Consider the following 115343-nt stretch of genomic DNA (forward strand, 5'->3'; position numbering starts at 1 on the left):
CTTTCTTTAATGATTTCCTAAATATGTTAAGATATTTTCTTTCGCTTTAAGCGAAAGGGCTTAAGATGTTACCACATCTTATTCTAAAACTAAGGTGGTTATAGCGACGGGGCTCACCTCTTCCCATTCCGAACAGAGAAGTTAAGCCCGCCAGCGCCGATGGTACTACAATCGTGGGAGAGTAGGTCGCCGCCTTTTTAAGGTCTGATTCAGTAATGAGTCAGACCTTTTTTTATGCCGGAAAAAGAAGGTCTAAAATAGATTGTGTTTATATGTTTTCTATCATTGAAAATTCAGTTTTAAGCCTATGTTTAGTGTCAAACTGATACACTATATTTTGCTCTTCTATAAAAATTTATAGTGGTTGGAGATTATTATATAATAAATTTAAAGCGGACTGAACCCGGTTGTCGAACATGAACTGAGTTAAAATAATCTGAGGTCTATTAAATTATGTTAAGGATAAAAGCAGTTTTAATCGTTAAAAATTGCTCCTATCAATGTTTTTATACCTTTAAATCCTAAGTAAATAGCAGCAAATAGCAAGATAATTCCAATTGTCACCACTGGAATGAAGTAAGGATGGTCTTGATTTTTAAATGATGAATTGAGAATAATGGGTGCGGCGATAAGAAGAAGTAATGTCCCTCCCATAAATTTAATTCCTTTTAGTAATTTTTCTTTATTGGTGTGCATAGCTCTCAATGGCTTTTCTAACACTACCGTGCTCCAATAATAATTTCTTAGCTTCCGTCTCCTGAATGTTTAACTCTGACATTATCATTTTTAAACCTCTCGCCACGAGTTTGTCGTTGCTCAATTGCATATCTACCATTTTATTCCCTTTTACGTGTCCAAGCTTTATCATTGTAGCAGTAGAAATCATATTAAGGATAAGTTTTTGAGCTGTACCAGCTTTCATACGAGAACTACCAGTGACAAATTCAGGTCCTACTATAACATCAATTGGATATTTTGCTGTATTAGACAGAGGACTATTTGGGTTACAGCTTATGGAAGCAGTTAGTATATTGTTGTCATTACATGATTTAAGTGCCCCTATCACATAAGGAGTAGTACCTGATGCTGCGATGCCTATAACAACATCTTTTTCTGAAATCTGATATCCTTTTAAGTCTTCCCAGCCTTGATTAATACTGTCTTCAGCAAATTCAACAGCGTCTCTTATAGCCTTATCTCCACCAGCTATTATACCTACAACTATATCAGGGGAAACTCCAAAAGTAGGTGGGCATTCACTTGCGTCAAGAATACCTAATCTTCCACTAGTACCAGCGCCCATGTAAAATAATCTACCCCCACCTTTTAATTTGAGTAGAATTTTATCTACGAGGTTCTCTATCTGAGGTATCACCTCTTGAACAGCGTCTGATACCTTTTTATCTTCATTATTAATATTTGTCAATAATTCTTTTGTGTTCATCTTTTCTAGATGATCATAATTTGAATCTTGTTCAGTAATTTTTTTAAAACTCACGTCTTTTATTTTAGCTCTTTCTCAAAGGTAAGGGGTTTTACTTTCAAACAATTATATTATTATTTTTTTATGCAATTCAGTTTTTATAATTGATAAATTATCATTTATTGAGTTTATAGTAGATTCTTGAATTTTACCTTCAATAATTTTCGCGAAAGCGTACCCCATCTTGTAAATTTTAACCTATAAGCATTGTCTGTCTATCTTTCAAATGTTAACTTTGTGTAACGTAGTTAATGCATATGTGTTTATGAGTACTCTTTCTAATGTTGTTGATTCTCTTGAATATCGAATCGCTGCTTTGTTAGAAAAATACGAAGATGTGAGGCAAACGCGGGTAGCTCTAGAAAAACAGCTTACCGCACTGCAACAAGAAAATAAGCAACTTAAAGATGCTATTGATATTTGCGAGCAGAAGAATAGAACACTCAAAACAGCAAATGCATTACTAGGCAGTAACGAATATAAAAGGGAAACTAAGCTAAAGATTAACGCTTTAGTACGTGAGATAGATGCGTGCATAGCATCTCTCGCGGAATAAAACCATATGGCAGATAAGCTCAAAATTAAGTTGTCTATTGCAGATCGAGTGTACCCACTTACTATCGATCCAGCTCAAGAAGAAGGGTTGCGTAAAGCGGCCAAAGATATTGAGGCGATGGTTAAGCAATTTGAACAAAATTATGCCGTTAGAGATAAGCAAGATGTTTTAGCCATGTGCGCTTTACAGTTTGCTTCTAAGGTTACCCAAAAAACTATAAATGAAGATTCTTTGAGTGAGGAAACTGCAGCAAGATTAGAAAAGCTTGCGTTACTTCTCGATGAGACATTAACATAGTCGTTCTTTACATACAACAGCATATTACTGCCTGCATTGGTTATTTTTTTGATAAACTCAACAGTTATTTTTTATAAAGAGTGACTCTAAATTGTAAAAACACGCCGTTACTAGACTAGTGCTAGGTAGATGGAAGTTTGATCAGTTTTCTAGCTCTAATCCTTACTATTAGGAGTTTATACAAAATGCACTACTAATGCAGGCTTTTTTATATCTCATCGTGAGGTATAATATATAGGGCAAAGCCCACACAAACTAATTAAACAGATCGCCTATAGGCATCTTAAAATAAAGATTTTTATGGAACAGACCTCACTCTTGATCATTGTAGGTGTGATAGCATTAGCACTGGGATTTTTTATAGCAAAGATGCTAGAGCGTAGTAATGCATCTCAAATAATTAAAAGAGCAAAGAAGAGTGCTCAAAGTATTTTAAAAGAAGCAACATCAGAAGGAGAATCTCTTAAAAAGGATAAAATTCTTCAAGCAAAGGAAAAGTTTATTGAATTAAAATCTGAGCATGAAAAAGTAATTCTTAGTCGCGATAAAAAAATATCTGATGCAGAAAAGCGTACTCGTGATAAAGAATCAAGTGTAAGTAGTGAGCTTTCGCGTAATAAAAAACTTAACCAATCTTTGGAGGACAAAATAAAGTCTTATAAAGAAAGATTAGACTATGTAGAAAAGAAAAAAGCAGAAGCCGAAAAAATGCACAAAAGTACAGTGCAACAACTAGAGGTTATTTCTGGTTTATCTGCCGAAGACGCAAAACATCAACTTGTAGAAACACTAAAAGATCAAGCAAAGACTGATGCAATGGCTCATATCCAAACAGCAATGGAGGAAGCTAAAATGACAGCTGAGCAAGAAGCAAAGAAAATCATTATCAACACAATCCAACGCATTGGTACAGAAGAAGCAGTCGAAAACTGTGTATCTGTTTTCAACCTAGAAAGTGATGATGTTAAGGGTCGAATAATAGGACGTGAAGGTCGTAATATTAGAGCGATTGAAGCAGCTACTGGCGTAGAGATTATTGTAGACGACACACCTGAGGCAATTATACTTTCTTGTTTTGACAGTGTTCGCAGAGAGGTAGCTCGATTGTCTTTACACAAACTTGTTACAGATGGACGTATTCACCCAGCCCGTATTGAGGAGGTTGTAAATAAAACCTCAAAACAAATAGAGCAAGAAATAGTAGAAGTAGGGAAGCGTACTGTGATTGACTTAGGTATACATGGATTGCACCCAGAACTTATTAAAGCTGTCGGTCGTATGAAGTATCGATCATCTTATGGTCAAAACTTATTACAACACAGTAGAGAGGTGGCAAAACTTTGTAGTGTTATGGCTGCAGAGCTAGGAGTTAATCCAAAACTAGCACGTCGTGCTGGCCTCCTACACGATATAGGAAAGGTGCCAGATACTGAAACTGAAACTCCACACGCAATTCTTGGAATGCAATGGGCAGAAAAATATGGTGAGAAGCCAGATGTTTGCAATGCCATAGGAGCTCACCACGATGAGATTGAAATGACAAGCTTATTATCTCCTATAGTACAAGTATGTGATGCTATAAGTGGCGCTAGGCCTGGTGCACGTCGTCAGGTATTGGATTCTTACATACAGCGTCTTAAAGATCTTGAAGATATTGCGTTTGGTTTTCAAGGTGTTAAAAAAGCATATGCCATACAAGCTGGTCGTGAATTGCGAGTTATTGTAGAAAGTGAAAAGGTAAATGACGACAGAGCAGGAGCCTTGTCATTTGAGATTTCTCAAAAAATACAAACTGATATGACTTATCCTGGTCAAGTTAAGGTTACTGTTATAAGAGAAACGAGAGCTGTAAATATTGCTAAATAAAATTACCGCTTTCGCGAAAGCGAATACAAAAAATGAGAAATCCTGATCACTTATAGATCAGGATTTTTTATTCTAAAATTGTTTGTAAAAATAAACCTCGCATTAGCGAGGTTTATGATAAAATATAATTTAAGTCGTTGTGATTCTTATAAGTGAATCACTTCACCATAAGCATCTGCCACCGCTTCCATTACAGCCTCACTCATTGTAGGGTGAGGGTGAATAGTTTTTAAAACTTCATGGCCAGTAGTTTCTAGCTTACGCCCTAAGACAGCCTCTGCGATCATATCTGTCACACCCGCACCTATCATGTGGCACCCGAGCCACTCTCCATATTTTGCGTCAAAAATAACCTTTACAAACCCGTCTTTCGTTCCTGCAGCACTTGCCTTTCCAGAAGCAGAAAATGGAAATTTGCCAATCTTGAGTTCGTAACCAGCTTCTTTTGCTTGCTTTTCTGTCATCCCAACACTTGCTATCTCTGGTGTTGCATACGTACATCCTGGAATGTTTGAATAATCTATTTTTTCAACATTAATGCCTGCAATTTTTTCAACACAAGTAATTCCCTCTGCAGAAGCAACGTGTGCTAGAGCTGGGCCTTTAGTTACATCACCTATAGCGTAGTAACCGGGCATGTTAGTTTGGTAAAAGTCGTTTACTATAATTTTATCACGGTCTGTTACGATACCTACATCTTCCAGACCTATATTTTCAATATTGGTTTTGATACCTACAGCAGATAAAACAATATCAGCTTCTAATGTCTCTTCACCTTTTTTGGTTTTAACTGTGGCTTTTACGCCGTTATCAGTTTTTTCAACCTTCTCTACAGAAGAACTGGTCATGATCTTAATTCCAGCTTTTTTTAGTGAGCGCTCAAATTGTTTTGATACATCCTCATCTTCTACTGGAACCACATTAGGCATAAATTCTACAATGGTCACGTCTGTGCCCATGCTATTGTAAAAACTAGCAAATTCGACACCTATAGCTCCAGAACCTACAACAATCATAGATTTTGGTTGTTCAGGAAGTGTCATGGCTTGACGGTATCCAATTACTTTTTCACCATCTTGTGGCAAACTAGGCAATTCTCTAGAGCGTGCACCAGTAGCTATGATGATATGATCTGCACTATACTCTTTTCCATCAACGTCAATTTTCTTACCTGGTTTTACTTTACCATAGCCGTTTATAACATCAATTTTGTTCTTCTTCATAAGGAATTGAACACCTTTGCTCATTCCTTCTGCAACACCACGACTACGTTTAACTACAGCTGCAAAGTCTTTATCTGCACCATCTACTTTTAAACCGTAATCTTCGGCGTGTTTTAAATATTCAAAAACTTGAGCACTTTTTAATAATGCTTTTGTAGGGATGCAACCCCAGTTTAAACATACACCACCTAGGCTTTCTTTTTCTACTACAGCAGTCTTAAGTCCTAACTGGCTGGCACGTATTGCAGTAACATATCCTCCAGGACCGCTTCCTAATACGATGACATCATATTTGCTCATATCTTTGGTTTTTTAAGTCTATAAATTGGATAGCGAATTTACGTATTATCTCAATATTTTTAAAGCTTAAAAACCGAAGTGTTAGCTTCGGTTTTAAGTGTTTTAAGGTTACGCTTTCGCGAAAGCGTGGCTATCTCTAAAATTTTAAATTTAAAGCTGTTGCTACTTCATTAAAATTCAATAAATCAACATCAGTAGTCGAAGCAAAATCTGAAGGTACTACTACAATTCTAAAGGTTTGGTTGTTTGTAAACTCTGCTCCAGCTAGATCTGGGGCGTCACTGTTCATGATAACATCTACATCACCAGTTGTAAAATTAAATCTGTAATTTAAAAATCCTTCTATTGCACCAGTTGAATCATTTGTAAAGAAATAATAAGCTGTAGGTAATGGTTCCCATACATCGAGACCATTGTCGACCTCCTCAAGTTTATAAACTAAGACTACGTCTGAGTCAAATATAAGTTGATCAAAACTAAAACGGGTGGTATAGTCGTTTGCTTGCGTAAATGTGGTTGTAAACTCAAAAGTTTGACCTATTGTGTCAAAATCAAAGTTGTCATCATCATTAGAACAAGAAGTTAATATGAATGCTGAAGCTAGTAATAAGGTGTAAATGTATTTCATAATCTCTAAGTTGTTTGTCTCTTTTTTATCAATAAGCATTCCAGTAATAGAATAGCTTATAATTATTTTGTGTTTTTAAAATCTATACTTAGTGAATTCACGCAATATCTTTGCCCAGTAGCTGTAGGACCATCGTCAAATACATGACCTAAGTGTGAACCGCAATTGGAACACAATATTTCAGTGCGTATCATTCCGTGTGTTTTATCTCTTACATATTCTACAGTTCCAGGGATGGATTCATCAAAACTAGGCCAGCCACAGCCACTGTCAAATTTGGTGTCGCTTTCAAATAGCTTTGCATCACAAGCTCCGCAATGGTAAGAGCCGTTTTCTTTGTGCATATTATAAGTTCCTGTAAACGCTCTTTCAGTTCCTTTCTCTCTTAGAATGCGATAGCGTTCTGGACCAAGTTCTTCTAACCATTGCGCTTCAGACTTCTGGATTGGATAACTCATATCTATACTCCTAATTAATTTGATTGTGGTACAAATACCAAAGCATCTCCGTTTATACAATGTCTTTTTCCTGTAGTTGCTTTAGGTCCATCATTAAATACATGTCCTAAGTGACCACCACAAGTTGCACAATGCTCTTCTTTTCTGGTATATCCTAGTTTGCGATCTGTACTATAGGCTACATTACCCTCGATAGGTCTGTCAAAACTTGGCCAGCCAGTGCCACTATCAAATTTATGTGCTGTTTCAAATAGAGGCGTGTTGCAACCTGCACATTTAAAGGTTCCTGGTTCTTTAATATCGTTTAACGGGCTAGAGAAAGGTCGTTCTGTTCCTTCCTTACGCAAAATGTAGAATTGATCTGCTGTCAGTTCAGCTTTCCATTGGGCTTCGGTTTTTTGAACCTCAAAAGGTTCTTCTTTTGTTTCTTGTGCATTACTGTTGCAGCTTGTAAATAAACCACATAGTGCGACTATTAGAACTATTTTTTTCATCTTTTTTTTAGTAAAATTATAGATTGCATATGCTTTAGGTCGTTAAAAACAAGCTAAAATAACATAGATGAACAATTAAGATGCATGCGCTTTCGCGAAAGCATAATTATTTACAATGATTTCTTTTCTAATTTATATTAATTTAATAGTTAAATTGATTTCTATGAACGGATAAGTTTTACATTTAGCCGAAGAACTCTAAAATAGTATCATGAACATTTTTCATATAAGTGCCGAATGTTATCCTGTAGCTAAGGTAGGCGGTCTAGCAGATGTTTTAGGAGCGTTACCTAAATATCAAAACCGTATAGGTCACAAAGCAAGTGTGATAATGCCTTATTATCGAACACAGTGGGTTGAAAAATCTAAAGGATCTGTCATTTTTTTCCATCATCTTGTGATGGCAAATAAAACCTATTTTTCTGAAATCATTGAGGTTGAAAACAACTTAGGTTTTCCACTCTATTTAGTACGAGTTAACGAATTAACAGACAGAAGAAAAGTTTACGGTTATGAGGATGATACACTAAGATTTATGGCTTTCCAGCAAGTGGCTTTGCATTGGCTTCATACATTTTCAAGTCAGATTGATATAGTTCACTGTCATGATCATCACTCTGGATTTGTCCCTTTTATGATGAAATATTGTAAGCCTTTTTGTACACTTAAAAATATTCCAACTATACTTTCCATACACAATGCGCAGTACCAAGGAGAGTTTTCTCATGAAATGAATAATATTTTTCCTGAGTTTGATAAAAACCAGGCCGGATTACTTGATTGGCAAGAAAAAATAAACCCCCTAGCCGCAGCAATAAAATGCGCGTATCGGGTAAATACAGTATCTCCATCTTATATGGAAGAGTTACAAGAAAAAGCAAACGGATTAGAAGGTTTGCTAAGAGCGGAGCGAGCTAAATGTGCTGGGATTTTAAACGGTATTGATACAGAAACATGGAATCCAAAAACGGACGCATTCCTTGTAAAGAATTATTCACAGCATACAAGATTAAAAGGTAGACTTACAAATAAGAAAGCACTTTGTGATGAATTTGATTTAAGTTATGAAAAACCACTTTTTGGTTTTATAGGTAGGCTGGTATGGGAAAAAGGAGCTGATTTACTTCCTAAAATTATTGAGGAGTCTTTAGAAAAGTTTGATATAAATATTATAGTTCTAGGTAGTGGTAATCATGACATTGAAGGACAATTAGAAAACCTTAAATCCAAATATAATGGCCGCTATAATGCTCATATAGGTTATGAAGAAAGATTATCACATCTTGTATATGCTAGTGCAGATTTCTTATTAATGCCTAGTAGAGTAGAACCTTGTGGGCTTAATCAACTTTATAGTTTGAGGTATGGCTGTGTTCCAATTGTACACAGAACTGGAGGTTTAAAGGATACAGTAATAGATATAGGAGATGGAGGTCACGGTATCTGTCATGATCAAACCAGTGTTTTTGATGTGGTATACAGTATAGGAAGAGCATTCCAGTTTTATAAAGAAACTGACTATTTCAAACGTAATCAAATCGCAATGATGAAGATAGATCATAGTTGGGAAAATGCTGCTAGAGAATATGTATCTTTATATGAGGAGGTACATACTTAATATAGAATGAATTAACACCTAAAAGCTATACGATGAACAAGAAAGTAATTGCCATTATTTTAGGAGGAGGTCAGGGTTCAAGACTCTATCCATTAACTGCACAGCGTTCAAAACCAGCAGTACCTATTGCAGGAAAATACAGACTTGTAGATATACCTATTTCTAATTGTTTAAATTCAAATATCAAGAGGATGTTTGTCTTAACCCAATTTAATTCGGCTTCACTTAATAAGCATATTAAGCACACTTATCAATTCTCTTATTTTTCAGACGCTTTTGTAGATATACTCGCAGCTGAGCAAACACCAGAAAATAAAGGCTGGTTTCAGGGTACAGCAGATGCTGTGCGACAAAGCCTTCATCATTTTAAGGGGTATGAATCTGAGTACGTTATGATACTTTCTGGAGATCAATTGTACCAAATGGATTTTAATAAGATGCTCCAAGCTCATATAAAGTCTGAGGCAAAGATTACGATAGCATCATTACCTGTGAATGCAAAAGATGCAACTTCTTTTGGTATTTTAAAAACAGACGAGACTAATACAATAACTTCATTTATTGAGAAGCCAGATGAAGGTATTTTACATGACTGGGAGTCTGAAGTATCCTCAGGGATGAAATCTCAAGGTAAAAACTACTTAGCCTCTATGGGGATTTATATATTTAATAAAGATCTTCTTATAGAACTCCTCGAAGGTACTTATACTATGGATTTTGGAAAAGAAATTATCCCTCAATCTATTGAAAATCATAAGGTTTTAAGTTATCCTTATGAAGGATATTGGACTGATATAGGAAATATTGATTCTTTTTTTGAGGCAAATATTGATCTCACGGCAGATTTACCAAAGTTTAATTTGTTTAATAAAGGACAAACTATTTTAACGCGCCCTCGCGTACTTCCTCCAACTAAAATTTCTGGCACTACATTAGAAAAATCCATTATAGCAGAAGGGAGTATCATACACGGCAGCCGTATTGCAAATTCTGTCATAGGAATTAGAGCTAGAATTGGTCGAGGTACGGTTATAGAGAGCAGTTATATAATGGGAAGTAATCGGTTTTTAGACTTAGAGGAAATTAATAATGCTAGAGCAAATGGCATTCCTCATGTAGGAATAGGAGATCGTTGTTTTTTAACAAATTGTATTATTGATAAAAATGCAAAAATAGGAGATGATGTTAGAATAACAGGAGGCAAGCACTTAGAAGATGTTGAGACAGAAACGTACGTCATACGTGATGGTATTGTAGTCATTAAAAATGGTGCAACCATCGCATCAGGAACTATTATATAATGAGCACGGTTCTAGCACACAGTTTATTTTCAGAATTTGATATAAATCTTTTTAAGGCTGGTAAACATTACCGTTTACATGATAAAATGGGTAGTCATTTGCTTACACTCGATGGGGTGGAGGGAACATATTTTGCTGTATGGGCCCCTAGCGCACGGCTAGTTTCAGTTGTAGGGGATTTTAATTTCTGGAAAGACGGGGAATATTCATTACATGTGAGATGGGATGAAAGTGGCATTTGGGAAGGGTTTATTCCAAACATAGGTCATGGTGAAGTGTACAAATACAAAATTCATTCTAATCACAATGGAGTCATTACAGAAAAAGCAGATCCTTTTGCTCGAAGAGCAGAGCATCCACCACAAACTGCCTCTGTAGTATATAAATTTAATCACACTTGGGAAGATGGTGAGTGGATGAGAAAGCGTCACAAACATAATCACCTCAATGCTCCATTTTCTGTATATGAAGTTCACCTTGCATCTTGGCGTCGTAAAGAAGATGAGGGGAATCGAAGTTTAAGTTATTTAGAACTAGCAACAGAGCTTGTATCTTATGTTAAAGAGATGAATTTTACACATGTAGAATTTATGCCTGTTATGGAATATCCTTACAGCCCTAGCTGGGGGTATCAAATAACTGGGTACTTTGCCCCAACAGCTCGTTTTGGATATCCAGAAGAGCTCATGACATTAATTGAAGCTTTACACAAGAACGATATAGGTGTAATCTTAGATTGGGTGCCATCTCATTTTCCAGAAGATGCACACGGTTTAGGCAGCTTTGACGGAACAGCGTGCTATGAACACCCAAACAGGCAAAAAGGATATCATCCAGATTGGAAGTCACTTATTTTTAATTATGAACGCAATGAGGTACGAAGTTTTTTAATAAGTAATGCACTTTTCTGGCTTGAGCACTATCACGTTGATGGTTTGAGGGTAGATGCTGTCGCATCCATGTTGTACTTAGATTATAGTAGAGAAGATGGAGAATGGGAGCCAAACAGAAATGGAGGTAGAGAAAATCTTGAGGTCATTACATTTTTAAAAGAGCTCAATCAAGAGGTTTATTCGAGCTTTCCAGATGTACAAACCATTGCAGAGGAGTCTACAAGTTTCCCAATGGTTAGTAAACCTGTTTTTTCTGGCGGATTAGGCTTTGGAATGAAATGGATGATGGGATGGATGCACGATACCCTAACATATTTCAAAAGAGACACCATTCATAGAAACCACCACCATAATGAAATTTCTTTCTCAATGACCTATGCATTTACAGAAAACTTCATGTTACCACTATCGCATGACGAGGTTGTTTATGAAAAGCAATCAATATTAGGTCGTATGCCTGGAGATGAATGGCAACGATTTGCAAACCTACGGTTACTATATACTTATATGTACACACATCCAGGAACAAAGCTCTTATTTATGGGTAGTGAATTTGGTCAGGGTACAGAATGGAATTTTGAAGAACAGTTAGATTGGTATGTACTAAAATATCAATTCCATAAAGGAATCCATCGAGCTTTTAAAGAGATAAATAAGCTATATGTTGATACCCCAGCATTTTATGAAAAGCAATTTGATTCAGAGGGTTTTGAATGGATTGCCCACGATGATGATGAGAATAGTGTGCTAAGCTACATTCGGAAAGATAATAATACCCATGAAGTTTCAATATGCGTATTTAATATGACACCAACCCCTCAATCAAATTATAGAATAGGAATACCATTTGAAGGACGCTTTCGCGAAATTTTTAACAGCGACGCAACAGAATACGGTGGGACGGGTGAATACCATAACAGAATTCTGAAAATTAGTACAGAATCATGGCACGGAAAGCCATATTCTACGTACATAGATATTCCTCCACTTGCGGGTGTAGTTTTCGAACTTATTAAAAATTAATAATTAAGTAAGTAGTTTTCAATTACCGAGACGAGAATATTTTAATTGGTGTATTAATTTAACATCAATTTTCTGTGATGAAGGGTTATTAAAATTGCATCCTATAGATGAAATTTACTCTCATTCTTTAAAAGTTTTTTATTGACATTGGCAGTAATATTTTAATTTCCCAAAAATGTGATTTAAGATCTTATAATTTATGGATTAGATTTAAGCATCACCTTCTGGTAATCGTATTTATGAGTTCCAAATTTTAGCGAAAGCATAAAAAACACAACCATGAGATGAACGAAAACGTTAGCGTTAATAACTAATTGGGAATTAACATTGTATCTCAGTTAGATACTGTTTATTTGATATTGTTAACTTTAGATTTATGATTGTAAACACAGAATTACAGCAAAAAGGGAATCAATTTCCAAATCGGGTAGTAGACTTTAAAAAAGAGGTTGATACTTTATATTTCACTACAAAGAATGAAGTCATACTTCAACTTACAGTTCTACGGGATAGTGTCATTCGATTTCGATTTGCGACAGGGGGAGTATTCGAGCCAGACTTTTCATATGCAATAGATGAACAAGCGCTAAAGGGATATAATCATCTTGAACTTACAGATGACGATACTCATTACCATATTAAAACGGCTAAATTACATTTAAGATTAGAAAAAGAAAGTTTACAGGCTTCAATTTTTGATAGAGAAGGTAATCTTATAAATGAAGACGAGTTAGGTTTCCACTACGAAGAAAGTTTTGAGTATGGTGGGAATATCGTTAAAATGAGTAAAAAAGCGCAGCATGCAGAGTCTTACTACGGTCTAGGAGATAAACCTATGCACTCTAATTTAAGAGGAAAACGGATTGAAAACTGGGCAACAGATCAATATGCTTTTAGCAAGGATCAAGATCCTATTTACAAATCTGTTCCTTTTTATATAGGTCTTACTCAAAAGAAGGCCTATGGAATCTTTTTTGATAATACATTTCGTACATATTTTGATTTTTGCCATGAACGAATGGGGGTTACTAGCTTTTGGGCCCAAGGTGGAGAGATGAACTATTATTTTATCTATGGTCCAGAGATGTCAAATGTGGTTCAGAGTTATACAAATCTCACAGGGGTGCCAGAGTTACCTCCTTTATGGGCGCTTGGCTATCAACAATGTAAATGGAGTTACTTCCCAGAGAGTAATGTTAAAGAAATAGCTGCAAAATTTAGAGAGCTCAAAATTCCATGTGATGGTATTTATTTAGATATTGATTATATGGACGGGTGGCGATGTTTTACTTGGAATAATGAATATTTTCCAGACCCTAAAAGAATGGTAGGAGAACTTGCAGAAGATGGCTTCAAAACTATTGTAATTATCGATCCAGGTATTAAAATTGATAAAGATTATTGGGTGTATAATGAAGGGGTTAAAAACGATTACTTCTGTAAGCGAGCAGATGGACCCTATATGAAAGGTAAAGTATGGCCGGGGGAGTGTAATTTCCCAGATTATACAAACCCAAAAGTTAGAAAATGGTGGGCTGGACTTTTTAAAGAGCTTATTCAAGATATAGGTGTGAAAGGAGTTTGGAATGATATGAATGAACCTGCTGTTATGGAGGTACCTGGAAAAACATTTCCCTCAGATGTACGCCATAACTACGATGGACATCCCTGTAGCCATTTGAAAGCTCACAACATATATGGTACTCAGATGGCTAGAGCAACATATGAGGGAGTTAAAAAATATGCTTACCCTCAACGTCCATTTGTGATCACTAGATCTGCATACAGTGGAGCGCAACGTTATACAAGTTCTTGGACTGGAGATAATGTTGCTAGTTGGGAGCATTTATGGGTTGCAAATGTACAAGTCCAGCGTATGTGTATTTCTGGAATGAGTTTTACGGGTACAGATATAGGAGGATTTGCAGAACAACCTACGGGTGAGCTTTATGCTAGATGGATACAACTAGGAGTATTCCATCCATTTTGTAGGACACACTCTTCTGGTCACCATGGAGATCAGGAGCCTTGGACTTTTGATGTAGGAGTGACAGATATTGCTCGCAAATTTATTAATCTACGCTATAGATTATTGCCCTATTTATATACTATGTTTTATGAATATGTAAAAAAAGGAACACCATTATTAAAGCCTCTTGTCTATTTTGATCAAGAAGATGCACAAACTCATTATCGTACAGATGAATTTATATTTGGTCACCATATTCTAGTTTGTCCTATACTTGAACCTAACGCAAAGGGACGTCGCATGTATGTGCCTAGAGGTAAGTGGTTCAATTATTGGTCTAAGCAGTCAATAGAAGGAGGTAAAGAGCAATGGGTAGATGCTGATATAGATGAAATGCCGTTATTTATTAAAGAAGGAACAATTTTACCTAAATATCCGTTACAACAGTATGTTGGAGAATTGGAAATTAAACAAGTAGAGCTAGAAGTCTATTATGGTCTTGGTAAAAATGCATCAAAGCTTTACGAAGATGCTCAAGATGGCTACGATTATAAAAAAGGGAGATATAGTTATCGTACATTTAAGATGGTAGGTCGTGAGAGAGATTGGATCATACAGCAGCATAAGAGAGGTGACTATATCACTTCTTATGATACTTTTAGGATTCATTTAATTGGGCTTCCATTCGATATTAAAGAAATTGAACTTGATAATCAGTTAGTTACATTTGAAGAAATGCAATTTGACCCAATTGCCTGTGCGCTAATCATTAACAAAGATTTCACGGAGTTACATCTTACTGGAGCTTAACATTTGTGTAATTTTATAATGATATAAAAACCATCATTATGAATACGAAAAATACATTAATAGCGATACTGACCATTTTTTTGGTATGTGCGTGTAAAACCAGTCCATTTACAGGGAAGAAGACACTTAATTTTGTAAGTAACGATCAATTATTCCCGATGGCTTTTCAGCAGTATGACGCTTTTCTCTCTGAGAATAATGTTATTACAGGTACGCCAGAGGCAAATATGGTTAAAAGAGTAGGGGAGAGAATAGCTGTAGCCTCAGAAAAGTATATGACGGCTCTTGGCTACCCTGGTTATTTGTCAGATTATCGCTGGGAATATAATCTAGTAAAAGATGAAGCGGTAAATGCTTGGTGTATGCCAGGTGGTAAAATTGTCGTGTACACTGGAATATTACCTGTTACACAATCAGAAACAGGTCTTGCAATGGTTATGGGACATGAGCTAGCACATGCACTAGCAGATCATGGCGCACAACGTATGAGTGCAGCACAAGTACAACAGTTAGGTGCAGTGGGGGTAGCGGTAGCAACCTCAGGGTCAGATCCAGCAAGGCAACAGCAAATCATGCAACTCTATGGAGTGGGATCTGCAGTAGGTGGTATGTTACCTTTCTCTCGTAGTCATGAGACACAAGCAGATGAAATAGGAATCGTAATTGCAGCAATTGCAGGTTATAACCCAGATGAAGCTGCAAATTTATGGAGACGTATGAAAGAAAAAAGCGGCGGACAATCACCCCCGCAAATTTTAAGCACTCACCCTTCATCAGATAGTCGTATCGCAAATCTTACCGCAAAAGCGCCAATGGCAAAAGCAGAAGCAGCAAAATTTGGAGTAACGACTTTTAAATAATAATTATTCATAATAAATAATTGAGTATAAAAGCTGTGCAATTGCACAGCTTTTCTATTTTAGTATCATGAAAAAAGAACTTCTTAAAGGCGATAAGAAATTATTAAATGCGTGGGCTTTTTATGACTGGGCAAACTCTACTTATAGCTTAGTGATAGCATCGGCTATATTTCCCTTATTTTATGGTGCGCTTTTTCGAAGCGCAGCTATAGAGGAAATCGAAGTGTTTGGGTTTTTACTTCGTCGAAGTCCGCTTATATTTTATACTACGGCATTCGCATTTTTTATCGTGGCTACGATTTCTCCTATACTATCTGGAATAGCAGACTATTTAGGAAATAAGAAATTCTTCTTAAAACTGTTTTGTTACTTAGGAGCATTATCTACCATAGGGCTGTATTGGTTTAGCTTAGAACACATTTACTTAAGTTTGCTTTTATATGCACTAGGTTTGATAGGATTCTGGGGAAGTATCGTTTTTTACAATTCATATTTACCAGACATAGCCTACCCAAATCAGCATGATGCTATTAGTGCAAAGGGATATTCGTGGGGGTACATAGGGAGTGTTTTGTTGCTGATTGTTTGTTTAGGAATGATACTTGGTTATGAATCTTTTGGTTTTGAGGACGAAGGATTACCTACAAGATTATCTTTTGTTCTTACTGGTATATGGTGGATAGGTTTTAGTCAGTACACCTATTTTTATCTTCCCAAAGGAAATCCGTCAAGTGGTAAATTAACTAAAGCCGTACTTTTTAATGGCTTTCAAGAATTGAGGAGTATTTGGAAGTCGATGAAACATCAAATTCGTCTTAAAAAATATTTATATGCCTTTTTTGTGTATAGTATGGCAGTACAGACGGTAATGCTTGCCGCTGCATATTTTGGAGAACAAGAGTTGGAATGGGGGAGTGATAGTGAGCGCACTACTGGATTAATCACAAGCATTCTTTTGATTCAATTAGTAGCCGTACTTGGTGCCGTACTTACTTCGAGATTATCTGCACGCATAGGAAATATTAAAGCATTAATTGTAATAAATATCATTTGGATTTTTATTTGTGGTTGGGCATATTTTGTGTATACACCTATTCAATTTTACATCACCGCAGGTTTTGTGGGGTTAGTCATGGGGGGCATTCAATCATTATCTAGGTCTACATATTCTAAATTTTTACCAGAAACAGATGATACAACGTCTTATTTTAGCTTCTATGATGTTTCAGAAAAAATAGGAATCATCATAGGTATGTTTTTATATGGATTTATAGAAGAAATTACAGGCAGTATGCGATTTTCTATCGTTTTTCTAATTATCTTTTTTGCAGTGGGGGTCTTTCTATTACTTAAGGTACCAAAAAATAGAACTATTATTAACTAACTATACGCTTTCGCGAAAGCAAAATTGCATCCATAAAAGATATGTCTACATTTTTTCAAGAATTTAAGGACTTTGCGGTCAAAGGAAATATGATCGATATGGCAGTGGGTATCATTATAGGCACTGCCTTCAATAACGTTGTTAACACGCTTGTGAAAAAAGTGGTTATGCCACCGTTAAGTTTGATGACAGATGGTATTAATTTTGCAGATCGTAAATATGTTCTCAGAGAATCACCAGATGGAACTCAATCAATTTCAATAGGCTACGGAGAACTTATCGAAGTGCTTATTGACTTTACAGTGATAGCCTTTACAATTTTTATTGTCATAAAATTTATTAATAAATTTAAGAACAAGGCAGAAGATCCAAAAAATAAAGAGGTTGTCACGCCAAAAAATCTAGAACTATTATCTAATATTGAGCACCTTATGCAAGAACAGAATAAAATCCTTAAGGAGCGAGGTAAAAACATATAATTAATTTGCTTTACCTAACTCATTAGTTATCTTTTAGATTAATCACCTATTTGATTTATATTTTGATATTTATAATGATATAACTGGCATAATTTTAGCCATTGACTCATGAGATTATTTATTTTCTAACCCCAATAATGTACCTTTAGTTCATGAAAAAAATAACTATAAGAACAATCATTCTAACCTTGCTAATACTAGCAACATTAAGTGTTAGTGCACAAAGAGAAAAAATAAAAGGAAGTCGAAATGTTAAAGAGCTGTCAGAACCACTTAGACCATTTACTGATATAAAAGTAATAGACGGCTTAGAAGTAACCCTTATACAAGATGCAACTACTGGCTATGACCTCGAGATGGATGATAATCTTCTAGAAATAATAAGTTTTGATATACGCGACAGCACCTTGCTTGTTTCTACTCGAAAGGATATAAGAAGTAGTAAGAAGCTTAATATTATTGTTCGGTTTGAAGAATTAAATAGTGTAACAGTTGCTGCGTACAGTAAAGTAATTTCAAAATCTACAATTAATACAGAGGATTTTGCTTGTAATCTTACATCAGATAGTGTTTTTGAGGGGGAGATAAAATCAGAAAATGCAGTCATAACTGCAGATGAAAGCTCGAAGGTTGATGTAGAATTTAAGGGAGACGAAATTAGATTTAATTTGAAAAATAACGCTTTCGCGAAAGCTGATATCAACACAGAAAAATTTGTAGTTATGGCCTCTGGCCGCACAGACATGAATTTTAAAGGTAATGCAGAAGAAGCTACAATTACCTTAACAGACAACGCAGAATTTAAGGGCCGTGCATTCGCGGTAGATCAAGCATCTTTAGTCTTAAAAGACGACACAAATGCGCTTATCTCTATTGATAAAGACCTTGTTTTAGATATGAATCATAAAAGTGAGCTAGAGCTTTACGGAAGCCCATCTATTGTCATAGAAAAACTAGCTGGCAACTCAAAAATTTTAAAGAAAGAATAATTTGATACATTCAAATAAAAAAGCCCTCTATTAGAGGGCTTTTTTATTAGATTACGGTGTCACTACCCTTTTGTAATGTCACCAGAACCAGAAACTTTTGTTTCCTGTTTATCTGGGTTGCCTAAGTATTCTATATCACCAGACCCAGTTACACGTGCTTTAAGGTATTTTGAGCAGTACACTTTAATATCACCAGACCCTGTAACTTTTGCATCAACGTAATTTGCATTAAATCGAGAAGCGTTTATATCTCCAGATCCTGTTACACTAGACTCATGATCTCCAGTACTTCCTCTCAATATGAGATCTCCAGAACCAGTAACTCTACTCTTTGTAGCACTAGATTCAACATCAAGAGTTACGTCACCAGAACCAGATACAGAAACTTTAAAATCTTTTGCTTTAATAACATCTTTTGTAATGATATCTCCAGAACCAGAAAGAGAAACAAGCTCTATGTCTCTAAAAGGGACTGTTATTTTAATATCATTTCCCCAACTCGTTTTCAAATTTTGATTTTTCTGAACACGAATTTTTAGAACTCCTTTATCTACAACTGTTTCGATATAATTAAGTAAATTACTTTCTCCTTCTATAGTGATTTTACCTTCAGATCCTGCAAGTAGGGTTACTTCAAAAAAACCCGCTACACTTACTCCGTCATACTCTCCAACGTCTCTTGTTTCTTTTTGAACCTCTCCATTACCTTTAATAGATTTACCCCACCACTGTGCATGTATTTGAGTGCTTATAAAAAAGATAAAACTAAGTGCTACTAATTTTTTCATAACTAATTGGCTTTTTGATTGTTGTTTAATTTTTATGGAGCGTAACGCCACCATAGTCTGAGTTAATATTTATATTGTTTTGAGAAGATGATGATTTATAATATCCTTCATAGTAAGCATCACCAGAATCTTTACGTTCTTTACGTATATTAAGATTGTCTTTACCACTTAATCCTGCATACTCTAGTTTGATATTGAAAGTAAAACTATATGCTGAATCATAACCAATATTTATACCTGTGTAATCACTTTGAATAACTATGTCTCCAGCGCTTGGGCTCATTTCGTCAATACGGATAGATCCATAATCTGCATTAATATTTAAGTGTCCGTTTACAGTGCCCAACTTTGCACTTAAATAATCACCTCTTCCAGTGATATTATTAGACTCTTTTGTACGTACAGAGCCATAATCACAGTTATAATTAAGGTCTTTTATAATACCAAATTCAGATTTTGAATAATCAGCATTAAGGTCAACATTGCCTCCATTTTCTAATACAAAAGTTGAGTAGTCTGCATTGATGCGTCCACTTTTCATGTAGCCGATGGTACTATTTTTTGTGTAATCAAAATTTAAGTAATTATTGTCTGCAAGTAATTCGCCTATAGTGATTTTACCATAATCACAGCTTATTTTTGCGTTGCCTTCTATACGATCTAAAGTAATCCCTCCATAATCATTACTTATATCGATCACAGCAAAAACTGGAAGTTTTATGGTGTAGTTAATTTCCATATTTACGTTACTGCTCTTCCAGCTGTTCCACCAAGACCTACTGCTATTATTATCAAATGTAGTTTTTGCACTTACAAATGATGCACTAGCTTCAAATTGCACGTCAATTTCATCAAGTTTATCTTTTACACGATCCTCATCATTTCCATTAGTCTTTACATGAACTTCGATTACTATTCGGTTTTCAGACCAGCTTACCATGTTTACTTCGCCATAACTATTTTTGATTAATAGCTTAGCATCACTGTTTACAGAGTATTCTTTCTTAATTTTCTTTTCTTTGGTGTACTTTCCGTTTGGATTACTTAAACCAGCAAAAGCTATAAGAGGGATAAGGCATGTAAAAAAAGTAGTTATAATATTTTTCATTTTTATTTTTTTTATAGTATTAAAGGGTAATAGCCTCTTGTGTTTTTTTTATTTGTTTAATAACCTCCATTTGTTCAACAACATCTTGCAACAGATAAATTCTATTTTGAAAATTATCTATCATAGCATAAATGACTCTTTTGTCCTCACCGCTTTTTGAAAGATCCTTTTTAAGTTTTTTGTATTCTGACTCTAACATTTCAAGTTGTGAGATGGCATCAAGTACAAGTTCTTGATTCTCTGGGGTCATATTTTCTTTTATATCAAATAGTTCTCGTTCTATTGTTTTTGTGAAAAAATCTTGCGTTTGTTGCATTTCAGGAGAGACATCTGCTAAATCTTTAGTAGCAGAACCTACTTGAGTAAAATTTAAAACAAGACTCGCTATAAGAACCAAACTGGCTGCTATAAAGAGCGGTCTCATCCAGCGTATACGATTCTCTTTTTTAGAAGGAGAAAACCGGTTTTTACCTTCTAACTTTTCTAAAAAGTTAGCTCTATGGCTTTCACTCGGCTCATAAACATCTAATTTTCTGTTTAGCCGCTTAAATAGAAGATCTATAGATTCCTTTTCCTTTTCCATTTTTATTTAAAATTGCTCGTAAACTTTGTTTTGCCCTAGATATCATTGTTCTAGAATTGGCATAGCTCACATTCATAATTTCACTTATTTCTTCGTAATCATACCCTTCTATGAGGTGCAAAGACAATGATTGTCTGTAATTATCTTTTAAATTATTCATTGCTGTAACAACCTCCTGAGCTCTCACACTTGTAAGATCTATAGTACCACACCCTCCGTCGTCTTCAGAAACTTTATATAAGTGATTTTCTAGTGGTTGTTCATCCAGTCGTTTAGCTTTCTGATAGGCTGTTAAACTATTGTTTACAACAATTCTCTTGAGCCAACTTCCAAAAGAAGCTTCTTCTTTGTAAGTATCAATTTTTGTAAAAGCGCTCAAAAATGATTCTTGCATAATATCTTCAGCCTCAGCTTCGCTTTTTACAATACGGAGGGAAGTATTATACATTGCCTTATAATAACGATTGTATACTTCCATCTGCGCTACTTGCTCACCGTTGCGACAACGATTAATAACTTCAGTTATGTGATGGTTACTTAAATTCACTTTGGTCAGTTCTATTATAAAGATGGTACGTTTTTTAATTTGTTACACTTTTTAATAATCTTTTTAAAGAAATATCATAACAAATTATAAAACAACCTTTTAGTGATCGTTTTTGAATATGTATACAATAAGCTAATAATTTGTTGGCTATTGAGACGGTTTGTTAAGTAGATAAAATTTTTACGAAACCAAAAATGATCAAAAAAAAGACCGCTTAAGTTAAGCGGTCTTTTCATTTACAATATAATTCCCCCAAATTAGTAATTGTAACATTGATAAAAATACAATAAGATATCCTTTAATTCAAATTTTTATTAAAAAGTTTATTTGTTAACATATTTAAAGACAGAGTGCTATAGTTAATTCTATAGAAATATGAAAATTTTGTAGCAATGGCACAAGAATTGACTTTAAAAATACGGAATAGTTATAATTCTGTGATAGATATATATAACTATCTGTTTTTTAATAACATAATAATAAATTAAGATGCACCTGTTTTGTAAAACTACAAGACATTGTGACACATAATATATATGGCAAAACCAAAATTTACAACATTAGACAGATTGTCACTGCAAGAGATAGATGGAGATGCAGAGTTAATCCCATTGATGACTCCAGAGGACGAAGAGGCAATTAATAACGAGGAGTTACCAGAGAGTCTAGCTTTATTACCGTTAAGGAATACTGTATTATTTCCTGGTGTAGTGATACCTATTTCTGCTGGAAGAGATACATCTATTAAGTTAATAGACGAAGCTAACAAGGGCGGGAAAGTAGTTGGAGTTGTTGCTCAAGTTGATGAAAGCATAGAAAATCCCACAGCTGATGATATCCACAAAGTGGGTGTTGTTGCAAGAATATTACGTGTTCTTAAAATGCCGGACGGTAACGTCACGGTAATTATACAAGGTAAAAAGCGTTTTGAGATAGATCAAGTAACGCAAGAAGAACCTTACATGAAGGCTACTATAAAAGACTATCCAGAGTCTCGACCTGAAGTGGCAGATAAAGAATTTAAGGCGGTAATAGATTCTATTAAAGAACTTGCCTTACGTATTATTCAAGAATCTCCAAACATCCCAACAGAAGCTTCATTTGCTATAAAGAATATTGAAAGTAATTCTTTTCTAATCAATTTTGTAAGTTCAAATATGAACTTAACAGTAGAGGAGAAACAAGAATTGCTTCAAATTAGCGATCTGCAAAAAAGAGCGCTAGAAACGCTTAAGTTTATGGATATGGAACGCCAGAAGCTTGAGCTCAAAAATGACATTCAGAGCAAGGTTCAGAATGACATGAGCCAGCAGCAACGTGAGTATTTTCTTCATCAACAGATGAAAACTATTCAAGAAGAACTTGGTGGTGCATCGTCTGAAGATGATTTAGAAGAAATGCGCTTACGATCTAAAGACAAAAAGTGGAATGAAAAAGTTGCCAAGCACTTCAAAAAGGAGCTTGCAAAAATGCAACGTATGAATCCACAAGTTGCTGAGTATAGTATACAGCGAAATTATCTTGACTTATTTTTAGATCTCCCTTGGAATGAATTTAGCAAGGATAAATTTGATCTTAAACGCGCGATGAAGATTCTTGACCGTGATCACTATGGATTAGATGATGTAAAAAGACGTATTATAGAATATCTCGCCGTTTTAAAGCTCCGTAATGATATGAAATCTCCTATTTTATGTTTGTATGGACCTCCAGGAGTAGGTAAGACTTCTCTAGGGAAATCTGTTGCAGAAGCTCTTGGACGTGAATATATACGTATGAGTTTAGGTGGCATGCGAGATGAATCTGAAATAAGAGGGCACCGTAAAACTTATATAGGTGCGATGCCTGGGCGCATTATCCAAAGTTTAAGAAAAGCAGGGACTAGTAATCCAGTTTTTGTACTTGATGAAATTGATAAGCTAAGTACAGGAAGTCAAGGCGATCCTTCCTCTGCGTTACTTGAAGTATTAGATCCAGAACAAAATAGTGAGTTTCATGACAACTTTTTAGAAATGGGTTTTGACCTTTCTAAAGTAATGTTTATTGCAACTTCAAACAGTCTTAATACCATACAGCCTGCGTTGAGAGACCGTATGGAAATCATTAATGTAACAGGTTATACGATCGAAGAAAAGGTAGAAATTGCAAAACAACATTTGTTGCCTAAACAACTCAAGGAGCACGGGATGACAACAAGTCAACTCAAAATTGCTAAACCCCAATTAGAGAAAATTGTTGAGGGATATACTCGGGAATCTGGAGTACGTGGTCTTGAAAAGCAGGTTGCAAAAATGGTACGCTATGGAGCAAAGAATCTAGCCATGGAAGAAGAGTATAACATAAAGGTCTCAAATGAAGACATTATAGATGTACTTGGATCTCCTAAAATGGAACGTAACAAGTATGAAAATAATGAAGTAGCTGGCGTAGTTACGGGCCTTGCATGGACGCGAGTAGGTGGCGATATTCTATTTATTGAGTCTGCCTTGTCCAAAGGAAAAGGAACACTCTCTATTACAGGAAATCTAGGGAAGGTAATGAAAGAAAGTGCAACCATTGCCATGGAATATATTAAAGCAAATGCAGAGTCGTTAGGTCTAGATCCAACGATATTTGATAAATATAATGTACATATCCACGTACCTGAAGGAGCTACACCTAAGGACGGTCCAAGTGCAGGTATCACTATGTTAACCTCTCTAGTATCACTATTTACGCAACGTAAAGTGAAAAAAAGCATTGCGATGACAGGGGAAATCACTTTAAGAGGTAAAGTATTACCAGTAGGTGGTATTAAAGAAAAAATTCTCGCAGCAAAAAGAGCAAGAATTAAAGAAATTTTAATGTGTGAGCAAAACCGTCGAGATATTGATGAAATTAAAGAAGAATACTTAAAAGGGCTTACCTTTCATTATGTATCTGATATGAGTCAAGTTTTAGAACTGGCTTTGACTAAGCAAAAGGTTAAAAATGCAAAAACACTCTAATTGAATAATATGTCACGCTTTCGCGAAAGCGTATGAGTAATATTAAAAACGGGAACTTTTATAAAGGATCCCGTTTTTTTAATTTAAACTAGAATTGTCATGACTTATAGCAATTATATCTGTTTCCAAAATATACTCTCATTGTAACCGTTTATCTTTGTATTGCAGGATTGCTTAAATGAAAAATCTAGTACTACTTCTTTTTTTAGTAACGTCTTTTGTGGCAAAAAGCCAATTAGGGGGGAGGGCCACCTACCAGTTTCTCAACTTAATGTCATCTCCAAGACAAGCTGCAATGGGCGGAAAGGTCATCACAAACTATGACTATGATCCAGATTCTGCCATATACAATCCAGCCAATATAAACTATAAAATGGATAATCAATTAGCTGTAAACTATGTCAACTATCTTTCTGACATAAATTACGGTACTGCATCTTATGCCTACATGTGGGATAGGCGTACGCAAGTTTTTCATGCTGGTGTAACATATATCAATTATGGTAATTTTGATGGAAGGGATGAAAATGGAAATGCTACTGGAAATTTTGGCGGGAATGAAGCAGCACTTTCTTTAGGTTATGCCGTAAATGTTCCAAATACAAACTTTCATGTTGGTGCAAATTTTAAATTAATAACCTCTACTCTTGCAGAGTATTCCTCTGCTGGGATAGCTCTAGATATTGGGACCACCTACAATTTTGAAGAATGGGACTTAAATGCAGCCGTCGTAGTAAGAAATTTAGGAACGCAGTTAACTCCTTATGTAGACACCTATGAAAACCTTCCTTTAGAAATAGACGCAGGGATTTCGCAAATTCTTCCCAACGTACCAATACGATGGCACCTCACCTTTGAAAATTTACAATTGTGGAATATTGCTTTCGAAAATGAATCTAGAAGTACTACAGATCTTGATGGAAATGTGACAGAAGAAAAGATAGGTTTTTTAGATAATGTGGTGCGTCATACTATAATCGGGATTGAGCTTTTCCCTCGAGGAGGTTTTAACCTACGATTAGGTTATAATTTTCGTCGTAGTGAAGAGTTGCGACTCATAAATCAGCGTAGTTTTGCTGGTATAAGTGCAGGGTTTGGAATCAAAATTAATAAAATGCGTTTTAATTATGCTTACGCTCGCTATAATGGTGCAGCGGCGAGCAGTTTTTTTGGAATAGGTATCGACCTACAATAGTGAAATTTTTATTTTGAAGCGGCTATAGTATCTCTCTTTGGGAAGGTATTTACCTGCTTTTCATTTCAATTCCTCACGCCGGCTATGCCAGGCAGCTGCGGGATTTACACTACAATCAGGGCTATAGAGTTAGGGTTACGTTCTCTTTCCAATAGTATCTATACTGTTTGTGAAATATAAAAAGTAATAAGGCTCACCTAAAAAAAAGCGATAATCCCTATTTTTGTTATTCAAAATTATTTTATGAAAATTACCATCGCCATTGACGGCTATTCATCTACAGGAAAGAGTACAGTAGCAAAACAATTAGCAGACTGGTTAGAATATATTTACGTAGATACAGGAGCAATGTACCGTGCCGTAACTTTATATGCTATGCAGCAAGGTCTTATAGCAGATGGTTTTTTTGACAAAGAGGCACTTATTAAAAAGCTAGATCAAATTAAGATAACATTTACTCGTGATACAACATCTGGAAAAGCAGAAGTCTGTTTAAATGGAAAAAATGTTGAGCAAGATATTAGAAATCTTGAGGTTTCCTCCTTTGTAAGCCCCATTGCGACAGTTTCTGAGGTGCGCTCTAAGTTAGTCGAGCAACAACAGCATATGGGAGAAGAGAAGGGTATTGTTATGGATGGTCGTGACATTGGTACCGTTGTTTTTCCTAATGCAGAATTAAAAATATTCATGACAGCAAGTGCAGCAGAACGTGCAAAAAGACGCTATAATGAATTAGTAGAACGTGGAGATGATGTTAATTACGAATCTGTACTGGCAAATGTACAAGAGCGTGATCATATTGATACCACTCGTGAGGATTCACCACTCGTAAAAGCAAACGATGCTATTGAAATTGATAATACAGAAACTAACATAGACGATCAATTTCATACCATTTTACAACTGGCAAAAGATCGTATCGCAAAGCGCATTTAATGTCAAAATTACCTCAAAACCTCCACCTAGGTGTATCTTCTTTTATTGTGCTACTGATGGCCTTTGTTTATGGAGCAAATCCAAGTGGAATTTTACCTTATATTTTTGGTTTTGAAGTAGAAGATATAGAGCTTAAAAATATCTTTAGGGCGATTATGGGGCTCTATATGGCTTTTGGAGGATATTGGATTTACGGACTGTTCCATAAAAGTCATTGGAGGTCTGCTACATTAGCTAATATTTTATTTATGAGCGGTCTCGTCTTTGGTAGAGTACTAAGTACTATCCTAGATGGTTGGTCACCTCAATATGGTATTGGCATGGTAGGTGAGGCTGTCTTAATGTGGTGGGGGTATTGGAACTTAAAATACTATAAGTAAGTCTGTTGGATTTTTCAATCAAATCAAGCTTTCTCAATATTCAAAACATTTTTTTTATCTTTTAAAAAGTTAAAAGTATTTGCACGAGATAACTCCTTGAGTAGTTTTTAATTTCCCATCATTCATAGTTCTAATTTTTTTCTAGGATGTTCGCTTTCGCGAAAGCATGCTTTGTAAAAAAAGGGCAGAAGGAAAATCCAACTGCCCTAGAAATTTCAGTGTAAAACAAATTATTTAAGCAACTCTAATGCTGTGATAGATAGCACTTCGTACTCCTCATCATCTTCATTAATTTGCATCTCTGAAGAGTAAGAAACTTTAAATTTCTTCCCTTCAAAACTTTCAGATACAAGATCAAACTCTTGACTAACAGATTCACTAATTGACTCAAAAGAATAGATTAACCCATCTTCATCTTCAAAATAATAGGTGCCTTCTGAGTAGCCACTATAGGTAGCAGTGATTGTTTCTGTTATAGAATTTGATCCTATAATAAATAGTGAGAATAGGGTGATTAAAAATGTTTTCATAATAGTGTTTAATTAAAAGTTATTTTAAAAATTGCCGCGTGTGCGACCACTATTGGAAGTGTCTAAACTAGGATTTTAGCCCGTAGTTTATACGTATGAAAACTTATAAATGTTTCAAAAAATAACATTTATTTTAATTATTATTTTTATCATCGTCGCGTTCATCTTCATCAAGATCAAAATCAAAATCATCACTATCTTGGTCATCATCTTCATCATAATCATCTTGATCAAAATCTTCCATAGCCACCACTAGTCTTTTACTTACTTTAACAAGGTAGAGTGTGTCCTCTGTTTGTACTTCTACACAGTCTACCATTTCGCCTTGAGCATTTTTAAAAGTAATAATGTGTTCTTTATCGTAACCATATGGATACTTGTTCACTAGAAGATTTAAGATGTCATCATTTAACTTAGCATAGTCTACGATAACACGTTTTAAGTTACTTGGTTTTTTCATTATATGGGTGTTATAATTTACATGTCTAATAGGTAAGCAAATATGAGAGGGGCTACAATTGTAGCATCACTTTCTATAATAAATTTTGGCGTATCCATATCTAGTTTTCCCCAAGTTATTTTCTCATTAGGAACAGCACCGGAATAAGATCCATAACTTGTTGTAGAGTCACTTATCTGGCAGAAGTAACTCCAAAAAGGAGTATCTGTACGCTCAAGATCTTGATAAAGCATAGGAACTACACATATAGGGAAATCCCCAGCAATACCTCCTCCTATTTGGAAAAAGCCTATTCCTTGAGAGGAATTCTCTGTATACCAATCTGCTAGAAAAGTCATGTATTCAATACCAGACTTCATAGTGTTAGCTTTAAGCTCTCCTTTTACTACGTAGCTGGCAAAGATATTTCCCATGGTACTATCCTCCCATCCTGGACATATGATAGGTAAGTTTGCTTCTGCAGCAGCATACATCCAGCTGTCTTTAAGATCAATTTCGTAGTACTGTTCTAAAACTCCAGATAACAAAAGTTTATACATATACTCGTGAGGCAAATAGCGCTCGCCTGCAGCCTCTGCGTCCTTCCAAATTTTTACAATATGGTCTTGAATACGTCTAAAAGCTTCTTCTTCTGGAATACAAGTGTCTGTCACACGGTTGAGTCCTTTTTCTAATAAGTCCCACTCATCTTGAGCTGTGAGATCTCTATAATTAGGAACACGTTTGTAGTGACTGTGTGCCACAAGATTCATAATGTCTTCTTCTAGATTTGCGCCTGTACAAGAGATAATATGCACTTTCTTTTGACGAATCATTTCAGCAAATATTTTACCTATTTCTGCGGTGCTCATAGCTCCAGCAAGAGAGACTAGCATCTTTGATCCCTTGACAAGCTGTGCTTCGTATCCTTTTGCGGCATCTACTACAGATGCAGCATTAAAGTGCAAATAGTATTTTTCAATAAATTGAGATATAGCTCCTTTAGTATTCATTATAATCGTCTTCTTCTGAGTTAACTTTTTTGGATTTTTCTTGCAAACCGGTCATTTCATACTCATCATCTGCATCTTGTTGTTCAAACTTATAAGAGAGTAATTTATAGTATAATTTTGCTGCGGCAAAGTCTGATGGTTTGCTATGCGCGTTAGGGCATAACTCCATGATATCAAATCCCACAACATTTTTTTCTTTAAAAACGTGTCTTAAAAAATCTAAGGTTTCATACCAAAATAAGCCTCCTGGTTCTGGTGTACCAGTTGCAGGGAGAATTGACGGATCAAAAGCATCGAGATCAATTGTGATATACACATTGTCTGTCATCGCCTCTATTGCGGTATCTGACCAATACTCATCATTAACCATTTCATGAGCAAAAAACACATTGTCTTCATTCATTACGGTCTTTTCAATGGCATCCATACTACGAATACCAACTTGCACAAGATTTGTAGTTTGATTTGCCTCATATAATGCACAGGCGTGGTTGCACTTTGATCCGTCGTAAGACTCGCGTAGATCTGCATGTGCATCTAGCTGCAATACGGTAAGGTTATCAAAAGTCTCATTAAATGCTCGTATAGCACCTATAGATACAGAATGTTCTCCACCAAAAGTAGTTACAAACTTATTACGTTTAATATTTTCTTTTACTTCTTTGTGTACCGCAGCAACCATCTCCTCTGGAGAAGAATTCTCTGTAATAGGATCTGCTAGGTATATGCCCTGCTTGTATACTTCGCTTTCGGTTTCAATGTCGTAAAGTTCCATGTTTTCTGAAGCTTGTAAAAAGGCTTCTGGACCTTTATCTGCTCCTTTTCCCCAAGTGCTCGTACCATCGTAAGGCACTGGAAGTAAAACAATTTTAGCCTTTTCAGCTTGTGCATATTCTTGCGGAATACCTGCGTACGTTCTCATTTTTGTGGTTATTATGTTAGTGTTTGGTAAGTTTATTTTAGGTTTTTGCTTTCGCGAAAGCGTAACTGAAAGATTATTTAAAATTATTTTGAATGTGAAAATTAGCTATTTAGTACCCTAAGATACTTAATAATTGGTCACTTGTTTGTTGTACTGCAAAAATTTCTGTGGTGAGATTTCCATCTGTATCCCTATCAATTAATATATGTTTAGGGCTAGGAATGAGACAGTGTTGCAACCCTCCAAAACCACCGATACTCTCTTGATATGCGCCTGTATTGAAAAATCCGATATAGAGCGGCTTTTCCTTCTTATACTTAGGCATATAGATAGCGTTCATGTGTTGTTCACTATTGTAATAATCATCACTGTCGCAAGTGAGTCCTCCTAGTAAAACTCGCTCGTATTCTTCGTTCCATCGATTAATGGCAAGCATAATAAATCTCTTATTAATTGCCCATGTATCTGGCATTGTGGTGATAAATGAAGAGTTAATCATATTCCATTTTTCACGATCATTTTGTTGTTTTTGGTAAAGTACTTCATAAATGGCACCACCACTCTCGCCAACAGTAAAACTGCCAAATTCTGTAAAAATGTGTGGTACTTTAACACCTGCATCGTCACATGCGTTTTTTATCTGCACTATAATCTCGTTAATCATATACTCATAGTCATATTCAAAAGCGAGCGAATTTTTAATTGGGAATCCACCACCTATGTTAAGACTATCTAGACTTGGGCATACTTTTTTAAGATTAATATATACTTTGATACATTTCATCAATTCGTTCCAGTAATATGCCGTGTCTCGTATTCCCGTGTTGATAAAGAAGTGCAACATCTTAAGTGATACCTTTGGGTTGTCTTTAATTTGACTGTTGAAAAAGGGCACGATGTTCTTATAACCAATACCTAATCGCGAGGTATAGAATTCAAATTTAGGTTCTTCTTCTGATGCTATGCGTATACCTACATTGAAACTCCCATCTATTTCTGCACTTAGAAGATCAATTTCTTCATAATTATCAATAACGGGTATCGCATTTTTATGTCCTTTATTAATAAGTCGAGCGATATTTTTTATATACTGGTCTCTTTTAAAACCATTAGAGATAACGTAGGTTTCATCCGTTATTTTTCCTTCAGCCTTAAGATTTTCTACAATATTGATGTCAAATGCAGATGAGGTTTCAATATGGATATTATTTTTTGTCGCTTCATGGAGTACGTGTTTAAAGTGCGAACTCTTAGTGCAATAACAATAATGGTAATCCCCATCATAGTTATTGTTTTTGATCGCCGTTCCAAACCATTTTTTTGCACGTTGAATATTATCAGAGATCTTAGGTAGATAGGTAAATTTTAAAGGAGCTCCATATTGCTCAACAAGATCCATTAAGTCAATACCGTGAAACGCTAAAGAGTTTTTATTTAATGTAAATTCTTCTTGTGGAAAATAATAAGTTTGATCGATGAGATCAATGTATTTAGTTTTCATTATTGAGTATTGTATTTGAGTTAAAAATTTGAGTCATCTCTTTTCTAAATGAAAAGTAAAATTCAATTCAAATTTTAAAATAATAATATTTGGTAGAGGCAAGGTAAGTACAAAAGTTTATAGGAGTACTCCTGTAATTATGCGTAAATGTATAAGACTTTACCCAATCTAGGTCAGAAGTTCTAAGTGATAATGTCTCAAAACAGCAGAGACAGACAATGTAAAGCTCTTTCATTAACTAAAGACGAGCGGCGGTCGCCATAAAATTGTACGTCACAAACATAAATGTGAATAATAAGCTGAAAATTTAATTTAACAAATAATTAGCAATTTTAATAGTGACTATTTTAGAATCTATATTTTCTGCTATAGGAGTAACATCAAATGAATTTGTAATAACTATTTATTTTAAAAATAAGTTATTCTAAATAACATAGTTATCATGTCGCTAATGTTTTGAAACAGGATTTGCTAGAGTTAAAAATTTGTTAATCGTTAACTTCATAGAAAACCCAATAGAAGAAACACGCGTAAATATTACAAACAATATTAAAAAAAATAAATTATGAATACGATTAAAAAATTTGGTATTGCAGTTATGGCAGTAGGAACATTTATTGCTTGCGAATCTGATGACAATGAAAACGAAATAATAACGGCAGACTCTCGTGCTGAGTTATACGCTTCAAGTAATAGCGATGGAAATGTCAGAATGTATGACGTATCTGATATTGCTAATGTGAATTCTTCTATGTACGGTACTTTATCAACAGATGCAGAAGGAATCTATTACGACAGTACAAATGATGAGGTTACACAGGCATCACGTTCAGGTTTACAACTTAACACATATGCTGGTGTTTTTGCTGCAGTCTCAGGTGTTACTCTTAACGTTTCAGCTACTAGTAATGCGGTTTTAGTGAGTCCAAGAGACATTGCCGTTAACGGAAATTTTTATGCAGTTTCCGACAACTCTGATGTAGATGGTAATCAAGATACTCCAGACGGAAGAATTTTCATATTTACAAAATCTGGAAATGATTTTACATTGAGAAATACACTGACCACAGATTTTGCTGTTTGGGGAATTGAATTTGTAGGAAATAGTCTATATGCGGTTGTTGATAAAACGTCTGATGTTGCAGTATTTGCAAACTTTACAGCTACTAATACTACTGATGCAACAATCACACCCACAAAGCGTATTACAATTGAAGGTATTACAAGAACTCACGCTATAGCAGAAACTAATGGAACGATGATTCTTACTGACATAGGTAATGCAGGGATGGATGGTGACGGTGGTTTTCATGTGATTTCAGACTTTCAATCTAAATTTGATGCTGTAGCAAACGGAGGCACGCTAGCGGTAGGAAACAATCAAGTACGTGTTGCTGGAGCAGCTACATTTTTAGGAAACCCTATAGGTGCTGAGTATGATGCGCAAAATGAAATTGTTTTTATTGCTGAACGTGCGAACGGTGGAGGTAGAGTTCTTGCCTTTTCTAATATAGGAACTGGCGGAAATATTGCTCCAACCGTCAATAACACTCTTTCAGGAGCATCTTCATTATACTTATATAAAGAATAATTTATAGATTATAGCCAGAAGTGAAAAGCCCCGAGATATTCTCAGGGCTTTTTTTTATTTTATTATTCAACCAGCTGTTGTAGGTAATCTATTAGATTTTCAATCTCCTCTGGCGGATTGCCGTGATCAAACTCAGGTGTTATGTATTCTTTTCCTTGTTTCATTAAACTAAGCTTTGCTATTGGAGCGCGATCAGAAATACTTCCGGTACTTGGTCTTTCAAGTGTTTCTAGCGAGCTTGTATTTATAGATTTTAATAGACTATTTAATTTACGGCTTTTTTCCTCTGAGAGTACTTGTGCGGCATCCCTTATATTTTCTACACTATTGGTATAATAGAGCGTATCATTTTTTACAGCAATTTCATAATTAAATCCTCTAGTTTGAGCAGTATAAGATAAGTTGATATTAGCTACTTTTTCTTGAGTACAAGAATTTTGAAAATTGAGTATTAATACAATAAACACATATAAGATTTTCATAGAAGGTAAAATTAAAAGCAGCGCCTATTGGCGCTGCTTTGTATACAATTAAAAATAGGTTTTTAGTTTGTAAAGCCATCACGTACACTTCCTGGTGCAAATAAAGCTCTCATTCTTTCTTTCTGACCTTGAGAGAACATATTCATACATGCATCATTTGTATAATCCATGTAATTCATTGTCATGTCTGTAGATCTACAATTTGTCGTAGGGAAAGATGGGCAACCATAGTTAGGTCCATCTGAGCTTGGCGTATCTGCAACAAAATCATCTTGCTTACAACGACCGTCTCCCCAAATATGACGTAGGTTTAAGTAGTGACCCACCTCATGAGTTGCTGTACGACCTCCATTAAATGGAGCTTGAGCAGTACCTGTTGTTCCGAAGTACTGAGGAGCTACAACTACACCATCAGTTGCTGCTGCACCACCAGGGAATTGAGCATAACCTAAAATTCCACCACCAATATTACAAACCCATATGTTCAAGTGTGTGTCTGGAGATACAACATCAGACCCACCGCTTGCAGAAGATTTCATAGCATCATTAGTTCCCCAAGAGGTTCTTGAAGATGCTTTTCTGATTGTTTGAACAAGATTAAAATTAATATCAGTATCTGCTGCTAAAGGAGCAAAAAGAGAAGGAATAGAAGACGCATCGTTATTTTGAAGATTAAAATCACCATTTAATACAGCCATTTGTGAAGCAATTTGTGCATCACTAATATTTTCAGAACTAGTATTATATAAAACATGCACTACAACTGGAATATTAATAACGCCTAGATTATCTTCAACTGGAGTGCCTCCGCCACCGTCGTTGCCACCATTACCACCACCTCCTGGCTTACCTTTAGCGTTCGTTCGTGCGCCTATGATAGAACGTACGTTTTTCTCTACATCATACATGCTTGCGTATAAACCTGGATTTTCGTTTAGTTTTTTGTTAAGAACTTTCATAGAGTGACAATCTCTTCCACCTTGTGCTCTTCCTGTTGAATCATCGGCATCAGTATAAAGGTAGAAATCACCCATATCAACTTGTTGCTCATCAACATTTGCAATCTCTTGTTCATTTTCACAAGATGTAAAAGCAAATCCGGCAATTGCAAGGCATACTAAAATTTTTTTCATAATAATTGAGGGTTTGATATTTTATGAGGCCCAATATATCAATTTGATTGAAAAATTTGTATTTTTTTTAAGAATTATCTAAAAATATATATAAATAGATGTGAGTGTCGTATAAAGCCTTATAGACCCTATGCTTCGCAGAAGTTTTTTTAATTGTAAAAATTTAAAAAAGTTGACAATTCACCAGCTATAAATGTTAAAATGTTATCTAAAAAACAAAATTATTAGAAATGAACGCATAATTAACAATTTTGAGTTTAGGTTATCGATGAACTACACAATAATAATTATGCATAAAAAAAGACTTAGAATTTTTCCTAAGGCCCTTTAATTTCTGTTTTATGTTACTACTCTTCTTCAGTATGGGATGACTTCATTGTGTGGAAAACATTTTGCACATCATCATCTTCTTCTAATCGTTCTAAGAGTTTATTTACATCCTCTTCTTGTTCTGGAGATATCTCCTTAGTAACCTGAGGGATCCTGTCAAAACCAGACTCAAGAATTTCTATTTCCTTTTCTTCTAGTGCGTTTTGAATCGCTCCATAACTTTCAAAGGGTGCATATATATGTATGCCATCTTCATCTTCAAATACTTCTTCAGCACCAAAGTCTATAAATTCTAATTCAATCTCTTCTACATCCTGTCCCTCAGCGTTAACTCTGAAGGTACATGTATGGTCAAACATGAACACAACGGAGCCAGATGTTCCTAGGCTACCATCACATTTATTAAAAGCTGCACGTACATTTGCAACAGTTCTTGTGTTATTATCTGTAGCAGTTTCAACTAATATGGCAATGCCATGAGGTGCATACCCTTCAAAAATTACCTCTTTATAATCCCCTTGGCTTTTATCTGAAGCTCTTTTGATAGCTCGCTCTACATTATCCTTAGGCATGTTAACAGCCTTTGCATTTTGTATAACAGCGCGTAAGCGAGAGTTGGAATCTGGATCTGGGCCGCCCTCTTTTACTGCCATCACAATATCTTTACCTATTCTTGTAAAAGCTTTAGACATGGCGCTCCAGCGCTTCATTTTACGTGCTTTCCTAAATTCGAATGCTCTTCCCATATGTGTTTGTATTCCTATTGTTTTTCGCGAAAGCGAAAAACTCAAAAAATTAATCTATTAATAAAAAACGCGAGCAACAACTGTTGCTCGCGTAAAAATAGGAAATCAGATGCTTCCTTTCAAATCTATAGTATGTATTATGCACCTAAAATATCGTCTATAGCGGCGGCAAGATCAAAATCTTTTTCTGTAACGCCATCAGCGTCATGTGTACTTAATGAAATTTCCAATTCGTTGTAGGTATTCGTCCAAGTAGGGTGGTGGTCCATTTTTTCACACTCAAAAGCAATGCGCGTCATTGTTGCAAACACCTCGCGAAAATTTTCAAACTCGATGGTTGTATGTATAGCATTCTCGTCATGTTCCCAATCCGGAAAATCTTCTAGCCTGTTTTTAATTTGCTCGTTTGTAAGTTTCATATCGTTGGTTTTGAATGTTGAAAGCTAAAGGTAGGTAATTGCGGTATTGCGAAAATGAGAAAACGGTTAAAATTGTGTTAGGATATTAACTACCTATCATTGTCCTATTTTAACTTGCTATTAGCCCTGTGCAATTTTAAAATTGCTATCGTATTCAACGGTCATTAGTGTGCCATCGCTAAGAGTTAAAGAACTTCTATAGTAAGATCAGTTCCAGATACTGTTACCGTAACTGTACCAGCTGTTGCTTCTCTTTCGATATTATTTATTTCAATAAATGCATCTGAAAAATAAAAATCATCGTCGTTAGGAGACAAGTGTATGTGAAAGTTCCAGTTCTTAAGGCCGGAGTCTCCCCTTCAACTAACAGAGAAAATAACTCGAGATATAATTCATATTCATCATCTCCAGAAGTTCCAATTAGTGTAAAATCATAATTATAAAATCCAGATATAATTTCATCGCCGTAGTCTTCAATTAATGCAGACGTTATCTCTACCGAATCCCCATCAACATTAATGGCATTGTCAAAAGATCTAGCGTCATCATCGCTACCACAAGATGTAAGAGATGCTGCTGTAATAAATAAAAAAGTGTAAAGTAAATTTTTTATAAAAATAGATTGTTTGTTTAAAGGTGGCGTATATAATTTTTTTTCTTTGAAGAGAGTAATATTTGTAAAAAAATAGTTTTTACAGCATCACCCTTTGAAAATCAATTAAAAGACCGTATTTTTGCACACCTTTTTGGCACCCTTAGAAAGCCGCCAATAAAGTTTCTATAAAAACAAAACAACCCTTTTACGGTTTCGAGGTTTTTAGGCTTTCGCGAAAGCGTAAAATACAAAACCCATCCTGCTTAAAACTTTTATTTTAAGTATGATGTAATTTTAGCAAATGGCTGAAGAAACAACAAAACAAGAACTTGAAGCAAAACAAGACGGTGTCACTGAGGCGCAAGTCGAAGCTCAAGTAGAGAAAACGGACATTGCAGAAGCAAAAACTGCAGAGGCTCCAAAAGCAGAGCTTTCACCAGCTCAAGAAAATCCTGAGAAATTTTTGAAAGATTTTAACTGGGAGAAGTATGAGGAAGGTATTGACACAGTAGATGACAAGCAGCTCGAAGAATTTGAAGCGCTTGTAGCAAGTAACTTTGTAGATACACTTGATGATGACGTGGTAGAGGGAACTGTAATTACACTTACAGATCGTGATGCAATTATCGATATCAACGCAAAGTCTGAAGGTGTAATCTCTCTTAATGAGTTCCGTTACAATCCAGATCTTAAAGTAGGTGATAAAGTAGAGGTACTTATAGACGTACGTGAAGATTCTACTGGACAATTAATTTTATCGCACCGTAAGGCGCGTGTTATCAAAGCATGGGATCGTGTTAACGCGGCTCACGATGAAGGAACTATCGTAAACGGTTTTGTAAAAGCACGTACTAAAGGTGGTATGATTGTAGATGTTTTTGGTATCGAAGCATTCTTACCAGGGTCACAAATAGACGTTAAGCCTATCCGTGATTACGATCAGTATGTAAATAAAACAATGGAATTTAAAGTGGTTAAGATTAACCATGAATTCAAAAACGTTGTTGTCTCTCATAAAGCGCTTATCGAAGCAGATATTGAAGAGCAGAAAAAAGAAATCATTGGACAGCTTGAAAAAGGTCAAGTACTTGAGGGTGTTGTTAAAAACATCACTTCATACGGAGTATTTGTTGATCTTGGAGGAGTTGATGGACTGGTACACATTACAGACCTTTCTTGGTCACGTATCAACCACCCGAACGAAATCGTTGAGCTTGATCAGAAATTGAATGTTGTAATTCTTGATTTTGATGAAGATAAAACACGTATCCAATTAGGTCTTAAGCAATTATCTAAGCATCCTTGGGAAGCTTTAGGTGAAGAACTTAAGGTTGGAGATAACGTAAAAGGTAAAGTAGTTGTAATCGCAGATTATGGTGCATTTATTGAAGTTGAAGAAGGAGTAGAAGGTCTTATACACGTTTCTGAAATGTCATGGTCAACTCACTTACGCAGTGCAGGTGACTTTGTAAAAGTAGGTGATGTAGTAGATGCTCAAATTCTTACTTTAGATCGTGAAGATCGTAAGATGAGTCTCGGTATCAAGCAACTTACGCAAGATCCTTGGACAGATATTACCTCTAAGTATCCTGTAGGTTCGCGTCACGAAGGTATCGTACGTAACTTTACAAACTTTGGTGTGTTTGTTGAGCTTGAAGAAGGTATTGACGGATTGATTTATATCTCAGACCTTTCTTGGACTAAGAAAATCAAGCATCCATCAGAATTCTGTGAGGTTGGTGATAAATTAGAAGTTGTGGTTCTTGAGCTAGATGTTGAAGGACGTAAACTATCTCTTGGTCACAAGCAAATAGAAACTAATCCTTGGGATAAATATGAAGCTGAATTTAAAGTAGGAACAACTCATAAAGCTGCCATCACGGATGTTGTAGATAAAGGAGCTACTATTGAATTTAATGAGGATATTACTGCCTTCATTCCTACACGTCATCTTGAAAAAGAAGATGGAACTAAATTAGGAAAAGGAGATGAGGCTGAATTCCAAATTATAGAATTTAATAAGGACTTTAAGCGTGTAGTTGCTTCTCATATGGTTATCCATAAAGAAGAAGAGGCTAAGATCGTTAAGCAAGCTGCTAAGAAAGCTAAAGCTCAGTCAGATGAGTCTAAGCCTACTTTAGGAGATGCAAACGAAGCTCTTGCAGCTCTTAAAAAGAAAATGGAAGGAGGAAAGTAATTTCTAAGATTCATATTCTAGTAAAATAAGCCTCTCAGTAAACTGAGAGGTTTTTTATTTAATTTTCCCAACTAAATATTAAATTAATTTTCTATTTTCGTGTAGCCTTGATTAAAATTAACAAGGTGCTAACTAATTTTAAATTAAAATTATGAAAAAAATTTTTTTATCTGTAGCATTTGTTGCTGCGACATTTATTACAGTAAACGCTCAAGAAACAACTTTCGGTCTTAAAGGAGGTGTAAACTTTGCATCAATTAACGGAGACGATTTAGATGATTTAGACGGGAGAACTAGTTTCCATGTTGGTGCTGTTGCAAACTTTGGTTTAACAGAGGCATTTGCGATACAACCAGAAGTTGTTTATTCTTCTCAAGGAGCATCCGAGGAATTTGAAGGTGATGATATAAATTATAGATTAAACTACATAAATATTCCTGTTTTAGCAGATTATACTTTTGCAGAGGGATTTAGCGCGCAATTCGGACCTCAGTTTGGTATTAATGTGAGTTCTGACGTTGAATTTGACGGGGATACAGAGGATTTAGAGGATGTTGAGACTTTAGATTTAGGTTTAGCAGGTGGTTTGCAGTACAGCTTAGATCAAGGGATTTTCTTTCAAGCGAGATATACTTTAGGATTAAATAATATTTTTGATTTTGAAGATGCAGATGCTAAGAATGGCGTATTTGCTTTATCTGTAGGTTACAATTTCTAATCTCATACTTTATCATATTATGAAACCTCTCAGGAAACTGGGAGGTTTTTTTTTACGCTATCGTTAATAATGTAAAACTTATATTTTATGCAAAATACTTTTTTAATGTTAGTATTTATTAGTTTAGGTTTAAACCAGATCATAGCATAAGAGTCTGCTACACCCAAAGGGAATTGGATAGTAGAGTCTGGAATAGGAACTAGTATTATAGGTAATGCAAATACTTCAATAGTATTTGCTTCTAACAATGGCAATAGCTCGTTTGCTATAGGTGGCGAAGCTGGATATTTTATTAATAATTTAGAATTAAAAGCCTGAATTTCATATGAGAGTGAAGGAAGCTATGTGAATTGGAAAGCTGGTACTAAATATTATATTTCAAGTAAATTCCCAGTGCAATTAGACTTAAATGGATCGTTAGACAGTTTTTTACCATCAGTTATGTAGGGCTTCAAGGAGTGTACAGCCTAGAATTAGGTATATTTTCTGGGGAAGAATATAGGGGTAAGTGACAATTATAATTACATATGTTGCAACAGTAGCATCTTCCTTATTCTGATAATTTCAAAATTTGAAAGGCCTTTTAAATTTTATTTTAAAAGAATCCTTAAATTTTATTATGTGAGAACTATAAGTTGATAAATGTGTTATAGTTAAAAGTAGATTTTGTTTTGGGAAGCAAAATCATTTGAGATCGCGGCGATGTAACCATAATTTTGTATATCTCATAAAAACGGAATAAGCTTGTAATGAACTTATAACAAAACCGACTACGCCATCAAGAAATCCCATTTGGATGATATAATGTTTGAAAAAGCTCCATAATGGCTTCATAAAAAAATGATAGATCGAGAGTTTGCCAGTAAAACTATCATAATCTATTGCTTGCCAATTTGCATACCTATTTAATTTAGCAATGTGGTTATCAATAGTGGTGTAGGTATCGTGATAAAGTCGATTTTTTAAGTAGCCAACTTTACCTTCAGCAATAATTTCTGCATGCACCATTTTATTTTCGTAACGACATTTGTCCCTACGAAAAAGACGGATTACCTTATCATTTTGCCATCCGCTAAAACGGACGTGCTTCCCCATGAAGTGGTTCTTTCTGAAAATCCAATAAGCTACCATATCATTATCAGCAGAACAGCTTAAAACCTCTTCAATTTCTGCTTGAAGTTCTGGCGTGACTCTTTCATCTGCATCGACTAGAAGTATCCATTCATTCGATGCTTGAGGAATAGCCCAATTTTTTTGTGATGCGGAATTTTCATATTCCCTTTTTATAACCTTATCAGCTTTTTGTAATGCAATTTCATAGGTTCCGTCAGAGCTATAGCTATCTACTACTAAAACCTCGTCGGCAAATGAGACAGAATCGATTACGGCTTCAATATTTCTTTTTTCATTACCTGTGGGAATGATGGCCGTAAGTTTGATCTCTCGATTGTTTATTGTGTATGATTTGTTATAACTTTTATGGCTATAAAATCCTGTTTTTTTTCGAATCTTGAATTTCCGAATTAAATTTAAAGGTTTCTTTTTTAAATAATTTTTATCTCTATGCAGCATGTCAATACTTGTATTGATTACTCTTGCACTAGACTTGCCGTCCTTGTAAGGATGCGTAAAGTTTGCAAACTTGCTAATGTTTACTAATAATTCTTTTGAAGGATGGAGGGCTTTATCTAATGCAATTTCCAGTTCATTAACGTTATCTATTTGTATAAGATAATCGTGATTTAAGGTGTGTTTGTACGCTATGACTGGGCGCTTTTGCAATAAAAATTCTTGAATGGCAGAGGTAGTGTCTGCCAGCATTATATCTGCTTTCTTGAATAGGGGTATTAAATTAGTTGTATCATAGTAAGTTAAATTTTTATTTTCGAGTGTTTTCCATTTATCGATAATATCTACATTCATTTTAGGATGTAGTGTTACCATAAATTTGTAGGTTCCATAATTTGAAAGTCTTTCGATTGTTTCAAACATTTTATCATCATGAGCGAGACTTAATCTTTCAGTGAAGGTTGAGCAAATCAAAATCATTGGGATTTGAGCTGCTTTTTTATCAGTAATTGGAAAAAGTGGATCAACTTTAGACCATCCAGTCTCGACCACTTCAAAGTATTTATGGTAATCTGCTAATTTCTGAAATTCAATGGTGCTTGATGGGCCTTGAGTACAATATAGGTCAAAGAAACCTCTCATTTTAAAGTCAGTACTTTTAATTTTTTTTGAAGGTCTCTTGTAAGCAGGAAAGCCGTGAAAAATTTGAACCTTTAATCCTTTTAGAAAATCAGGAACAACATTTGTAGCGGTTAGAACGATATGTGGTGAGTAAGCTACTACAGATTGTATAGTATTTAAGAGTAAGGGGTCATTAAATAATTTTGATTTCCCTTCACTTTCATCTGCAAACCATCTTACCTCATAATCTCTACTTAAAATTTCTTTCTCTAAAGGCTTTCCAATGGGAATAGAGTAGCTATAAGATATATAAATCAGGAATTTGTAATTCATCTATTTTTTGATACAATTAATTTAATTTGAAAGATGTACCTCTAAAATTTGTGAAGATAATTATTTCTGAATATTTATCTTTTTGAAAAATGATTAAGTTTAAATTAAAAAATACAAGTATAATATTATATTTGTTTATTAATCTAACAATATATATAAAATGAAATTACTAAAATTAACCTTTTTTGTTTCCACTCTAGCTATTTTTTCGTGCTCGAAGGAAAATCTATCAGAAGAAGAATTTAATAGTGCTGAACTTAGATTGCCTATTGGAGATTCTACTCCATTAATACCTCAACCAATAGAAATTTACGATGATTACTATGACCAAGAGGTGGATTATGTACGAACTGTTTCAGATATTGATGGAGATGGAAAAAATGACATAGTAGGCTTTGGAAGAGAAGATGTATTAGCGTCACTTTCAGATGGTATGAAATTTGGAAGTGATCGAGTATGGTATGCCGGATATACTGATGGCTGGAATAATGAAGATCATGTAAGAGTTGTAAAAGATGTTAACGGAGATGGAAAATCAGATATAGTAGGTTTTGGAAGAAAAGATGTCCTTGTCTCACTTTCAAATGGTAATAGTTTTGGAACAGCTACCGTTTGGAATACTGGATTTGCTGAAGGATGGCGTAATCAAGATCATCAGCAGGATTATATAAGAACCATCGCTGATGTTAATGGAGATGGCAAATCGGACATAATAGGGTTTGGAAGAGAGAATGTACTAGTGTCACTTTCTGATGGGTACAGGTTTGGAGTACCAAGAGTATGGAATAGTGGATTTATAGATGGTTGGAACAATGAAGATCATGTTAGAGTAGTTGCAGATGTTAACGGTGATGGTAAAGCTGATATAGTCGGATTTGGAAATAATAGTGTTTTAGTCTCTCTTTCGGACGGTACTAGATTTGGAACGCCAAGAACTTGGACCAGTGGATTTACTAGTGGATGGAGAGATCAAGATCATCAGCAAGATTATATAAGAACAATCGCTGACGTTAACGGAGATGGAAAATCGGATATAATAGGATTTGGGAGAGAGAATGTATTAGTTGCATTATCTGATGGCTACAGATTTGGAGCACCAAGAGTATGGAATAGTGGATTTGTGACTAACTGGAACAATGAAGATCATGTTAGGATAGTCTCAGATGTTAATGGCGATGGAAGGGCAGATATTATTGGGTTTGGAAATAAGGATGTGTTAGTATCATTATCTAACGGAAGTAGTTTTGGTACAGCTAGAAAATGGAATAGTGGATTCACCGAAGGATGGAGGCCATAAATAATATTTTAAATAAGTAATTAAGGGGGGGGGAGGAATACTTAGCTCCCCCTTTTTTTCTATAAATATATAAGATTATATTCGAGTCCTTTCCTCAAGCCAAGAAAGAAAAAAATTCATTTTACTAAAAGAACTACGATCTAAACTTTGAAGACCTAAGAATAATTTATTAGTTTCTTTATTTTTCAATTTAAATCTGTACCACCAAAGTGGCTTTTTAAAAGATCTGAAATAAAGAAGCCTTAAATCGTTTTCAAATTCACAACTATTATTAATTATTTCTAAATGATTTGATAAACCTTGAGCAAGGTATTGGTTACCATTCCTGAACCTATATTTTATATTATTTATAAAATGTTCATGATTCTCATTATAGAAATTTTCAAGTGTTGATTTTCTGAGGGGATGTGGGGTATGTCTAAAATTATAATATTCATTCAAACCAACAATTTTGGCAGATTTTTGTTGAGCTGACTTATGACCAATACGTTTTTTTTTAAATTTTTTAAAGAATTTTTTTTCTGGAAAACTAAGCCATTTACCTCTCAACACAGGAAAACCATTTTTAAAAAAATCTTGCCCCACAGTTTTGTTAATTAAGAAAAAATCATCATTAAAATAAATAAAATGTTCTGAAAGAGTAGGAATTCGATGGATACAGGTTTCTATAGATCTACTGTTGAAAGTGGGCAGAAATTTTTCGTATCCTTTGAATATTACTTTATGGTCTATGATTTGTACATTATTGTACTTATTAATTTCACCAGAATGATTTAAAAAAGAAGGTTTTTGGTTATCTGTTACTATAAAAATCTTTCTAATGTAAGGAGCAAATTTTAAAATTGAATTTACCGTATACTCAATCTCATTTACTTGATCATATCTTGTACGCACACTTTCATCTTCAATATTCTTATCTAAAGGAAGAAAGGGTCTCATTTTGTCTTTATGATTCATATCAGACCCATCCACCCATAGAATGACAGCATCAATTTCAATTCCCTTAGTTTCAATCATAAATATTCATTCTAGTGTTATATAAAACCTTCTACTCAAGGAAAATTCGTAATGACTCGCTCATTGCTATCAAGAGATGGAAGTTTAAAATAATTGCCGATGATTTCATTGTACTTTTTTGGGTAAAATTCTTTACGAGCATCTGAAGGGTAAAATGTCATTTCACCAAATACCGTCCTTCCGTTAACTGAATAAAGATCAACTCTTACAAAAGGAAAATTTTCAGAAAGTTTTTTTGAAACTTCAATCATTTCTTTAAGATTTGTAGGCTTCATAATACCTTCTGATATACTTTTATAATTTAAGCTCTTTCCAAATGGTAGTAAATTAAATTCTAGATCAAAACATCCTTGTTTATGATCCTCCTCCCTGTCAATGTGGACGTCAATAAATTTAGGAACACCATCAAAACAATAGAATTTATAGTCAACGAGTGTATTTTTATCTTCTTCCTTTAAGAATTTCTCGACTACTAACCTAGGTTGCACATCCTTATAAGCCCATTCTTGACCCATTCGATAATATTGGTTTTTTTTAAGCCATTTATTAAGAAGTGGTATTACTTTTTTAAATTCTAATTGTGATTTGTCTTTTACTATTAAATTATAGCTACTCGTATGTGTGGCTTTAATCACAAATTTATTAGGTAAATCATCAAATGGAATGTCTTTACCATCAGTATACACTCCAATTAATTCATTCAAGTAAGAGGCTCCTATCTTATCTTCCACATAAGCTCTTACAGCATATTTATCCACCAATTGATTTAAAATTTTAGGACGAAAAAATACTTTATACCATTCAATTTTTGCATTGAATTCCATCGGATTTTTTAAATCTAATTTTTTACCTGAGAAATACTCATAGTGATAATGAACGTAGTGTTTTGATGGCAAGAAGCGCATTTTTCTCAAAGTACGTAACCCAAATCGCCGCAATTTATTTTGCATCTTAGTTAATATTAATTGAAGCATTATGTAATCATAATGTTTATGTTATATACATGAATTTATAAATTTACTTGATCAATCCTATATCCAAACCCATCTCTCCTGTATTGTTTGCAAGGGCTGCACTCTCCACAAGCTTTAGATCCCGATCTATGGCAAAACCAAGTTTGCTCCATCAAATTTGAGAAGTTATAATCCTCAGCAATTTTTTTCATTTCAGGCTTAGAAATATTTACTATTGGAAATGTCATATTTCCAAATAGAAGTTTTCTAAAAATATCAACTTTTTTTTTGTTAATGACCCAATTTTCGCCAGATGCTCCTTGATTTATTACTATTAGCTCATCTAAATTGAAAAAACGATATAAGTCACCTTTGTGAATTGAAAGTTCAAGACGATTATATTTTTTAGCTAGAAAAGCGAGCCAATAATATTGCTTACCAAGATTTTTTCTTTTTCTTAAAATATTATATGCAAATTTTAATCTAAAATTAGAAGGTATTTTTTTTCTCTCATAAATTATTAATGGTAAAATACTCCCTTTAGAGGTAGAAAAATGATCTTGTATAGAAGAAGTTAGAGATTGTATGGTTTCAAATTCACGTTGAGTAGATTTTCTATTGTGATCTCTTACGTATATAGGTTGTATAGTACAATTATTCCGATAGAGTTGAATTACTCTAAAGGTAGAGTCCCAACCACTAGTCCATAAAACATTATGTACAGAATTAGACATATATTGAAAATCTTATAATAATTTAATAAAAGAAATTTTTTTAAACCGCCACATCATATTCCCTCAAAGCATCATTAAGCGAAGTCTTTCTATTTGTGCTTGCTTTACGTTTTCCGATGATTAATGCGCAGGGAACTTGATACTCTCCTGCAGCAAATTTCTTAGTGTAACTACCAGGTATTACTACAGATCTAGCAGGAACGCGGCCTTTTGTTTCTACAGGCTCATCTCCTGTAACATCTATTATTTTTGTACTCATAGTTAGCACGACATTTGCGCCTAAAACGGCCTCTTTCTCAATATGTACACCTTCTACAACAATACATCTCGAACCTATAAAAGCACCATCCTCAATAATTACTGGGGCAGCTTGCAATGGTTCCAAAACACCTCCTATACCTACACCGCCACTTAAATGTACATCTTTCCCTATTTGAGCACAGCTACCTACAGTAGCCCAAGTGTCAACCATCGTACCTTCATCTACGTAAGCGCCTATGTTTACATAACTAGGCATTAAAATAACTCCACTAGAAATATAAGAGCCATGTCTTGCCACTGCATTAGGAACAACTCTAATTCCGCGATTTGCAAAGTCTTTTTTTAACGGAATCTTATCGTGATACTCAAAAATACCTGCTTCAAGCGTTTCCATCTTTTGGATTGGAAAATATAAAACCACAGCTTTTTTGATCCATTCATTTACTTGCCAGCCATCATTAGTAGGCTCTGCGACACGCAAAGTACCACGATCTAACATATCTACTACTTCTCTTATCGCACTTATTGTAACTCTATTGGATAATTGAGATCTGTCATCCCAAGCTTCCTCAATGATATTTTGTAGTTGTGTCATTTAGATATAATTTAATTGAAGTCTATAACTTTAGTTTTTTACTAGGTTTCTCAAAGATAAAGTAACAATTACTTTTTTTAAGTTCTATATATTCAAAAACCAGAGATTAAATTCCTTAAAACTGTTGTAGATGAACTTGTGGATAAAGAATTCTTCAATTGTTTTTCCTTATTTTTGCCCCAAATTAACACTATGTCCCGCATTATTGCGATAGATTATGGAACTAAACGCACTGGTATTGCAGTGACAGATGAGTTGCAAATGATTGCCTCGGGACTCACTACGGTTGCAACAAAAGATTTAATGAAATTTTTGAAAGAATTTTTCAAGAATGAAAATGTTTCAACTTTGATATTAGGAGAACCCAAGCGTATGAGTGGTGAACCTTCTGAGGTGGAAAAGGATATTTTACGCTTTCGCGAAAGCGTAGAAAAAGCACATCCTAACCTAGAAATCATAAGACAAGACGAGCGTTTTACCTCAAAGATGGCCTTTCAAACTATGATTGATAGTGGACTAGGAAAGAAAAAAAGACAGAACAAAGCATTGGTTGATGAAATTAGTGCTACTATAATATTGCAGGATTACCTGTATAATAAATAAGTATGATTTTACCAGTTGTAGCTTACGGAACTCCCGTGTTAAAGAAAAAAGCAAAAGCGATTACACCAGAATACCCTAATTTTAAGGAGTTACTCGATAACATGTGGGAGACTATGTACGGTGCATCAGGTGTAGGACTTGCTGCTCCTCAAGTAGGATTACCTATACGAGTTTTTTTAGTAGATACCACACCTTTTGCAGATGATGAGAATTTTACTCCAGAAGAACAAAAACAACTTTCTAAATTTAAAAAGGCATTTATAAATGCAGAAATTCTAGCAGAAGCTGGAGACGAGTGGGCATTTTCTGAAGGTTGTTTAAGTATTCCTGGGATTAATGAAGACGTTTTTAGAAAACCTACAATTACTATTCAATATCAAGACGAAAACTTTGAAACGTTTAAAGAAACCTATGATGGGCTCATTGCGCGTGTCATTCAGCATGAGTATGATCACATAGAGGGTATTTTATTTACAGATAAACTTTCTAGTCTCAAAAAACGTCTTATCAAAGGAAAGCTAGCAAATATCTCAAAAGGAAAATGCAGCGCAGATTATAAAATGCGTTTTCCTGCAATGTCTAAAAAAAGATAATTGTAAATCAATAATACACTAATTTGTAATAATGACTGGCATAGTGCATCTTTGCCGTCCAATTTAAAATATATATGAGTTTAGATAAAGTAATTGCAATCTCTGGGAAGCCTGGAATTTATGCTTTAAAACAACAGACACGTAGCGGATTTGTAGCAGAATCACTTATTGACAACAAGCGTATTACAGTAGGTATACGTCATAACGTAAGTGTACTTTCTGAAATAGCCATCTATACACTATCTGAAGAAAAGCCTTTAAAAGAGGTTTTTCAAAAAATAAAAGATAAAGAAAACGGAGAGCAAACCATAAGTCACAAATCATCTAAGGATGAGCTTGAAGAATTTTTCTTTAATCTTATACCGGATTATGATGAGGATCGTGTGTATGCTAGTGATATCAAGAAAGTAGTGCAATGGTACAACATCCTTCAAAAGAATGACATGCTGGATTTTGAAACTTCAGAAGCAGCTGCGTCAGAAGAAGAAGAATAGTGCATAACTTTTTAAAAATTAAAATGGCCTTTACTGTATTTAAGTAAAGGCTTTTTTAATTTTAAGGACTATTACGCTTTCGCGAAAGCGGTATCACAAAACCAACCTGACCTACTCATTTATGAACTCAAGAGAAGCACAACTTCAAGCATTTGATAGACTTTTAACCATCATGGACGAGTTGCGAGTAGGTTGCCCTTGGGACCAGAAGCAAACCATGCAAAGTTTGCGACATCTTACCATAGAAGAGACTTATGAGCTAGGTGATGCTATCCTTGACAACGATTTAGAAGAAGTTAAAAAGGAACTGGGCGATCTATTATTGCACATTGTCTTTTATGCAAAAATAGGCTCAGAAACTAATGATTTTGATATTGCAGATGTTGCAAATGAAATCTGCGATAAATTAATTTCTAGACACCCCCATATTTACGGAGATGTATCAGTGGCAGATGCTAGTGAGGTAGCTACCAATTGGGAGAAACTCAAATTGAAAGAAGGTAAGAAATCTGTCTTAGAAGGGGTGCCTCGTAGTTTGCCAGCACTAGTAAAAGCAAGCCGAATTCAAGAAAAAGTGGCCGGTGTAGGTTTTGACTGGGAAGAGCCACAACAGGTTTTTGAAAAGGTAAAGGAAGAGCTGGCAGAGTTACAAGATGAAATAAAGTATCAAAACCAAGAGAAAATGGAAGCTGAGTTCGGTGACGTTTTTTTCTCCATGATTAACTATGCGCGCTTTTTAAAAATAGATCCAGAAAGTGCACTTGAGCGTACCAATAAAAAATTTATCAATCGCTTTCAATACCTCGAATCAAAGGCAAAAGAATTAAGTAAGGATATGTCTGACATGACACTGGCAGAAATGGATGTGTTTTGGGAGGAGGCGAAGAAAATTTAACTAGAAGAGACTTAAATAGACTGCAAATACAATTGCTCTACTTTTTCTCTCGCCCATGGAGTTCTACGTAAGAACTTAAGGCTAGATTTGATAGTGGGATCTTTCTTAAAGCAATTGATATCTACCTGAAGACTCATTTCTTTCCAACCATATTTGGCTACTAGAAATTCAAGAATGTCTGCTAGTTTTACACCGTGCAATGGGTTGTTGGGTTGTGACATGTTACAAAGTTAAATAAATACATCAATTTTAAACTATACGATGTGCTATCCTTATTTTTGTACCGCACAAATTAAAATTCTTGAGAAGAACAATTCACAGTCACTCCGTATCAGATATTGATGTCTTAAAAAGCAAGCTATTGCATTGGGCACAACAATATGACGAGGTAGTTTGGCTAGATAGTAATGAGTATGAGCATCAAAATTATCCTCAATATCAGGCAATACTAGCGGTAGATGCTTTTACTAGCCTTAAGACAGATTACACAAATGCTTTTGATCAGCTAGAAGAATATCAGAATGGATTGAATGATTGGATTTTTGGTTACTTAAGTTATGACCTTAAAAATGATACAGAGCGTCTGGTATCAAAAAATGATGACCGACTACATTTTGCAGACCTCCACTTTTTTCAACCTAAAAAGTTATTTCTTATTCAGAACAATACCTTAGAGATGCATTATTTGTCTATGATAGATGATGAACTCACTGAAGATTATAATGAGATACTCAATCAAACAGAGCAACCAATTTCAAAATACACAACTGACTTACAGATTAATGCAAAAATTCATAAAAAGGCTTATATTGAAAAAGTTAGTGATCTCTTAGCACATATAGGGCGTGGAGATATTTATGAAGCAAATTTTTGTCAAGAATTTTTTGCAACTGGTCTCATAGATCCCTTAGATATTTACAAAAGACTTAATGACATTAGTACTCCACCATTTGCGACGTTTTTAAAACTAGATGAGCAGTATTGTCTTTCGGCGAGCCCAGAGCGATATTTGCATAAAGAAGGGAAGAAGGTAATAAGTCAGCCCATTAAAGGGACAGCACCTCGAGGTAGCAGTGAGGAGGAGGATACCGCTTTCGCGAAAGCGTTATCACAAGACCCAAAAGAGCAGTCTGAAAATGTGATGATTGTAGATTTGGTACGTAATGACTTGTCGAGAACGGCAATGAAAGGATCTGTTCAGGTAGAAGAATATTGCAAGGTGTATCCCTTCAAACAGTTACATCAGATGATCTCTACCATTACGGCAACCATTTCTGAAATTGTATCTCCTGTAGATGTGATTAGGTCTACGTACCCTATGGGAAGTATGACAGGAGCGCCTAAAATTATGGCGATGAAACTTATCGAATCCCTAGAGGAGTCAAAGCGAGGCTTGTATAGCGGGAGTGTGGGATATTTTACACCAGATGGGAATTTTGACTTTAACGTAGTGATCCGAAGTATTCTCTATAATGCCGAAAAGGAGTATATTTCTTATTCGGTAGGTGGCGCAATCACTGCGGGCTCAGATCCAGAAAAAGAATATGAAGAATGTCTACTCAAGGCAAAAGCAATGCGCGCTGTATTGGAGGGAAAATCGTAATTTTACATTTTAATTTTGAGGACTGATATATGCTTCTGATTCGTGTGCTATCAATTAATTCAAATGAATTAAGGAAGTGATTCATCAGCGATATTTATATGTTTTTTAAACAAAAGCTCTGTGATATTTCAAAATTATTTTTTCGCGAAAGCGTAATTAATTCTAAACAACAAACAAAACAACTATGAGTGACGATAAAAAAATAATATTTTCAATGCAAGGGGTGACAAAAAGTTATCCTGGGGCACAAACTCCTGTGCTTAAGAATATATACTTGAGCTTTTTCTACGGAGCAAAAATTGGAATATTAGGTCTCAACGGTTCTGGTAAATCAACGTTGATGAAGATTATTGCTGGATTGGACACAAACTTTCAAGGGGATGTCACTTCAGATAAAGAATTTTCTGTAGGATATCTTGAACAAGAACCTAAGCTAGATCCAGAAAAAACAGTTTTGGAAATTGTCAAGGAAGGAGCCGCAGAGACGGTTGCTATTCTAGATGAGTACAATCAAATAAATGATTCATTTGGTTTAGAAGAAGTATATTCTGACGCTGATAAGATGGAGAAATTAATGGCGCGTCAAGCGGTTCTTCAAGATGAGATAGATGCTCGCAATGCGTGGGAACTTGATACAAAACTTGAGATTGCGATGGATGCTTTACGCACGCCACCTGCAGATCAAAAAGTAGGAGTCCTTTCTGGTGGAGAAAAGCGTCGCGTTGCCTTATGTCGATTATTACTTAAAGAACCAGATGTATTGCTTTTAGATGAGCCTACTAACCACTTGGATGCAGAGTCTGTGCATTGGTTAGAGCATCACCTAGCTCAATATAAAGGAACTGTAATTGCAGTAACTCACGATAGATATTTCCTAGATAATGTTGCAGGATGGATTCTTGAGTTAGATCGAGGAGAAGGTATCCCATGGAAAGGGAACTATTCTTCTTGGCTTGATCAAAAATCTAAGCGCATGGAACAAGAAAGTAAAACAGCCTCAAAGCGACAAAAGACACTAGAGCGAGAATTAGAATGGGTGCGTCAAGGTGCAAAAGGTCGTCAAACGAAACAAAAAGCTCGTCTACAAAATTATGATAAGATGATGAGTCAAGATCAGAAGCAAGTAGATGAAAAGGTAGAGATTTATATCCCTAACGGACCGCGATTAGGAACTAATGTTATTGAGGCTAATGGTGTGAGTAAAGCCTTTGGAGATAAATTACTTTATGAAGATTTAAACTTTAATCTGCCACAAGCTGGTATTGTAGGTATTATAGGACCTAACGGTGCTGGTAAAACCACAATCTTTAAAATGATTATGGGAGAGGAAGAGCCAGATAAAGGGAGTTTTACTGTAGGAGATACAGCGCAAATTGCTTACGTAGACCAGAGTCATTCTAATATTGATCCAGAAAAAACAATTTGGCAAAATTTCTCAGACGAGCAGGAGCTTATCATGATGGGAGGGAAGGAAGTGAATTCTAGAGCGTACTTAAGTAGATTTAATTTCTCAGGTAGTGAGCAAAACAAGAAAGTGGCAACACTTTCTGGAGGAGAGCGTAACCGTTTGCACCTTGCAATGACCTTAAGGGAAGAAGGAAACGTACTACTACTAGATGAACCTACAAATGATCTTGATGTGAATACTTTGAGAGCATTAGAAGAAGGACTCGAGAATTTTGCAGGTTGTGCAGTAGTTATTAGCCACGACCGTTGGTTTTTAGATCGTATTTGTACACACATTCTGGCTTTTGAGGGAAATAGTCAAGTATATTTCTTCGAGGGAGGATTCTCAGAATATGAGGAGAATAAGAAGAAACGACTAGGGGGAGACTTGATGCCTAAACGTATTAAATATAAGAAGCTTGTAAGGTAACTAGACCTTTCAAAATTTTTTACAAGCGCTCGATGTCAATGATGTCGAGCGTTTTTTTATAAAAAGAAAAAAAGCACAGTACAGATAGTAAGTACAATAACAGAAACAGTAAATATAGCTCTATTTTTTATTTCTACTTTCATAGGTAATTGATTATTAGTTATATATATCAGATACGTCACTCTTTAAAAGGTTGCGTAAATTCTTACATTTTTTTAATAAATATTATAACTATTCATTTACAAGTTCGCGAAAGCGTAAATTTCCTACACACTTTTGATGAAAATAAATGACTTTTATTAATGCTATCTAGCATTGTAATTTTCATTAACTTTATTTTGAGCATGGTTTTTGATTCTTTGCTCAAAAACCAATTATGAAGTATGTATACTTTTTTTTATTCATAGCATTTTCATCCCAAGCTCAATCTGAGCTTATTAAAGGTTCCGTGCTATCTGATATTAAATTTAGCTCAGATAAGGAGTTGACATATGCAATGTATTTGCCAAGGAATTATGATAGCGCTAGCAAATATCCTGTGGTCGTTATTTTTGATGATAAGGCAAGAGGCGCTGCGGTAGTACAACAATTTACAATAGCTGCAGCTTTGACAGGAAGTATAGTAGTGGGTAGCAATTATGCTCTGGAGAACGTCCCCCAAGCTGCATCTTTACAAATAAGGAACTTAATACGAGAGGTAAAAGACCGCTTTGCGGTTGATGAAAATAAAATTATTCTAGTTGCTAATGGAATCAATGTAACTTCTGTAGCATCTGTTGCTCAATTGTCTAGAGGGATACACGGTATGATTGCTATTAATGAATTATCCTTAGATGAAAATTTACTAGAAGAGAATTCAAGTCTCAAGATTTCGATATTATCTGGTGATGAAGGTAAAGCTTTTTATAAGCTAAAGGAATATTATACAAGTAATGACTTTAAAGATACTATTATAGGTTACCAAATATATGATGGTAAAGATTGGCCCGAGGCAGGATATTTGGCTGGAGCTTTGACTAATATTTTATTAGATGATGCTACTCCAATAGCAAAGGTTGAAGAATATTATAATAGTGATCTTGCCTTTGGGGAGCTTCTCTACAAAAGGCAGCGACATTTGTATGCTTATAGTTTCGTTTCAAAACTCAAGAAAAAATATAAAAAGTTCATAGATATTGATTCTCAGAAAAAGTTATTAAATAGAATAAAGAATAATCATAATTATAAAGCAAAATCTAATCAATCAACTATAGTTAGTTTTTCAGAAAAGGGACTTGCAAAAGAGTTTAAATATTATCTAGCAGAGGATTTTAAAAACGCTTTTTTTGACAATTTAGGATGGTGGGGTTCTCAAATGGACGCTCTTGATGCTAGTATTTTTGATACAATACAATCTAAGCTTATTCGAAAGTCTTCGATACGTCTCAAAGCATACGTTCAGTATATTGTTGAGCAACAATATACTGCAAGTCAATTTGAAAAAACAAGTTTTGAAAGTGCTTTGTTCTTGAATATCTTACGTACACTAGTAAATCCACTCAATCAAGATGCGTTTATTAATGTTATTTCATTAAGCGCGAGAGAAGGAGATTATAATGCAGCTTATTTTTATCTAGAAGAACTTCTTAAGACTGGCTATAAACATTATGAAGCACTCTATACTATACCTTATACAAATCCCATTTTGATAGGACCAGAATGGAACGATATGATTAAAACTTATCTGGGCAGATCTAAATATTATTGATGAAGTGCCAGTTTTGCCTCTTTAATTTTTTCTAACAATTTTTCAGGAAATCTAGTACCCACGAAAAAGCTAGAAGAAGAAGTTGGGACATATAAAGCATGATTGAAAGATGCGTTAAGAAGTACACCTTTAGTTGTAAATCTATAACCTACACCCCATATCCATGGAGTATTTATAATCTCAGCCTTATCAGGTAATAATTCATTTATACTAATAGACCTTTTTATAAGCCCAATGCCAAAAGAGGCTACAGCCATTTTGTCTGTTATTTTGATTTCTAGTTTGTAAAACAATAATGCAATTATGGTTATTGGTAATAAAATATATAATAGGTACAAAACAAACTGACCTAATAATCGATCATAATAGCCTATAGCCCCAAGAATAATAGCAACAATTATTAAGATGGATAACAACCATGTAAGCGGTTGTCTTTCTCTGTAATACACATGCTGATCTTGGCTCATAATAATTTTCTTAAGCCTTAAATTTAAGCATAATATAACATACACAATTTAAAAATCTGAGCTATACTTTCAAAAAGTATTAGTAAATCGTGGGTTTTCAAAATGTGTAGAAATTAATATATGATCTTTTGGCTCGATTATTGGCTTGTTCATTACTCTGTTAAAAACTATCTCGTAGTTTTTGAACAGCTCCCTTTAGTAATCTTATATTTATCTAAAGAGGATATTAAATTAGTGCTTATGGAGTTTAGCCAAGAAGAAAATAATATATCGCTCACGCGTTTTGAATCAATGTTGAAGACTAATGATGTTTTGTTTTTTGACTCTGAGGAGTTTGAGAACATAGCAAATCATTATATAGAAATGGGTAAAATTGCGCTTGCGCGAAAAGCGGTAAAGCTTGGTTTAGAACAACATCCTACCTCATCAAATTTACGTCTCTTCAAAGCAGAACTATTTATCTTTGAAAATAAATTTGAGCAGGCAGAAGCTATATTAACAGAGCTTCATGAACTAGAGCCTCATAATGAAGAAGTGTTTATTCAAAAAGCTAATATTTATAGTAAACAGGATGAGCACAAGAAAGCGATACACTTATTAGAGCAAGCAATCGATCTTACAGATGATCCTGCAGATATATATTCACTCATCGGAATGGAATACTTATTTCTTGAAGATTTTAATTATGCCAAGATCAATTTCATGAAATGTCTTGAGGTTGATGATCAAGATTATAGCGCATTATACAATATTATTTATTGTTTTGATTTTTTAGAACAGCACCAAGAGGCTATTGAATATCTAACTATCTTTTTAGATAAAAACCCATATTGTGAAGTAGCCTGGCATCAAGTAGGAAAACAATACTTCGACCTTAAAGAATATGAAAAGGCATTGTCAGCTTTTGATTTTGCAATTATAAGTGATGATCGTTTTGTAGGGGCTTACTTGGAGAAGGGAAAAGTTTTAGAAAAGCTAGGCCGTTACAATGAGGCATTAGAAAATTATCAGATTACTCTAGAATTAGAAGACCCAACGTCATTTGCGTTATTGCGTATGGGAAAATGTTATGATAAATTAGGTTGCGATGAGCTAGCGATAAAACATTATGAAAGATGTGTACATGAAGATCCGCTTCTTGACAATGGTTGGATAGCTATTACAGATTTTTATAAAAAAAGATTGAATTTTCAGAAAGCACTTTATTACATTAATAAAGCAATTCATATAGATGCAGATAATGTTTTATACTGGAAACGCTATGCAAAAATTAATCATAGGTTAAAATTTTATGAAGAGGCAGAGGCTGGGTATAGGAAAGCCTTAGAGCTAGGAAATTATGAATTAGAAACATGGCTTCATAGGTCAGATATTTTAATACATCTAGGTGAATCTGAGGCAGCTATTACAAACTTAACTCAGGCAATGGAATTTTATCCAGAAAATGCTGAAATTGCATTTAGACTAGCCGGTCTCAATTATAGCAAGGGAGACGATATTCAAGGACGCTATTTTCTTAAAAATGCACTTCAAACAGATGCGGAATTTAGTATAATTTTAGAAGAGTTGTTTCCGTATGCTGCTAGTAAAAAAGAAGTCGTAAATCTTCTGAAAAAATACAACGTATAGAGCTCTTAAAATTCTGTTTAATAGTAGGTGCTTATTAGCAAACCTAGTATTTTAGCTTTTAATTTAAATCAAGTATTTATGTCTAAAAGCTCAGTTGCCTATTTATATGTTCTTCTTAAAGGAATGGCAATGGGCGCCGCAGATGTTGTGCCAGGTGTTTCTGGAGGTACAATTGCATTTATATCAGGTATTTACCAAGAGCTCATAGAAACCATTGATAAAATAGGTTTTGGAGTTTTTAAAACGTGGAAGAAAAAAGGGTTCAATGCCGCTGTTGATGAGTATAATCTTAAGTTCTTAGGAAGTTTATTTCTGGGTGTCATTATAAGTATACTCTCTCTAGCACGTCTATTTTCTTTTTTACTGGAAGCTTACCCAATATTAGTTTGGTCTTTTTTCTTTGGACTTGTACTTGCTAGTATTCTTTATATAGGAAAACAAATCATAAAATGGACTTCTGCCGTAATTATTTCAACATTACTTGGAGCTGTTGTTGCTTATATTATAACTGTTGTTGCCCCAAGTGAAGCTCCAGATGTCTGGTATTTTTATTTGTTATCTGGTTGTATAGCTATTATTGCAATGATATTACCAGGAATATCCGGATCCTTTATCTTAGTTTTATTAGGTTCGTACGCTATGGTGTTGGGAACAATTACTGATGTGCAAGACGCTATGCTAAAGGGTAATTGGGAATTATTAATTGAGGCCCTCTTCAAAATTTTATTATTTGGAATAGGGTGTATAATAGGTCTCAAAATATTTTCGAAAGCTCTAAAATGGATGTTCGAAAATAAAAAAGAAATCACACTTGCTATTTTAACTGGATTTATGATCGGCTCTTTAAATAAACTTTGGCCATGGAAAGAAGTGTTATCTACTAGGATAGATAGTCATGGAAAAGAAGCTATAGTAGAAGCCAATAGTATTCTTCCATATAATTTTGATGGAGATCCACAAATTGTAGCAGCAATAATTTCTGCTTTTATTGGTTTTGCATTGATACTTTTGTTAGAACGAATTGCAGGAAAAAAGAAAGTATATGCAGACTGATACACGATCTTTTTCGGATAAGTTATGGCTAGTACTTAAAGGTCTGGCGATGGGGGCTGCAAATAAAGTTCCAGGTGTATCGGGAGGAGTAGTCGCATTTGTAGTAGGTTTTTACGAAGAATTTATTTACTCTCTTCAAAAAATAAATGCCACCGCGCTTAAATTGCTAGTAAGTGGTCGCTTTAGAAGTTTTTGGGTTTATATAAATGGTAGGTTTTTAGGACTTCTATTGCTTGGTATGCTTATCAGCTACTTTAGTGTATCATTGCTTTTAGATCTAGCAATACGGCATTACCCATTGTTAGTTTGGAGTGCTTTCTTTGGGATGATTATGGGTTCTATATACTATATAGGTAAGGACTTTGAAGAACTCACAAGGCGAAATCTCTTTATTTTAATTTTAGGTATAATTGTAGGTGTGTCTATAAGTTTGATGGAGCCTGCTCAAGAAAATGATAATTTGATATTCGTTTTTTTATGTGGAATCATAGGGGTCTCTGGTATGACACTTCCTGGTCTTTCTGGTTCTTTTATCCTTATTCTACTGGGTAACTATGTTCTTTTGTTAGTAGATGCAGTAAATGCATTATTTGTAACCATCACAAATAGCTTTACAGGAGACTTTAGTTACCTCGATGACCCTGATCATATGCGGTTATTAGTTGTACTTTTAGTATTTGCGGCTGGATCATTGACGGGTTTAGTCACGCTTTCTCACTTTTTAAGTTTTTTATTAAGACGTTATCGATGGGCAACAAATGCAGGTATATTAGGATTTATTATAGGTTCACTTGGGGTTGTATGGCCATGGAAAATAGAGGTTTTTAAAAAAACAAATTTAGGAGAGATTGCTATTGACAGAAATGGCACTCCTATTTTAGATAATTATGATAGGTATATTCCATCAGATTTTAATATTGAAAATATACTTGCAGTTTTTTTTATTTTGTCTGGGATATTAGGGGTCGTAGCGCTAGGAAAGTATGGAGAAAGAACAAAAGCAAAAAGATAAATACGGACTTATAGGTAAGGATATTGGATATTCTTTTTCAAGAGGATATTTTAAAAATAAATTTGGGTCAGAACAAATTAATGCAGTTTATTTTAATTTTGATGCATCTACTCTTGAAGATGTAAAGCAATACTTAGATAATACTCTTGTAAAAGGGTACAATGTTACAATTCCTTATAAAGAGAAAATAATTCCTTTATTAGACGGGCTAGATGATAACGCTTCACAAATAGGTGCTGTAAACACCATAAAAAGAGAGGTTGATGGTAGGTTGATAGGTTATAATACAGATTTTATAGGATTTAGAGATTCGCTGCTACCTTATTTAAATAATATAGACCCACATGATCAAGACTTTAAAGCAATCATTTTGGGTACTGGCGGCGCCTCAAAAGGAGTTAGCTATGCTTTACAGCTCTTAGGAATTAAATGTCAATTTGTTTCGCGAAAGCGAACTAAAGAAAACCTTACATATGAGGACTTAACTCAAGAAGTGATCCTTGACCATAAATTTATAATTAATACAACACCAGTAGGCACGTTTCCTAATGTGGAGGCTTTTCCCAATATTCCTTATAATTTTTTAAAGGAATATCACGTAGTTTATGATCTGATATATAATCCTCCACTAACTGCTTTCTTAGGATTTGCTAAGGATCGAGGAGCTACTATCATAAATGGTTTAAAAATGCTAGAATTACAGGCAAAGGCCTCTTGGTCTTTATGGAATGACTAGCCCTTAATCCTTCTCATATATGCTTTTGAAATAGTATATTTACTCTTTATTTAAGAACCTTAACATTGAAAGAAATGTCTGAAGAAAATAAATCTCAAGACTCTAAAGAAGTAGAGAAAATAGAAAGAGCAGAAGCAGGAAATGAAAACATATCTAAAGATATTGCTGCACAAGATGCTGCAGGAACTGTGAATGAAGAGGTTTCCATAGATCCTAATGAAGATAAAACCGCAACTGCCATCATAGAAGAGTCTGAAGGCATAGCCCCCTTAGATATAACCTCACAAGAAAATGTGAATGACAAAGAGGAAGAGGAGAAGGTTGAGGTAAAAGAGATTGAAAAGAAAGACTACACTGTACTTTCAAAAGAAGAACTAATTAAAGAATTACAGCATCTTATAAAAAATGAAAAAGTAATTGATATTAAAGATCAAGCAGAAGAGATCAATAGTGTCATTAATGCTCAGTTTGATGCAGAGCAGGAAGAGGCAAAAGCATCATTTCTGAAAGAAGGTGGTAATGTAATAGACTTTAGATTCTATTCTCCGCTTAAAAAGGACTTCAATGAGGTATATTATGAATATCGCAACAAGCGACAAGAGTTTTTTGAGCGTAAACGTAAAGATCAAAATGCAAACCTTATAGAACGTCAAAATATCATAGAAGACATTAAAGCTTTGCGAGACGAATTGGGTGGTGCTGAGAGTGTAAATACAACTTTTAATAAGTTTAAAGAAATTCAAGAACGCTGGAACAATGCAGGCAATATACCTAGAGATCGATATAACTTAGTTTGGAATGATTACTATTTTCACGTAGATGCTTTTTATGAGTTGTTACACTTAAATCGTGAGTTTAGAGATAAACATTTTGAAGACAACCTCGTTAAAAAAATCCAACTTATACAACGTGCAGAAGAACTTAGCACTGAAACTAACATAAACAAAGCTTTTAAAGAATTACAACTTCTTCACCGTATGTGGAAAGAAGAAATAGGCCCTGTCTCTAAGCAATACAGTGATGAGATATGGGACCAATTTAGTGCAGCGACCAAAAAAATACATGATGCTCGAGATGAGAAACAAAAAGAAATAGAGGCTGTATGGGAAAAAAACTTTGAAGAAAAGCAGCAAGTTATTGCTCAAATTCTTGAAGTAGCACAAGATGATATCAAGGCACACAAAACGGTACAGGAAAAAATTAAAAAAGTCGAGGCTCTAAGAGATACTTTTTTTAAAACAGGTAAAGTACCTAGGGATAAAAATGAAGAGACATGGTCCGCATTCAAGGAAGCCACAAAACTTTTTAATAAGAAAAAAAATAACTTCTATAAATCTCAGAAAAAAGAGCAGTATGATAATCTAGAGGCAAAAAAGGCCTTGGTTAAAATAGCACAAGAAAATAAGGATAATGAAGATATTCCAGCAACGTTGGATATCATGAAGCGTATTCAAGCAGAGTGGAAAACTATAGGACATGTTCCTCGTAAGGATAGTGATAAGATATGGAATGAGTTTAAAAGTGCTTGTAACAACTTCTTTGATCGTATGAAAGATTCTAAAAAACAGGATCGAGCAGGAGAGCAAGAGAATTACGAGAAAAAAGTGGCATTGATGCAAACCTTAAAAGATGTGAATCTTACAGGTGATCGAACCACAGACCTAGCTTCTATTAAAGAATACATTGCACGGTGGAAATCCATAGGTCGTGTACCGTATGCTAAGAAAAATATTGATCAAGATTTCAACAAAATACTCGATAGTTTTTTTAAAAAATTAGACATAGACCGTAAAGAAGCAGAACTCATTAAATATGAGAATCGTATGCAAACAATGGCAGATGCAGATAATGAACGAGCTATTGAAAAGGAAAGATTCTTTATACGTAAAAAGATAGATGAAGTTAAATCAGAGATAAATCAGTTAGAAAATAACCTCGGATTTTTTCAGCATGTAGCAGATGATAACCCTATGGTAATGGAGGTTCATAAAAATATTAATAGACATAAAGATGATTTAGCACTATGGAAGTCTAAACTTAAAAAATTAAGGACCGTAGTAGCAGAAAGTCAGAAAGAAGAAGAGTCTCAAGAATCTCAAGAAAAAGAGGTAGATGATACTTCAGAAGAATAAGGATATGTTTATGATTTAGAAATTTTGTAACATTTTTGATTGTTAAGCGTCTTTTAAGTATCAATCATTAAATCAGTACATTATGAAATCAAAAACACACACATCGAGTTCTAGAGAGCACAAAAAGGGTAGAAATATCGTGTTAGCTATTTACGTAATTTTATCAACTTTTTTTATTACGTCTTATACATTAGTACAATACTTTTCTATGTAATTAGACATTCTGTACGCTTTCGCGAAAGCGTAAAAAACACAAAATCCGCATCTAAAATCAGATAGCGGATTTTGCTCTTTCATAGCAGAAATTTTGTCTATCATTGTGATACAAATGATATTAGACAATGGTATAGTCGTTATTTTTTGGAAAATCTTACAATGTGCTATCTTTGAAAGATAAAATTGCTGAATATGAAGAAGTGTATGTTATTAGTTTTTCTTGCGGTGGTGTCTATTAATTGTGACGGACAAAAGAAAAACACCGAACCACAATTAGACAAAAAAAGAGTGGTAACTACTTACTATTTTATACGCCATGCAGAGAAAGATCTAAGTAATCCATCAAGTCACGATCCTGAGCTCACTAAAGAGGGCAAACAACGGGCAGAGGAATGGAAGGCTTTTTTTAAGAATAAGGGTATTGATGCTGTATATAGTACAGACTTTAAACGCACTATGAGCACTGCACAGCCTACAGCGATAGCAAATGGTATTTCCATTAAGACCTATGATCCAGCTAATCTTTATTCTTCAGATTTTGAGGAGGAAACAAAAGGTAAGAATGTAGTAGTTGTAGGTCACAGCAACACTACCGCTCAATTTGCAAATGCAATCCTAGAACGCAAAGAAGCTCCGGAAATCGATGAATCTGATTATGGTAATCTATATATAGTGACTAAAACGAATGACAAAATTACTTTCTCAAAAAAACATTTCAATTAACACTCTGGGCAAAGAGTAACCGTAATATTTTTAAGCTCGATTTTTGAAAGAAGATCGAGTTTTTTACTTTCAAAAAGGGAATCTAAGCTTTCAAGTGGAGGGTACTGTGTTTTTGGTTTAAAATTATTGTAATCGACAAAACGTATTCCGTTAAAAAAACGCTCGTTGTAGGCCTCTCTAAAACGTGTCCCACCTTCATTTACCTGATAATTATAAGCTAAGTAGTCTACATGATACGTATGTTTGTGTATCCAGTACATGTACTCGTCTTCAAAATCAACTCCGCCACCTTCCTGTGAAAATGTAACCTTAATACGGTAATAAGGCTCACCTTTTATGATACTTGGGCTTATGAGTGTTTTTTGGACTGCAGGATCATTCAATCCATAAGGAAGCACAGAGAAATAATGAACTGAGTTTATACTATTAGAATAGCTTTTCAAAGTACTATCTGGAATGTTGAGTGGTACGCTTTCGCGAAAGCGTACAAACTTACCGTCTTTTTTTATAATATCCTGTTGTACTAAGCATTCCTTATCTGTACAACGCTCAAGAGTTCGTATTCCATTTGCACGCGTTGCTGTATAATAATAGTCACGAAATTTGAAATGAATTTTTGAATTAGAAATAATATCACCACCCGCAGCTACTATAGCTTTATCAACAATATCTTGTGCTGTAAAAGATTCTTTAGTACAACTTTGTAGCAGTAATAAAATACAAAAGAGGAGCTGCTGCTGAGTTATACGGTATGTAGAAGGTTTGCTATTATTTTGTATCAAAGCAAATGTTGAGTTTAAGTTATTTTTAACGACTTTGAGCTATTCAAAAATAAGGATATCAATCTTGAGAATAACGTTTTTGCTTACATTTGTCATAATGTCAAATACAGTAAATATAAAGAATAGAAAGGCCCGTTTTGAGTATGAATTGCTTGATAAGCTGGTTGCAGGTATTGTTCTTGCGGGTACAGAGATTAAAGCAATAAGGGATGGAAAAGCCTCTATTGCAGAAAGTTTTTGCGAGTTTAATGAGCATGGTGAGATGTTTGTTATTAATATGACGGTACAAGAATATTCTCATGCCACTTACTTTAATCATCAGCCTAAGAAAGCACGTAAGTTATTGCTCAATAAAAGAGAACTTAAAAAATGGGAGCGTGAGGTGAATAAATCTGGACTAACGATTGTACCACTGCGCTTATTTACAAATGATAAAGGCTTTGCAAAACTTGAAATTGCATTAGCTAAGGGAAAGAAAACCTACGACAAGCGTGAGACTATAAAAGATCGTGATAACAAGAAAAATCTTGATCGTATTAAGAAAGCTTTTAATAATTAATTTCATTGTAAAATAGTAACATTTAATTGGCACTAATTGTACATAAATTTATGTTTCTTGGTACTTCTTAAATTAAGTGCATGGGTTCTAAAAAAAATATCCTCTTTCTTTTTATAGTACTAATAACCTTTAAGGCTCTCTCTCAAATCACTGGTGTTGTTACAGATACAAATGGTAATACATTGCCTTTTGTAAATGTTTTTGTTGAAGACACAAATAGAGGAACAGCGACTAATGGTGATGGTTTTTATGAACTCACTATCTTACCTCAAGACATAGGGAACTCTATTACGCTGGTATACCAATTTTTAGGTTACAAAACGAAGCGCGCAACTGTTACTATTAGTGAACAAGTATTCCAAAAAAACATAATCCTTGCAGAAGAAGCTACATCTCTTGATGAAGTAATTGTTCAAGCAGGAGTAAACCCAGCTGATAGAATTATAAAGGCTACCATTGCAAGACGTGAAGAAAATCTTGCTCGCCTAAGTGAGTATACAGCAAAATTTTACTCTAGAGGTTTGTGGAAAGTAAAAGATGCACCAGAAAAAATTTTAGGTAGAGTGGTAGGTGATTTAGGTGGAGGACTTGACTCTACTAGAACAGGGATTATATATTTAAGTGAAACTGTTTCAAATATTGCGTATAGAAGACCAAATGATTTTAGCGAAACAATTATTGCAAGCAAAGTATCTGGTGATGATAATGGCTTTAGTTTTAATACCGCAGTAGATGCAAATTTCTCTTTTTACGAAAACACATTAGATATTAATACCCAAATCATTTCTCCCATTGCCTCAAATGCTTTTAATTATTACACATATACTTTAGAAGGAACTTTTTACGAAGCGGGTAGCTTGATTAATAAAATAACGGTAACACCTCGTAGGTTAAACGACCGTGTTTTTTCAGGTACACTATATATTGTTGAAGACGCCTGGCAGCTGTATGGAGTAGATTTAAATACAAATGGAGCAGCCATTCAAGTTCCTTTTATAGAAAGTATTAATTTTAAACAGAATTACAAGTATGAAAACACTTTAAAACAGTGGGTTAAAATAAGTCAAGTGATTGATTTTAGTTTTAGCTTTCTAGGCCTGAAAGGTGATGGTCGATTTACGGCAGCTTACTCTGAATATAATTTCACACCTAATTTTGATAAAAAATCATTTTCAAATGAGATTTTATCATTTAAAAAAGAAGCAAATAAAAAGGATACCACTTTTTGGAATAGCGTAAGACCTGTCGCTTTAACAGATGTTGAGAGAGATGATTATATCCGTAAAGACAGTATACAAGTGCTACGTAAATCTAAAAGTTATTTAGATTCCTTAGATCGTCGGGCTAATAAATTCAAACTTACATCTCCAGTACTTGGCTACCGGTATACAAACACCTATGATCGATGGAGTTTCAATGTTCCAGGACCATTGCAAGCGGTTCAATTCAGTACTGTTCAAGGCTGGAATAGTACACTTGTCGTATCTTACAATAGCTGGAATGATGATGACGCTACAAAAACTTTTTCTGCTTTCGCGAAAGCGAATTACGGCTTTTCAGAAGATAGATTGCGGTACGTGGGTCGACTTACAAGGCGCTTTAACAGAACAAATAGGGCGACGCTGCGTCTTTCTGGCGGAGTAGATGCTATGCAGATAAATAATTCAAACCCCATTCGTCCAATTATAAATTCTTATTTGACACTTACTCAAGAAAAGAATTTTGCGAAGTATTATGAAAAGGCTTTTGCAGAGGTTTACTACGGTCAGGAAATCATCAATGGATTCCGCTTAGATGTACAGATGTCATTCGAGAAACGCAACCCATTATTCAACACAACAGACCAAACGTTCTTCCCTGTAGACGATAGGATGTATACAAGTAATAATCCATTGCAGCCTTTGGTATATGGATCTGCTCCTTTTGAAACACATACTATTGGTAAATTATCTATAAGCGGAACAATTAATTTTGGACAGAAGTATTATAGTTATCCTAGTGGTAAATTTAATGTAAATGTAGACACGTATCCAAGCTTAAGTTTAGTTTATGAGAAAGGTTTTGGGGCTTCTGTTGATCGCTATGACTTTGACCAATTACGATTAATTATTAAACAAGAATTTAATATTAAAAATAAAGGAAGACTCTCTTATGATGCTAGAGTTGGAACTTTTTTAGGAACAGGAGAAGAAGTTAGTTTTATTGATAGACAACATTTTAATGGCAATCAATCTATATTTTTTGATCCTTCTAGTTTAAATCGTTTTTATGTACTTCCTTATTATGAACGTAGTACAAACAAAGGTTATTTTGAAGGTCATATAGAACATAACTTTCGCGGCTGGATTCTTGGAAAAATACCACTACTCAATAAACTTAACTGGAATCTTGTAACTAGCGCTCACGTACTAAGCACGCAGGGAGATAATTTCTACAGGGAATTTGGGATTGGAGTTAGTAATGTGGGATTTGGAAAATTTCGTCTACTACGTTTTGATTATGTCTATGGTCAAGGGGCACGAGGAGGCAACGAGAGTGCTTTCTTGATTGGGTTAAGTTTGTAATTTAATCTGGAAATATAATACTCTCATATGCTCCAAAATCTGGAGAATTTGACCTTGTAGTTCCAATTAGGTCTAGTGGATATTCTATAGCTCCTGCTGGTAGTCCCAAGTTGTTTCCTGAAGTGTTTTCCCCTACTTGGAGCTTATTCAGTTCTGGGTTTAAAAAATCTGGATCACCACCTCTAATAACGTTTTCATAAGTGCCTGTATTCGAAAAGTCATACAGAGGATCGTTTTCAAAATTGCCAAAAATATCATCAAACCTCAGTTGTGTATTACTAAATTTATAATTGAATAGAGCACCTTCCTCTTTATTGAATCCAATTTCATTTTCTTGGTTTCCATAAATAATACAATTTGTGAAATTTGCACTTGTGAGATCTCCAACAAATAAGGTTTCACTAGCAGTTAATGAATTATCTAAGAAAACAGAAGGTGTATTTCTAAAACTCCCAGTCCAATAATTTGCAAATGTGCAATGTGTAAAGTCATAAGAACCTCCTAGCTGAATAAGCATAGAGAACTGACCGCAATTATTTATAATAGTATTAAAAGCATTAACGTTAGAAAATCTATTAAGCAGTCCTACAGCCGAAGCATTATAAATTTGAGTATTTGAAAGAGTAAGATTAGCAATGCCTGTATCTGTATTAGATTCATTGAGAATACCTACGGTTGCATTTTTAATGGTTGCATAGTTAATAGTATTATTTACGCTCCCATCTGTAAGTAGTATGGTTCCCCATTGACCAGGAACCTCAGAAAAAACAGTCTCAAGCCTATCACTTTCTAAAATAACTTCATTTTCTAAAGCTTCTTGATCTGCACTCAAAGATCCGTTGATGGCTAGTGTAGCATTATCTGCAATTAATAACCCACTATCTGCATGGAAATGTATTCTAGCTCCAGCATCTATTGTAAGTGTTTTTGCGGTGCCATTCTCTGGGTCGCCTACAGCCACATAACCATACACAACATATGGCTTTTCGTTCGTAAATATCAGCTCGTCATCTAGTAAATAACGACCTTCTATAGAAGTTTCGACACCGTTTACATCTAATGTTTCTATGATACCTGTTGCGCCATCACGCTCGGGAAATAAGAAAATGGCATCTTTTACTAGTGTGACTAAGGCTACACGTTGTTGTGCACCTGCACTATTGAACTCAATAACATCTGTGTATAAGAATTCATTATTTCCATCACCCACTTGATTAATATCTAAGGTGGTTTCTATAAATATAAAGATGCTGTCTTTTGCTAAAATCTCTACATTTTCAAATACACGACCTGGAACACCATCTACATTTAATCTATAATTAGAATTCTCACCATTGCCTAACTGTACAGAAGGAATAGAAATCGCATCATCACTGCGATTGTAGACCTTGAGGTTAAACGTACTTGAACCTATATTAGTAAATACAGTATCGAGATAAACAGTGTCTCTAGAGAATTCTAAATTTCCAGTACTTTCTGTGGTCTCAAAATCATTGCGACACGAACTTGCAGAAATAATGCTTATGAGAAGAACAAGGGTATAAAGGATACGAATATTTATAAGCTTTTGTGCCATTCTAAAAATGCTCTATTTTTCAAAAATTTCTATTTCAAAAAGTGTATTCCAATGCTTTCCGGTCACAAATAATCTGTTTTCGTTTTCCTTGTATGCAATACCATTTAGAACATCATTAGCAGGGTCAAGGCCCTCCTGTACTTGATCTTTTAAGGAGCGTAAATCTACAATTCCTTCTATAGCTCCTGTATTTGGATTAATAATAGATATAAGATCCACTTGATAATTATTTGCATAAATTTTTCCGTTTACCCACTCCAACTCATTGAGTTTACTTGTGACCTTTTTATTATCTGTAGGTTCAATATAATTTTGTTCAGATAAGTTTGATTTATTTAGTGACCAAATTTTACTTGTGCCATCTGATTTGTAGATTATATTTCCATCATTGGCAAGTCCCCATCCTTCTTTACTACTATTGTAAGAAAACGTTCCAGTTTTTTCAAAAGTATTTTTGTCATAAATAAAGCCCACATTTTCCCTCCAAGTTAGCTGATAAATTTTATCATCTAAAATGGTCATACCTTCGGCAAAGTAGTTATTATCAAGTGCGACTTCTTTTAAAACTTCTCCTGTTTCATAGTTTAATTTACGAAGTTTTGATTTCCCGTATTGACCAGTGCTCTCATATAAGGTATCCCCAACAAATTCTAATCCCTGTGTATAAGCATCAGTTTGATGAGGGTATCTATTAATAATTCTATAGCCATACAATTTAGGTGGAGTAGGGGATAAAATATTTATTTTCTTAGTGAAAAGTGCAGCACCATTATCTGTAAAAACTTCTGCTGTTAGTTGATGTTGTCCTAATCTATCAATCTTTATAATTGATGTAAACTTTTTAAGACTGTTCTTTCCTCCAAGTCTTTTCCCATCAAGTGCATACATTACCGAGTCTATTATGATATCTTTCTTTGGAATCACAGAGATTGTAAGCTCTTCACCATTCTTAATAGAGTTCTTTGTGGCATTTGTCTCTATAGAAAAATTTTTATCTAATTTAATAGTATCTCCACAGGATATGAGAAAAATAGGTAAAAGTAATAAGATGAGATGTTTAGCGGTAGAAGTCATTTGTTATGTAATTTTAAGGCAATTTAAAACAAAAAATCCGTCTAAAAAATCTTGTAGCTTTCTAAAGAAGCTATATCTTTGCAGCGGCAAGTCCTACACAACCAGCTCCTGTCGAATCCCCCAGGGTGGGAACGCAGCAAGGGTAGATGGTCGTAGCGGTGTGATGTAGGTAGCTTGCCATTTTTTATGTCTTAAAGTCAGCATGTCTGACAGTACTTTATATAAAAAATCCCAAGTGCTCGTGGCATTTGGGATTTTTTATTTACACGCTTTCGCGAAAGCGTAATTGAGTATACAATTAATTAGTATCCAACTCTCTCGACAATTTCCAGCCCGTAACCAATGATGCCTATGCGTTTGAGCCCTTCACTATTAGTGAGAAGTTTGATTTTTGATATACGAAGATCGTGTAAGATTTGTGCACCTATACCGAAGTCTTTACTATCCATTACGACATTAGGAGCTTTCATAATCCCGTCTTGTTGTAAGGTTTTAAGCTCGCTAAGGCGGCCTAGTAAATTTGCAGAAGCATTTTCTTGATTTATAAAAACAATAGCGCCTTTTCCTGCTTCATCAATTGCTTTAAACATATCATCAAGTTTTGCATCAGGATTATTGGTAAGGGTGCCTAGTAAGTCATTATTAATTTGAGTAGAATTTACTCTAACGAGTACAGGTTCATCTTCCTCCCAAGCCCCTTTTGTAAGGGCAATATGAACGGTATCATTTGTGGTTTGTTCATAGGCTCTCAGTCTAAAATTTCCAAAACGTGTTTTGATCTCGAAATCTTCTTTTTTGTCAATCAAGCTATCGTGGTTCATGCGATAAGCAACGAGATCTTCAATAGAGACTATCTTTAAATCAAAAGTTTCAGCTACTTCAAGAAGTTGAGGTAATCTGGCCATGGTGCCGTCTGCATTCATAATTTCTACAATTACTCCAGCAGGCTTGAAACCCGCTAATCTTGCAAAGTCTATGGCAGCTTCTGTATGCCCTGTTCTGCGTAAAACGCCTCCTTCTTTGGCTTTGAGCGGGAAAATATGCCCTGGTCTGCTTAAGTCGTATGGCTTTGTGCTTGGGTCAATAAGTGCTTGTATAGTCTTTGATCTATCACTTGCAGAGATGCCAGTGGTAACACCTTTACCTTTAAGATCTACAGAAACGGTGAATGCGGTTTCCATAGGATCTGTATTGCTAGTGACCATCATGTTAAGATGTAAATCTTCACATCGATCTTCTGTAATAGGAGCACAGATAAGTCCTCTCCCATGGGTGGCCATAAAGTTGATCATCTCTGGCGTAACAGCTTCAGCGGCAGCTAGAAAATCACCTTCATTTTCTCTATCTTCATCATCTACGACAATGATAACTTTGCCATTTTTAATATCTTCAATAGCTTCTTCTATCGTGTCAAGTTTGATGCTTTTTTGAGCTGTTATTTGCATTGTTTACTTTTTTGCAAAGATACAAGAAGACAAGAAAATAAAGTCGTTAGAGTAGGAGATACATTTTATGAGTGCTCTTCTGTGTAATATCCTTGTACCCTTAAGTTTTCAAGAGTTATTCCCAGTTGGCCTAGTCTGTCTATAGCAGCAAGGCGCACATCATCTGTGTAGTCGTATTCTCTATAGTTTTTTACGATGTCTTTAAGTTGGTTAGATGAACATTTGTTAAGCATTTCTTCTTCAACCTTAGTAAGGGTATATGTAAGATTACTAATTTCAGGAACTGCAGACACTTTTTTTGTTTTCCTAAATAATCTTTTAAGTGGAGATAAGAAACTCTCTGCATCAAATATCCCTTGATCTGTGGTAGCTCTGTAAGTGAGATAAATACTTAATGGTAATAGAATAAACGTGCTTAACCAACTGGCTACAAAAGGGCTGATAGAATTATCTTCGGCACTGTTTTTTGCAAAAATTCCAATGAAATGGAAGGTTAAAAACAGTACAACTCCCACGACAATAGGTAAGCCTAAACCACCTTTTCGAATGATTGCTCCTAAAGGAGCACCTACAAAAAACAAAAGTATGCAACTAAAGCCTAAAACAAATTTCTCGTGAATAGAAATCTCAAATTTATTGAGACGTTTGATTTCTACTTGTAACCTACGTTTTTGGTTATCGAGATCTGTAAGGGTGGTGCTTATATTAGATTTTGCAATCTCTAGAATTCTTACTTGATCATCAGTATCATAATGGGTTAAAACATCCTCTGTCGATGTTGAGTCTACCCTATTATTTTTAAATCTATCACCCAATGATTCTTGACTCACCTTTTGAGCATATTTCTGACTAAACTCCTCTCTATCTTTCTCAAATTTTACAGAGAGATCTGTGAGTACAGAGTCTAATTCTACTACATTAAACATTTGGTAACTATTGTCTATAGCCTTGTTATCAAGGTCTACATCATCAAGAGTGCTTAAATCAATGTTGAGAGTGTAAGTTTTAAAATAGCTCTTTGCAAAAGGTTCCTTCCTTTTTTTTGTATAATCTCTTTGGTAAATTTCGCTATAATAATTCCCATCGGTAAGTTGCAAGGAGACAACAGGGGAGTCTAGTGAACTTATGAGTTCCCCTTTTTTTGCTTTGATGACTGTATAATTCCCTAAACGTCTTTTTTCTTTTTGATGAATGATTACATCTGTAAGATATTGATCTCTATCTCCAGATTTTTCTGCCACACGTATGTTTATATCATCGCCCATTTCTGTAAACTGTCCACTTCGTATAGCAACAGATGGCTTGAGCTGACTTATATTCCTTCGTAGGTTCCTAAATTCATATTGAGAAGCAGGGATCACATAGTTTGCAAATAAGAATGATATAAAACCTAGAAAAACGATAAAAAAGATAACGCTCTTCATCGCTCTTTGTAGCGATATCCCAGTAGATTTCATCGCAGCAAACTCATAGTTTTCTGCAAAATTCCCAAAGGTCATAATACTTGTAAGAAGCACAGAGAGTGGAAGCACAAGTTGTACTAAACTAGGTGTAGCGTATAAAAGAAACTTACCGATAGTCGCAAAATCTAGATCTCTACCGGCCAGCTCTTGTATATACAACCAGACACTCTGTAAAACAAAAATGAACATCAATATAATAAAGATGCTCAAAAATGTTTTTACGTATGTAAAAAAAATATATCGGTCTAAGATTTTCATGTATCAAACTTGGTAGACAAAAATAGGAAGTCTACTCTCAAGCTACTAGATTCTTACTATAATTTGTTAATATAATAATCTGCATACTTTGATTTATCAAAAACAAATGTATTTTTTGAGATAGGTAAATTAGGTTTAAATGAATTTACCGTAATAGTTATTTTAGTGCCATTATTTTGTGTGATAATAAGCTTATGGATGTGTTTTGTCTGAGCGTCTACACCTAGTAGTGTTTGTTTTACATCACTGTTAGAGTCCATAGGGGTTAATTTTACAAACTGAATTTCCCTACCATTTACCTTTTGTTTAATATCCATCTCTTGAGTATATCCTTCGTTAAAGAAAGACAACATCTTAGAGGGCGTAATTGCATTTTCATCCTGATCACTTACGGCACTAATAGTTACTTCCTCATCTTCTGGAACAATGGTGTAAATACGTTGACCATCAAATAACTGAGTGGTACCCATTAAATCAAGTTTGTAATTATTACCGGCTAAAATTACTGCTCCTTTAGTTTCTTGATTAACATCTTCTGCGTCATTAGAAAGTGCATATTTAAAATCTATAGAAATATTCTCGTAGCTTTTTACTTTGCTATCTACTTCTTTAAGAAGTGATTGTGCGGTTTGCGCTTTCGCGAAAGCGGCCATAAATAATAATAATATGACAGGCATAGCACGTTTTGCAAATTTTTGATATCCTTTTCTTGCAACTGGTATTAGCACTCTTTTAAAAAGTATAGGAGCTAGCCAAAAAATTAGTTTCTTTTTCATGTTTTTTTATTCGTTGTTGAGTAATTGATCGAGATGTGCAATATCTTGAACTAAAACTTGACGTGCTTTACTTCCTTCAAAAGGACCTACAACACCTGCAGCTTCTAGTTGGTCAATAATCCTACCAGCTCGATTATATCCTAGTTTAAGTTTACGTTGTAAAAGAGAGGCACTACCTTGTTGCGCAATAACTAATACTTCTGCGGCGTCACGGAAGAGCTTATCTCTATCTGATGCATCTATATCAAGACTTGTGCCACTCTCTTCACCGACATATTCTGGCAGCAAATGTGCATCTGGATATGCTTTTTGATTACCAATATAATCTACAATACGCTCAACTTCTGGAGTATCTACAAAAGCACATTGAATACGTACTACGTCATTACCTTGTGTATAGAGCATGTCACCCCTACCTATAAGCTGATCTGCTCCTGAGGTGTCTAATATAGTTCTACTATCAATTTTTGAAGTAACTCTAAAAGCAATACGCGCAGGGAAATTTGCTTTAATAATACCTGTAATTACATTTACGGAAGGTCTCTGAGTAGCAATGATTAAATGAATACCTATAGCTCGGGCAAGTTGAGCAAGACGCGCGATAGGTGTTTCTACTTCTTTCCCTGAAGTCATAATCAAATCAGCAAACTCATCTACTACTAAAATAATATACGGTAAAAATTTATGTCCATTTTCTGGATTGAGCTTTCGTGCTTTAAACTTTGCGTTGTATTCCTTAATGTTACGACACATCGCATCTTTGAGTAAGTCATAGCGAGCATCCATCTCAATACACATTGAGTTAAGTGTATTAATCACCTTAGAATTATCTGTAATAATGGCTTCGTCTGTATCTGGTAATTTTGCGAGATAGTGCCGTTCTATTTTGTTAAAGAGTGTGAGCTCTACTTTTTTTGGATCTACTAAAACAAATTTGACTTCGGCAGGATGTTTTTTATAAAGTAACGAGGTAAGTATAGCATTTAGACCGACAGATTTTCCTTGCCCAGTGGCACCTGCCATGAGTAAGTGGGGCATTTTAGCAAGATCTACTACAAATGTCTCATTTGATATCGTTTTACCTAATGTAAGTGGTAATTCCATTTCGGCCTCCTGAAACTTCTTACTCGCCACTGCAGATCGCATGCTTACAATACGCGGATTCTTATTAGGGACTTCAATACCTATCGTACCACGGCCAGGAATAGGCGCAATGATTCTAATTCCTAGTGCGCTGAGTGATAGTGCAATATCATCTTCTAGGTTCTTAATTTTTGAAATTCGAACTCCAGCCTCTGGAACTATTTCATATAATGTTACCGTGGGACCTACAGTAGCCTTTATATTGGCGATACCTATCTTGTAGTTATTTAGTGTTTCTACAATTCGGTTTTTGTTTTCTTCAAGTTCCTCTTGATTTATTGTGATGCCTTGACCATTTGTATAGTCTTTGAGAAGATCTATAGGAGGAAACTTAAATTTTGCAAGTTCTAGGGTAGGATCAAATTCTCCAAAATCTTCTACGAGTTTACTACTAAGATTATCTGTAAGTTCCTCCTCTTCGATAGGTTTTTCTACCTCTACACTTAATTCTTCTTCCTCAGGTTGTGTTATTTCAAAAGTATTATTACTTGTGGATACTGTCTCTGAAGAAGTGGGTTCTAGGTTTTGAGTAGTAACCTTTATTGTGTCATCTACCGCAGACGTAACGCTACCATCTTGAGACTTAATATTTTTTAGAAATTCTTCTGCCTCATAGGTAGAAGAGTTATCTACTACTATGGGCTCACCTGAAGCTGTAAACTCATCTGTAAGATCACTTTTCTTTTGTTTAAAATAAGCTCCTATTTTTTCTGGAGTAAGTTTGATTCTTAGAACTAAATATATAATAGCTAAAAATGCCATTACAATAATGGCTCCTGTGAGACCTAAGTAATCTTGTAAAAAGTCATTACTTTCATATCCTACAGTACCACCTAGTAAATCATTTGTTTTATGAAAGAAGCCTAGAAATACAGATAACCAAAGCATAAGCAATACTCCCCAAAACCAAAATCGTTTTAATCCAGCTTTTGCGTAGTTAAAAAAGAAGTATATACCAGTGAGAGCCGTAAGGATGGCAATCGTAAAAGCAGGAACTCCAAACCCTTTATAAATAAAAAAATGACTTATGCGAGCTCCCACAAGGTTAAGCCAGTTTGCACTAGCGTCATCACGTGTACCTTCTGCTATTAAACTTTGGTCTATTTTCCAGGTAAAAAGGTATGACGTAAATGCGATGAATAAGCCTAAGCCTAGGAAAAATAGAAAACTCCCCAAAATAATCTGTTGCTGTCGCGACAGTTTAAAGGATATAGGTTTTCTGGTAGACGTTTTTTTAGTTTTCTTACGCGTAGTTTTCTTTTTAGCCATAAAAGCGTAGCGGTAATCGTTTTTTGATTGGAGTTAAAAATACAATATTGAAACGTAAAAATTTGCAGTTTGGTGTTTAAGAATATTGGAAGTTAACAGATTTGTATTTCTAAAGTGCTTCTTTTCTAAACTCACAATAAGAAGATCTTTACTAAAAAACTTTTGGAAAATAAATTATCACTGCAACAACTACGGAGGCTAGAGCCGCAATACCTACGGCACCTGCTGCTACATCTTTTATCTTCCCTATTTTTACATGAAAATCTGGATGTATAAAGTCTGCAATACCTTCAATTGCTGTGTTTAAGCCCTCTGCTGTCATGACGAGACCTATGCATAACGTTTGTGCCATCCACTCTATACGAGAAATTTCAAAATAAAACCCAGCAATAGTTACTAGTATGGCAATCCCAAATTGCACCTGTATGCTTGCTTCTGAGCGAATGAGTTGTAGCCCGCCTTGTAGCGAATACTTCATTCCTTTAAGTCTACCTACAATAAATTTTATGGGCACGGCTTGATTTATTTTTATGTAATTTATAATTAAATACTATGAAAGCGCGTTTACAGCACTCTCATAATTTGGTTCTTGGCCTATTTCTGGAACTTGCTCTGTATATAAGACTTTTGCATTTTCATCCAGTACTACAATCGCTCTAGAGTGAAGCCCAGCAAATGAACCATCTTCGATAGTTACGCCATAGTCAACTCCAAATTTACCTGTCTTAAAGTCAGATAGTGCATGTACGTTTTCTAAACCTTCGGCAGCACAAAATCTTGCTTGTGCAAATGGGAGGTCTCTAGAGATACAAAGTACCTCTGTGTTTGCTAGACTAGAAACCTTTTCGTTAAACGTTCGGACAGATTGAGCACAAACTCCTGTATCAACAGAAGGAAAAATATTTAAAACAACGCGCTTACCATTAAACTCCTCTAGGGTTGTTGTCGATAAATCATTTCGCGAAAGCGTAAACTCAGGAGCTTTTGTTCCTATTTCTGGTAAGTTACCAATTGTATTTGTAGCGTTTCCGCCTAGTGTAATTTGTGCCATTTTTTTGTGTATTAAGTAAAAATAGGTAAAACACTTGTATCTCTTGATAGCTTAACAATTGTTTATAACCCTATAGACTCATAAAGATTTTTAAGAGCACTCAAAAAAAAAGGGATATGCCTTTTAATAGCATATCCCTTCAAAATCAATTAACAATGATTTTAGGAATCTATAGACCCCATAACTCTTTGCATAAATCCGTTAAGAGCATCTTTTTTTGTATTTCCAGCTTTTACAGCTTTATGTACTTCTAAGGCTCCATACATATTTGATATAAGCTCACCTATAACATCTAGCTCCTCATCTTTGAGAGAGGGAACTTCTGTAAGGTTTTCTAGTGTCTCAATAGTCTCGACAACAAAGTCTTGATCGTTGTTTTCTATAAAGCCTACGAGATGCTTAATTACTGGTAACTTCATTCACAAGGTCTTTAAGTACATCAAACTTATTAGTTTGGACTTGGTTTTTAAATGATCCTTTTGAGAATGTAGCAAATGTGGGTAGGTTATCTACCGTAGCCATTTTACGAGATTCAGGATTTTTTTCTGCATCTACAATGACAAATTTTACATTATCAATTTCTGAGGCAAGTTTTTTTAACTTAGGTTTCATAATCCTACAGTTACCGCACCATGTGGCGCTGTATTGAACAACTACAGTGTCGTTCTCTGCAACGATCTGGCCTAAATTGTCTTGGTCTAATTCTAGAATCATGCTATTTGTATTATTAGTTTGCGTGAGCGGCTAGGTAAGAAGCTACGCCATCACGATTTGCATTCATTGCATCTTTTCCATCTTCCCAGTTTGCAGGACAAACCTCTCCTTTTTCTTGAACGTGTGTATACGCATCTACAAGTCTTAAAAACTCGCTAACGTTACGTCCTAAAGGCATATGATTTACACCTTCGTGAAAAACAGTCCCTTCTTCATCAATAAGATAGGTTGCTCTATAGGTAACATTGTCACCGTCTACCATTACGACTCCCGTTTCTTCATCATAACGCTCGTTCGTTACATCAAGTATACCTAATTGGTTAGATAGGTTTCGATTGCTGTCTGCAAGAATTGGGTAAGTAACGCCTTCAATACCACCGTTATCTTTAGGTGTATTTAACCAAGCAAAGTGTACTTCAGGAGTATCACAAGAAGCACCTATAATAAGTGTATTGCGATCTGCAAATTTCTCTTTGGCAGCCTCAAATGCATGAAGTTCCGTAGGGCACACAAATGTGAAATCCTTAGGGTACCAGAAAAGAAGAATTTTCTTTCCCTCTTCTTTTGCTTTTTCTAAAATATTTAATTTAAAGGTATCTCCCATTTCATCCATTGCATCTACAGCAAGGTTTGGGAATTTTTTTCCGACTAGTGTCATTTTACAGTTTTTTAATTTGGCTGCAAAAGTACTGTCTATTTAAAGCGATAATAGTTATTAGAAATGGGAACTATTGATAGCAGTATTGAGTTTGTTTATATTGATTTATGAATGCTTGTTAATGTGGGTTTTATGCTTTCGCGAAAGCATAAAAAAAACTCAACTCTAAGATTTGGCATCTCTCAGTAATCTAATTTTAATTCGAAAAGCCGCAAAAATCAAGGTCATAAAAGGAGATAGCCAATTAAAAATGGCATACACAAAATAATCTGCAACACTTACGTTAAGAACTTGACTTTGATAAGCCCCACAGGTATTCCACGGGATAAGAACAGATGTCACCGTACCTGAGTCTTCTAAGGTACGAGACAAATTTTCTGGAGCCAGACCTTTGTCTTCATAAGCTTGCTTGAACATTTTGCCAGGAATCACTAAAGCTAAATATTGATCTGAGGCAATTATATTTAGACCCAAGCAGCTTACCACGGTGCTAGCAAATAAACCAAAAATAGTATCTGCCACGCTTAAAAGTGCTTTTGTAATTCTGGAAAGAGCGCCTATTCCATCCATGACTCCACCGAAGATCATTGCGCAACAAATGAGTAAAATTGTCCACATCATCCCGATCATTCCTCCAGAACTAAAAAGCTCATTAAGTGTTTCATTAGGCGTCTCAATGGCAACATCAGTCCAAATAGCGGTCGCTAAAGATTGAATGCCTGAGTTTGATATACGCTCTAATATTTCTGGTTGGAAATATAGGGCAAAACCTGCTGCTAGCAGGACGCCAAGAGCGAGCGCAATAAGTGGTTTGGTTTTAGCCACAATAAGTGCGATCACAATTCCAGGGACAATAAATAAGTATGGTGAAATGTTAAATGTGCTATCAATAACTGTAAGTAATTCTGTGATATCTGCAGTTCCTGAGGTATCTATATTTAAACTTATAATAACAAAAACAGCGAGTGTAATTAAGATCGTAGGTCCTGTGGTTAGGAACATATATTTAATATGAGTAAATAAATCGGTACCTGCCATAGCGGGAGCAAGATTTGTGGTGTCACTTAAGGGAGACATCTTATCTCCAAAATAAGCGCCAGAAATTACGGCTCCTGCAATCATACCCGTGTCAATACCCAATGCTTGCCCTATACCTATAAGAGCAATACCTACAGTGGCAGAGGTTGTCCATGAGCTTCCTGTAGCGATTGAAATAATTGCTGCAATTATAATGGATGCAGGTAAGAATATGGCAGGGTTTAAAACCTGTAAACCGTAATAAACCATCGCAGGAATAATACCACTCACGAGCCATGTTCCAGCAAGAGCACCCACTAAAAATAATATAAGAATAGGGATGAAGACACTTTTTAGATTTTCCCAAATCTCTTTTATCATAACTCTTAATTGCGTTTTATTTAAAAACCCTACAATAGCCGCTGTGACTCCACCAATTATTAAAATGAGCTGATTTGAATAATCACCTAACCATATTCCATCTTTGAAAAAAATATTATAAGCTAAAAGAATCATCAGTACAATAACTGGTATAAGAGCTTCCCATAAACTAAGCTCTTTATTATCTACAATGTTTTGATTTTTTTTATCCTCGATTTGGTTACTCATAAGTGATTTTTCTAAAAGGTAATGTTACGATTTTGAGAGAGAATGCGCAAGGTGATTTTTCTGCTTTCGCGAAAGCAAAAAATCAAATCTCCAATTTAAGTGTATATAGATTTAAAACTTTCTGAAACCAGATGCAATTGAACTGCGTAAGTGTCTGTGAATAATGTTAATTTTTTTTTCAATAAAGTTCGCTTTCTTGGGTTAGCAAGTTTTAAAAATTCATAAATGGATAAAAAACTACTTTTTACAATCATATTAATTTTCATTATAGGTAAAGGCTTTGGGCAAGTAGGTATAGGTACTACGACTCCTAGAGCAGCTTTGGACATCTCGAATGATTCTAACGGAGGCTTATTGATTCCTGAATACTCCTTATTAAGCACTACAGACGCTACAACTGTAGTAAATCTTTCTAATGGTAATTCTCCAGCAGAAGGTACTATGATTTTTAATACCAATGCTTCACTGACTGGCATAAGTAGAGGGTTTGTATATTGGGATGGAGGAGAGTGGAATAATGTCGCTGCAGTAGCAACTTCGGGAACTCCTCAATACGGACAAATGTTTAAAACAACTTTTCAAAATCTAGGAGCATCAAATCAGATTATTCAATTTGAGCGTAATGGATTGAGTAGTTCTGATATAACCGTAAATTCAAATTATATTGAAACGGGTACACAAACTGGGGTCTATGAATTTTCGTATTCTTTACTTGTAGGAATTGATGGTAACCCAAGTAATAGCGCAATTATTCAAGACTTATTTTTTTTAAATCAAGGATCAGGTATTAATATCGTCCCCGATTCTGAAATAATTGCAAGCCTAACAACAGAAGGCGTTTGGGCAACTTTCACAAAAACAATATTAGTAGATGTGAATTCTCCTAACCAAAGATTTTATATTTTTTCTCGATTTAACGAACCTTTTATGACTGTAGGTCCAAATTCTAAATTGAGCGTAAAACTTATTGAAGCTGATTAATTTTTTAGTATTCCAATATCTCTCATACAGTCTTTCATCATCTCGAAGGTTCTTTCAATATCTGCATCTAAACCTATTGAGAATCGAATTAAGCCATCTGTAAGTCCCATTTCTTTTTGCTCTTCTTCTGGAATTTCTGAAGATGTTGACGTACCCGGAGCACTAAATAATGTTTTGTAGAACCCTAGACTTACAGCAAGATACCCTAGATTGCGTTCTTGCATTAATTCCATTAATTCATTTGCTTTATCAAGAGATCCCACATCAATAGTAAGCATTCCTCCATAGCCATATTTCTCATTCATAAGCTTATTGAAAATATGGTGACTAGGGTGAGATTTTAAACCTGGGTATACCGTTCGTAAACCTAAATTTTCAAACTTCTCTGCTAGATATAAAGCATTAAGACTATGTTGTTGCATTCTGATATGCAATGTGCGTAGGTTCTTTAATACCGACGCAGCGCGCAAACTATCCATCGATGGTCCTAAAAGCATACTTGCACCATCATTTACGTTACGTAACTCATTTATAAAGTCTTGAGTACCACAAACCACTCCACCTACAGTATCTGACGATCCGTTAATAAATTTTGTTAGACTGTGTATTACCACATCAGCACCATGTATTGCAGGAGATATTGATAATGGAGAGAACGTATTGTCTACAACTAATTTTAAATTATGCCTTTTTGCAATTTTAGAAAGCGCCTCGATATCTGCAATTTCTAATAGCGGATTACTTACAGACTCACAGTATAAAACTTTTGTATTCTTTGTAATTGCAGATTCTGTTGCTTCTAAATTAGTGATGTCAACAAAACTGCTATTTATTCCTAATCGAGGAGCAAAATTTTTCAAAAACGCATAGGTCCCGCCATATATCGTTCTACTTGAGACAATATGATCTCCAGCTTGACATAACTGCAATAGGGTAGGAGTGATAGCACCCATACCGCTAGCAGCAACATTTGCTGTCTCTGTTCCTTCCATAGCTGCTAGTGCCTCTCCTAAATATAAATTGGAGGGAGTGCTGTGCCTAGAATATAAGTAACATCCATCTGCGTTTCCTTCGAACGTGTCAAACATTGTTTTTGCAGAAAGAAAAGTATAGGTGGAACTGTCTGAAATAGATGGATTTACTCCACCAAATTCTCCAAAATACTGTAAGTCTTGGATGCTATTTGCAGGTTTGAATTTCATAATCTTTTGCTTTATAATAATTGCTATAAAATGAGGTCTAAAATTAATTTTAATTAAACAATAAGTCAATGTATTTAATTAAATATGGAATATAAATCTAAATGATTTGATATATTTAGATTTTAAATCTATATACCTTTAAAAATCTCATTAATTACTATATATATTTACATATGAAACTAGATGTGATAGATAAAAAAATTTTGATGTTGCTGCAAAAGGATTCTAAAATTACTAATAAGGAGCTTTCATTATCATTAAATCTTTCAGTAACGGCTATTTATGAAAGAATTAAAAAAATGGAACGATCTGGTGTTATTGCACACTATGTTGCGCTTGTAGATAAGCAAAAAGTTGAATTAGATTTTCAAGTATTTTGTCACGTGAAGTTAGCTCATCACGGGAAAGAGGCCATCTCTTCCTTTGAAAAAGATGTGATTAAGCTTGATGAGGTTTTAGAATGCTTTCACGTAAGTGGGGATTACGACTACCTTCTTAAAGTGGTTGTAAAAGATATGGAGCATTACAGGTCCTTTATGGTCACAAAACTAACGGCACTTAAATTTATAGGAAGTACTCAAAGTTCATTCACCATAAGTGAAGTTAAAAATACTCTTATGGTCAAAGTATAATTCACCAGTATTAAAAATTTGAAAATTAAAATAGTGAGTGAACATAAAATCACTCACTAATTTATAATTCATCACTTGCTTCTTCTTGACCCATCATCATCAAATACCCTTTTAAGAAGAGATCAATATTCCCGTCTAGAACTGCATCGGTATTTCCTGTCTCTACAGAGGTGCGTACATCTTTAACTAGTTTGTACGGGTGTAACACATAATTACGTATTTGAGATCCCCATTCTATGGCCTTCTTATCCGCTTCAATGGCGTTTCGAGCTTCCATTTGCTTGCGAAGTTCTAGTTCGTATAATTGTGAACGTAGCATTTGTAATGCTTTAGCACGATTATCGTGTTGAGACCTAGAATCAGAGCATGATATTTGGATACCAGTAGGGTGGTGGGTAAGTTGTACTTTAGTTTCAACTTTATTTACATTTTGTCCACCTGCACCAGAAGATCTTGCGGTAACAATATCATAATCTGCAGGATTAATATCTATCTCAATCGTATCATCTACTAGTGGGTATACATACACAGAAGCAAAAGAAGTATGTCTTTTTGCATTACTGTCAAAAGGAGATATACGTACTAATCTATGAACACCATTTTCACCTTTGAGCCAGCCAAAGGCAAATTCTCCTTCTATCTCCAGCGATACGGTTTTTATTCCAGCTACGTCACCTTCTTGAAAGTTCAATTCCTTTACTTTAAAGCCTTGTTTTTCTGCCCACATGAGATACATACGCATAAGCATGCTAGCCCAGTCACAGCTTTCTGTACCACCAGCTCCTGCTGTTATTTGTAAAACACAACTCAGTTCATCACCTTCTTCAGAGAGCATATTTCTAAACTCAATATCTTCTATAAAATCTGCGGCTTTCTCATAGCGCAGTTGTACATTTTCCTCTGGAGCTTCGCCTTCTTTTGCAAATTCGTATAATACTTCTAGATCCTCTACAAAGGTTTGTGCGTCCTCATAATCTGTCACCCATTTCTTTTTAGAACGCAGTGATTTCATAAAAGCTTCTGCTTCTTGAGGATCATTCCAGAAATTTGGATCGTATGTTTTTTCTTCTTCGTTTTGGATTTCGATGCGTTTACGATCGATGTCAAAGATATCTCCTCAAGCTCTCTATGCGCTCTTGGAGTGATTTTATGTGGTCTGTAGTAATCATATTTTTTTCTTAGTAGGGTAATTGAGATAGTATTGTAAAATTAAGATTTACAAAATGGGTGAGCAAGAAGTATTACGCTTTCGCGAAAGCGTTATTTTACTCCTCCAATAGGTCTGGTCTTCTTTCTTTTGTACGCATATATGCTTGCTCTTCACGCCATTCTTCAATCTTTGGAGTATTGCCGCTGGTCAATATTTCTGGCACTTTCCAGCCTTTATAATCTGCAGGCCTTGTATAAATAGGGGGAGCGAGTAGTCCATCTTGAAAACTATCTGTCAAAGCTGAAGTTTCATTGCCCAAAACACCAGGAATTAAACGTATTACTGCATCACATAAAATTAAGGCGCCAAGCTCGCCGCCACTTAATACATAATCTCCTATAGAAATTTCTTTGGTCACGAAGTGGTCTCTAACACGCTGATCTACTCCTTTATAATGACCACAAAGTATAATGATATTTCCCTTGAGCGAAAGCGTATTTGCCATTCCTTGATCAAGTGTTTCTCCGTCTGGTGTCATATAAATGACTTCATCATAATCACGCTCAGATTTCAATTTTGTTATACACTTGTCAATAGGTTCTATTTGCATGACCATCCCTGCACCACCGCCAAATTGATAGTCATCTACTTGCTTATAATTGGTATCAGTATAATCACGGAGATTATGAAACTGAACATCTACCAATCCTTTAGAGATAGAGCGTTGCATGATAGAAGCTTCAAAGGGGCTTTTAAGTAAATCTGGAACAACGGTGATAATATCTATTCTCATAATATGTGTAACGCTTCAAAAAAGTAATTTTTAATGACAAGTCCAAAAATAATGTAAATCAGGGTCTTTTTTAAAGTTTAGTCTTTCATAAAGCTTTTGTGCTGGGTTTGTAATTTCTGTCTGGATTACTAATCCTTTCTGCTGTGTTTTTGTACAAAGCTCCTTTGCTTCATTAATTAGTGCCGTTCCAATACCTTGACCTCTATAATTCTCTGCTATAAATAAATCATTCAGTAATAGCATAGGTTGCATGGTAACGGATGAAAAAAGTGGGTAAAGTTGCGTGAATCCTACAGCACTATCATCTTTATAGCAAAGAAAAATTGTACTGTCCTTATATTGCAATCTAGAGGTAATAAAAGATTTAGCAGCTTCTAAATCTGACTTTTGACGATAGAACTGGCGATACCCATCAAAAAGAGGAATGATATCTTCTAAATTATCCAGTGTAGCTTTACGTATTTCCATAAAAAAAATCTGTACGACAAACGTACAGATTTTTAATTTTAATGGGAATATGCTCCTCAGTTTTTAGGAGACTTCAATGCTTTATTACGCTCGTCTTGTAGTTGGCGTCCTAACTTTTGTTCTTTTTCTAAAGCTTTACGACGGTATTCATCAAACTCAGCTTCTGTCTCATCAAGTCTGTGTTGTGCTTCTTTTGTAAGAACATTACTACTTCTAAATCTATAGATGAAAAATAAAAGTCCTAAAAGCAAAAGTGCTACAATACCCCACATCATTAACTGGTAAGCCCCTTTCTTCATAGGATTACCAAAAAACTTAATAGAGTCTTTTTCTCCTCTGGTAGCTTCAAGATCTTGTTGTGTGCCTTCTAGATCTGTTTGAACTTTAAGAGAAGCAGCTTGTTCCTCACTAATTTGTTTTTTTAGATCTGAAATTTCTGCTTGCAAACTATTAATACGTTCTTTTGTATTAGCTTGTAGTTGGGTCATCTTAGTTTTTTCAATCACCTTAAATTGTTGGTAATTGTTTGAGCTCTCCACTACATCAGTAAACTGTTGATCAATTGTTTTTTCAGTAGAAGTTTCCTCTTGAGCTGTACTTATAATAGTGGCGAAAAGAAAAAGTATTAATGATGATTGCTTTATAAATTTCATAAGTATGGGTTTCGTTAGCGAATATCGAAGATAGTTATTTTTTGTTTTTTAGCAGACAAATATATATTATGTGACTACTTTTCGGCCTTTACTAGACTTACTATTTTTTTGTCTATTACAAATAATTCATAGTTTATCTAAGCCGAGTTGTATTATATTTTTTTAGAAACACAAATTTGCAAAAAGCTAGAGCTTCATTACGTTAACAGTGTCATAAATAAATTTTCAGCCATAGATTAATGACTTACATAAGTGTAATCATTTATAAGCCTCTTCATTGGTGTTATGAAGAGGCTTATAATATAATTATATAGGGCGTCTTACGCTTTCGCGAAAGCGTATCCTAATAATACGTATACCTACGTACCTTAGAAATATATTTTGCTAGTCTGATTACTTGATGGCTGTAGCCGTATTCATTATCATACCAAACGTAAAGGATCACATTTTTACCATCTTTACGTACAATAGTGGCATTACTGTCATAAATACTTGGTGCAGATGAACCAACTATATCGCTGGAAACTAGCTCATTATTTAAAGAGTATTTAATTTGTTCTACAAGCGCTCCTTCAAGAGCATACTTTCTCAAGAGTGTATTTATTCCCTCTAAAGAAGTTTTTGTGTTAAGCTCAAGGTTAAGAATCGCAAGTGATCCATTAGGAACAGGTACGCGTATAGCATTAGATGTAAGTTTGCCTTCAAAAGAAGGAAGTGCTTTGCTTACTGCAGCTCCTGCACCAGTTTCTGTAATGACCATATTAAGTGCAGCTGCACGACCACGACGGTATTTACTGTGCATATTATCTACTAGATTCTGGTCATTTGTATAGGCATGAATTGTCTCTAGGTGTCCAGATTGAACTCCTAAGGTTTCTTCTATTGCATGTAATACTGGGGTAATTGCGTTTGTAGTACAAGAAGCAGCTGAGAATATTTTTGTTTCATCAGGATTGTGCTCTGTGTGATTTACACCGTGAACAATATTTGGAATTCCTTTTCCAGGAGCTGTTAATAATACACGATCTACTCCTTTAGAAATAAGGTGTCTGCTTAATTGCTCTTTATCTCTAAAAGCTCCCGTGTTATCAATCACTAAAGCGTCATCAATACCGTACGTAGTATAATCTATATCCTCTGGGGCATTAGCACTTATTATATGAACTGTAGTACCATTGATCACTAGGCTATTATTAGCAACATCTACCGCAACGGTTCCTGTAAAATCACCATGTACAGAATCACTTTTTAAGAGACTTGCGCGTTTTTCTAAAACGGATTCATCTATCTTACCACGCGTAACAATGGCTCTCAGTCTCAATTGACTTCCTTTGCCTGTTTTAGTCATTAATTCACGTGCAACCAAACGACCTATCCTTCCAAAACCATAAAGCACAACATCTTTTGGCTTTATAATCCCTTGGCCTTGTGATGGCTTAAGTTTATTTGCAATAAAGCTAGTTGCATTGCGCTCGCTTTCTTCTAGATGGTATTCATAAGTAAGTTTACCTATATCTAATTTTGATGGAGGAAGATTAAGGCTTTTTATAGCCTGAGCAATCTCAACCGTATCAAAGATTGAAATAGGTTTTTGCACAAAATCACCAGCGTACTCATGTAAATCTAGCACTTGGCTTACATTGCGATCCATAATTTGATTTCTAAACAATACTAACTCAATAGCATTGTCATACCAAAGATCGCTGGCTATTTTAATAAATTCGACGGTAGCACGTCTTCTGTCTGCTTGAAAAGAAAGTTCTTTTTCGTAAGTTTCAGATGATTTCATTTTATGAATTTAAATGGTTGCTTTATTGAGAATTGAATAAATTATTATTTCAATTTTGAATTAGAAATTTACATTTCTCAATTTTCGGCAAAAATACGGTATTTACTTAATTGCGCAAACGATTTCGTATTCAATTGGTTTAAAAAAGAATAGCCCCTCAATATTTGAGGGGCTATAGAATTAATATTCTATTTAATCAAAAATATACCTGTTTCGTTCTCCGTTATCATCTACAAATACAATACTTACACGCTCATTTGATTTTTTGTTCTTAAAAATTCTTTTTACATCATCTACAGAGGAAACTTTTATGTCATCTATTTCTGTAATTACTTTTCCATATATATCGTACCTAGCCATCTCATTAGTAAGAGGCCTGTAAATCAATACACCGTTTTTAGCTTTGTATTTTTTTAAATTTTCTTTTGATGCGTTTTTAACTTGTATGCCCAGACGTTCTATGTCAAAAGTAGAGGGTTTTACTAAGCTAACAGGAATAGTAATTGAGCGGCTATCTCTTAAAATTTCTACTTGCACAACATCATTAGGTCTTTTAGAGTTAATATAACCAGAAAGATCTGAGAATTTATTAATAGTAATATTATCAATTTTTTTGATGATGTCACCCTCTTTAAGTCCAGCTTTTTCTGCTCCACTATCTACTTCTACATCTGCAATATAAAATCCTTCTTGAGTATTCAATCCTTCTTCTTTAGCAAGATTTGAATTTATGGATCCACCTCTCACTCCTAAAATGCCTTTTTGTACCGTTCCAAATTGCATTATATCCTCTACAATTTTTCGTGTATTATTAGAAGGTACCGCAAATCCATAACCTACGTAAGATCCTGTTTGTGAAGTAATGGCTGTGTTTATTCCAACAAGCTCGCCGTAAATATTTACTAAAGCACCTCCACTATTTCCAGGATTTATGGCTGCGTCAGTTTGAATGAAAGATTGAAAGTTTTGATCTGTTTCATCAATGTCACGTGCTTTTGCAGACACTATTCCTGCTGTTACAGTAGAGGTAAGATTAAATGGATTTCCTACAGCAAGGACCCATTCGCCAACTTGTGTGACATCACTATCTGCAAAAGGGATATATGGCAATTCTTCGCCACTTTCAATTTTTAAAAGAGCAATATCTGCCTTTTCATCTGCCCCTACAATTTCAGCAGTGTAGGTTTTATTATTGTTCATCGTGATAGCAACTTCGGTAGCGCCAGCTATAACATGATTATTGGTGACAATATATCCGTCACCAGATATAATAACACCACTACCAGCTCCCACAATGCCACGACTTGACTGTCCACCCCCGCGCATATATTCCATCATATTACGCGGTTGCTTGTATTCTTGAACATTTTTTACGTGAACTACCCCATCAACTGTTTTATTAGCGGCTTCTGTAAAATCTACTCCACTGGCAGCAGCAGCACTATAGTTTACAGGGGTGTAATTGGGTATAGCAGATTGTTCAAAAATAGCTCCTTGGTCTGATACGGGAGTTTCAATAAATAATTTATATGATCCTAGCGTAATTACGCCCGCTAGTACGGCAACAGAAAGTAATCCGGCAATTTTTCTCATCGTCTTTTTCATTTTATCTATTAGCGTTAAATTAAAGTGTATAGTATATAGGACAATCATATTTAACAAGCGTTTAATATTTCTTACCACTATTTCTTTACCTATTTTTGTCAAGAAGACATCAAAAAAATGACAATACCATTTTCAAAATATCAAGGTACTGGCAATGATTTTATCATCGTTGACAATCGGGACAATATATTTTCCAAAAATAATACCAAACTTATTGCACAGATGTGTGACAGAAAATTTGGCATAGGAGCAGATGGTCTTATGTTATTAGAAAAGCATTCAGAGGTAGACTTTAGAATGGTTTACTACAATGCAGATGGAAATGAAAGTAGTATGTGTGGAAATGGTGGGAGATGTTTGGTCGCTTTCGCGAAAGCGTTATCTGTTATCCATAACAGTTGCACTTTTGAAGCAATAGATGGAATGCATAAAGCCTCGATTGAAGAAAATGTTGTTCAGCTCAAAATGCAAGACATAAGCATTATTGATGAACAAGAAGCGTATACTTTTTTAGATACGGGTTCTCCACATCACATCAAGTGGGTGGATGGAGTAGATGATATTAATGTAAAGAGAGAAGGGGCTGCGTTACGCTACAGTCAATTGTACGGAGAGGCTGGAAGTAATATAAATTTTGTTGAGCAGAAAAGTCCTGACCACTTTAAGGTACGTACTTATGAACGCGGGGTTGAGGATGAAACGCTTAGTTGTGGAACAGGTGTAACAGCTGCTGCTATTGCTTCACATTATAAGGGATTAACAAGTTTTAAAGAGATCTCGCTTGATGTAGAAGGAGGTAGACTTTCTGTAACGTTTGAAAAAAATGATTCAGGATACACAAATGTTTATCTCATAGGTCCCGCCACCTATGTTTTTAAAGGAGAATGGTAATGAATACGCTTATAGGTGAACACATATATTTGCGAGCGTTAGAGCCAGAAGATATAGAGGTATTATATTCTATAGAAAATAACGAAGGATTCTGGAATGTAGGAGAAACAATTACTCCTTTCTCTAGATATGTCTTAAAAGAATATCTTTCTAATGCATATAAAGATATCTATGAATCACGACAGCTGCGAATGATTGTGTGTGATAATCAAAGTAAAGGTTTTTTGGGATTAGTAGATTTGTTTGACTTTGACCCTCATAATTTACGAGCTGGTGTGGGGATTATAATCGCCGCTAATGAAAGTCGTAAGAGAGGTTATGGATTTGAGGTCTTAGCACTATTGAAAAAATACTGTGCTTCTCATCTTAAATTACATCAACTATATGCAAATATAGAAGAGACTAATACTCCTAGTGTAGCTCTATTTGAAAAAGCAGAATTTAAAAAAGTCGGTTTAAAAAAAGATTGGCGACGTATCCAAACAATAGATGGGATGGAGCGTTATACAAATGAATACTTATATCAATATATATTTTAGATGTACATAAAAAAATTATTACTCATCATCGTTGGAATTACTGTTATTGTAGGTGCTGTATTTGCCTATTTTATTTATGATGCCGTTTTTTCACCCAATACAGCTTTTAATAATGACACGGCAGCTGTATATATTGCATCAGATGCTACTTTTCAAGATGTTTTAAATGACATGAAGCCACTACTGGATGATGTTGATTCATTTGTTAGTGTAGCCCAAAAGAAACAATACGATAGAAATGTGAAGGCTGGGCATTTTATCATTAAGAAAGGAATGAATAATAATGAAATTATTGATGCTATACGATCTAAGAATATCCCTGTAAAGGTTGCTTTTAATAATCAAGAGCGAATTCAAGACATGGCAGGTCGTGTTGCAACACAAATAGAAGCAGATAGTCTTTCGTTGATAAACGCCATGTTAGATAAAGATTTCTTAACCTCACAAGGTCTTAACGAAGAAACTGCACTTACTCTATATATACCAAATAGTTATGAGTTTTATTGGAATACAGATGCTAAAGGATTTAGGTCAAAAATGCTTAAGGAATACAAGCGCTTTTGGACAGCAGAGAGAAAATCGCAGGCACAAAAGGCTGATCTTACTCCGCAAGAGGTATATACTCTAGCGTCCATTGTACAAAAAGAAACTGCAAAAGTAGATGAACGACCTCGAGTAGCAGGTGTCTATCTCAATAGATTGCGAGAGGGAATAAAATTAGATGCAGATCCAACAGTGATTTACGCCGTAAAAAAGACAGCAAATGATTGGGATATGGTTATAAAGCGAGTTCTTTACAAAGATCTAGAGACTCAATCTCCGTATAATACCTACAGAAATTCTGGTATCCCACCAGGGCCTATTTTTATGCCAGATGTATCTTCAATTGATGCCGTATTACAACCAGAAGCTCACGATTATTATTATTTTGTAGCTGATGTTGAAAATTTTGGATATCATAAATTTGCAAAAACATTATCGCAGCATAATGCAAACAGCGCCGCTTATAGAAGGTGGATTAATAACAAGGGTATCAATCGTTAAACCCTTGTTAACACTGCTGTTAACTCCTCCCAAAAATAATTTAATCACTGCATAATAATCTTATATTGCAGTCGTTACCATGATGCTCATAAGAGTATCAGTTAACAAACGTTCTTTAACAAGTATAGTATTAACGGCAGGCTTTTTGCCTGTTTTAAATAGCACATCAGTGTTATACTCTTATGGAGTATCACTAAACAATAGGCCACATTCGGTGGTTGGTAATTGTGAATTTAATTTTTAATCTCATAAACTATGAAGAGACGTTATTTACTATTAGGAGTATTGCTACCTGTGTTATTTGTAATAACGACAGGGTTCATTGTAAAAGATGAGAATGGCAATACGTTCGCCGCACAGTGGTTCAAGAATCAGGCAGAGACGTATGTCGCTCCCTCTCTTGAAGACATTGTTTTTGATTTTCCAGCTGGGTTTAACAGCCCTATGTTGGGATACTCATATGCAGGCTTTAAGGAAGCTCTAGCTTTCAGCGAGTCCAGCGGTAACTATTTTGCAGTTAACAGACTTGGTTATAAAGGTAGATACCAGTTTGGAAAATCTGCCCTTCAGTGGGTAGGTGTAAAAAGTGCAAATGATTTTATGAATTCTCCAGTATTGCAAGAAAGTGCTATGGACGCACTAGTTGCAAAGAATAAATTTGTTTTACGTGATTACATTACTGCCTTTAATGGTAAAACAATAGGAGGACATATGGTTACAGAAAGTGGACTCATAGCTGCGGCTCATTTATGTGGGGCTGGAAACGTAATGAAGTTTCTAGATTCTGATGGGGAATATGTATTTGCTGATGCAAACAACGTTCCTCTTACATCGTATCTTAAGCGCTTCGGCAATTTTGATACGTCAGTAGTCTCCGCAGATGCGTCGGCCAGAGCCGATTTATAATTACCAAAAACCCGAGATCTAATAGACTCGGGTTTTTTGATTTATAATTTTTAAAGATTAACGTTGCTTTTAGATCTTTAGTTAAAATGTTGTGAATCGATATTCTAAATAAAGATTACTCAATTATATTTATCATCAATAACGTTGTTAATTGACATTTAAAAAGATGTTTTGCTAAGAAATTTATGCAAACATCTATTCAATTTGACGGTTATAGTCTACATTTAAAAGTTTTTACTCCCTAAGTATCAATAATTTATAGGTAGTTTATAGAGTTTTTGAGTGTTGTGTCGAAAATAGTTGTTTTGTAAAAAGTGATTTTCTATTTTTGCCGGCCGAAATTGAACGCATTTTAAGAGGTTTGTAATTTGAAAAATCTTGGCGATCGAAAAGCGATCTTATGGTAAGAAACTTGGTTAAAGTTACTGTCCTTCCATGTATGTTTGGAATACTATTTTTTTCTTCTTCTACAGAATTAAATAAAACATATGATTTCTCCCACTATGCGACAGATGGTGTTGCTCTAGATTATAGAGTTCCTTTTGAAGAAGAAATCATGATTGAAACTCCTCCCAAGTTTGATCCTACACCTTTAGTTTTAAAGAATTACACAGGTTTTAAAGAAGCATTAGCATTTAAAGAATCTCAGGGGAATTATAGAATAGTAAATAAATTTGGCTATATGGGTAAGTACCAGTTTGGTCAAACTACACTAGACGTTATAGGTATAGACTCTCATCAAAATTTTCTTAAAAATCCTATTCTTCAAGAACAAGCTTTTTTACTAAACGCTTCAAGAAATAAATGGGTATTACGCAGAGACATTAAGCGCTTTGCAAACAGATGGATTGCGGGTATTAAAATTACCGAATCTGGAATACTTGCAGCAGCACATCTGGCAGGTCCAGGTAGTGTGAAAAAGTTTTTACGTTCTGGTGGAGAAATTGGATTTAGTGATGCCTTTGGAACAAGTATACGTAGCTATTTAAAGCGTTTTTCTGGGTATGATGTATCAAATATTAAAGCTGTGAAGCGACCATCTATCAAACAACTTCGTTTGGTAAGTTTATAATATCAATATATATTATAATTATATAGCACTCTTTTTTGAGTGCTTTTTTTTGCCTTTGCGAAAGCAGAGTTTTTTCTAAATAATAGCTGGGATATTTAGTATAATGTCACTTTGTCAGATCTGCTATTGTGGTACTTTTTCTGCATACTAGAGTTATTAGAAATTTACAACAAAAAAATATATACAATGTCAACAGGAAAAATTAATGTATCGGTAGAGAATATCTTTCCGCTTATTAAAAAGTTCTTATATAGTGATCACGAAATTTTCTTACGTGAACTTATCTCTAACGCAACAGATGCTACACTTAAGCTGAAGCACCTTACTTCTATAGGTGAAGCAAATGTAGAATATGAAAACCCTCGCATTGAAGTTAAGATTGATAAAGAGGGAAAAAAACTTCACATCATCGATCAAGGTATTGGGATGACCAAAGAGGAAGTTGAAAAATACATCAACCAACTAGCCTTCTCTGGAGCCGAGGAATTTTTAAACAAATATGAAGAAGGTGCTAAGGATACAGGGATTATAGGTCACTTCGGGTTAGGGTTTTATTCTGCCTTTATGGTAGCTTCTAAAGTTGAAATCATCACAAAATCATACAAAGATGAGCCTGCTGCGCATTGGACGTGTGACGGCAGCCCAGAATTTACACTTGTAGAAGCAGATAAAAAAGAACGTGGTACAGAAATTATCCTTCATATTGCAGAGGATAGTACAGAATTTTTAGAAGAATCTCGTATTTCTCAATTGCTTGCTAAGTATAACAAGTTTATGCCAGTTCCAATTAAATTTGGGATGAAAACGGAGACACTTCCAAAACCAGAGGATGCTAAGGAGGATGATCCAGCTCCTACTCAAGAAGTTGATAATATTATTAATAATCCAGATCCAGCTTGGACAAAGCAACCTGCAGATCTTGAAGATGAAGACTATAAGAATTTTTATAGAGAATTATACCCATCACAATTTGAAGAACCTTTATTCAACATTCACTTAAATGTTGATTATCCTTTTAACCTTACGGGTATTTTATACTTCCCTAAGTTAGGGCAGGATATGAATATGCAAAAGGATAAAATCCAGTTATATCAAAACCAGGTTTTCGTAACAGATAATGTAGAAGGAATCGTACCAGATTTCTTAACCATGTTACGAGGTGTGATAGACTCTCCAGACATTCCTTTAAATGTATCACGAAGTTATTTACAAGCAGATGGTGCTGTAAAGAAAATATCTGGTTATATAACTCGTAAAGTAGCAGATAAACTTAAGTCCTTATTTAATGCAGATAGAGAGGACTTTGAAAAGAAATGGGATGACATAAAGCTTGTTATTGAGTATGGAATGTTATCTGAAGACAAATTCTTTGAAAAGGCAGAAAAATTTGCACTATACCCTACAGTAGATAAAACATATTTTACTTGGGAAGAGCTAGAAGCAAAAATAAAAGACTCACAAACCGATAAGGATGGTAAAATGGTGATCTTGTATGCTAGTGATAAGGATGCGCAACATTCTTATATAGAAAGTGCTAAGGCAAAGGGATATGAAGTTCTTTTACTAGATTCTCCTATTGTGCCACACTTGATTCAAAAGCTGGAAACTAGTAAAGAGAATGTAAGTTTTGTACGTGTAGATGGAGATCACATTGATAACCTTATTAAGAAAGAGGAGGAGCAAATTTCTAAACTTTCTGATGAAGATAAGGAAACTGTAAAAACTGCAATTACAGAGGCTATTGCGACACAGTCCTATACAGTTCAAGTAGAAGCGATGGACAGTAATGCAGCACCATTTATTATTACGCAGCCTGAGTTTATGCGCCGTATGAAAGAGATGCAACAAACCGGTGGAGGCGGTATGAACATGTTTGGAAATATGCCAGAGATGTATAACCTCGTGGTAAATGGTAATCACGCCCTAGTCACTGATATCCTTAGTGCAGAAGGTGAAGAGAAAACAAGATTGATTAAACAATCGTTTGACCTAGCTAAGCTTTCTCAAAATCTCCTAAAAGGAGAAGAATTAACTAACTTTATTAAAAGATCTTACGAAATGATCAAATAAAGTCAGTGTCTTATATATTTTAAGAACCACTTCTCAAGTATTTGAGGAGTGGTTTTTTTGCTTTCGCGAAAGCGTAACAAAATAAAGATCCAGTCGACCAATTAAAAAAGGATGTATTATTTTAGTACAAACAACTTCTCAAAGAACAATGAATGGCACGTACATCATCAAACATGTTACCCTTAGGGACTAAGGCTCCAGAGTTTCAACTTGTGGACACGGTTACAAATCAACTATGTAGTTATCATGATGTGAAAGGCGTACGTGGGACTATAGTTATGTTTATTTGTAACCATTGTCCTTTTGTAATTCATGTTATAGATGAAATTGTGCGTATAGCAAATGATTATAGGGTTTTAGGTTTTGGATTTGTAGCTATAAGTAGTAATGATGTTGATACATATCCACAAGATGGTCCTGCATTAATGTGGCAAAATGCTCGTAAAAATAATTTTACGTTTCCTTATCTCATAGATGATACACAAGAAGTGGCAAAAAAGTATGATGCGGCATGCACGCCAGATTTCTATGTTTTTGGTCCAAATAATAAGCTGGTTTATAGAGGTCAGTTAGATAATAGTAGACCAGGAAATGGTATTCCTGTAAATGGACGTGATTTAAGAGAGGCGCTCGACAATATTTTTAATAGTAAACCCCAAAATGAGCTTCAGAAACCAAGCATAGGTTGTAATATTAAGTGGAAATAGGGCCTCCTAAGCTCATATCAAAAAAAGAAAATTTTATGGGTCATAGATTTTGTGCTCTCTGTTTTTCTTCTATTTTTACTTAAATTCTTACACCTTTGGAATTAATCGAAAACTTACGCATTCTCGATGGTATAGACATTTTATTAGTGGCTATGCTAATGTTCTATGTGTATAAACTTGTAAAAGGTACTGTTGCCATTAATATTTTTATTGGTATTGTTGTTATTTATCTTATCTGGCAACTTACAGTATTGTTGAAAATGGAGATGCTTAGTACTGTTCTAGGACAGTTTATAGGGGTAGGTATGTTTGCCCTTATTGTTGTGTTCCAGCAAGAAATTAGAAAATTCTTATTACTCATAGGAAGTACAAATATCACTAAAAGTGGTTTATTCAAAAATTTTTCTTTTTCTGGTAAAAAAACAATTCTCAATGTAGATATTAATGCGATACTTGCAGCCTGTGAAAATATGTCCTCGACAAAGACTGGAGCTTTGATTATTATAAGACGTACTACTAGTCTCGAGTTTGTAAAAGATACTGGAGATCGTATGGACATGGAGGTGAATAGACCTATAATTGAGAGTGTATTTTATAAAAACTCTACCCTTCACGATGGCGCAATGATTATCGAAGAAAATAAGATAACTGCTACCAGAGTAATTTTACCCGTGACTCAAGAACGAAATATTCCGTTGCGTTTTGGACTACGTCATAGAGCAGCTGTTGGTATCACAGAAAAAACAGATGCACTGGCGCTTATTGTCAGTGAAGAAACCGGTGACATTAGCTACGTTAAAGATGGAGAATTTGTACTGTTTAAAGCCATAGATGAATTAAGATTATTATTAGAAAATGATTTAAGTTAGATGCAATGTCTCAAGAGCTAAAAGAAGATTCCTCAGAGAAACAATTTTCTAAAAAAAAAACAGAACGGCGTTTAGTTGTTTCTAATCAATGTAAAAACTGTGGTCATCATTTATTTTTAGATCAGCAGTATTGTCCCGTTTGTGGAGCAAAAAGAATCCATAACAGAATAACTGCAAGAAATTTATTAGAAGATTTTACGGAGCGGTTTCTCAATATTGAAAATGTATTTCTCAAGACTTTTATTTCCCTATTTACAAAACCAGAAAACGTAATTGATGGATATGTTGATGGATTGCGTAAGCGCTACATGTCTGCATTTAGCTACTTTGCAGTGGCGCTAACCATTTCTAGCTTTTATTATTTTATTTTTAGAAATTGGTTTGTAGGTCCTGAGAATTTAGGATTGTTTTCAGCTGGATTAGCAGATGGTGCAAATGTAGAAGACGCTGAATTTGGGTTGAAAATTATTAATTTCATATTTGACTATCAAAGTATTTTAAGTTTTTTGAATATTCCATTCTATGCAATTATTTCTAAACTAGTTTTTTGGAATTATAAAAAGTATAATTTCGTTGAGCACCTGGTCATTTACTTATATACGTACTCACAATTTCAAATTATATCCTCTTTATTAGGAACACTTTTCATTTGGTCTCAATATGGCCAAATCATTATTGGTATACTGAGTGGGATTGGACCAATAGTTTATACCGCCTATGTATTGTGTCGTATTTTCAATTTGACTCTTGAGAGTATCATTATTAAAACATTACTTTTCTTGGTTATCGCTTTACCTGTAAGTTGTTTGTTTTTTTCAGTGATAGGAGGTGTGCTATATTCTTTTGGACTTTTTGATACTCTTATTCAAAATGTGTTAGAAAATGTTGAAGCTGGAAAAGCCGCAAAGGAAGCTTCTCAAGTAGTAAAAGATAGTCTACCTAAAGATACGTTACTCAAAAATGTGCAAACTTTAAGGGACTCAATCGCTCAGTAATTAAGTTTTATATTTTATGTCTAGAAAACTTACAAAAAAAGAAAGAAAAGAATTAAAGAAGAAAAATAATCTATTAGAAGTAAAAGAGACATGCGTAAACTGCAATCAATTTATTGCGCTTGATCAGCGTTTTTGTACGCACTGTGGTGGTAAGCGTATTTATAATAGACTTACGTGGCGTAATTTAATCGAGGATTTTTTAGATCGATTTTTAAATCTTGAAAATTCTTTTTTAAAAACATTTGTGGCAATGTTTCGCAGGCCAGAAGATGTAATAGGAGGTTATATTAATGGGATGCGTAAAAAGTATCTTCCTGCTTTTAGTTATTTTGCTATTGCGATATCTCTTACAGGGTTCTATTATTTTTTATTGCAAGGATGGTTTTTTGACACCTATATTGATGCCCAGACTCAACTTTTTAGCGAGTCTATGCAAGAGCCACAGGTACAAATCCAACAAGATTTGACCGGTGCCTTAATGGAAAATCAATCCCTATATATGTTCCTAATCATTCCAATACTAGCATTAATGTCTAGGGTAGTTTTTTGGAATTATAAACAATATAATTTAGTTGAGCACTTTGTAATCTTTTTGTATACCTATAGCCATATTTCAATAGTTAGCGTTATACTACAGATTTTATTTATTTGGAGTTCAAGTTTACTATTTTTTGCTAGTATAATTGTTATGCTCTTTATGTTATTTTTTTCAATTTATGTACTCAAACGCTTATTCTCTCTAGATGCTGCAGCAATGATACTTAAGACATCGCTTTTTTTTATTATTTTATCTCTATTTATGTGTTTAATAATATCACCAGTTATTGTCTATGGAATAAAAACGGTTATAGCTCACAAGGAAGGTAAAGATGTGAATATCGATGAAAGCACATTAATGGGTAAATTTTTAAAAACATCTATAGAACAGGCAGAGAGGCAAAAAAGAAAGGACTCGATCAAAAAAGATAGTATCAAGAGGGTAGAAAGATTCCAAAAAGTAGAACTAGATCTAAGTAAACGTTAAAAATAAAATTGATGAATGTACGCTTTCGCGAAAGCGTAGAACCTTTTACTCACAAATATGTCATAATAATAGCATGAGTGTTATTCTAATTTAAGTATTTTACACAAATACCTATTTCCCATTTTTATGATTGACTTTTTTCAAAGATATAATCGCAATGAAGTGCTATTCTATGTGCGTAGAGCCATATGGATTTTACTTGCTTGGATGCTCATTGCTAATATTATATTTTTTTATGATTACAGTATATTAAAAATAAGCAACGGCCTTGATTCTAATTTTGATTTTGAAACATCTTATAAAGCAAACCTGTTAGTATCTATAATCGCGGGACTAGTTGGGGGGATTTTTACTGTAAATGTAATGGAGTTGTGGTTGCGTAAGTATGCTTTCTGGAAAGCACTTATTTTTATTACTTTCCTGTACATAGGCATCGCTTTCTTAGTGGGGACTATAGGTGCATATTATTACTACAGTGATTTCTTAGGGTTACCCCTTAATAGCTTAGAGCTTTTTGAAAGAGTTACACAGTTTTATACAGAACATCTTTTTATTAAGAATTTTGTAGCATGGTTATTTATTACCATCCTAACGCTCATTATATTAATGATTAATGATAAGTATGGTCCAGGGGTATTTCCAGATTATCTTATGGGGAGGTATTTTCTACCTAAAAATGAGACTAGGATATTTATGTTTGCAGATATACGAGACGCTACTAGAATAGCAGAAAAGTTAGGAGAACATGAGTACTTTAATTTTTTGAAAGATTTTTTTAATGACATTGCTCCAGCAATAATGCAAACAAGGGGGGAAGTGTATCAATATGTTGGGGATGAAGTGGTGATCACTTGGAAAATGAAGAATGGCGTTAAAAATGCAAATGCATTACGCTGTTATTACAGAATGAAGTCAATTATCTACAAAAAGTCTGTCAAGTATTACAAGAGATATAATGCATTACCAGATTTTAAAGTTGGCTTTCATTACGGACAAGTAATGGTAGGAGAGTTAGGTAAGATAAAAAGAGATATAGCATTTTCTGGAGATGTTCTTAATACCACAGCTCGTATACAAGCGATTTGTAATGAAAGAGGGGTGGATATTCTTGCTTCTAAGGCTTTCTCAGATATTTTAGGAAAATTACCACGTGGTGTACGTCGAGTGCCACAAGATGGAGCTATGCTAAAAGGAAAGGCAGAGGAGGTTTCTCTAGTGAGTTTTGAGAGAGGTGACAATTAGTTTATAATATTAGCAGGATGAGTGCCTATAAACTTAGCCAAATAAGAAGCTCATCAATTAAATAACGCTAGCTTGCCTCAGAGGTCATAAATTGAACTTCATATAAATTACGGTAGTAGCCATTTTCTTTTAAAAGCAATTCCTTGTGAGTTCCTTTTTCTACAATTAAACCCTTTTCCATCACGATAATTTGGTCTGCTTTTTTAATTGTAGCTAGCCTATGTGCAATCACGATCGATGTGCGTCCTTTTGTAATTTTACGTATTGCTTTTTGTATTAATTGCTCACTATGTGTATCAACAGATGATGTAGCTTCATCTAGTACAAGAATGGAAGGGTTGCTTACATAGGCTCTTAGAAAAGCTATTAATTGTCGCTGCCCGCTCGATAACATAGCTCCCCTCTCTTTGACATTATATTCGTATCCATCAGGAAGGCTGTTAATAAAGTCGTGTACACCTATTGCCTTTGCGCTTTCTATTACCTTTTCTAAGCTAATGGAAGAATCTCTCAGTGTAATATTATTTAAAATAGTATCAGCAAAGAGAAAAACATCTTGGAGTACAACAGCGATTTCGTTGCGTAAATTATGAAGTTTAACTTCTTTAATATTAGTATTATCTAGTAAAATATCGCCGCTATCAATCTCATAAAACCTACTTAGTAAATTTATGATTGTAGATTTTCCTGCACCCGTAGATCCTACTATAGCTATCGTTTCTCCAGGCTTTGCTTTAAAAGAGATCCCTCTTAACACCTCCTCATTTTCTACGTATGAGAAATGCACATTTTTAAATGTTATCTCTCCAGCAGAGTCTGAAAGTTCTATTTTTCCTTGATCTTGAATAGAAGAGCTAGTATCTAAAATCCCAAAGACTCTATTTGCAGCAACCATACCCATTTGTAGCGTATTAAACTTATCTGCAATTTGTCTTAAAGGAGTAAATAACATTTGTATATAGCTTATAAATGCTGTAATTAGACCTATAGTAACAACATCACTTTGAGCTGCTTTTAAACCTCCATACCATACTATTAGGCCTATTGTAACTGATGTACATATCTCTGCAATAGGGAAGAAGATAGAATTGTACCATACAGTCTTATTCCAAGCATCCATATGTCTTTTATTAATAGCTTTAAACTTTTTATGCTCAATAGCTTCACGATTAAAAATCTGTACGATTTTCATCCCAGTTACCCGCTCTTGTACAAAGGTGTTCAGATTTGCTACCTGTGTTCTAACATCTTCAAATGCAACTTTCATTGCTTTTTGAAAAACCCGTGTTGCATAGAGTATAATTGGAAATACAGCAAGTACAATAAATGTTAGTCGCCAACTTTCCCAAAACATAAAGGCAAGCACAATACTCATTTTAAGAAGATCAGCAATGATTGTAAATAGCCCTTGAGAAAATATGCTAGAAATCGTTTCAATATCACCAACAGCTCGAGTGACTAGCCTTCCCACAGCAGATTTATCAAAATACTGCATTTTGAAACCAAGCATATGGTCAAAGAGACGTATTCTAATATCTTTAATTACTTGTTGTCCTATCCAGTTAGAGAAATAAATAAAAAGAAGTTGAAATGTCACTTCTCCCATTAATACAATACCCATTAGCCCTAGGTAGAAAAACAAATCTTCTGGGGATTTTTCTGTAATACCTAAATCTATAGCATTTTTTAAAAAATAGGGGCGTAGTGCAGCGCATACAGATAGTATTATTGCGCCCAGAGCAGCCAGATAGAGTCTTCCTCTATACGGTTTTGTAAAGGCTAATAGACGTTTAAATAACCTCGTGTCAAATGCTTTACCTTTAGAATCTGTCATTAGCTTAGTATTGTATTGGGATATTTTATAGCGGTAAGGTATAGCCCTTTACCGGGTACAGAGGAGCCTGCGTATGCTCTATTCTTTGTAGCGATAACATGGTGTATCCATTCAACAGGTTTTTTTTCTTGCCCTATCTCTAATAATGTACCCACGATGGCTCTTACCATATTTCGTAAAAATCTATTTGCTGTGATATGAAAAATAATTTCATCTTCTTTGATTTCCCAGTAGGCCTCCGTAATATCACAAAGATATGTGTTCACCTCAGTTTTTGATTTTGAAAAACACTCAAAATCATTATAATCTAAGAGTACACTCGCAGCTTCATTCATCGCCTTGATGTTAAGGTTGTGTTTAAAGGTATACGCATGATCTGTGGTAAAAGCATTTTTACTACGTACAATTCTGTAAATGTACGACCTGCTTATTGCATCAAAACGGCTATGCGCTTCGTCTTTGACTTCTACGATTTGTTTTATAACAATATCTACAGGTAATAAGTTGTTGAGTTTATAAATGAAATCATTGATAGTCCCTTTTCCAATTTTCTTGCTTTTCAAAAAATCTATAAAATTTTCATTTTCCCAGTCAAAATGAGCAAACATTTGGGTGGCATGAACACCTGCATCTGTTCTTCCGGCACCCATTATTAAAATTTGCTTTTGCAAAATTGTGGATAATGCATTCTCGATCACTTCTTGCACCGTTATTGCATTAGGCTGTCGCTGCCATCCGTGGTACTTTTTTCCAAAATAAGAAAGTTCAATAAAATAACGCACGGTGTTGTATTTTTGAACAAATATACGCTTTCGCGAAAGCGCACTCAAATGAAAAAAATTCTCCTTCTAAGCGATACTCACGGTTACATTGATGAGCACATATTGTCCCACGTTAAGTCTGTAGATGAGGTCTGGCATGCGGGAGATATAGGTGACCTTAAAGTTACTGATAATATAAAAAAATTAAAAACTCTAAGGGCAGTCTATGGAAATATTGACAGTGCAGATGTAAGGCAAGAATTTCCACTTAATAATAGATTTGATTGTGAGGGTGTTGATGTATTAATTACTCATATAGGAGGTTACCCAGGTAGGTACTCACCAGCGATACGAGAAGAAATCTATCAAAACCCTCCAAAACTTTTCATCTGCGGTCATAGCCATATTCTTAAAGTAATGCCAGATAAAAAACGAAGCTTGCTTCACATGAATCCAGGTGCAATAGGTAAACACGGGTTTCACAAAGTACGTACGATGTTGAGCTTTACTGTTGATACTGGTAAAATTGAAAACTTAGAAGTAATAGAAGTAAAAAGATAAGCCGCAATTGATGAAGTGCTTTGTCATTTTTTACTAAATATAGGTAAAACTATTTTTGTGTCATACTACATTTGTCTTCCCATTACTTAATGGTATCTTTGCAATTCATTAAAAAAGAGAGAAAATGCAAGACGGTATTTACGCAAAAATTTATACTTCAAAAGGTGAAATCACCCTTAAACTAGAGCACGAAAAAACTCCTGGAACAGTTGGTAATTTTGTGGCATTAGCAGAGGGAAATTTAGAGAATGATAAAAAACCACAAGGAACTCCTTATTACGATGGGCTTACTTTTCACAGAGTAATTCCTGATTTTATGATTCAAGGAGGTTGTCCATTAGGTACAGGAACAGGTGATGGTGGTTACAAGTTTGATGATGAGATTCACCCAGACCTTAAACATGATGCTCCAGGTGTTTTATCTATGGCAAATGCAGGACCTGGAACTAATGGAACTCAATTTTTTATCACGCATATTGCAACAGATTGGTTAGATGGAAAGCATACCGTTTTTGGAAAAGTAGTTGATGGGCAGGACGTGGTAAATGCGATTGCTCAGGGAGATACTATGGAGAAAGTAGAAATTATTCGAAAGGGTAGTGAGGCAGAGAGCTGGAATGCTGTTGAAGCATTTAGAACATTTGAAGGAGCAAGAGAAAAGCGAGTAGCTCAAGAAAAGGAAGCACAACAAGCTGAAATTGATAAACTTGCAGCAGGTTTTGATAAAACTGATAGTGGTCTTCACTACAAGATTATACAAAAAGGTGACGGAGCAAAAGCTGAAAAAGGTAAAGTTGTTTCTGTTCACTATAAAGGTCAGCTTCCTGATGGAACTGTGTTTGATAGTTCTTTTAAACGCAACCAACCTATTGATTTTGAATTAGGAGTTGGACAAGTAATCCCAGGATGGGATGAAGGTATCCAATTACTTAATGTAGGTGATAAAGCAAGATTAGTAATTCCTTCAGATCTGGCATACGGATCTGCTGGAGCTGGTGGTGTAATTCCTCCTAATGCAACATTAGTTTTTGATGTAGAGCTTGTTGCTGTTAAATAAGAGCAGCTATATAAAAATCAAAAAGCCTGGCAAATGCCAGGCTTTTTGATTTTGTAGTATTTCAAAATACTTACCACTTGATTATAGAAGAAGCCCATGTAAAACCACTTCCAAAAGCTGCGAGCACAACGGTATCACCTTCCTTAATTTTTCCTTTCTCCCAAGCTTCTGTGAGAGCTATGGGGATAGAAGCCGCAGTCGTATTTCCATATTTTTGAATATTATTGAATACTTGATCATCAGTAAGTCTAAATTTCTTTTGTACAAACTGTGAGATACGTAGATTAGCTTGGTGCGGGATAAGCATATCGATGTCTGATACTTCAAGATTATTTTTAGCAAGTCCTTCCATTATAACTTCAGAAAAACGAACTACTGCATTTTTAAACACAAACTGTCCATTCATATGTGGATAGTAAGGAATATCAGTCTGAGGATTTTTTTCTATGAGTTCTGGAACCCACTGTTCTGTACTCGGGCCTTTTAGTGAAAGTTCTAGAGCATGCTCACCTTCACTATGTAGATGGGAAGATAGTATACCTTTTGTGGTATTTTCTTCACGAGATAGTATAGCAGCGCCTGCACCATCACCAAAGATCACAGATACAGATCTACCTCTGGTTGTAAAATCTAAACCACCACTGTGATTTTCTGCTCCTATAACGAGTATATTTTTATACATCCCAGATTTTATAAATTGATCTGCTGTAGCAAGTGCATATATAAAACCAGAACATTGATTACGTACATCAAGAGCAGGGATGGTATTCATTTCCATGAGATGTTGTACTTGCACCCCACAGCCAGGAAAATAATAATCTGGACTCAGAGTAGCAAAGACAATCATATCAATATCTTTGTTGGTCAAACCAGCGCGTTCTATTGCTATAGTAGCTGCTTTAACACCCATTTTAGCTGTAGAATTCCCGTCACCTTTTTTTATATGACGTCTTTCTTTAATGCCTGTTCGTTCTTGTATCCAAGCATCATTTGTATCCATCAGTTTTGATAGATCATCATTAGTTACTACATTTTCTGGAACGTACTTACCTAAGCCGGTAATTTTAGAATTATACATAAAGTAGGTTGATATAAGTATATTAATTAGGACTATTTTTTATAAAAATCTATGTAAAAATTAAACAAAAACAGCCTGCAAATATACTTTTTTGAGCATCTTTATTATAGAAGAATAGTAATCTTTAATATGCATGCATAGTATTTGAGAAAGATCTTATAAATAAGTAAGAGCGCCAGACTAAAGCGCTCTTACAGAAACAATCTAACCAATAAAATGTCAGTCTAACACTGACGCGATCATTATCATCTATATTATGCTACCCAATTTTTAGGGGTGTAATTCTTAAAATTATTTACAGTGATTGAAGCACCTAAGTCGTGCATCAAATTATAAAGGCCAAAGAACGTTCTGTTTATGTATAAAAAATGTTTGCTACCGCGGTTTCCATTCATCTTACGTATCTCTGTATCCCTGCTATATTTTTCACTTAGTTTACCGATCTTGTCAAAAAAATCATTGTCATTAAAATCAAATGTTTCCTGTTGCATAGGCTGTGTAAATAAACTTAGCATTTCATGGAAAAGCTCAGAGAAGAATTTTACATTTTTGGGGGAATCATCTTCTCTGAGAATTTCCAACTCGTATAATTTTTTTTCAAAAATGACTGAGTTATTAATGTTTTTTGGATCTGCTAGTTCAAAATATGGTATATAAAATTCTTTAGGAATATGTTTAATACATCCAAAATCGATCGCGATAAGTTCTCCTAGTTTACTCACCATAAAGTTACCTGGATGTGGATCTGCGTGAACTCTATGAAGCACATGTATTTGAAACATATAAAAATCCCATAGTGCTTGACCTAAATTATTAGTTTTTACTTGATCATTGTTACGAGCGGCAAATTCACTGAGGTGCTCTCCATCCATCCAGTCCATTGTTAAAATTCGTTCGCTAGACAACTCTGGATAATACTCTGGAAATTTAATATTGGGTATCACTGAACAATCTTTTGCCATTGCGATGCTTTGTTCAAGCTCAAGATGGTAATTTGTTTCTTCTAATAATTTTTCTTCTACCTCTTTAAAATACTTTTCTTTCCCTTCTCCTTGTAAATTAAACATTTTTTTTGCTATGGGTTTTACTAGTGCGAGGTCACTACTGATACTGCTTGCGACTCCAGGATATTGAATTTTCACAGCAAGTTTTTTCCCATCCAGTGTGGCCTGATGAACCTGGCCTATACTAGCAGCATTTACGCTTTGAGCCGCAAACGTATCAAATAGATCTTCTGGGTAGTTACCCAAATATTTTTTAAATGTTTTTCTCACTAATGGAGCAGAGAGCGGAGGAACAGAAAATTGAGAAAGTGAGAATTTTTCAACATATGCTCTTGGCATAATGTTTTTCTCCATACTTAACATTTGAGCAACTTTAAGAGCGCTTCCTTTTAGATTTTTTAATCCATCATAAATATCTTCTGCATTAGCTTCATTGAGTTCTTCTTTAGAAAGGGATGGATTGACCACTTTCTTCCCATAATATTTTGCATAATTTGCTCCAACTTTAACCCCAGTTGAGACGAGCTTTGATGCTCTTTGTAGTTTAGATGTTGGTATGTGGTCTATCGTTTTCATATGTAATTGATACTAGAGGTATCATAAAATTTATACTGATGTATTGATTTTTTTAAACTATTTTTTCATTCTTGACTTTTATAGTATTTCAACGGTTTGTTGAAAATTTTTCTTTTACTAGAAACTTTCCAAAGTCAATAATACTTTCTAAGGGTGTTGTTTCAAAAACATCAAATATGGCTTTTACAGATTTTTCTATGGCAACATCTGTTTTTTCAAAAGAAGGTGAATTGTCTTGTATCCAATATTTCAATAAAAATAAAAATTGAACCCAAGCTCCTTCACTAAATAGACGGACAGGATTTTTAGAAATTTTATAATTTTTATCATCATTTGACATTTCTATAAGGGAGGCGGCAAATGCTTTTAATTCATCGCGCAATTTCTTAAGTTGATTCATTTTTCTAAGCATGCTTTTATGCTCATCTAGAGCAAAAAGCACATAGCTTCTGTTAGCAGTTAATATTTCAAAAAAAGTAAAGAAATAAGAAAGCATTTTTTCCTTATTTGGGTATTCTTCAAAACCTGGCGTGTTCTTTAAAACCCTAAGCGTATTGGTGTGAAACGCAGTCCAAATACCCATTTTAAGATTTTCAAAGGATCCAAAATGATTATAGAAATCTGTTTCCTCAATTGCATTGTCTTTACAAAATCTATAAACTGTAAGTGGCTCTGCTCCGTGCTCTAAGACATAGTCCATATACTTTTCTATCAGAAAAGCATTTGTAACTTCTTTTTTCTTGGATTTAGTGCTTTTTGCTGTCTTTTTTTTTACAGTTGCCATCTTTAATATCAATTTACGTAAAGATACAAGATGTTTAATATTTCATCATAATTATTAAACAAAATATTGAGTTAAATTTGTTTCATATTTAATGAAACAATATGCTATTCATTAGTATGTCTGTTGTGGTTTGGGACCCTTATAATATTTTTTTTTAATGTGGTTTCTCGGTTAATTACATGGAAAGATTTTAATGTTTTAATTGTGGGTGTTGCGCTTTCGCGAAAGCGTAACTAAGAAATATCCAGTTTTAAGATATACATCAATTGTCTTATATCAATCCTTTTTTCTGTCAGCTTGTCATACTTTTTCTGCTGGCATAATGATTGACTTATGGGTAGTGTAAAAAAACAATAATAATTAAATACATATATAATGAGTAAAATAATAGGAATTGACTTAGGTACTACCAACTCGTGCGTTGCTGTAATGGAAGGTAACGAACCAACGGTTATACCTAATGCAGAAGGAAAACGTACTACACCATCAGTAATTGCATTTGTAGAAGGTGGTGAAATTAAAGTAGGTGATCCAGCAAAAAGACAAGCTGTTACAAACCCAACAAAGACAATCGCTTCTATAAAGCGTTTTATGGGTAATAAATATAGTGAGAGCTCTAAAGAGGCAGATCGCTCTGCGTACACTGTTGTAAAAGGTGATAATGATACTCCTCGTGTTGATATTGATGGAAGATTATATACACCACAAGAATTATCTGCTATGATTCTTCAAAAAATGAAGAAAACAGCAGAAGATTATCTTGGGCAAGATGTATCAAGAGCTGTAATTACAGTACCTGCTTACTTTAATGATTCACAAAGACAAGCTACTAAAGAAGCAGGCGAAATTGCAGGCCTTAAAGTAGAGCGTATTATCAATGAGCCTACTGCAGCAGCACTTGCATATGGTCTTGATAAGAAGGATACAGACCAAAAGATTGTAGTATTTGATTTTGGTGGAGGAACACATGATGTATCTATCTTAGAGTTAGGAGATGGTGTATTTGAAGTACTATCTACAGACGGAGATACGCACTTAGGTGGTGATGATGTAGATCAAAAAATAATTAATTGGCTAGCAGAAGAATTCAAATCTGAAGAAGATATGGACCTTCGTAAGGACCCTATGGCACTTCAAAGACTGAAGGAAGCTGCAGAGAAAGCTAAGATTGAGTTATCTTCTTCTACTTCAACAGAAATTAACCTTCCTTATGTTACAGCTACAGCAAGCGGACCAAAGCACTTGGTACGTACATTGAGCCGTGCAAAGTTTGAGGCTTTAATTGATGATTTAGTAAAGAGAACAATAGAGCCGTGTCAAACAGCACTTAAGTCTGCTGGATTAAGCACTGGAGATATTGATGAAATCATTTTAGTAGGAGGTTCTACACGTATTCCTGCAGTACAAGCAGCGGTAGAGAAGTTCTTTGGAAAAGCACCTTCAAAAGGAGTTAATCCAGATGAGGTTGTTGCAATTGGAGCAGCGATACAAGGTGGAGTATTAACAGGAGATGTAAAAGATGTTTTACTTCTTGATGTGACACCATTATCTTTAGGTATCGAAACAATGGGTAATGTATTTACAAAACTCATTGAAGCTAACACTACCATACCTACTAAGAAATCTCAAGTTTTCTCAACAGCAGCAGATAATCAGCCTTCTGTGGATATTCATGTACTTCAAGGAGAGCGCCCAATGGCAGCTGATAATAAAACAATAGGACGTTTTCAACTTACAGATATTCCACCAGCACAGCGTGGAGTACCACAAATTGAAGTAACTTTTGATATTGATGCCAATGGTATTATCAAAGTGAGTGCTGTAGATAAAGCTACTGGAAAGTCTCAAGATATTAGAATTGAAGCATCTTCTGGATTGTCTGAAGAAGAAATTGCAAAAATGAAAGCTGAAGCAGAAGCTAATGCTGAATCTGATAAAAAAGCAAAAGAAACGGCAGATAAGATCAATGAAGCTGATGGAATGATCTTCCAGACTGAAAAGCAACTTACTGAATTTGGTGACAAATTATCTGATGATAAGAAGAAGCCTATCGAAGATGCTCTTGCAGAATTAAAAGCTGCTTATGAGACAAAATCTGTAGATGCGATTACTCCTGCTCTTGATAAAATCAATGAAGCTTGGAAAGTTGCTTCTGAGGAGATGTACAAAGCTCAAGCAGATGCAGCTGGAGCTGGGCAACCAGGACCTGATGCACAGGCAGAACCACAAGGTGATGCTAGTTCTGATGTAGAAGACGTAGACTTTGAAGAAGTGAAGTAGATTTGCTTCAATAGACTGTAATTAGAAGTCTAATATTCAACAACGTAATTATCTAAAATCCTGAGTTCTTAAGAACTCAGGATTTTTTTATTTAATATTGCTCATCCCTACAATGTTTTAAAGTCTCAACCTATACGCTTTAGATATTGATAATAAGTAAGAAAACTGTTTATTATCAGCACTCTATATGCTTTTTTTGAGGTGCATTTTCTAGAGTATTTCATTATTTCATAAAGAAATACTATTATATTCGCGAAATTAAATTAAATTTTATATGGGGAAACTTTACTTTTTTTTAATATTATTACTAATTACAAGTGTTACTTCTTACAGTCAGTGTGCAGAAGAAGTGACTTATGTAGTATGTGATATGACTACTGTAGACGATGATGGTGATAGCATACCAGATGGTATCATTAATCTTTACGAAGAGCTTAGTGCAATTACTGGAACTACAATAAATGATACTGATGGTATGTTTTTGGATCCAGACTTCAACTTTGCTCTTGATCCTGGAGGCAATGGAGATCTTTATCTTTGGAATTTAGATAATTCTTCGGAATTTGAATCGAGCTATCAATTTCAATTTTTAGATTCTAGTTCTGGATGTCCAGATGATATCCGCTATTTGTTCAATATTGTATTAGGGCCTTTCGCTGGCACTCCTACACCGCAGTCTGGTTCTTCATCAGCAAATATAACTGTCTGTGAAGCGGGGCTTATAGATTTTGATTTGTTTCAAGTTTTTGAATCTAACCCAGCACCTCACGAGAATGGAGTATGGGCTTTCATAGGTAATGACGGGGATCCCACAAATTTTCAGTTCTTATCTCAAGAGGGTAGATTTTCTGCTACGATTCCTTACTCACCAAACGATGGAAGTTTAGTAGACTCAGATGTTTTTGAATTTACATATACTGTAGAGGGAATAGCACCTTGTGCAGCAGAAGATGTATCAACTTTTAGAGTAGAAGTAGTTAGAGATATTCAGTCAGGAAGTCCAGGATCTGAATTCTTGTGCCAATCAGAAATGGTTGCAGGGGGAACCTGGGATAGAAATATTTCTCTTGCTACAGAATATCTTGCAAATGAAGATGTAGAAGGGACTTGGTCAAGTGACTTTGATCCAAGTGGTCAAATTTCAGGACCTGGAGATGATACTATTAATCTTTACCAAGCATATTTAGATTATGTAACTACGTTTGGTCCAGCTATAGGTTGTTTATCTTTTTCATATACCTATACCGTTGAACCAAGGATCAATCTAGCAGATTGTAATGAAAAAGAGTCTACCATCACATTTACTATTTCAGAAGAAATTAGACCATTCTCGCAAACAGTAGCTTATGAAATTTGTGAGGATGCAGAGTCGCCGGTAAGTCTAGACTTGTACGACCAATTAGAATTTACAACTGAGGTATGGAATAACCCTTCTACAGGGATGGATCAAAATGTTCTTTTTGATTACCCTAATGATAACTGTACTAACTGGGAACTTATATCAGGACCCTCTACTTTAGGAATTCTTAATAACACAGGTCGCGTGCCAGGTAACTCTACCATAGATTGGTGTAGTGCTTTTATAAACGGTATTGGTTATACGACAAATTATAGGTCAAGAGGAAGAATAAGTTTTGCCGGAGCAGACCCTGGAACTTATGTTTTTAGATATACGGTATTGCCATCTTATCATTGTCAAATTGTTGGTTCATGCAATACAGATGCTAGTTGTACGCACCCTTGTGATATACAAACGGCAGATGTTGTTGTTGTTATACATCCTAAAAACTATGCTGGAGAAGATACAACAGATATCGAGGAAAATCAATTTTGTGAATCTGATGGCACGCTAGTATTGACAGACCTTCTTAATACAAATGGGACAGATACTGTTTACGTAGGACCTGACGGCGTTTGGACAGATTTAGACACTCAAACAACAATTGATAACAACTTTACAATACCCGAGATAACTACAGTTACACAAGATTTTAACTTTGAATATAACACTATTACTGATGAAGGTTGTACAGACGCTGCTTTATTAAGTTTTAGAGTTTTTCAACAATATGATCCAGGGATGGATAGCTCTGTTGATGTATGTAGGGATGGTGGTGAGATTGATTTATTCACATTAATAGCTGGAACTCCAGATACTAACGGAAGTTGGACAGGACCAGATGGATATACAAGTGATACAAATACAGCCCCATTTGACCCTTCGACAAATACAACTGGAGATTATATTTACACTGTTCCTGATAATGGGTTATGCTTGAGTGCCCAAGCAATAATAACAGTATCAATAGGCGATGCAGATTATGCTGGCGAAGATGTCTCTGGTGTTGAATTGTGTGATAGTGCTGGATCAGTAAATTTATTTGATTTGCTAGACCCAGATGGAACTGCTAATGTAACTCAAGGAGGCGAATTTACAGACGCCTCTAATACTGTCATTTCAAATCCATTTGTTTTTCCGGCTATAGATACTCAACAAACGTATGAGTTTACCTATACAACAACATCTACTGCAGGTTGTACTGATCAAGCAATTTTAAATTTTACTGTATTTGAACAGAAAGATGCAGGAATAGATGCAATTACAGAATATTGTGAGAATGAAGACATGATAGTAAACCTTTTTAGTCTTTTAAATGGTACACCTGATGATAATGGAGACTGGACTGGCCCTGATAATTATAGTGCATCTGGTTCTTCAGCAGAGATTAATCCAACAACTGCAGTAAGCGGCGTCTATACCTATAGTTTTGCAGAAGTAGGAGGGTGTGCAGCCAGTACAGCCACAGTAACAGTAACTGTTTATGAAGAGGTAACTGCTGGAGCAGAGATAAATACATCTGTGTGTCCTGGTGATTATACGCTTTTCTTGTCAGATCTATTAGAAGATGGAGCTACTCTTGGAGGAGAATTTATTGACCTCGATACGATGTTAGAAGTACCTGGTGGTACAGTTGAGGTAGCCAGTCTTGGTGAAAATACTTTTTCTTATTTATATATTGTTGAGAATGGTACCTGCCCACAGGATGACACAACCATAACATTTACTATAACAGCAAGACCTGAAGAGCCTACGGTATCAAACGTTGCAGAGTTTTACTGTATTAATGATGGAATAACTCTAGGAGATCTCAATGTTGAAGGAGCAGATGAATTTGCTTGGTTCGCTTTCGCGGAAGCGGGAGAAGAGTTACCGTTATCTACCTTATTAGTAGACGGAGAGGTATACTACCTTGCGGCTCTTGATGATAGTGGTTGTGAGTCTAATCGCGTACCATACGAAGCAAGCGTAAGGCCTCTATCAAATGACTCTTGTCAAATAGATATTACTAATGGAGTTTCAGATAATGATGATGGTATCAATGATGATTTAAGTTTAGGTTCGTTACCAGATGTCTTCCCAAATTTTGATATTCAAATTTTTAATAGATACGGTACGATTGTTTATAAAGGGAATAGAAATACTCCATTATTTAATGGAAGTGCAAATACTGGTTCTTCACTAGGGAATCAACTCCCTACAGGAGTATATTTCTATATCTTCTATCCTAACGATATGAATTCGGCTCCTATAGATGGTACTTTTTACTTAAGTAGATAACATAACAACGTCAAGATGAAAATTAAGATATTTATAATCGCGGCATTTTGTAGTTTTTCTACGTTTGCCCAGCAAGAACCGCAGTACACACAATATATGTATAACATGGGGGTAGTAAACCCAGCATATATGATTAATGAGCCTGGTTTAATAAGAGTAGGAAGCCTTTATCGATCTCAGTGGGTAGGCTTAGATGGCGCTCCAAAAACAGCAAACGTTTTTGGAAACATCCCTCTTAATGAACGTTTAGAATTAGGCATAAATTATGTAAACGATCAGATAGGAAATATACTTACACAAAATTATGTAAATGCAAATTTTGCGTATCGCATTAATGTAGGTAAAACTACAAATCTATCTTTTGGGTTAAAATTAGGTCTTGATAACCTCAGTCTAGACTTTACAGACCAAGGCCTGCAAGGAGATGATAGTTTCCAAAATGGACAGAAAAACTCTATAGATATTGGAGCAGGACTATTCTTATTTGATAGAAACTACTATTTAGGATTAAGCTCCCCTAATGTTATCCCTTATGAAATAGAATCTGGAACACAAGATATTTTGTACAAGAAGACTCCTACACTATACTTTATGGGGGGCTATGTTTATGAAGTGAGCGATATGCTTAAGGTTAAACCATCGACTGTTGTAAAGTGGATTAGTGGTTCACCGCTTACATTCGACTTATCTCTTAACGCTTTATATGCAGATAGATTTGAACTAGGAGTGTCATATAGACATCAAGATGCTATAGCAGCACTTGCAGGGTTTAATATTACTCAAGATTTAAAAATAGGGTATAGTTACGATTTTAATACGAGTGATCTAAATAGTTTCAATAACGGTAGTCACGAGGTTTTCCTTATATACGCTTTTGATATATTAGGGTTACAAAAACGTTACATATCTCCAAGATTTTATTAAGATGAAAAAAATTTTTACAATATTTCTGGTTGTTTCTATGGTATCAAATGCTATAGCACAACTTCAACGAGCAGATCGATATTATAATGTTGGGGATTTTGCTAGTGCAGCAGAGAACTATACAATTGCATTTGAAAATGAAAATCATAAAGAGATTCTTACAAAGCTTATTTCTAGTTATTATTTAAGTCAAGACTATGCAAATGCCTTGACATATTTAAAACTTCTTGTAGGAGGTCGTTTTTTAGAAGGTGACAAATCATATGATAATAACTACAATTTTATCATGTATGATGTTCTTAATGTAAAAGGGAACATCAAAGAGGCGGTTGATTATTTAGAGTT

Annotated in this window: 105 protein-coding genes, 1 rRNA gene and 1 other RNA gene (1 of these 107 only partly in view); 55 read left to right on the forward strand and 52 right to left on the reverse strand. The window is 34.9% G+C overall.

The window, feature by feature from the left end; genetic code table 11:
- Positions 1-90: 90 nt before the first annotated feature.
- Positions 91-198: ribosomal RNA gene (rrf, locus tag OD90_RS00025) — 5S ribosomal RNA — on the forward strand.
- 276 nt (positions 199-474) lie between these two features.
- Here rrf and OD90_RS00030 read toward each other — a convergent pair.
- Both OD90_RS00030 and murQ read right to left on the reverse strand, forming a co-directional pair.
- Entirely contained in the window at positions 475-696 is a 222-nt protein-coding gene (locus OD90_RS00030; protein WP_186434682.1) for a DUF6095 family protein, read from the reverse strand.
- Positions 683-1498 (reverse strand): N-acetylmuramic acid 6-phosphate etherase, encoded by an 816-nt coding sequence (gene murQ / locus OD90_RS00035; protein WP_144665186.1) that lies wholly within the window; start codon positions 1496-1498, stop codon positions 683-685. The genes OD90_RS00030 and murQ overlap by 14 nt, the downstream gene beginning before the upstream one ends.
- 250 nt (positions 1499-1748) lie before the next feature.
- On the opposite strand from murQ, the gene OD90_RS00040 reads away from it, so the two are divergent.
- The 3 genes from OD90_RS00040 (at position 1749) to rny (ending at position 4202) form a co-directional block, all read left to right on the forward strand.
- On the forward strand, positions 1749-2039 hold the full coding sequence (locus OD90_RS00040) for a hypothetical protein (protein ID WP_144665187.1): 291 nt from the start codon (positions 1749-1751) through the stop codon (positions 2037-2039).
- A gap of 6 nt (positions 2040-2045) precedes the next feature.
- Positions 2046-2336: a cell division protein ZapA gene (locus OD90_RS00045; protein ID WP_144665188.1), complete on the forward strand. Its 291-nt coding sequence runs from the start codon at positions 2046-2048 to the stop codon at positions 2334-2336.
- Between the two features lie 300 nt (positions 2337-2636).
- Positions 2637-4202, forward strand: coding sequence for a ribonuclease Y (rny, locus tag OD90_RS00050; protein WP_144665189.1), 1566 nt, complete (start codon positions 2637-2639; stop codon positions 4200-4202).
- A gap of 146 nt (positions 4203-4348) precedes the next feature.
- On the opposite strand, the gene lpdA is transcribed toward rny, so the two are convergent.
- The 4 genes from lpdA to msrB (OD90_RS00070) form a co-directional block, all read right to left on the reverse strand.
- A complete protein-coding gene (gene lpdA, locus OD90_RS00055) occupies positions 4349-5725 on the reverse strand; it encodes a dihydrolipoyl dehydrogenase (protein ID WP_144665190.1) in 1377 nt (458 codons plus the stop codon).
- Positions 5726-5861: 136 nt separating this feature from the next.
- Positions 5862-6353 carry a hypothetical protein gene (locus OD90_RS00060; protein ID WP_144665191.1) on the reverse strand — a complete coding sequence of 164 codons (492 nt, stop codon included), beginning with the start codon at positions 6351-6353 and terminating at the stop codon, positions 5862-5864.
- A 62-nt stretch (positions 6354-6415) separates the two neighbouring features.
- Positions 6416-6811: a peptide-methionine (R)-S-oxide reductase MsrB gene (gene msrB, locus OD90_RS00065; RefSeq protein WP_144665192.1), complete on the reverse strand. Its 396-nt coding sequence runs from the start codon at positions 6809-6811 to the stop codon at positions 6416-6418.
- A 14-nt stretch (positions 6812-6825) separates the two neighbouring features.
- Complete coding sequence (msrB, locus tag OD90_RS00070; protein ID WP_144665193.1) at positions 6826-7305, reverse strand: peptide-methionine (R)-S-oxide reductase MsrB; 480 nt, start codon at positions 7303-7305, stop codon at positions 6826-6828.
- Between the two features lie 211 nt (positions 7306-7516).
- Here msrB (OD90_RS00070) and OD90_RS00075 point away from each other — a divergent pair, with 211 nt between their 5' ends.
- The 8 genes from OD90_RS00075 to OD90_RS00110 all read left to right on the forward strand — a co-directional run bounded on the left by OD90_RS00075 (position 7517) and on the right by OD90_RS00110 (position 18631).
- On the forward strand, positions 7517-8923 hold the full coding sequence (locus OD90_RS00075; protein ID WP_144665194.1) for a glycogen synthase: 1407 nt from the start codon (positions 7517-7519) through the stop codon (positions 8921-8923).
- A 32-nt stretch (positions 8924-8955) separates the two neighbouring features.
- Positions 8956-10224 carry a glucose-1-phosphate adenylyltransferase gene (locus tag OD90_RS00080; protein ID WP_144665195.1) on the forward strand — a complete coding sequence of 423 codons (1269 nt, stop codon included), beginning with the start codon at positions 8956-8958 and terminating at the stop codon, positions 10222-10224.
- On the forward strand, positions 10224-12140 hold the full coding sequence (glgB, locus tag OD90_RS00085) for a 1,4-alpha-glucan branching protein GlgB (RefSeq protein ID WP_144665196.1): 1917 nt from the start codon (positions 10224-10226) through the stop codon (positions 12138-12140). The genes OD90_RS00080 and glgB overlap by 1 nt, the downstream gene beginning before the upstream one ends.
- Positions 12141-12516: 376 nt before the next feature.
- Entirely contained in the window at positions 12517-14919 is a 2403-nt protein-coding gene (locus tag OD90_RS00090) for a glycoside hydrolase family 31 protein (RefSeq protein ID WP_144665197.1), read from the forward strand.
- A gap of 38 nt (positions 14920-14957) precedes the next feature.
- Entirely contained in the window at positions 14958-15779 is an 822-nt protein-coding gene (locus tag OD90_RS00095) for a M48 family metallopeptidase (RefSeq protein WP_144665198.1), read from the forward strand.
- A gap of 67 nt (positions 15780-15846) precedes the next feature.
- Positions 15847-17163 carry an MFS transporter gene (locus OD90_RS00100; protein WP_144665199.1) on the forward strand — a complete coding sequence of 439 codons (1317 nt, stop codon included), beginning with the start codon at positions 15847-15849 and terminating at the stop codon, positions 17161-17163.
- A 41-nt stretch (positions 17164-17204) separates the two neighbouring features.
- Positions 17205-17642 carry a large-conductance mechanosensitive channel protein MscL gene (gene mscL / locus OD90_RS00105; protein ID WP_144665200.1) on the forward strand — a complete coding sequence of 146 codons (438 nt, stop codon included), beginning with the start codon at positions 17205-17207 and terminating at the stop codon, positions 17640-17642.
- 152 nt (positions 17643-17794) lie between these two features.
- Positions 17795-18631 carry a GIN domain-containing protein gene (locus OD90_RS00110; RefSeq protein ID WP_144665201.1) on the forward strand — a complete coding sequence of 279 codons (837 nt, stop codon included), beginning with the start codon at positions 17795-17797 and terminating at the stop codon, positions 18629-18631.
- A gap of 62 nt (positions 18632-18693) precedes the next feature.
- On the opposite strand, the gene OD90_RS00115 is transcribed toward OD90_RS00110, so the two are convergent.
- Genes OD90_RS00115 through OD90_RS00130 form a run of 4 tightly spaced genes read right to left on the reverse strand, consistent with a single transcriptional unit; the run spans position 18694 to position 21657 of the window.
- The gene (locus tag OD90_RS00115; RefSeq protein ID WP_144665202.1) at positions 18694-19419 is read right to left on the reverse strand and encodes a head GIN domain-containing protein; all 726 of its coding nucleotides are present in this window, start codon (positions 19417-19419) and stop codon (positions 18694-18696) included.
- A 25-nt stretch (positions 19420-19444) separates the two neighbouring features.
- Entirely contained in the window at positions 19445-20527 is a 1083-nt protein-coding gene (locus tag OD90_RS00120) for a hypothetical protein (RefSeq protein ID WP_144665203.1), read from the reverse strand.
- A 19-nt stretch (positions 20528-20546) separates the two neighbouring features.
- A complete protein-coding gene (locus tag OD90_RS00125) occupies positions 20547-21110 on the reverse strand; it encodes a hypothetical protein (protein ID WP_144665204.1) in 564 nt (187 codons plus the stop codon).
- Positions 21073-21657 carry an RNA polymerase sigma factor gene (locus tag OD90_RS00130; RefSeq protein WP_144665205.1) on the reverse strand — a complete coding sequence of 195 codons (585 nt, stop codon included), beginning with the start codon at positions 21655-21657 and terminating at the stop codon, positions 21073-21075. Before OD90_RS00130 ends, OD90_RS00125 begins: the two co-directional genes overlap by 38 nt.
- A 536-nt stretch (positions 21658-22193) precedes the next feature.
- On the opposite strand from OD90_RS00130, the gene lon reads away from it, so the two are divergent.
- The 4 genes from lon to OD90_RS00150 all read left to right on the forward strand — a co-directional run bounded on the left by lon (position 22194) and on the right by OD90_RS00150 (position 27155).
- Positions 22194-24644 (forward strand): endopeptidase La, encoded by a 2451-nt coding sequence (gene lon / locus OD90_RS00135; protein ID WP_144665206.1) that lies wholly within the window; start codon positions 22194-22196, stop codon positions 24642-24644.
- 178 nt (positions 24645-24822) lie between these two features.
- A complete protein-coding gene (gene porQ / locus OD90_RS00140; protein ID WP_144665207.1) occupies positions 24823-25839 on the forward strand; it encodes a type IX secretion system protein PorQ in 1017 nt (338 codons plus the stop codon).
- A gap of 243 nt (positions 25840-26082) precedes the next feature.
- On the forward strand, positions 26083-26775 hold the full coding sequence (cmk, locus tag OD90_RS00145; RefSeq protein ID WP_144665208.1) for a (d)CMP kinase: 693 nt from the start codon (positions 26083-26085) through the stop codon (positions 26773-26775).
- Positions 26775-27155, forward strand: a complete 381-nt coding sequence (locus tag OD90_RS00150; protein ID WP_144665209.1) for a DUF4345 domain-containing protein — start codon at positions 26775-26777, stop codon at positions 27153-27155. The genes cmk and OD90_RS00150 overlap by 1 nt, the downstream gene beginning before the upstream one ends.
- Positions 27156-27385: 230 nt before the next feature.
- Here OD90_RS00150 and OD90_RS00155 read toward each other — a convergent pair whose 3' ends face one another.
- The 5 genes from OD90_RS00155 to OD90_RS00175 all read right to left on the reverse strand — a co-directional run bounded on the left by OD90_RS00155 (position 27386) and on the right by OD90_RS00175 (position 31560).
- Positions 27386-27685 (reverse strand): hypothetical protein, encoded by a 300-nt coding sequence (locus OD90_RS00155; RefSeq protein ID WP_144665210.1) that lies wholly within the window; start codon positions 27683-27685, stop codon positions 27386-27388.
- Positions 27686-27818: 133 nt separating this feature from the next.
- Positions 27819-28145, reverse strand: coding sequence for a hypothetical protein (locus tag OD90_RS00160; protein WP_144665211.1), 327 nt, complete (start codon positions 28143-28145; stop codon positions 27819-27821).
- Between the two features lie 17 nt (positions 28146-28162).
- Positions 28163-29137, reverse strand: coding sequence for a deoxyhypusine synthase family protein (locus tag OD90_RS00165; RefSeq protein ID WP_144665212.1), 975 nt, complete (start codon positions 29135-29137; stop codon positions 28163-28165).
- Positions 29127-30059, reverse strand: a complete 933-nt coding sequence (speB, locus tag OD90_RS00170; protein WP_144665213.1) for an agmatinase — start codon at positions 30057-30059, stop codon at positions 29127-29129. Before speB ends, OD90_RS00165 begins: the two co-directional genes overlap by 11 nt.
- A gap of 109 nt (positions 30060-30168) precedes the next feature.
- A complete protein-coding gene (locus tag OD90_RS00175; RefSeq protein ID WP_144665214.1) occupies positions 30169-31560 on the reverse strand; it encodes an arginine decarboxylase in 1392 nt (463 codons plus the stop codon).
- A 565-nt stretch (positions 31561-32125) separates the two neighbouring features.
- Between OD90_RS00175 and OD90_RS00180 the strand changes: the two genes are divergently transcribed.
- The gene (locus tag OD90_RS00180) at positions 32126-33151 is read left to right on the forward strand and encodes a hypothetical protein (RefSeq protein ID WP_144665215.1); all 1026 of its coding nucleotides are present in this window, start codon (positions 32126-32128) and stop codon (positions 33149-33151) included.
- Between the two features lie 62 nt (positions 33152-33213).
- On the opposite strand, the gene OD90_RS00185 is transcribed toward OD90_RS00180, so the two are convergent.
- The 5 genes from OD90_RS00185 to OD90_RS13220 all read right to left on the reverse strand — a co-directional run bounded on the left by OD90_RS00185 (position 33214) and on the right by OD90_RS13220 (position 36578).
- Positions 33214-33633, reverse strand: coding sequence for a hypothetical protein (locus OD90_RS00185; protein ID WP_144665216.1), 420 nt, complete (start codon positions 33631-33633; stop codon positions 33214-33216).
- 62 nt (positions 33634-33695) lie between these two features.
- Positions 33696-34766: a zinc metalloprotease gene (locus tag OD90_RS00190; RefSeq protein WP_144665217.1), complete on the reverse strand. Its 1071-nt coding sequence runs from the start codon at positions 34764-34766 to the stop codon at positions 33696-33698.
- A gap of 347 nt (positions 34767-35113) precedes the next feature.
- Positions 35114-35842 (reverse strand): YebC/PmpR family DNA-binding transcriptional regulator, encoded by a 729-nt coding sequence (locus OD90_RS00195; RefSeq protein ID WP_144665218.1) that lies wholly within the window; start codon positions 35840-35842, stop codon positions 35114-35116.
- A 137-nt stretch (positions 35843-35979) separates the two neighbouring features.
- The gene (locus OD90_RS00200; RefSeq protein ID WP_144665219.1) at positions 35980-36261 is read right to left on the reverse strand and encodes a 4a-hydroxytetrahydrobiopterin dehydratase; all 282 of its coding nucleotides are present in this window, start codon (positions 36259-36261) and stop codon (positions 35980-35982) included.
- Between the two features lie 185 nt (positions 36262-36446).
- Entirely contained in the window at positions 36447-36578 is a 132-nt protein-coding gene (locus OD90_RS13220; RefSeq protein WP_261374429.1) for a hypothetical protein, read from the reverse strand.
- A 579-nt stretch (positions 36579-37157) separates the two neighbouring features.
- Here OD90_RS13220 and rpsA point away from each other — a divergent pair.
- Both rpsA and OD90_RS00210 read left to right on the forward strand, forming a co-directional pair.
- Complete coding sequence (rpsA, locus tag OD90_RS00205; protein WP_186434683.1) at positions 37158-39053, forward strand: 30S ribosomal protein S1; 1896 nt, start codon at positions 37158-37160, stop codon at positions 39051-39053.
- A gap of 151 nt (positions 39054-39204) precedes the next feature.
- A complete protein-coding gene (locus OD90_RS00210) occupies positions 39205-39771 on the forward strand; it encodes a porin family protein (protein ID WP_144665220.1) in 567 nt (188 codons plus the stop codon).
- Between the two features lie 684 nt (positions 39772-40455).
- Here the strand turns inward: OD90_RS00210 and OD90_RS13295 are convergent.
- Complete coding sequence (locus tag OD90_RS13295; protein ID WP_315897465.1) at positions 40456-42294, reverse strand: glycosyltransferase; 1839 nt, start codon at positions 42292-42294, stop codon at positions 40456-40458.
- Positions 42295-42454: 160 nt separating this feature from the next.
- Here OD90_RS13295 and OD90_RS00225 point away from each other — a divergent pair, with 160 nt between their 5' ends.
- The gene (locus OD90_RS00225; protein WP_144665221.1) at positions 42455-43591 is read left to right on the forward strand and encodes an FG-GAP repeat domain-containing protein; all 1137 of its coding nucleotides are present in this window, start codon (positions 42455-42457) and stop codon (positions 43589-43591) included.
- Between the two features lie 75 nt (positions 43592-43666).
- On the opposite strand, the gene OD90_RS00230 is transcribed toward OD90_RS00225, so the two are convergent.
- The 4 genes from OD90_RS00230 to OD90_RS00245 are packed head-to-tail and all read right to left on the reverse strand — an operon-like array spanning position 43667 to position 47151.
- Positions 43667-44608 carry a hypothetical protein gene (locus tag OD90_RS00230; RefSeq protein WP_144665222.1) on the reverse strand — a complete coding sequence of 314 codons (942 nt, stop codon included), beginning with the start codon at positions 44606-44608 and terminating at the stop codon, positions 43667-43669.
- A 35-nt stretch (positions 44609-44643) separates the two neighbouring features.
- The gene (locus tag OD90_RS00235; RefSeq protein WP_261374430.1) at positions 44644-45558 is read right to left on the reverse strand and encodes an ATP-grasp fold amidoligase family protein; all 915 of its coding nucleotides are present in this window, start codon (positions 45556-45558) and stop codon (positions 44644-44646) included.
- 59 nt (positions 45559-45617) lie between these two features.
- Positions 45618-46295 (reverse strand): 7-cyano-7-deazaguanine synthase, encoded by a 678-nt coding sequence (locus tag OD90_RS00240; RefSeq protein WP_144665223.1) that lies wholly within the window; start codon positions 46293-46295, stop codon positions 45618-45620.
- Between the two features lie 40 nt (positions 46296-46335).
- Positions 46336-47151, reverse strand: coding sequence for a 2,3,4,5-tetrahydropyridine-2,6-dicarboxylate N-succinyltransferase (locus OD90_RS00245; RefSeq protein ID WP_144665224.1), 816 nt, complete (start codon positions 47149-47151; stop codon positions 46336-46338).
- A 192-nt stretch (positions 47152-47343) separates the two neighbouring features.
- Between OD90_RS00245 and ruvX the strand changes: the two genes are divergently transcribed.
- From ruvX to mazG, 4 genes are all read left to right on the forward strand, one after another.
- Positions 47344-47754: a Holliday junction resolvase RuvX gene (gene ruvX, locus OD90_RS00250; RefSeq protein ID WP_144665225.1), complete on the forward strand. Its 411-nt coding sequence runs from the start codon at positions 47344-47346 to the stop codon at positions 47752-47754.
- 2 nt (positions 47755-47756) lie between these two features.
- Positions 47757-48347 (forward strand): peptide deformylase, encoded by a 591-nt coding sequence (def, locus tag OD90_RS00255; RefSeq protein ID WP_144665226.1) that lies wholly within the window; start codon positions 47757-47759, stop codon positions 48345-48347.
- Positions 48348-48421: 74 nt separating this feature from the next.
- Positions 48422-48841 carry a DUF5606 domain-containing protein gene (locus OD90_RS00260; RefSeq protein WP_144665227.1) on the forward strand — a complete coding sequence of 140 codons (420 nt, stop codon included), beginning with the start codon at positions 48422-48424 and terminating at the stop codon, positions 48839-48841.
- 121 nt (positions 48842-48962) lie between these two features.
- Positions 48963-49736, forward strand: a complete 774-nt coding sequence (gene mazG, locus OD90_RS00265; protein WP_144665228.1) for a nucleoside triphosphate pyrophosphohydrolase — start codon at positions 48963-48965, stop codon at positions 49734-49736.
- Between the two features lie 11 nt (positions 49737-49747).
- Here the strand turns inward: mazG and OD90_RS00270 are convergent, their stop codons facing one another.
- Positions 49748-49957, reverse strand: coding sequence for a VF530 family DNA-binding protein (locus OD90_RS00270; protein WP_144665229.1), 210 nt, complete (start codon positions 49955-49957; stop codon positions 49748-49750).
- Between the two features lie 80 nt (positions 49958-50037).
- Between OD90_RS00270 and pabB the strand changes: the two genes are divergently transcribed.
- The 3 genes from pabB (at position 50038) to OD90_RS00285 (ending at position 54962) form a co-directional block, all read left to right on the forward strand.
- Positions 50038-51339: an aminodeoxychorismate synthase component I gene (gene pabB, locus OD90_RS00275; RefSeq protein WP_144665230.1), complete on the forward strand. Its 1302-nt coding sequence runs from the start codon at positions 50038-50040 to the stop codon at positions 51337-51339.
- 184 nt (positions 51340-51523) lie between these two features.
- On the forward strand, positions 51524-53215 hold the full coding sequence (ettA, locus tag OD90_RS00280) for an energy-dependent translational throttle protein EttA (RefSeq protein WP_144665231.1): 1692 nt from the start codon (positions 51524-51526) through the stop codon (positions 53213-53215).
- 376 nt (positions 53216-53591) lie between these two features.
- Entirely contained in the window at positions 53592-54962 is a 1371-nt protein-coding gene (locus OD90_RS00285) for a hypothetical protein (protein WP_144665232.1), read from the forward strand.
- Here the strand turns inward: OD90_RS00285 and OD90_RS00290 are convergent.
- Positions 54956-55429: a hypothetical protein gene (locus OD90_RS00290; RefSeq protein WP_144665233.1), complete on the reverse strand. Its 474-nt coding sequence runs from the start codon at positions 55427-55429 to the stop codon at positions 54956-54958. The genes OD90_RS00285 and OD90_RS00290 overlap by 7 nt on opposite strands.
- Before the next feature lie 240 nt (positions 55430-55669).
- Between OD90_RS00290 and OD90_RS00295 the strand changes: the two genes are divergently transcribed.
- From OD90_RS00295 to OD90_RS00320, 6 genes are all read left to right on the forward strand, one after another.
- Positions 55670-57058: a tetratricopeptide repeat protein gene (locus tag OD90_RS00295; protein WP_144669595.1), complete on the forward strand. Its 1389-nt coding sequence runs from the start codon at positions 55670-55672 to the stop codon at positions 57056-57058.
- 78 nt (positions 57059-57136) lie between these two features.
- A complete protein-coding gene (locus OD90_RS00300) occupies positions 57137-58111 on the forward strand; it encodes a DUF368 domain-containing protein (protein ID WP_144665234.1) in 975 nt (324 codons plus the stop codon).
- Complete coding sequence (locus tag OD90_RS00305) at positions 58101-59123, forward strand: DUF368 domain-containing protein (RefSeq protein ID WP_144665235.1); 1023 nt, start codon at positions 58101-58103, stop codon at positions 59121-59123. Before OD90_RS00300 ends, OD90_RS00305 begins: the two co-directional genes overlap by 11 nt.
- Positions 59095-59859 carry a shikimate dehydrogenase family protein gene (locus tag OD90_RS00310; RefSeq protein ID WP_144665236.1) on the forward strand — a complete coding sequence of 255 codons (765 nt, stop codon included), beginning with the start codon at positions 59095-59097 and terminating at the stop codon, positions 59857-59859. Before OD90_RS00305 ends, OD90_RS00310 begins: the two co-directional genes overlap by 29 nt.
- Before the next feature lie 74 nt (positions 59860-59933).
- Entirely contained in the window at positions 59934-61991 is a 2058-nt protein-coding gene (locus OD90_RS00315; protein WP_144665237.1) for a DUF349 domain-containing protein, read from the forward strand.
- A gap of 408 nt (positions 61992-62399) precedes the next feature.
- Complete coding sequence (locus OD90_RS00320) at positions 62400-62930, forward strand: SixA phosphatase family protein (protein ID WP_144665238.1); 531 nt, start codon at positions 62400-62402, stop codon at positions 62928-62930.
- Here the strand turns inward: OD90_RS00320 and OD90_RS00325 are convergent.
- Complete coding sequence (locus OD90_RS00325) at positions 62927-63712, reverse strand: DUF6503 family protein (protein WP_261374432.1); 786 nt, start codon at positions 63710-63712, stop codon at positions 62927-62929. The genes OD90_RS00320 and OD90_RS00325 overlap by 4 nt on opposite strands.
- Before the next feature lie 97 nt (positions 63713-63809).
- Here OD90_RS00325 and smpB point away from each other — a divergent pair, with 97 nt between their 5' ends.
- Positions 63810-64271: an SsrA-binding protein SmpB gene (gene smpB / locus OD90_RS00330; RefSeq protein WP_144665239.1), complete on the forward strand. Its 462-nt coding sequence runs from the start codon at positions 63810-63812 to the stop codon at positions 64269-64271.
- Positions 64272-64351: 80 nt separating this feature from the next.
- Complete coding sequence (locus OD90_RS00335) at positions 64352-66835, forward strand: DUF5686 and carboxypeptidase regulatory-like domain-containing protein (RefSeq protein ID WP_144665240.1); 2484 nt, start codon at positions 64352-64354, stop codon at positions 66833-66835.
- 1 nt (position 66836) lies between these two features.
- Here the strand turns inward: OD90_RS00335 and OD90_RS00340 are convergent, their stop codons facing one another.
- A complete protein-coding gene (locus tag OD90_RS00340) occupies positions 66837-68411 on the reverse strand; it encodes a hypothetical protein (protein WP_261374433.1) in 1575 nt (524 codons plus the stop codon).
- A gap of 12 nt (positions 68412-68423) precedes the next feature.
- Complete coding sequence (locus OD90_RS00345; RefSeq protein WP_144665241.1) at positions 68424-69485, reverse strand: glutaminyl-peptide cyclotransferase; 1062 nt, start codon at positions 69483-69485, stop codon at positions 68424-68426.
- Between the two features lie 84 nt (positions 69486-69569).
- Between OD90_RS00345 and ffs the strand changes: the two genes are divergently transcribed.
- Positions 69570-69668, forward strand: an RNA gene (gene ffs, locus OD90_RS00350) — signal recognition particle sRNA small type.
- A 119-nt stretch (positions 69669-69787) separates the two neighbouring features.
- Here the strand turns inward: ffs and ribB are convergent.
- The 10 genes from ribB to nhaC all read right to left on the reverse strand — a co-directional run bounded on the left by ribB (position 69788) and on the right by nhaC (position 79888).
- Complete coding sequence (gene ribB, locus OD90_RS00355; protein ID WP_144665242.1) at positions 69788-70930, reverse strand: 3,4-dihydroxy-2-butanone-4-phosphate synthase; 1143 nt, start codon at positions 70928-70930, stop codon at positions 69788-69790.
- Between the two features lie 65 nt (positions 70931-70995).
- Positions 70996-72603, reverse strand: a complete 1608-nt coding sequence (locus OD90_RS00360; protein ID WP_409994630.1) for an LptF/LptG family permease — start codon at positions 72601-72603, stop codon at positions 70996-70998.
- A gap of 104 nt (positions 72604-72707) precedes the next feature.
- A complete protein-coding gene (locus OD90_RS00365; protein WP_144665244.1) occupies positions 72708-73427 on the reverse strand; it encodes a LolA family protein in 720 nt (239 codons plus the stop codon).
- A gap of 6 nt (positions 73428-73433) precedes the next feature.
- Positions 73434-75839 carry an FtsK/SpoIIIE family DNA translocase gene (locus OD90_RS00370; protein WP_144665245.1) on the reverse strand — a complete coding sequence of 802 codons (2406 nt, stop codon included), beginning with the start codon at positions 75837-75839 and terminating at the stop codon, positions 73434-73436.
- 151 nt (positions 75840-75990) lie between these two features.
- Positions 75991-76353 carry a diacylglycerol kinase family protein gene (locus tag OD90_RS00375; RefSeq protein ID WP_261374434.1) on the reverse strand — a complete coding sequence of 121 codons (363 nt, stop codon included), beginning with the start codon at positions 76351-76353 and terminating at the stop codon, positions 75991-75993.
- A gap of 36 nt (positions 76354-76389) precedes the next feature.
- Positions 76390-76890: a thiol peroxidase gene (gene tpx, locus OD90_RS00380; protein ID WP_144665246.1), complete on the reverse strand. Its 501-nt coding sequence runs from the start codon at positions 76888-76890 to the stop codon at positions 76390-76392.
- Between the two features lie 161 nt (positions 76891-77051).
- Positions 77052-77309, reverse strand: a complete 258-nt coding sequence (locus OD90_RS00385) for a DUF6952 family protein (protein ID WP_144665247.1) — start codon at positions 77307-77309, stop codon at positions 77052-77054.
- Positions 77290-77604 carry a thioredoxin family protein gene (locus OD90_RS00390; protein WP_144665248.1) on the reverse strand — a complete coding sequence of 105 codons (315 nt, stop codon included), beginning with the start codon at positions 77602-77604 and terminating at the stop codon, positions 77290-77292. The genes OD90_RS00385 and OD90_RS00390 overlap by 20 nt, the downstream gene beginning before the upstream one ends.
- A 13-nt stretch (positions 77605-77617) precedes the next feature.
- Positions 77618-78262 (reverse strand): peroxiredoxin, encoded by a 645-nt coding sequence (locus OD90_RS00395; RefSeq protein WP_144665249.1) that lies wholly within the window; start codon positions 78260-78262, stop codon positions 77618-77620.
- 165 nt (positions 78263-78427) lie between these two features.
- Entirely contained in the window at positions 78428-79888 is a 1461-nt protein-coding gene (gene nhaC, locus OD90_RS00400; RefSeq protein WP_144665250.1) for a Na+/H+ antiporter NhaC, read from the reverse strand.
- Between the two features lie 225 nt (positions 79889-80113).
- Here nhaC and OD90_RS00405 point away from each other — a divergent pair, with 225 nt between their 5' ends.
- The gene (locus tag OD90_RS00405; protein WP_144665251.1) at positions 80114-80869 is read left to right on the forward strand and encodes a hypothetical protein; all 756 of its coding nucleotides are present in this window, start codon (positions 80114-80116) and stop codon (positions 80867-80869) included.
- On the opposite strand, the gene OD90_RS00410 is transcribed toward OD90_RS00405, so the two are convergent.
- Positions 80866-82071, reverse strand: a complete 1206-nt coding sequence (locus tag OD90_RS00410; RefSeq protein ID WP_144665252.1) for an aminotransferase class I/II-fold pyridoxal phosphate-dependent enzyme — start codon at positions 82069-82071, stop codon at positions 80866-80868. The genes OD90_RS00405 and OD90_RS00410 overlap by 4 nt on opposite strands.
- 173 nt (positions 82072-82244) lie before the next feature.
- On the opposite strand from OD90_RS00410, the gene OD90_RS00415 reads away from it, so the two are divergent.
- Complete coding sequence (locus OD90_RS00415; RefSeq protein WP_144665253.1) at positions 82245-82703, forward strand: Lrp/AsnC family transcriptional regulator; 459 nt, start codon at positions 82245-82247, stop codon at positions 82701-82703.
- A 61-nt stretch (positions 82704-82764) separates the two neighbouring features.
- On the opposite strand, the gene prfB is transcribed toward OD90_RS00415, so the two are convergent.
- The 6 genes from prfB to OD90_RS00445 all read right to left on the reverse strand — a co-directional run bounded on the left by prfB (position 82765) and on the right by OD90_RS00445 (position 89149).
- Positions 82765-83872, reverse strand: a protein-coding gene (prfB, locus tag OD90_RS00420) for a peptide chain release factor 2 (RefSeq protein ID WP_144665254.1) whose coding sequence is annotated in 2 segments (ribosomal slippage) — positions 82765-83808 and positions 83810-83872 — 1107 coding nt in all. Because the reading frame shifts where the segments join, the coding sequence is not laid out codon by codon here.
- 96 nt (positions 83873-83968) lie between these two features.
- Positions 83969-84646, reverse strand: coding sequence for a tRNA (guanosine(37)-N1)-methyltransferase TrmD (trmD, locus tag OD90_RS00425; protein WP_144665255.1), 678 nt, complete (start codon positions 84644-84646; stop codon positions 83969-83971).
- A gap of 30 nt (positions 84647-84676) precedes the next feature.
- Positions 84677-85114, reverse strand: coding sequence for a GNAT family N-acetyltransferase (locus tag OD90_RS00430; protein WP_144665256.1), 438 nt, complete (start codon positions 85112-85114; stop codon positions 84677-84679).
- Positions 85115-85170: 56 nt separating this feature from the next.
- On the reverse strand, positions 85171-85767 hold the full coding sequence (locus OD90_RS00435; RefSeq protein WP_144665257.1) for a hypothetical protein: 597 nt from the start codon (positions 85765-85767) through the stop codon (positions 85171-85173).
- 343 nt (positions 85768-86110) lie between these two features.
- A complete protein-coding gene (locus OD90_RS00440; RefSeq protein ID WP_144665258.1) occupies positions 86111-87556 on the reverse strand; it encodes a glyceraldehyde-3-phosphate dehydrogenase in 1446 nt (481 codons plus the stop codon).
- Positions 87557-87748: 192 nt separating this feature from the next.
- The gene (locus tag OD90_RS00445; RefSeq protein WP_144669599.1) at positions 87749-89149 is read right to left on the reverse strand and encodes a trypsin-like peptidase domain-containing protein; all 1401 of its coding nucleotides are present in this window, start codon (positions 89147-89149) and stop codon (positions 87749-87751) included.
- Positions 89150-89278: 129 nt separating this feature from the next.
- Here OD90_RS00445 and dapF point away from each other — a divergent pair, with 129 nt between their 5' ends.
- The 11 genes from dapF (at position 89279) to OD90_RS00500 (ending at position 100520) form a co-directional block, all read left to right on the forward strand.
- On the forward strand, positions 89279-90052 hold the full coding sequence (gene dapF, locus OD90_RS00450; protein ID WP_144665259.1) for a diaminopimelate epimerase: 774 nt from the start codon (positions 89279-89281) through the stop codon (positions 90050-90052).
- Entirely contained in the window at positions 90052-90591 is a 540-nt protein-coding gene (locus OD90_RS00455) for a GNAT family N-acetyltransferase (protein ID WP_144665260.1), read from the forward strand. The genes dapF and OD90_RS00455 overlap by 1 nt, the downstream gene beginning before the upstream one ends.
- Entirely contained in the window at positions 90592-91635 is a 1044-nt protein-coding gene (mltG, locus tag OD90_RS00460) for an endolytic transglycosylase MltG (protein ID WP_144665261.1), read from the forward strand. It abuts the gene before it with no gap.
- Positions 91636-91890: 255 nt separating this feature from the next.
- Positions 91891-92541 (forward strand): peptidoglycan-binding protein LysM, encoded by a 651-nt coding sequence (locus OD90_RS00465; RefSeq protein ID WP_144665262.1) that lies wholly within the window; start codon positions 91891-91893, stop codon positions 92539-92541.
- 400 nt (positions 92542-92941) lie between these two features.
- On the forward strand, positions 92942-93613 hold the full coding sequence (locus OD90_RS00470) for a transglycosylase family protein (RefSeq protein WP_144665263.1): 672 nt from the start codon (positions 92942-92944) through the stop codon (positions 93611-93613).
- A 186-nt stretch (positions 93614-93799) separates the two neighbouring features.
- The gene (gene htpG / locus OD90_RS00475; RefSeq protein ID WP_144665264.1) at positions 93800-95683 is read left to right on the forward strand and encodes a molecular chaperone HtpG; all 1884 of its coding nucleotides are present in this window, start codon (positions 93800-93802) and stop codon (positions 95681-95683) included.
- 152 nt (positions 95684-95835) lie between these two features.
- A complete protein-coding gene (locus OD90_RS00480) occupies positions 95836-96390 on the forward strand; it encodes a thioredoxin family protein (RefSeq protein ID WP_144665265.1) in 555 nt (184 codons plus the stop codon).
- Between the two features lie 95 nt (positions 96391-96485).
- Positions 96486-97259: a diadenylate cyclase gene (locus OD90_RS00485; RefSeq protein ID WP_144665266.1), complete on the forward strand. Its 774-nt coding sequence runs from the start codon at positions 96486-96488 to the stop codon at positions 97257-97259.
- A 5-nt stretch (positions 97260-97264) separates the two neighbouring features.
- Complete coding sequence (locus tag OD90_RS00490; protein WP_144665267.1) at positions 97265-98254, forward strand: DUF3667 domain-containing protein; 990 nt, start codon at positions 97265-97267, stop codon at positions 98252-98254.
- Positions 98255-98270: 16 nt separating this feature from the next.
- Positions 98271-99278, forward strand: a complete 1008-nt coding sequence (locus OD90_RS00495) for a DUF3667 domain-containing protein (protein ID WP_144665268.1) — start codon at positions 98271-98273, stop codon at positions 99276-99278.
- Between the two features lie 126 nt (positions 99279-99404).
- The gene (locus OD90_RS00500; protein WP_144665269.1) at positions 99405-100520 is read left to right on the forward strand and encodes an adenylate/guanylate cyclase domain-containing protein; all 1116 of its coding nucleotides are present in this window, start codon (positions 99405-99407) and stop codon (positions 100518-100520) included.
- A gap of 67 nt (positions 100521-100587) precedes the next feature.
- Here the strand turns inward: OD90_RS00500 and OD90_RS00505 are convergent, their stop codons facing one another.
- Both OD90_RS00505 and truA read right to left on the reverse strand, forming a co-directional pair.
- Positions 100588-102354, reverse strand: a complete 1767-nt coding sequence (locus OD90_RS00505) for an ABC transporter ATP-binding protein (RefSeq protein ID WP_144665270.1) — start codon at positions 102352-102354, stop codon at positions 100588-100590.
- Positions 102354-103136, reverse strand: a complete 783-nt coding sequence (gene truA, locus OD90_RS00510; protein WP_144665271.1) for a tRNA pseudouridine(38-40) synthase TruA — start codon at positions 103134-103136, stop codon at positions 102354-102356. Before truA ends, OD90_RS00505 begins: the two co-directional genes overlap by 1 nt.
- Before the next feature lie 48 nt (positions 103137-103184).
- Here truA and OD90_RS00515 point away from each other — a divergent pair, with 48 nt between their 5' ends.
- Together OD90_RS00515 and OD90_RS00520 are read left to right on the forward strand one after the other, a co-directional pair.
- Positions 103185-103676, forward strand: a complete 492-nt coding sequence (locus tag OD90_RS00515; protein WP_144665272.1) for a metallophosphoesterase family protein — start codon at positions 103185-103187, stop codon at positions 103674-103676.
- A gap of 124 nt (positions 103677-103800) precedes the next feature.
- Positions 103801-104733, forward strand: a complete 933-nt coding sequence (locus OD90_RS00520) for a peptidylprolyl isomerase (protein ID WP_144665273.1) — start codon at positions 103801-103803, stop codon at positions 104731-104733.
- Positions 104734-104803: 70 nt separating this feature from the next.
- Here OD90_RS00520 and OD90_RS00525 read toward each other — a convergent pair whose 3' ends face one another.
- The 3 genes from OD90_RS00525 to OD90_RS00535 all read right to left on the reverse strand — a co-directional run bounded on the left by OD90_RS00525 (position 104804) and on the right by OD90_RS00535 (position 108175).
- Positions 104804-105811 (reverse strand): 3-oxoacyl-ACP synthase III family protein, encoded by a 1008-nt coding sequence (locus tag OD90_RS00525; RefSeq protein WP_144665274.1) that lies wholly within the window; start codon positions 105809-105811, stop codon positions 104804-104806.
- A gap of 254 nt (positions 105812-106065) precedes the next feature.
- Positions 106066-107391 (reverse strand): ABC1 kinase family protein, encoded by a 1326-nt coding sequence (locus OD90_RS00530; protein WP_144665275.1) that lies wholly within the window; start codon positions 107389-107391, stop codon positions 106066-106068.
- Positions 107392-107479: 88 nt separating this feature from the next.
- Complete coding sequence (locus tag OD90_RS00535; protein ID WP_144665276.1) at positions 107480-108175, reverse strand: TetR family transcriptional regulator C-terminal domain-containing protein; 696 nt, start codon at positions 108173-108175, stop codon at positions 107480-107482.
- Positions 108176-108550: 375 nt separating this feature from the next.
- On the opposite strand from OD90_RS00535, the gene dnaK reads away from it, so the two are divergent.
- The 4 genes from dnaK to OD90_RS00555 form a co-directional block, all read left to right on the forward strand.
- A complete protein-coding gene (gene dnaK, locus OD90_RS00540; protein WP_144665277.1) occupies positions 108551-110455 on the forward strand; it encodes a molecular chaperone DnaK in 1905 nt (634 codons plus the stop codon).
- A 274-nt stretch (positions 110456-110729) separates the two neighbouring features.
- A complete protein-coding gene (locus OD90_RS00545; protein ID WP_144665278.1) occupies positions 110730-114074 on the forward strand; it encodes a gliding motility-associated C-terminal domain-containing protein in 3345 nt (1114 codons plus the stop codon).
- Positions 114075-114089: 15 nt separating this feature from the next.
- Complete coding sequence (locus OD90_RS00550; RefSeq protein WP_144665279.1) at positions 114090-114998, forward strand: type IX secretion system membrane protein PorP/SprF; 909 nt, start codon at positions 114090-114092, stop codon at positions 114996-114998.
- Between the two features lies 1 nt (position 114999).
- Positions 115000-115343, forward strand: the beginning of a protein-coding gene (locus tag OD90_RS00555) for an OmpA family protein (protein WP_144665280.1). 1681 nt of this gene lie beyond the right edge of the window; the window shows 344 of its 2025 coding nt (coding positions 1-344); its start codon is at positions 115000-115002; the stop codon falls past the right edge of the window.

The organism is Dokdonia sp. Hel_I_53 (assembly GCF_007827465.1).
GTDB lineage: Bacteria > Bacteroidota > Bacteroidia > Flavobacteriales > Flavobacteriaceae > Dokdonia.

Excerpts from the sequence above, each read along its gene's own strand:
- OD90_RS00030 (WP_186434682.1), bottom strand. The coding sequence starts at position 696 with ATGCACACCAATAAAGAAAAATTACTAAAAGGAATTAAATTTATGGGA.
- OD90_RS00040 (WP_144665187.1), top strand. The coding sequence starts at position 1,749 with ATGAGTACTCTTTCTAATGTTGTTGATTCTCTTGAATATCGAATCGCT.
- OD90_RS00045 (WP_144665188.1), top strand. The coding sequence starts at position 2,046 with ATGGCAGATAAGCTCAAAATTAAGTTGTCTATTGCAGATCGAGTGTAC.
- rny (WP_144665189.1), top strand. The coding sequence starts at position 2,637 with ATGGAACAGACCTCACTCTTGATCATTGTAGGTGTGATAGCATTAGCA.
- lpdA (WP_144665190.1), bottom strand. The coding sequence starts at position 5,725 with ATGAGCAAATATGATGTCATCGTATTAGGAAGCGGTCCTGGAGGATAT.
- OD90_RS00060 (WP_144665191.1), bottom strand. The coding sequence starts at position 6,353 with ATGAAATACATTTACACCTTATTACTAGCTTCAGCATTCATATTAACT.
- msrB (WP_144665192.1), bottom strand. The coding sequence starts at position 6,811 with ATGAGTTATCCAATCCAGAAGTCTGAAGCGCAATGGTTAGAAGAACTT.
- msrB (WP_144665193.1), bottom strand. The coding sequence starts at position 7,305 with ATGAAAAAAATAGTTCTAATAGTCGCACTATGTGGTTTATTTACAAGC.
- OD90_RS00075 (WP_144665194.1), top strand. The coding sequence starts at position 7,517 with ATGAACATTTTTCATATAAGTGCCGAATGTTATCCTGTAGCTAAGGTA.
- OD90_RS00080 (WP_144665195.1), top strand. The coding sequence starts at position 8,956 with ATGAACAAGAAAGTAATTGCCATTATTTTAGGAGGAGGTCAGGGTTCA.
- glgB (WP_144665196.1), top strand. The coding sequence starts at position 10,224 with ATGAGCACGGTTCTAGCACACAGTTTATTTTCAGAATTTGATATAAAT.
- OD90_RS00090 (WP_144665197.1), top strand. The coding sequence starts at position 12,517 with ATGATTGTAAACACAGAATTACAGCAAAAAGGGAATCAATTTCCAAAT.
- OD90_RS00095 (WP_144665198.1), top strand. The coding sequence starts at position 14,958 with ATGAATACGAAAAATACATTAATAGCGATACTGACCATTTTTTTGGTA.
- OD90_RS00100 (WP_144665199.1), top strand. The coding sequence starts at position 15,847 with ATGAAAAAAGAACTTCTTAAAGGCGATAAGAAATTATTAAATGCGTGG.
- mscL (WP_144665200.1), top strand. The coding sequence starts at position 17,205 with ATGTCTACATTTTTTCAAGAATTTAAGGACTTTGCGGTCAAAGGAAAT.
- OD90_RS00110 (WP_144665201.1), top strand. The coding sequence starts at position 17,795 with ATGAAAAAAATAACTATAAGAACAATCATTCTAACCTTGCTAATACTA.
- OD90_RS00115 (WP_144665202.1), bottom strand. The coding sequence starts at position 19,419 with ATGAAAAAATTAGTAGCACTTAGTTTTATCTTTTTTATAAGCACTCAA.
- OD90_RS00120 (WP_144665203.1), bottom strand. The coding sequence starts at position 20,527 with ATGAAAAATATTATAACTACTTTTTTTACATGCCTTATCCCTCTTATA.
- OD90_RS00125 (WP_144665204.1), bottom strand. The coding sequence starts at position 21,110 with ATGGAAAAGGAAAAGGAATCTATAGATCTTCTATTTAAGCGGCTAAAC.
- lon (WP_144665206.1), top strand. The coding sequence starts at position 22,194 with ATGGCAAAACCAAAATTTACAACATTAGACAGATTGTCACTGCAAGAG.
- porQ (WP_144665207.1), top strand. The coding sequence starts at position 24,823 with ATGAAAAATCTAGTACTACTTCTTTTTTTAGTAACGTCTTTTGTGGCA.
- cmk (WP_144665208.1), top strand. The coding sequence starts at position 26,083 with ATGAAAATTACCATCGCCATTGACGGCTATTCATCTACAGGAAAGAGT.
- OD90_RS00150 (WP_144665209.1), top strand. The coding sequence starts at position 26,775 with ATGTCAAAATTACCTCAAAACCTCCACCTAGGTGTATCTTCTTTTATT.
- OD90_RS00155 (WP_144665210.1), bottom strand. The coding sequence starts at position 27,685 with ATGAAAACATTTTTAATCACCCTATTCTCACTATTTATTATAGGATCA.
- OD90_RS00160 (WP_144665211.1), bottom strand. The coding sequence starts at position 28,145 with ATGAAAAAACCAAGTAACTTAAAACGTGTTATCGTAGACTATGCTAAG.
- OD90_RS00165 (WP_144665212.1), bottom strand. The coding sequence starts at position 29,137 with ATGAATACTAAAGGAGCTATATCTCAATTTATTGAAAAATACTATTTG.
- speB (WP_144665213.1), bottom strand. The coding sequence starts at position 30,059 with ATGAGAACGTACGCAGGTATTCCGCAAGAATATGCACAAGCTGAAAAG.
- OD90_RS00175 (WP_144665214.1), bottom strand. The coding sequence starts at position 31,560 with ATGAAAACTAAATACATTGATCTCATCGATCAAACTTATTATTTTCCA.
- OD90_RS00180 (WP_144665215.1), top strand. The coding sequence starts at position 32,126 with ATGAATACGATTAAAAAATTTGGTATTGCAGTTATGGCAGTAGGAACA.
- OD90_RS00185 (WP_144665216.1), bottom strand. The coding sequence starts at position 33,633 with ATGAAAATCTTATATGTGTTTATTGTATTAATACTCAATTTTCAAAAT.
- OD90_RS00190 (WP_144665217.1), bottom strand. The coding sequence starts at position 34,766 with ATGAAAAAAATTTTAGTATGCCTTGCAATTGCCGGATTTGCTTTTACA.
- OD90_RS00195 (WP_144665218.1), bottom strand. The coding sequence starts at position 35,842 with ATGGGAAGAGCATTCGAATTTAGGAAAGCACGTAAAATGAAGCGCTGG.
- OD90_RS00200 (WP_144665219.1), bottom strand. The coding sequence starts at position 36,261 with ATGAAACTTACAAACGAGCAAATTAAAAACAGGCTAGAAGATTTTCCG.
- rpsA (WP_186434683.1), top strand. The coding sequence starts at position 37,158 with ATGGCTGAAGAAACAACAAAACAAGAACTTGAAGCAAAACAAGACGGT.
- OD90_RS00210 (WP_144665220.1), top strand. The coding sequence starts at position 39,205 with ATGAAAAAAATTTTTTTATCTGTAGCATTTGTTGCTGCGACATTTATT.
- OD90_RS13295 (WP_315897465.1), bottom strand. The coding sequence starts at position 42,294 with ATGAATTACAAATTCCTGATTTATATATCTTATAGCTACTCTATTCCC.
- OD90_RS00225 (WP_144665221.1), top strand. The coding sequence starts at position 42,455 with ATGAAATTACTAAAATTAACCTTTTTTGTTTCCACTCTAGCTATTTTT.
- OD90_RS00230 (WP_144665222.1), bottom strand. The coding sequence starts at position 44,608 with ATGATTGAAACTAAGGGAATTGAAATTGATGCTGTCATTCTATGGGTG.
- OD90_RS00235 (WP_261374430.1), bottom strand. The coding sequence starts at position 45,558 with ATGCAAAATAAATTGCGGCGATTTGGGTTACGTACTTTGAGAAAAATG.
- OD90_RS00240 (WP_144665223.1), bottom strand. The coding sequence starts at position 46,295 with ATGTCTAATTCTGTACATAATGTTTTATGGACTAGTGGTTGGGACTCT.
- OD90_RS00245 (WP_144665224.1), bottom strand. The coding sequence starts at position 47,151 with ATGACACAACTACAAAATATCATTGAGGAAGCTTGGGATGACAGATCT.
- ruvX (WP_144665225.1), top strand. The coding sequence starts at position 47,344 with ATGTCCCGCATTATTGCGATAGATTATGGAACTAAACGCACTGGTATT.
- def (WP_144665226.1), top strand. The coding sequence starts at position 47,757 with ATGATTTTACCAGTTGTAGCTTACGGAACTCCCGTGTTAAAGAAAAAA.
- OD90_RS00260 (WP_144665227.1), top strand. The coding sequence starts at position 48,422 with ATGAGTTTAGATAAAGTAATTGCAATCTCTGGGAAGCCTGGAATTTAT.
- mazG (WP_144665228.1), top strand. The coding sequence starts at position 48,963 with ATGAACTCAAGAGAAGCACAACTTCAAGCATTTGATAGACTTTTAACC.
- OD90_RS00270 (WP_144665229.1), bottom strand. The coding sequence starts at position 49,957 with ATGTCACAACCCAACAACCCATTGCACGGTGTAAAACTAGCAGACATT.
- ettA (WP_144665231.1), top strand. The coding sequence starts at position 51,524 with ATGAGTGACGATAAAAAAATAATATTTTCAATGCAAGGGGTGACAAAA.
- OD90_RS00285 (WP_144665232.1), top strand. The coding sequence starts at position 53,592 with ATGAAGTATGTATACTTTTTTTTATTCATAGCATTTTCATCCCAAGCT.
- OD90_RS00290 (WP_144665233.1), bottom strand. The coding sequence starts at position 55,429 with ATGAGCCAAGATCAGCATGTGTATTACAGAGAAAGACAACCGCTTACA.
- OD90_RS00295 (WP_144669595.1), top strand. The coding sequence starts at position 55,670 with ATGGAGTTTAGCCAAGAAGAAAATAATATATCGCTCACGCGTTTTGAA.
- OD90_RS00300 (WP_144665234.1), top strand. The coding sequence starts at position 57,137 with ATGTCTAAAAGCTCAGTTGCCTATTTATATGTTCTTCTTAAAGGAATG.
- OD90_RS00305 (WP_144665235.1), top strand. The coding sequence starts at position 58,101 with ATGCAGACTGATACACGATCTTTTTCGGATAAGTTATGGCTAGTACTT.
- OD90_RS00310 (WP_144665236.1), top strand. The coding sequence starts at position 59,095 with ATGGAGAAAGAACAAAAGCAAAAAGATAAATACGGACTTATAGGTAAG.
- OD90_RS00315 (WP_144665237.1), top strand. The coding sequence starts at position 59,934 with ATGTCTGAAGAAAATAAATCTCAAGACTCTAAAGAAGTAGAGAAAATA.
- OD90_RS00320 (WP_144665238.1), top strand. The coding sequence starts at position 62,400 with ATGAAGAAGTGTATGTTATTAGTTTTTCTTGCGGTGGTGTCTATTAAT.
- smpB (WP_144665239.1), top strand. The coding sequence starts at position 63,810 with ATGTCAAATACAGTAAATATAAAGAATAGAAAGGCCCGTTTTGAGTAT.
- OD90_RS00335 (WP_144665240.1), top strand. The coding sequence starts at position 64,352 with ATGGGTTCTAAAAAAAATATCCTCTTTCTTTTTATAGTACTAATAACC.
- OD90_RS00340 (WP_261374433.1), bottom strand. The coding sequence starts at position 68,411 with ATGGCACAAAAGCTTATAAATATTCGTATCCTTTATACCCTTGTTCTT.
- OD90_RS00345 (WP_144665241.1), bottom strand. The coding sequence starts at position 69,485 with ATGACTTCTACCGCTAAACATCTCATCTTATTACTTTTACCTATTTTT.
- ribB (WP_144665242.1), bottom strand. The coding sequence starts at position 70,930 with ATGCAAATAACAGCTCAAAAAAGCATCAAACTTGACACGATAGAAGAA.
- OD90_RS00365 (WP_144665244.1), bottom strand. The coding sequence starts at position 73,427 with ATGAAAAAGAAACTAATTTTTTGGCTAGCTCCTATACTTTTTAAAAGA.
- OD90_RS00370 (WP_144665245.1), bottom strand. The coding sequence starts at position 75,839 with ATGGCTAAAAAGAAAACTACGCGTAAGAAAACTAAAAAAACGTCTACC.
- tpx (WP_144665246.1), bottom strand. The coding sequence starts at position 76,890 with ATGGCACAAATTACACTAGGCGGAAACGCTACAAATACAATTGGTAAC.
- OD90_RS00385 (WP_144665247.1), bottom strand. The coding sequence starts at position 77,309 with ATGAAGTTACCAGTAATTAAGCATCTCGTAGGCTTTATAGAAAACAAC.
- OD90_RS00390 (WP_144665248.1), bottom strand. The coding sequence starts at position 77,604 with ATGATTCTAGAATTAGACCAAGACAATTTAGGCCAGATCGTTGCAGAG.
- OD90_RS00395 (WP_144665249.1), bottom strand. The coding sequence starts at position 78,262 with ATGACACTAGTCGGAAAAAAATTCCCAAACCTTGCTGTAGATGCAATG.
- nhaC (WP_144665250.1), bottom strand. The coding sequence starts at position 79,888 with ATGAGTAACCAAATCGAGGATAAAAAAAATCAAAACATTGTAGATAAT.
- OD90_RS00405 (WP_144665251.1), top strand. The coding sequence starts at position 80,114 with ATGGATAAAAAACTACTTTTTACAATCATATTAATTTTCATTATAGGT.
- OD90_RS00410 (WP_144665252.1), bottom strand. The coding sequence starts at position 82,071 with ATGAAATTCAAACCTGCAAATAGCATCCAAGACTTACAGTATTTTGGA.
- OD90_RS00415 (WP_144665253.1), top strand. The coding sequence starts at position 82,245 with ATGAAACTAGATGTGATAGATAAAAAAATTTTGATGTTGCTGCAAAAG.
- trmD (WP_144665255.1), bottom strand. The coding sequence starts at position 84,646 with ATGAGAATAGATATTATCACCGTTGTTCCAGATTTACTTAAAAGCCCC.
- OD90_RS00430 (WP_144665256.1), bottom strand. The coding sequence starts at position 85,114 with ATGGAAATACGTAAAGCTACACTGGATAATTTAGAAGATATCATTCCT.
- OD90_RS00435 (WP_144665257.1), bottom strand. The coding sequence starts at position 85,767 with ATGAAATTTATAAAGCAATCATCATTAATACTTTTTCTTTTCGCCACT.
- OD90_RS00440 (WP_144665258.1), bottom strand. The coding sequence starts at position 87,556 with ATGAAATCATCTGAAACTTACGAAAAAGAACTTTCTTTTCAAGCAGAC.
- OD90_RS00445 (WP_144669599.1), bottom strand. The coding sequence starts at position 89,149 with ATGAGAAAAATTGCCGGATTACTTTCTGTTGCCGTACTAGCGGGCGTA.
- dapF (WP_144665259.1), top strand. The coding sequence starts at position 89,279 with ATGACAATACCATTTTCAAAATATCAAGGTACTGGCAATGATTTTATC.
- OD90_RS00455 (WP_144665260.1), top strand. The coding sequence starts at position 90,052 with ATGAATACGCTTATAGGTGAACACATATATTTGCGAGCGTTAGAGCCA.
- mltG (WP_144665261.1), top strand. The coding sequence starts at position 90,592 with ATGTACATAAAAAAATTATTACTCATCATCGTTGGAATTACTGTTATT.
- OD90_RS00465 (WP_144665262.1), top strand. The coding sequence starts at position 91,891 with ATGAAGAGACGTTATTTACTATTAGGAGTATTGCTACCTGTGTTATTT.
- OD90_RS00470 (WP_144665263.1), top strand. The coding sequence starts at position 92,942 with ATGGTAAGAAACTTGGTTAAAGTTACTGTCCTTCCATGTATGTTTGGA.
- htpG (WP_144665264.1), top strand. The coding sequence starts at position 93,800 with ATGTCAACAGGAAAAATTAATGTATCGGTAGAGAATATCTTTCCGCTT.
- OD90_RS00480 (WP_144665265.1), top strand. The coding sequence starts at position 95,836 with ATGGCACGTACATCATCAAACATGTTACCCTTAGGGACTAAGGCTCCA.
- OD90_RS00490 (WP_144665267.1), top strand. The coding sequence starts at position 97,265 with ATGTCTCAAGAGCTAAAAGAAGATTCCTCAGAGAAACAATTTTCTAAA.
- OD90_RS00495 (WP_144665268.1), top strand. The coding sequence starts at position 98,271 with ATGTCTAGAAAACTTACAAAAAAAGAAAGAAAAGAATTAAAGAAGAAA.
- OD90_RS00500 (WP_144665269.1), top strand. The coding sequence starts at position 99,405 with ATGATTGACTTTTTTCAAAGATATAATCGCAATGAAGTGCTATTCTAT.
- OD90_RS00505 (WP_144665270.1), bottom strand. The coding sequence starts at position 102,354 with ATGACAGATTCTAAAGGTAAAGCATTTGACACGAGGTTATTTAAACGT.
- OD90_RS00515 (WP_144665272.1), top strand. The coding sequence starts at position 103,185 with ATGAAAAAAATTCTCCTTCTAAGCGATACTCACGGTTACATTGATGAG.
- OD90_RS00520 (WP_144665273.1), top strand. The coding sequence starts at position 103,801 with ATGCAAGACGGTATTTACGCAAAAATTTATACTTCAAAAGGTGAAATC.
- OD90_RS00525 (WP_144665274.1), bottom strand. The coding sequence starts at position 105,811 with ATGTATAATTCTAAAATTACCGGCTTAGGTAAGTACGTTCCAGAAAAT.
- OD90_RS00530 (WP_144665275.1), bottom strand. The coding sequence starts at position 107,391 with ATGAAAACGATAGACCACATACCAACATCTAAACTACAAAGAGCATCA.
- OD90_RS00535 (WP_144665276.1), bottom strand. The coding sequence starts at position 108,175 with ATGGCAACTGTAAAAAAAAAGACAGCAAAAAGCACTAAATCCAAGAAA.
- dnaK (WP_144665277.1), top strand. The coding sequence starts at position 108,551 with ATGAGTAAAATAATAGGAATTGACTTAGGTACTACCAACTCGTGCGTT.
- OD90_RS00545 (WP_144665278.1), top strand. The coding sequence starts at position 110,730 with ATGGGGAAACTTTACTTTTTTTTAATATTATTACTAATTACAAGTGTT.
- OD90_RS00550 (WP_144665279.1), top strand. The coding sequence starts at position 114,090 with ATGAAAATTAAGATATTTATAATCGCGGCATTTTGTAGTTTTTCTACG.